Source organism: Blautia sp. Sow4_E7, from assembly GCF_052116245.1.
In the GTDB taxonomy this organism is placed as follows: Bacteria; Bacillota; Clostridia; order Lachnospirales; family Lachnospiraceae; genus Blautia_A.
The window spans coordinates 1-113,236 of the sequence record NZ_JBQKLL010000006.1; the positions used below are offsets into that span (position 1 = coordinate 1).

Here is a 113,236-nt window from a genome sequence, read left to right on the forward strand (position 1 = left end):
TGCATTTTTCGTCATCATAAAAAACACCGCCCTTCTGATATTTATTATATCAGAAAAGCGGTTCCAACAATAGCAAAACCCTGCAAAAGCAGGGCTTTGTCTACAATCTGATCCGGGGAGTTTCCCCGGATTTTTCATATCAAAACTGACCGCCACTCACCAGATTAGTGAATGACAGCTTTTTATGTAGGAGAAACACACGGAGTGTGCTTCCCCTCTAGTTAAATTATTCCTCTACAGGTGCTTCCTCAGCTGGAGCCTCGAGAGCTTTCATGCTAAGGCTGATCTTCTTGTCTTCGCCGTTGAAATCAACAACTTTAGCCTGGATCTCCTGTCCGATGGTAAGTACATCAGATGGTTTTGCAACGTGCTCTCTGGAAATCTGAGATACGTGAAGAAGTGCATCTACGCCAGGTGCAAGCTCTACGAATGCACCGAAGTCTGTCATACGAGCAACTTTACCAGTTACTACGTTTCCAACAGCGAAATCCTCAGCAGCTGTAAGCCATGGATTCTCCTCCGGGAATTTCATTGTAAGAGCAATCTTCTCGCCCTTGATGTCTTTGATCATAACTTTTACAGTCTCACCAACTGTGAAAACTTTCTTCGGGTTCTCTACTCTGCCCCAGGACATCTCAGAGATGTGAAGCAGTCCGTCAGCGCCGCCCAGATCGATGAATGCACCGAAATCTGTAACGTTCTTAACAACACCCTCTACTGTATCGCCAACATTGATGCGCTCCATAAGCTCCTGCTGTTTCTTAGCTTTCTCAGCAACAAGAAGCTGTTTGCGGTTACCAATGATACGACGTCTTCTTGGATTGAACTCTGTGATAACGAACTCAATCTCCTGATCAGCATATTTGCTGAGATCTTTCTCATATGTGTCGGAAACAAGGCTTGCAGGAATGAATACACGTGTCTCCTCAACGTTAACACATAATCCACCGTCAAGTACCTGAGTTACAGGAGCTTTTAATACTTCCTGGTTCTCGAATGCTTCCTCAAGACGTTTATTGCCTTTCTCTGCAGCAAGTCTCTTGTAGGTTAAGATAACCTGGCCTTCGCCATCGTTTACCTTAAGCACTTTGGCTTCCATGGAGTCACCTACATGTACAGCGTCTGTGAGTACTACGGAAGGATCATTGCTATATTCACTCTTGGTGATGATACCATCAGCCTTATAGCCAATATTCAGGATAATTTCATCTTCTTTAACATCGATGACCTTTCCCTGTACGATTTCTCCATTTCTGATTGTTTTTACGGAATCTTCCAGCATCTGTTCAAAACTTAATTCTGACATGTTCTTGAACCTCCTCAATAATTTTCTTTGGGGTTGAAGCCCCTGCTGTAATACCTACATAACTACTGCATTGGAACATATCTGAATCCAAGTCTACAGGTGTTTGTATATAGTAAGTATTTTCACATTCCTTTTTACATATTTCAAACAGCTTTTGAGTATTGGAACTATATCGGCCGCCTACGACTAACATAGTGTCTACCTCTCCGGCTATGCTCTTTGCTTCTCTCTGCCGTTCTTCGGTAGCATTACAAATAGTGTTTAAAATATTAAGAATATTTAAAACAGTATTATCATACCTCTTTTTGCGGAGAATTTCAACTAAATCTTTAAATTTATTATAATTAAATGTTGTCTGCGACACAATACACACATTTTTGCCCTCTGGAAGCACAAAATCAAGTGCGTCCTGCTCGGTGCGGATCACCGTATATGTTCCCATGCACCAGCCGCAGATTCCTACCACTTCCGGGTGCTCCGGATCTCCAATGATCACAATATGGGAACCGGCCTTGCTCTCCTTCTCTACGATCCGGTGGATCTTCAGCACAAAAGGACAGGTGACATCCACATAGGAAAGTCCGCATTCCTTCAGCAGATCGTAAACCTCTTTCCCTACACCGTGGGAGCGGATGACCACAGTGCTTCCCTCTGGAAGATTTCTTAAATCCTCCTCCGAAGCAACCCGGACACCTTTTTTCTCCAGATCTCCAACCACTTCTTCATTGTGAATAATGGGACCAAGAGTAAAAAGCTTACCCGGACAGCTGTCGATCAGCTCGTAGACCTTATCCACTGCACGCTGCACGCCAAAACAAAAGCCTGCTGTTTTCGCAACCTTTACTTCCATGGTTTATTCCACCTTATCTTTGTAAATTTCAAGGATGGCTGCTACTACTTCCTCAATATTCATAAGTGAGGAATCTACGAGGACTGCATCCTCAGCCTGGCGAAGAGGAGAAATCTCTCTTGTCATATCCTGGTGATCGCGTTTTTCGATGTCCTTTTTGATCTCTTCAAGGTCAGCGCTCTCTCCCTTTGCAAGATATTCGTCATAGCGTCTCTTAGCTCTGGTCTCCACGCTGGCGGTAAGATAAATCTTCACCTGGGCATCTGGAAGAACTACAGTTCCAATGTCACGGCCATCCATAACCACATCATTCTTCGCTGCCAGATTTCTCTGAAGATTGAGAAGATGTGCGCGGACTGCCGGATTAGCAGATGTCCTGGAAGCCATATTTCCAACCTCTTCGGTGCGGATATACTGGTTCACGTTCTCACCGTTCAGGATCACAACCTGTTCCCCGTTCTCATAACGGATGGAAACTTCTGCCTTCTGGCAATTGTCCGCAACTGCCTGGGTGTCGGTTCCTGCGATTTTATTATTTAACAGATAAAGTGCAACGGCACGATACATGGCCCCTGTATCTACATAGATAAAGGACAGCTCCTTTGCCACTTTCTTTGCAATGGTGCTTTTGCCTGCTCCTGCCGGTCCGTCAATGGCAATGTTACATCCCATTTTCTCTGTTACCTCCTGGTATTTTATTTACTGCAATCTGCCTGCCTTTCGAAAACAGCTCCCAAATTGCAGTTTTATTTTCACTTCTTACATTTATAACAGATTTTCATCCATTTTTCAATGCCATAGCCGCAAGATATGCTGTAGACCATGCAATCTGGAGATTATATCCGCCAGTCACAGCATCCAGATCCAGCACTTCTCCAATGAAGTAAAGGTTCTTCACCTTCCGTGACTCCATAGTTCCCGGCTGGATTTCCTTTACGGAAACGCCACCTCTTGTGATAACCGCTTCCTTGTATTCTCCCATTCCATTGATGGTAAATGGAAAAGCCTTCACCAGCTCTTCGAAGTGAACCCGCTCTTCCCTGGAAATATCGTGGATCTTTTTCTCCGGGGAAATACCGCCAAGTTCCAGCATGATCGGGGTAAGGGATGACGGGAAAAGTACCCCGATCACATTCTTAAACTGTTTATTCGGACCTGCCTCAAATTCCCGAAGGATCCTTGCATCCAGCTGTTCCATGGTAAGAGCCGGCTTCAGATCCAGATAGGCACTTAATTCCCCGGATTTCTGCAGTTGTTTGCCAATGTGTGCACTGGCAGATAGGATCATGGGACCAGTCACGCCAAAGTGGGTAAACATCATTTCGCCAAAATCCTGGAAAAGAACTTTCTTGCCAGATTTAATGGTAAGCTCTGTATTTTTCAGGGAAAGGCCCTGAAGTCTGGGAATGTAATCCTCCTTTGTGCGAAGAGGGACCAAAGATGGGGAAAGATCCGTCACTTTATGCCCTGTCTCCTGTGCGAAACGGTAGCCATCACCAGTAGAACCTGTAGACTGATAAGAAAGGCCTCCTGTGGCAACCAGAACGGCGTCCCCTTCCAGAAAGCTTCCGTCCGCCAGTTCTACGCCTACTGCTCTGCTGTGATGTGCCTTTTTCTCTTCCACATCCGGTTCTTCGTATGGACTGACATTCACCCTTTTCACTTCTGTACGAAGATGGATATGGGCTCCGGCTTTCTTCAGTTCTCTCTCCAGCCCCCGGATAATATCGGAAGAATGATCAGATACTGGGAAAACCCGGTTGCCTCTCTCTGTCTTTAGTGGAACTCCCGCTTCTTCAAAGAACTCCATTACATCCTGAGGGGTAAAGGAATAAAAAGCACTGTAAAGGAATTTTGGATTAGACATAACCGCCCGGAACAGTTCTTCCGTGTCACAATTATTTGTAACATTACATCTGCCTTTTCCTGTAATATACACTTTCTTTCCAAGCTTTTCATTTTTCTCCAGAATGTGGACCTCATGTCCTGTCCTTGCCAGATATACACCCGCCATCATTCCGGCAGCTCCGCCGCCTACGATCAGTATTTTACTCATTTAGATACCTTTCACAAATCCGTCTATGAGCCTATATCATTCACTTTCTTCATACGGGCTCATGGACAGATTTTACGTATATTTTTTAAAAAGACACGTGCAAATAATCTTCTCTGCACGTGTCTTTCGTCATAATTTCTATGGAATCAGCGTATAGACTGCCCCATAGGAATCCTTATTCATCACTGATTAAACCGGATATGCTCCGTTCTTGGTATCAGCAGCGGTCTCATCAACCTTTGTCTCCTGAGCCTGACGATACTTGAAGAAGTCAGTAGCAACCTGTGGGAACAGTGCGTAGGACAGAACGTCCTCATCCTGCACTTTGTACTGAGCCATCTCGCCCTCAAGTTTATCCAGCTCGTTGTCAAGAAGGTCTGCCGGGCGGCAGGTGATCGGCTCTGTATCGCCAATGCACTTCTTCTGAACTTCCGGATTGAATGGTTTCGCTGTTGCGCCGTATTTTCCGCTGAGAACATCCTTTGTCTCTTTGGTAACCATCTTGTATCTCTCGCCCATAAGAACGTTAAATACAGCCTGTGTACCAACGATCTGGGAAGACGGAGTAACAAGCGGCGGCTCACCAAGGTCTTTACGTACACGCGGAACTTCCTCAAGAACATCGTAGAACTTGTCTTCTGCATGCTGCTCTTTCAGCTGGGAAGTAAGGTTGGATAACATACCGCCTGGTACCTGATACAGAAGAGTCTTGATGTTTACGCCAAGGTTCTTCGGATTCAGAAGACCGCTCTCAAGAGCCTCGTCACGCATTGGACGGAAGTAATCTGCAATCTCAGCAAGAAGCTGCTGGTCAAATCCTGTATCGTATGGAGTACCCTTGAAGGTCTCAACCATAACCTCAGTTGCAGGCTGGGAAGTACCCAGTGCAAATGGAGACATTGCAGTATCGATGATATCAACACCAGCTTCAACAGCTTTTAAGTAAGTCATGGAAGCTACACCAGAGGTGTAATGTGTATGAAGGTCGATCGGGATCTTAACAGTCTCTTTCAGGGCTGTAACAAGCTCGGTTGCCTTGTATGGAAGAAGAAGTCCAGCCATATCTTTGATACAGATGGAATCTGCACCCATTTCCTCGATACGTTTTGCAATGCTTGTCCAGTACTCAAGAGTATAAGCATCACCAAGTGTATAGGAAAGAGCAACCTGTGCATGGCCATGCTCTTTGTTTGCAGCATGTACAGCAGTCTGAAGGTTACGAAGATCGTTCATACAGTCGAAAATACGGATGATATCGATACCGTTTGCCAGAGATTTCTGAACAAAGTACTCTACTACATCATCAGCGTATGGACGATATCCAAGAATGTTCTGGCCACGGAAAAGCATCTGCAGCTTGGTGTTCTTGAATCCGTCACGTAATTTACGAAGTCTTTCCCACGGATCCTCATGAAGGAAACGAAGGCTTGCATCGAAAGTAGCACCGCCCCAGCACTCAACTGCATGGTAGCCTACTTTATCAAGTTTATCAACGATTGGAAGCATCTGCTCTGTTGTCATACGGGTTGCAATCAGGGACTGATGTGCATCACGCAGAATGGTTTCCACAATTTTAACAGGTTTTTTTTCAATTTCTGCCATAATTGTTCTCCTTATTTATTTAGTTCATCCGGACTCCCCAGTCTCCTCATAGAAGACCGGGAAAATTCCGAATTTCTGGTATCATTATTAGATTCCGTAAATAGCCATGAATGCTCCGGCAGCAACGGCTGTACCGATAACACCGGCAACGTTTGGTCCCATTGCATGCATCAGAAGGAAGTTGGTAGGATCAGCCTCAGCACCAACCTTCTGGGAAACACGGGCTGCCATAGGTACCGCAGATACACCAGCGGAACCGATAAGCGGATTGATCTTGCCGCCTGTAAGTTTGCACATAAGCTTTCCAAGCATAACACCGCCGAAGGTACCACATGCAAATGCTACAAGACCTAATACAACGATCTTCAGAGTATCTACATTCAGGAATGCCTCTGCACTTGTGGAAGCACCAACAGATGTACCAAGAAGGATAACTACAATGTACATAAGTGCATTGGAAGCTGTCTCTGTAAGCTGTTTTACAACGCCGCACTCTCTGAACAGGTTACCAAGCATAAGCATACCAACCAGAGGAGCTGTTGTAGGAAGGATCATGCAGACAACGATTGTGATCACGATTGGGAAGAGGATCTTCTCAAGCTTGGATACAGGACGAAGCTGCTCCATCTTGATCTTACGCTCTTTCTCAGTAGTAAACAGTTTCATGATCGGAGGCTGGATGATCGGAACCAGTGACATATAGGAATATGCCGCCACGGCGATCGGTCCCATAAGAGCTGTCTGGCCAAGCTTACCAGCAAGGAAAATGGAGGTTGGGCCATCTGCACCACCGATGATGGAGATCGCTGCTGCTGCTTTTCCGTTGAATCCAAGGAAGATTGCAAGGAAATAAGCCATGTAGATACCAAGCTGCGCTGCAGCACCCATCAGGAAGCTCTTCGGGTTCGCGATCAGCGGACCGAAGTCTGTCATGGCACCTACACCCATGAAAATAAGGGAAGGAAGAATACTCCACTCATCAAGGATGTAGAAGTAATGAAGAAGACCGCCAACGCCGTTGGACATGTCTTCCGGATTGGCCATAATGTCCGGATAAATATTAACAAGGAGCATACCAAATGCAATCGGAACAAGCAGAAGAGGCTCGAATCCCTTTGCAATGGCAAGATATAAGAATACACAAGCAACCACGATCATCAGGTAGTTACCCCATGTCAGATTAAAGAATGCGGTCTGATGGATCAGGTTGGACAAAGTGTCTGCTACGTAAGACATCCTATTACCTCCCGACTTAGTTCATTGTTGCCAGGGTATCTCCATTTTCTACAGAGGCACCTTCTGCAACATCAATGCTTGCAACGGTTCCGTCCTGAGGAGCTACAACCGGGATCTCCATCTTCATGGATTCCAGGATTACAATGTTGTCACCAGCTTTTACAGCCTGTCCAACGCTTGCTGCGATTTTCAGAACCTTTCCAGGTACGGAAGCTGCAACCTTTACTGCTCCAGCTGCTGCCTTAGGAGCTGCCTTCGGTGCCGGTGCTGCTTTCGGAGCTGCTGCCTGTGCTGCTGCTACTGGTGCGGAAACGCTTCCTGTCTCCTCAACAGTTACTTCATATGCTGTTCCGTTAACGGTAATTGTATAACTTTTCATTTTAGGATCCTCCTGTATTTATCTCTTTTTACGATTGATTTTGCGGATGGAACGAACAACGAATCCATCGGTAGTGGTTCCCTCAGCTGCTGCAATTGCTGCTGCGATAACCGCGATCAGTTCTGTATCATCTGCTGCTTCCTGTACCTCTTCTGCCGGAGCTGCCACTGGAGCAGGTGCAGGTGCTGCTGCCTGAGCTTTTTTCTTTGCTTCCGGATTCGGGATGAATCTGAACAGATAGATCAGGAAGCTCAGGAAAATAAGAATGATGAATACGATTGCAATACCCATGATGGTATTCATAACGGCTCTTCTTAAGGTCTCAGCCATGGAGTACTGCACATCAACAGTAAGGGATGTAGGTGCTCCTGTAGAACCATCAAAAACATAAACAAAGTTTGCATCTGCCTTCTCGAAGGAAGCCGGTACGGTAACGGTGTATCCGTCGTCAGAAGCCTTCACCTCTGTCTCGCCGGTTCTCTCCTTCAGTGCGCCCAGCTCAGCCTTGGAGCCTGCCCATGCAGTCATGGCTCCAACAGTAAACGCATCAGATGACTGGGAATAGTTATCGATGTCCTCATCACTTAATGCAACGATCGTATCGGTAAGTCCCTCAGCAGTGGTGATCAGTGTCTGTTTAACAGTGTCATCTACCTCATCAGCGGCCCATACAGAAGAAACGCCGGTAAGTGTAAGCACTGCCATCATGAGAAGTACTGTGCAAAGGGAGGATACTTTCTTAAAAATCTGTTTCATATGCTCCACCTCGCTTAGACCGTGCCATGTTTCTTGGACGGACGTTCTTCCCTTTTTGTGAACAGCATTTCAAATGCTCCGATCACATATTTTCTTGTATCAGCCGGGCTGATAATGGTGTCAACATATCCTCTTGCTGCTGCGGAGGAAACAGAGTTCTGAAGTTCTCTGTACTCAGCTGCCTTCTCAGTAAGAGATGCTGCGTCATCGCCTGCATACATGATCTTAGCTGCAAGGTCAGCGTCCATCATACCGATTTCTGCGTTCTCCCATGCATATACCATGTCTGCGCCGATTGCTTTGCTGTTCATAGCTGTGTAAGCGGTTCCAAATGCTTTGCCGATCACAACATTTACCTTCGGAACAGTAGCGTCTGCAAATGCATGAACCAGTGCTCCAACGGATTTCGCCATCATCTTCTCACCACATACAGTAGCCTTGAAGCCGTTAACATTTGTAAGAGTAAGTACCGGGATCTCAAAAGCGTCACAGAATTTTACGAACTCTGCTGCTTTTCTTGCGCCGCGTGCGCTAAGGGTTCCGTCGGACTCCCAAACCTTATTGCCTTCTGCGTCATAGCTCTCGCTTCTGTTTGCAACAGCACCAACGGTAGCACCGTTCAGTCTGATAAATCCAACAGCAACGCTCTTGCCATAGTCAGCTTTTACCTCGAAGAACTGGCCGTTATCAGCGATTCTGGAAAGTGCAATGGCTGTGTCGCCTGTGCAGTTCTCAATATCCTCGCATACACGGTTCAGGTCGTCTGTGCACTCCATGTAAGAATCAGTGTCTTCGCAGTTAGATGGCAGATATGTTACGAGTTCACGGATCTTTCCAAGGATCTCATCCTCAGTGCCGATTCCGTCTACAAGACCTGTCTCTTCGCTCTGGAATTTGGCAGCGGATGTGTCACATTTGGAAACGTGGTTGCCCTCAAGGGCGTTCGGGGTATTTACAAACAGTTTACCCTTCTTCTCTTCTACAAAAGTGAAGTCTGTCAGTGCCGGTACAAGTGCCATACCACCGCCGCAGGTACCGAAGATACCTGTGATCTGTGGGATCAGTCCGGATGCCAGAGTCTGTTTCATATAAATTTCACCGAATGCTTCCAGTGCGTCAGTTGCCTCCTGGAGACGGAGACCTGCGCAGTCGATCAGGCCGATCACCGGGGCACCGGTCTTCATAGCCATATCATAAAGTCTGGTAATCTTCTTGGCATGCATTTCACCAACAGTTCCGTTCAGTACAGAAACGTCCTGGCTGTACACATACACCAGATTTCCATCGATTACACCATATCCGGTAATAACACCGTCTGAAGGTGCTTTTTTCTCAGTCATGTTGAAATCTGTATTTCTGGCTGTTACACTTTGGCCGATCTCAACAAAACTGTTCGCGTCAAGCAAAGAAGTGATTCTTGTGCCCGCTAAGCTTTGTGTTGCGTTACTCATTCTTTCTTGCCCTCCATTTTATAAAAATTTTAAAGTATAACCAAAAATTCTGCCGATTCTAATTGTACATTTTTTCACACAATTTTTCAATAGTTTTCCGTGTTTTTATGCAAAAAAATCCCTCGATTTTCGGGGGATTTTTTGATATATCATACAGATTCTGTCAGGCTTTTTAGTGAAAAAAGTCATGAAACACCTTGTTTACACACCATAAATAGGTGATTTTGACGATATTACGATCTGCTGTCACAAAGTAGTTGTCCAGCACCAGTTCTCCAAGGCTGAAGGTCACCTGGCCGATCTGCTGTCCTTTTTTCACCGGAGCTGTCAAATTTTTCTCAAGGCGCAGGTGGCAGGTGACTTTTTCCCCGTCTTTTAAGAGGATCTGTTTCTTCTTATCTGAATCCGTTATCTGGATTTCACCCTTTATATAAGCATCTCCTGTTTTTTCACTCTTCTCTGACATATATTTTTTTGAACCTTCTGCAGTTTCTTCCCCAATTCCATCACTTACCGGGATTTCCGGGATCTTCGGTTCCTGCCAGTATGTTTCCTTATGGAAATTCGCTTTTCCATATTCCAACAGCTTCATGGTATCCTTCCACTTATATGTCTTGTTATTGGGCCAGCCGCAGCCAAGGAGGGAAATGATAAAGGTTCTCCCTTCATTTTCACAGGCGGCCACATAACAATAGCCTGCATTTCCCGTGAAACCGGTTTTTCCGGAAACTGCATCCTGTGTTATATCCAGAAACGCATTTGCATTGTGTACGGAAAACTGTCTTTTCCCGGAAATATCGGAGAAGGAATAATCTCTGGTCTGTGTAATATGAAGAAACGTTTTATTTTTTATGGCATAGCTCATGATCAGGGCAAGATCACGGGCAGTTGTCTGGTGAATGCCGCCGGCATCTGCACTGTCAAGACCGTTTGGGGTAACAAAATGGGTATTGGTGCACCCGATCTCTTTCGCCTTTTCATTCATCATCCTGGCAAAGCCTTCCACAGAACCGCCAATGTGCTCCGCGATCGCCACAGCTGTGTCATTGTGGCTTTTCAGCATTAAAGAATAAAGAAGATCTTCTAAATAGTACTGCTCTCCTTCTTTCAGGTTCAGCTTTACCTCCGGCTGGGAGGCGGCATTTTTTGACACTTCCACATAGTCATCTCCTGCGCCGTTTTCCAGGGCCAGGATACAGGTCATTACTTTTGTGGTGCTGGCATTCGGACGTGCTGTGTAACCTTCTTTTTCATAGAGTACCCTGCCGGTATCCCCATCCATGAGAACTGCGGATAAGGCATAGAGATTTCCCGGCCCATCTGTTTCTTTCATATCAACTGCTGCCGGTATCATCTGCACACTGGAACTGACAGCCTGTTTTTCATTTGTGCCGGTGCTTCCTGCTGCCTGGACAGCGGTGCACAAAGTAAGTACAACAGTCAGCGTAAAAATAAGGAATCTGTATCTGCTTTTCATAGTCCACCCCACATTCCACATTTATAGTATTTTACGCGGACCTGTCCCTAACTATGCAAAACACTCTCTAGCTTGCTGCCGTGTATACAAAAAACAGGGACAGCTTCTTATAAACACCTGTCCCTGAAACTAATTTTATTAACCGTTGTAAGTCATATTCCAACGATCAGACAGGGGTCTGTCCTCTTTGGAAAGCTGATAGAGTTCCAGCAATTCTGCTGGTGCTTCTTCCACCGCTCTTTCAAATAATTCATTCAGCTCTTCCACCGGTTCCCTGCTGCCCCCTGCTGGCTGAGCCATCATATAGTGATCGATCAAAGCAGACTGGGCCTTTCTTCCTCCCAGACTGGAAATTTTCGACAAGCGTGCACGTCTTGTACCGCCGTCGTCGCAGACCAGCTGATTGGTCATAAATTTCATCAGCTTCAGACTAAGAAGAATATCCCTTTTTTTTACAAGAGGAAATGCTTTGTGGATCTCTTCTGCATTTTTCTTCGTTGCTTTAATACAGTCAGAAGGATAATAGGCATAAGGATTCTTCCCATTTTCTTCCATAAGAAAGCGGTCAAATTCAATTTCCAGAAGGCTGTGGGAAATCCTTCCCCTGTCATTCATCTCATTGACAAAAGGATGGCAGGAGGAATCCAGAAGATAATGGCAGCCAAAGCCAAGAAGATAGGCCAGAAGCGCCTCATCCTTTGTCTCTCTGATCTGCGCCATGCCCTGGGTAAAAAATGCCCGGGCTTTTTCTTTATGCATCCGGTATCCCACCCTGCTTACGTGATTTTCAAAAATAAAATAATAGAAGAAAATATCCGGTCCGTGAAGACCAATGCGATACAGTTCTCCATTTTCCCGGATGCTCTTCTTTACCTCATCTGGCATCTGTCTGTATACTTTCTGCCCAAACAGATCATGTGCATATGTTGTTGGCATTTTTATCCTCTCCTGTCCTGTACGCTATCCTACACATCCAGCTTCAGCTGGACTTCCTCTTCCGCCTCTGCCTTGAAATCCGCCATTTTCACCGGATCCACAGCAGGCAGCTCCTCCAGACCCTGTACCCCAAAGGTACGGAGAAATTCTTCCGTGGTTCCAAAAAGGATCGGTCTTCCCGGGGCATCCAGCCTTCCTAATTCCTTAACCAGATTATACTCCACCAGCTTATTTACTGCATGGTCACTTTTTACCCCTCGGATCTTCTCGATCTCCGCTTTGGTAACCGGCTGTTTATACGCAATAATGGACAAAGTCTCCAGCATAACATCAGTAAGAGCCGGTTTCTTAGGCTGCATGGCAATGCGGATCAGGCAGCCGTAATAATCCCGCTTGGTACAAAGCTGGTAAGAATCCTCCAGTTCAATGATCTGGATTCCCCTGCCTTCATCCTCATATTTATCCATCAGATTGTGGATCAGCTTCTCTGTAGTCGGCTTATCCTGCTGGATTGCCTTCGCGATCTGCCCAAGTTCCACAGATTCTCCCATTGCAAAAAGAATGGCCTCAATAGCACCTTCTAATCGTTTTATTTCCATATATTATCCTTCTTCCTCTGCAAATTCCGTCAGATTCTTCCATGTCTCCGGTTCTGTTACAACATCAATCTGAATATCGTCAAAAATTTCTTCCTGAACCACATGGATGTGTCCCATTTTGATCAATTCCAGCACAGAAAGGAAGGTAACGATCACCTGTACCTTAGAGCACTGTTTCTTAAGAAGTTCGCGGAAGCTGAATTTTCTATGGGTTTTTGCAAATTCTTTCATCTCCAGCATTTTATCGGAAAGGCTGACCTCTTCCTTCTCGATCTTGCCAAACTGGCTTCGGATCGGGTCTCGCCTGTCATCCTGCCGACGTATAATGGACTGATAAATGGCATTTAATTTTTCCAGGGTAAGACCGGCCAGAAGTTCCGAAGGATCCACTGGCTCCCGGTACTGAAGCACTTCCTTTGGCACATCCGGTCCACGGAAATAAACGCCGCTGGCATCATCCATCTTGTCCTTCAGTTCATAAGACATATACTTGTACATCTTATATTCCAAAAGCTTCTGAACCAACTCGGCTCTCGGGTCTTCCTCTTCTCCCTCCTCATTCACTTCTTTTGGAAGGAGCATCCGGCATTTGATATCCAGAAGGGTGGCGGCCATGACCATAAATTCACTCATCACACCAAGGTCTTCTTTTTCCATGGCATGAATGTATTCCATGTACTGGTCTGTGATGTCTACAATCGGTATATCATAAATATCAATTTTATTCTTATCTATAAGGTGAAGGAGCAGATCAAGCGGTCCTTCAAAAACATTCAGTTTTACGGGAATTGCCATGAACTTTCCTCTCCCTTACGGTTTCATTTCTATAAAGATCAGCTCTCTTGGATTGTGGATCCGAAGAGGCACGGTGTGTTCCCCAAGACCTGCACTTACGATCATGCATTTGCCATTTTTATAAAAATCGCCGCAGCAGTATTTGGGAAAAGGTATAAACTGGGAACTGATGGCTCCCACATGTCTGGAAAAACGGAGCACGCCGCCATGGTAATGTCCAGACAGGATCAGATCTGCGCCCCAGCGAAAATAGGCTTTGCCATATTTAGGGTTATGGGCAAGCAGAATATTGATGGCTTCCGGATCTGGTTTTCCCATAAGCTCTTCCAGTTTTTCATCCCTAAGCTTCGGGGAAAAAGGCTTGTGATAGTATTCCAGTGGAAGTTCCAGTCCATTTATCACAAAGAGATTGCCTGCCAGAACGACTTTGGTCTTCTCATTTGCCAGAAAACAGATCCCCTTCTGTTCTAGTTCTGACTGATATTCCAGGTACTCATTCCGATAAATGTGCCCTTCTGCCTTCATTTTGGTTTCGTGGTTTCCCATAGCGTAAAAAATGGGAAAATCCTTCGCCAGTGTGCCAAGCAGCTTCCTGGCAGTTTCCAGGGTAGAGGGATCCATCCTGACTACCATGTCTCCGGCAAGAAGAATGGCGTCTGGGGCATATTCCTGGATTTTTTGCAGCAGAACACTGTTTTCTTTGCCGAAAATGGTTCCGTGAAGATCTGCAAGGACGGCAAAGCGCACGCAGTTTTTTATTTTAGGGTTGTGGACTTCATAGGTTACCGTTCGGAATTTTTCCATAAATCTCCTTAAATGCTTTGTAATTGGTTCAAATTTTGATTTCTAGAACTGCTCACTTTCCAAATCCGCAATTCGGGAAGGTACAGACTTTACAGTTCAGGCAGAGACCGCCTTCTCCGTATGCTGCCACTTCTTCTGCTAAAATCTCATCGTCTGCCATGATTCTTGGAAGAACCAGGTCGAATACAGTGCGCTTCGCATACATAACACAGCCAGGCAGTCCAAGGATCGGGATGCGTTTTCCATCTTTCTCGTAGTAAGCAATGAGAAGCATGGCGCCTGGCAGTACTGGTGCACCGTAGGTGACTACCCTGGCTCCGGTGTCACGGATTCCGCCAGGGGTACGGTCATCAGGGTCTACGCTCATGCCGCCGCTGCAGACTACCATGTCTGCGCCCTGGTTAATAAATTCCATAATATCGGCTGTGATCTGTGCCTTGTCATCTCCCGGAGTGGTCTGGCCGATCACTTCCGTTGGATATTCGGCAAGTTTTTCTCTAAGCACAGGGGTAAAGGTGTCCTGGATCAGGCCTTTTTTTACCTCACTTCCGGTTGTGACGATTCCCACTTTCTTGAAGTGATAGGGAAGAATGGAAAAAATAGGTTCCGGACCAGCGGTTTCCACAGCTTTGTCCATTTTTTCCTTTTCGATCACAAGGGGAATGATCCTGGTGCCTGCCAGTTTATCTCCTTTTTTCACTGGAAAATCTCCGTGGCGGGAGGCGATCATCATCTCTCCCAGAGAGTTCACTGCCAGAAGGGCATCTCGGCGGATTTTCAACACTCCATCTTCGTCAGCGACCAGCTCGATCTTGCCCTCTTTCACGTCTGTTCCATGCATGGAAGCTCCAGCACAGATTTTATATAAAATATCGGCGCCTTCATTTTCATGAAGAATACCCTCTTTCTTTTCCCACACAAAGAGATGTTCTTTTCCAACGGAAAGGAGTAACGGAACGTCTTCTTCTTTTACAATATGTCCTTTGGAAAACAGGACTCCTTTTTTCTTATCTTTGATGATCTGCGTGATATCATGGCAGAGGATATGACCTACTGCGTCTTCTGTTCTTATTTCCTTCATGCTGTAATTCCTCCAATATATAAGCTCATTCAGCTCATTCATAGCTTTTGGGATGCCACAACTTTTACAATCCAGCTTTACAAAGTTTGGCGTAAACGCCGTCTTTTTCCATCAGTTCCTGATGGGTGCCTTCTTCTGCAATTCCGTCCTCAGTCAGTACCAGAATCCTTCTTGCGTTGCGGATGGTGGAAAGTCTGTGGGCAATCACGAAGGTGGTCCGGTCTTTTGCAAGACGCTCCAGAGACTCCTGTACTACCTTCTCGCTCTCGTTATCCAAAGCGGAAGTAGCCTCGTCAAAGATCAGGATCGGTGGATTCTTCAAGAAGGCTCTTGCAATGGAAAGGCGCTGTTTCTGTCCTCCTGAGAGCTTCACACCGCGCTGTCCAATGTCTGTGCCGTAATTGTCTGGCATTTCCATAATAAAATCGTGGGCATTGGCAAGCTTGGCGGCGCGAATGACCTCCTCATCTGTGGCATCTGGGCGGCCGTAGCGGATATTTTCCATAATATTTCCAGCAAACAGGTATACATCCTGCTGCACGATTCCGATCTGATTACGAAGATCCTTCAGTTTGATCTTTCGGATATCTTTTCCATCCAGATAAATGGCACCGGATGAAACATCATAAAATCTGGGGATCAGACTGCAGAGAGTAGTTTTTCCTGCCCCGGAAGTACCTACAAGGGCAACATAATCACCAGGCTTTACCTCCAGATTTACATTGGAAAGGACTTTCTCATCATGATCCTCATAATGGAAGGATACGTTCTCAAAACGAATATCTCCCTCAACATGGTCCAGGGAAACAGCGTCCGGTGCATCCTCAATATCCGGCGCAATGGACATCATTTCCAGGAAGCGGTCGTAACCGCTGTAGCCGTTCTGGAACTGCTCGGTAAAGTTTACCAGCTTGGTAACCGGCTCTGTGAAGTTGTTAATATACAAAAGGAAGGTAACAAGATCTGTGGCGCTTATGCTTCCAGATGCCAGGAACATAGCTCCGGAAATCAATGCCACAACCGTGATCAGTGTCGTAAAAGCGTCCATTCCGGCATGGTAACCAGCCATATAATGGTAGGTCACCCGCTTGGCCTCCACGAAGCGCTCGTTGCCTTTGCGGAATTTCTCAATCTCTCGCTTCTCATTTCCGAAGGATTTTACCACGCGGATTCCGGAAAGACTGTCTTCGATCTGGCTGTTGATCTCGCCCATGCGCACACGGTTCTCTTTAAAGGCGCTTTTCATATTCTTATTGTAGACCAGCGCGTAGATCAGCATAATGATCACAACTGCAAAACAAAGCAACGCCATCTGGGGCTTCACATTCATAAGAATGATCAGCGCGCCAAACAGCTTGATCACAGAGATCAGAATATCCTCCGGTCCATGGTGGAGAAGCTCTGTAATGTCAAAAAGGTCACTTGTAATTCTGGAAAGCAGATGACCTACTTTCTGGTTATCATAGAATGCAAAAGAGAGCTTCTGATAGTGGCTGAATATCTCATTTCGCATGTCGTGCTCAATGTAAGCGCCCATCATATGGCCATAATAGGTGATAAAGAAGCGGCTTCCCAGCTGCACCAGGATCAGTGCCAGCATTCCGATTCCAATTTTCAGAATGATGGCCTTGGCTTCCTGGACCGGCATTTCGCTTACTGAGGTCATAATATAGCGGACAAGCAGCGGAATGATCAGGGTTACCGCCGCACCCAGAAATGCAAAAAACAGATCCGCCAGGAACAGTCCTTTATATGGTTTATAATAGCCTGCCAGCATTTTCAGTCTGCCAGGCTGTTTTTTCTCTTGTTTCATGTGATTCTCCTCCGGTTTTGCCGCTGTATTTTTGTATGGCAGCTGCAAAAATTTTCATACAGAGTTTATTATAAACCGAACATAACAGTTTTGTCAAAATGCTTCTGCAATTATTTTCTCCAGACAATTTTTATAAGTGGCTTTCTCTATGGTTTCAGAAAAAAGAATGTTGACCTCCCCAAGCTTTTGTCCATTCTGGTAATACTCCAGAGTCCCGGCAACGTCGCCTTCTTTTACAGGTGCCTGAACCTGTGTTTCCAGATTCAGTTTTCGCTCCACTTCGCCTATGGTTTTTCCATCGGTGCTCAGATACTGGAAGTTCTTTTCATATTTTACTTCTGTGGTGGACCTGGTTCCTTTTCGCACTTCTATCTGGGGAAGGTTTTCGGGATTTTCGTCTGTGTAAAGACTGCATTTGGAAAAACCGTAGTTCAGCATGGCGGCGGCATCTTTGAAACGGACCTTGTAATCGGGCGCTGCCATAACTACGGAAATTAGGGTAATGTTATTTCGGGACGCCACAGCAGATACGCAATACTTTGCCAGACTGGTGCTTCCGGTTTTCAATCCTACACATCCGTCATAGCTGCGAAGGAGCTTGTTGGTGTTCGTTAAGCCAAACTCTTTGGAGCCTTGTCTGGTCACATGGGTGATATTTTCCATCCAGATAGAGGAATATTCCAGGATTTTCGGATATTTGGTGATCAGTTCCTGGCTCATAATGGCAATGTCCCGGGCAGTTGTGTAGTGATCTGTGGATTCTGTCAATCCACAACAGTCCACAAAATGGGTATTCTCCATTCCAAGCCCTGCTGCCCGCTCATTCATCTGCCGCACAAATTCCTGCTCGCTGCCACCAATGTGTTCTGCCATGGCCACGCTTGCATCATTTCCTGACGCGATCACAATGCACTTGATCATGGTTTCCACATCCTGGGTTTCTCCTTCCTCCAGAAATACCTGGGAGCCGCCCATGGATTTGGCATAGGCACTGGTAGTCACAATGTCATCCATTTTTAGGGTGCCGTTCTCCAGCGCATCAAAAATCAGAATCAAGGTCATGATCTTTGTAATACTTGCCGGGCTGCGCCTGGTGTCCGGATCTTTTTCGTAAATTACGGTGCCTGTACCGGCTTCCATCAAAAGGGCGGAGGGAGCCTGCACAAGAGTGTCATCGGTAGCTGCTTCTGACTCCGTGGTTTGCTGCTGTTCCTCCGCATATGTAATCCGACAGCCAGACCCCACCATGAGACTGGCCAGTAAAATTGGCAAAACCGCCTTTCTTATTGCCTTTCCAAGCATAGGATGTCTCCTCAAAAATAAGTTCTATTCTATTATAAAACTCGTGCTTCTATTTTATTCCTCTAATCTCAAACGTAAAAAGCGGCGACCAGGGGAACTTCCTCTTTGCCACCGTGGATTTACTATTTAGTGGGTTAAAAGTTGTTCAAGACGGACGCATTCGGGCAATGTATATTCATGTAGCCGTGCATTTCAGGAGCGGTTTTAGTGGAGGCGCGATCCGATGGTTACGGAGACTTAGGCGCGAGGGCTCTCCCGAGCGTCTTAGTGGTAGTTACCAGCTAGCTCACCGGAACGTTGCGACGCACGGCGGTGAATATACATTGTAAAATCGCGTCCGGGGAACCAGCACACAAAATAGCAATTTAACCAGCTAAATACGCCTTCTCCAACTCGTCTTTTGTCATCTCCTGCACCTTAAATGCAGCAGTCCCATCTCCGCTTTCCCAGGTAATATGCAGACAGTTCTTGCCTTCTGTCTTTACATTTCCATAAATAGTCAGCCTCGCATCTCCATACCAGATCGCATAAACTGATTTTCCTTTCCATACCCAGGCTTTCTGCGCTTCGTCATATTCCAGCCCCAGTGCCTTATAAAGATAACTATCGCCATCAGCAAGATACTCCACCAGGTCTACAGCCGAATCCTCTGCCGCCTCTACCTTTGCATCCGCTTTATCATCCGGATTCTGTCCATCCCGCACAACTGTTATGGAAAAATCATCTACTGCAGATCCTACATTGGATTCTGTGGTGCTTCCCTGCTCAGTCGATGTCACTTCATCCGTTTCATCTGTCACAGTGTCTGTGTTTCCATTTGCATAAATTTTAGTCACCATCTTTCCGTCTGCATCCGTATAACTCTCTGCATACGCCCATGCCACCGCCTGCGGTATACCAGTCACACCAACAGTACCCAGAATTGCTGCACAGATTCCCAGTGCCAGCCCTTTTCCTCTTTTTTTCATCCCTTTGTTTTTCTGCATTGTTTTCATAAAAAATGCTCCTTTCTTCTTTTTGATTACATTAAGAAGAATAGAGCATTTTCTTGTATTCCATATGTAAGTTATTTGTGATTTCTGTGGAGTTTATAGCGAAACAACTCCGGGCTACGAAAACCAAATTTCGGTAAAATATACCGCAAAGTGGAACGTGTAGATTCTAGGAACGATTTTAAGAGCACGTTAAAACAGCTCTAGAGCGTGTTTGAAAAAGACTCTAGTATTCTTATACCGTCTTCTGCATCACATTTTCATCCGCCATGATCATCTTCGTCGCTTTCTTAATACAATAGAAACAGGTGGGCGCAATATAGAGGCTTGCAGCTACCCATGCTGTCTGATCTGCGAAACAGATTGCTGTAAATCCGAAGGTGCCTACAAACCCCAGACTGACAATGGTACGGGCGAGCATTTCTGTCACGCCGGAAAATACGGCTCTTGTGGAAAAGCCAAGGCCCTGGGTTACCATTCGGGTTACGTTCAAAATACCAAGTGTCCAATAGAAATATCCCATACAGCGCAGATATTTTGCAGACGCATCCAGCACATCAGCGGAACCTTTGCTGACAAAAATCATAGACAAAGGTCTTCCGGCAAAGATCAGGATCAATCCTGCAAAAACACCATATGCCACAGCAACTGCCATTCCCTGTTTCAGGCCTTTGCGGATACGCTCTGGCTGCTTTGCCCCAAGATTCTGGCTGCAAAATACAGAAACTGCAGTTCCAATAGCATCAAAAGGACACATGGTAAACTGCTTGATCTTCATTCCAGCTGTAAATCCGGAAACATACACACTTCCAAGCCCGTTATTAGCAGACTGCATCACCATGCTGCCGATGGCTGTAATGGAAAACTGAAGTCCTGTAGGAATTCCCATCATAAGAAGTTCCCCAGCAGCATCCTTATTGGCCCTGCGGCTTACTTTCGGAAGCCAGAGTAGATTCATTTTCTTTGCAATAAAAATAAGACACAAAATTCCACTGATCGCCTGTGCCGTGATAGTAGCAATGGCAGCACCTGCGCAGCCCCATTTCAGCACTACGATACAAAACAGATCCAGGAAAATGTTCAGGATTGCTGACAGCGCCAGAAACATAAATGGAGTCCTGCTGTCCCCAACGGAACGCAAAATACTGGACAGATAATTGTACAATAAGGTAAAGGGCATACCCAGGAATATGATCAGCAGGTACGCATAAGCATTATCATAAATATCTTCCGGCACAGAAAGCATATGCAGGATCTGCGGACAGAAAACAGAGCAGACTGTAGTCAGGATCACTGCAATTCCTGCTGTGAGAAGTGCACCGTTAAATACATAGTTTTTCATCTGGTCGATTTTGCCAGCACCAAAGTATTTCGCCACCGGCACACCAAACCCAGTACAGCTTCCCATACAAAAGCCCAATACCAGAAACTGGATACTGCTGCTGGCACCTACACTTGCAAGAGCCTTAGCACCAAGGATCTGACCAACAATCGCTGCATCAATAATGTTATAAGTCTGCTGAAGAAGATTTCCGATCAGCAGCGGAAACGCAAACTGGAGCATCAGCTTCAGTGGATTTCCTTTTGTCATGGATGTTGACATTTTCTTTCACCTTCTACTAAAATGGAAATGTCGTCTATCGACGACATCACTATATATGAAAGTCAGCTGTTCCGCGCCTATGACGCTCCCACAGCTGCCGACCGCATTCGTAATCCAGGCTATCGCCCTACTTACTCATACGGTCTAGCCCGTCCAATATCCATGAATTCGACATGCAAGCATGACGAATTCATGGCTGCCGTCCGGGACTTTCATAATAAAATCTTCCGCAATTATAACACTAATCTGCAAATAATTCCACGTTAAAAAGCGGAGAAAATGTCAAACTTTTTTAGATTTTCATTTGGAAGCAAACGCCTGCCTCTGTATTTCTCATTTCATACTCAGCCTCATGCTGTTCCAGAATCTCCCGCACAATATAAAGCCCCAGCCCACTGCCGCCGTTTTTACGGTTTCGGGAGGAATCTACGCGGTAAAAGGCGTCAAACAGACGGGGAAGATCTTGTTCGTTTATGTGCACGCCTGTATTTTCCACTTTCAGAAATATCTTCAATGTATCATTCATACTTTTCGATTCTCTCAAATTTTGGCAATCTGAAATTTCTTCTAGAGAAGAGTTAGATGTGGAAGAAGCCTCATTATAGTTCGTAAATAATTTCACACTTATTCTTTCCCCAGCAGGTGAATATCGTGCTGCATTTACTAGAATATTCCGAACCACAATTTCCATAAGTCCGGGATCTGCCATGCAAAAGCACTTCTCTGGCAGAGAGATTTCCAACTCCATATTTTTCTGTTCAAAAAGCTCGTTCAGGTCTGCCAGCTGAAGCCGCACCAGTTCTGCCAGATCCATTTCTTTTTTCTTTAATGAGAAGCCGCAGGATTCCATTCTGGAAATCATCAGGATTTCCTGAACCATGTTCTGCAAAGTGACCGTCACTTCCCGCGCCCGGGCGAGATAATTGTCCCGGTCTTTGTAAACTCCCACATTCTGCTCCATACCTTCGATCTGCCCTTTTAGAATCGTCACAGGTGTTTTCAGCTCATGGGATGCGGCTGCAAAAAACTCCATTCGCCGCTGTTCCAGTTCCCGCGTTTCATTTCCTTCCGTTGCAGCTTCCGCCGTTACAGTTTCGCTATCTCCTTCCTGTATTACAGTCGTTACAACGCCTTCATCTCCAAGTCCATTCCATTCCCAGACGCGCCCGCCATTTCCATTATAAAGAACCACTTTAGATTGGTTGGCATTGCTGAATTCCTTTATAAGAAATGCCCCCTTTTCCAAAGTATAACCAGATAAAGATTCTGCCAGTTTTTTCGCTTTTGCATCTAATGTCCGTTCCAGAGAATCAGAATAGCTAAGAGGCATGAAAGCAGCCACAAATCCATAAGTGATCCCTGAAACAGCCATAAGAATCACGATGTTCAAAAGAAATATTTTTATGCCAATTTTACTTTTTATGTACTTTATCAATGCGGTATCCTACCCCTCTGATGGTATCAATATAATCACCTTCCAACTTTTTCCGAAGATTCTTTATATGGGTGTCCACAATCCGGTCTTCTCCAAAATAATCAGTTCCCCACACAGCATCCAGAACCTGATTTCTGGTGAGCACACGTCCCTGGTTTAAAAGGAATTCCCTCAAAAGCTCAAACTCTTTCTGGGTAAGCTCCACTTTTCGTTCTTCCTCCCACACCTGGTAACCGGAAAGATCCAGTTTCAAATTTTTTCAACAATTCCTGTATATCAAATTCATCTTCCACCACAAAAATAAAACTCATTTTCTCTCCCCATATCTGGCTTTTCTCCAAAGCTCTATTCCTTGTACTTTCCACATTCCTATAAACTGACACACAATAGCTTTTATAATACTTAAGGCGGCAAAAAGCTCCAACTTACTATTGCTAACCTTCACACCTTAGCTGCAGTATACCATGTTTATGTGGAGTTTATATGGAGATTATGAATTTTCTTCCTCGTATTCCAGAATCCGCAGTCCGGCAGTGCTGGTTACGGGGAGGGAAAATACGATGGTTCCGGCTTTGGAGGTGAGCCCAGCTTTTTCCATGATAGCGGTCATGATAGCATTTTTCTGCTCTGCTTTTGCTACAATAAAAATCACTTCTTTTTCTGAAACCAGGGAAACCCCAAGAAACTGCTCCGCCCGCTTCATTCCCACACCTTTTCCGTGAAGAACGGTACCGCCGGTTGCACCACCCTCTTCTGCGGCTTTCATCACCTGGGTGTTATATCCGTAATTGGCAATTGCCACGATCAGTTCATGCTTTGTCTCTTTCAATGTACTTTCCTCCTCTCTTATAAACTCCTGCCCCTGAATGAGAAATCCTAATTCCCGCTTTCCGCCAATACTGCTCATGGGAATGGTAAATGCGATCCCGGTTCCGGGCACGTCGATCCGCAGCTGGTTCTGTAAACCTTTTTTCACCTTTTTCCAGGTGGATGCTGTCACAAAGTGAAAACAGATGCTTTTCTCATCATCTTCTAATCCCATATAGTCAAGGATGGAGCTTGCGGCCGTTCCCATGCCAAGGGAAACAGTCCCTGTTTCTATCTGATTTTCCCTGTAAAGTGCTGCAAATTTCGGCATATACTTTCGGTTGGTGATGGTAACCATCATGTATAATTCGCTCATAGATGATTCCTTTCTTTACAAAATTTAACACTATTCATAATCTTTCCTGAGTGTACCCAATCATCATTCCCATAATCCGTACTTTCACTTTGTTATACACAAAAACGGCGTCTATTAGATAATCCTAACGATAGTTGTCCATTTATAATGTATTTGAGTCAACACTCAGTCACTATTTTCTTAGCTTTCTATAGCTCTATAATTTCTGTGTCTCCCAGTTCTTCAAATAATTCTGCCACCGGAATAGCTTCCACTGGTATTTTGTCCGCAGACAAATCCTTCTCCTTGCTGCCAAGCTCGCCGCCTTTTACCCGGTAAACCAAGCCCAGCACCTGCAAAGTAATAAGCGGTGTCATAGCAACCATTGCCACTACTCCAAAAGCATCCGTCACAATATTTCCTCCCAAAGCCCCACATGCCCCCTGCGCCAGAGGCAGAAGAAAGGTGGCTGTCATAGGTCCGGAGGCTACACCACCGGAGTCAAATGCAATGGCAGTAAAAATTTTCGGCACAAACAGGCTGAGTATCAGGGCAATGGCGTAACCTGGCACCAGGAAATAAAAAATAGAGATTCCAGTCAGCACCCGGAGCATAGATATCCCAACAGAGACTGCCACACCCACAGACAGACTGATCTGGATGGATTTTCCGGAGATCGCACCATCGGTCAGCTCTTCTACCTGCTTCATCAGCACGTACACAGCGGGCTCTGCTTTTACAATAAAGTAACCAATCACCATTCCAAGAGGCACCAGGATCCAATTGTAAGAAAGATTTCCCAGTACCATTCCCAAGTAATTTCCAGCCGGGATAAAGCCTACATTTGCACCGGTAAGGAACAACACAAGTCCTATGTATGTATAAAATAAACCGATACAGATTTTGATCAGTACATTTTTATTCAATTTTAGTGAAACAATCTGGAAAATTCCAAAGAATGTCACAATTGAGAACAAGGATACGGCGATCTCCTTGAAATATTTCGGGAGAGCAACTGCAAATAATTTTCCCAGTTCTATGGAATTCTCCACTTCAGAAATCACTTCCAGGGCAGCGCTGCCTTCTGTGTGATACAAAAGTCCCAGGATCAGGACTGCCAGAATAGGGCCAATGGAACACAGGGCCACAAGACCGAAGCTGTCATCTCCGGCATGTTTATCGTTACGAATGGATGCAATACCAACACCTAATGCCATAATAAAGGGGACTGTCATAGGGCCGGTGGTCACTCCGCCAGAATCAAATACTACTGCCAGAAAATTTTCCGGAACCAACAGTGCCAATATAAATACGAAAATGTAAAAGCCGAATAATAATGGCGGCAGCGCAATTCCAAAAAGGATGCGCAATAATGCCACAACAAGAAACGCGCCAACACCAAGTGCCACTGATAAGATCAGCACCAGATTAGGCACAGAAGAAACCTGTTCTGCAAGAACCTGCAGATCCGGTTCAGATATTGTGATAATGAATCCAAGAATAAAACCAATGATTACAATAAATCCTAATTTCTTCGTGCGAAGCATACTGCCTCCCACATGTTCTCCCATAGGTGTCATAGACAGTTCCGCTCCCATGGAAAAGAAGATCATTCCCAGGATCACAAGTACGGATCCTACCAGGAATTCCACCAGTATGCCAGGGGATAGTGCCGCCACAGTAAAGCCTAGTACCAGTACGATCAACACGATGGGAAGCACTGCGCTGACGGATTCTCTGGCTTTCTCCTGGGCTTTTTCTTTCAAAATAGACTGGTGGGACTGAAATTCTCTGATTAATTTTCTTTTTTCCACATATACCTCCATTTCTGAATATTTCACTGTAGTTGCCTGGAACGCACCGAAAAAATTATTTTTTAGATCTATACGCCCCACTTTGCTGCCTGATATAGATTATTGTAACATTTTCCCATGGGGTTAGTCATCTATAAAATGAAGATATATTCTTAACTTTTTGTAAACAGAGTTACCATTCACGACCTGACCAGAAACCGCTTCAAGACGCTCAGAAAGCTCATTTTTTCTCTTTGTCTGTATAAGAAAAAACAACCAGAATTTAATATAGTTTTCGGCTATATTCCTTCTGGTTGTTTTACTTCAATATATTTTTGTCAATCTATTATAAAGCAATTTATCAGCCTACGATCACACCGCCGCCGATCACTACATCTCCATCATAAAGCACAGCCGCCTGGCCTTTGGTGATGGCGCGCTGGGGCTCGTCGAAGGTGATGTGTACACTTTTCTCTCCAGTAACCTTTACGGTTGCCCACTGCTCTTTCTGGCGGTAGCGGACTTTGGCTTTTGCGCGAAATTCTGCTGGCGGGGTGTCAAAGGAGATGAAATTAAAATCTTCCACATCCAGTTCGCGATGGAACAGATCTTCATTGTCTCCAAGGATCACACGGTTTTCTGCAGGGCAGATTTTAGTAACGTAAACGGGCTTGCCAGCTGCAATGCCAAGACCTTTTCGCTGGCCTACCGTGTAACCGATAATTCCTTTATGCTGGCCCAGTACATTTCCGTCTTTGTCTGTGAAATCGCCTGCCGGGTAGTCTTTTCCGGTGAAGCGACGGATAAATCCGGCGTAGTCTCCATCTGGGACGAAGCAGATGTCCTGGCTGTCTGGCTTGTCAGCGTTGTAGAAATTCTGCTGGTCGGCGATCATACGTGTCTGGTGTTTGTTCATGCCTCCAAGTGGGAACATGGTGTGTGCCAGCTGCTCCTGGGTAAGAGAATAAAGGACATAGCTCTGATCTTTTGCAGGATCAGCTGCTTTTTTCAGAAGGTATCTGCCATCTTCTCGCTGTTCAATTCTGGCGTAGTGACCAGTTACTATATAATGGCAGCCAAGTTCCTCTGCACGATGGTAAAGGCTGTCGAACTTCAGATAGCGGTTGCAGTCAATACAGGGATTGGGAGTCGCGCCGTTTTCATAGGCGGCTACGAAGCGGTCCATAACCTGTTTCTTAAAGTCTGCGGTAAAATTGAATACATAATATGGGATTCCAAGATTGTGGGCTACACTTCTGGCGTCTTCTACGTCGTCCAGAGAACAGCAGCTTTTCTTGCGGCTTACGCCTGCGTCTTCATTCTGAAAGAGCTTCATGGTAACGCCAATGCAGTCGTATCCATGCTCTTTCATCAGGTAAGCGGCTACGGAAGAATCTACGCCGCCGCTCATGGCGATTAATGCTTTCTTCATGTTGTCTGATTCCATATTTATACCTCATAAAAATTGAAAACTATTCTAAAAGTCATATCTTGTATCATACACGATTCTTTCAATCCCCGCAATGTTTTTTCTGCCAATCATCTGACATTCCGCGGAGATGTTCTACCACCTTGGTGATTACTTCCAGCATGTAATCGATTTCTTCCTCGGTGTTGGAGGTGTCAAGGCTGATTCGAAGGGAGCCTTGGGCAATCTCGGGAGTAAGGCCGAGGGCTAAGAGAACATGGCTTGGATCAAGAGCGCCAGAGGCACAGGCGGAACCGGAGGAGGCGCAGATTCCCTTGCTGTCCAGAAGGAGAAGGAGGCTTTCGCCAGATACGCCTTCAAAGCAGAAATTTACATTGCCTGGCAATCGATTATCCCTTGGACCATTTAAAATGCTATATGGAATCTGGGAAAGCCCTTGAATCAGGCGTTCTCTCAGGGCAGTAACTTTGACTGTATTTTCTTCCATCAAAGTATACTCTTCTTTCAACGCAGCCGCCAGCCCCATAATCGCAGGCAGATTCTCCGTACCGGGGCGCTTCCCACGCTCCTGACCGCCGCCTTCCATAAGGGCAGTCAGTTCAATGCCTCGTTTCACATACAAAGCACCAATTCCTCTGGGGCCATGAAATTTATGAGCGGAAAGAGATAACATATCTATATTCTGCTTCTTTACATTTACCGGAATATGCCCTGCTGCCTGCACTGCATCTGTATGAAAAAGTACACCATGTGCCCGGCAAACTTCTCCAATCTCCGCAATAGGAAGAATGGATCCAATCTCATTATTCGCAAACATAACCGTAACCAGACAAGTATCCGGTCGAATGGCCTCTTCCACCTGAGCCGCCGTAATATTCCCCTCTGCTCCCACATCCAGCAGCTGCACCTCAAAGCCCTGCTCCTTCAGCTTTCTCAGAGTGTGAAGCACTGCATGATGTTCAAACGCAGTAGAAATAATATGCCTCTTATTCTGCCTCGCCCCCAGCATAGCCGCCGACACAATCGCCTGATTATCCGATTCCGTTCCCCCGGATGTAAAATAAATCTCCTTGGGCGTACATCCAAGACACCTTGCGATCTGCTCTCTCGCCGTCTGCAGCGCATCATTCGCCTCCATCCCAATCTGATGAAGACTGGACGGATTCCCATAGGTATTTTCCATTGCAGAAATCATGGCATTCCTTGCTGTCTGGCTTATTTTTGTAGTTGCTGCATTGTCTGCATAAATTCTAGGCATAACTCTAAATCCTCTTTATATTACATTCCAAGGAGCAGCACATTTCTCAGCTTCCTGGTAAGATCAAATGTCCCCGCGTCCTTCTTCTGCATCATCATCAGAATGGTCATATTCTCCTTCGGCAGATTCGCAAAATAACATCCCAGCCATCCGTCCCAGCCATATTCGCCCTCGCAAGCCGCAAAAGGCGCCTTCCACGGATCCGTCATCACGCGCATGAGATTTCCATAAGAAAACCCATTCATCTCCCACCACTTGTCAAACCATTCCTGCTGATAAGGCACAAGCTTATGTGTGGTCATATACTCCACAGTTGCAGGCTGAAGAATCTGTCTGCCCTGGTAATTGCCCTTATTCAAAAGCATAGCTGCAAACTTGGAATAATCATCCAAAGTAGACACCAGTCCAGCCCCACCAGCTTCATAAGCCGGCGGAACATCCATAGAAAGACGAATTCCAAGACTGTTCTCCCTGAATTCTTTCATCTCCCCGGTAGTCTGCTCATAAGCCACAGCCAGTCTGTCCAGCTTCTCCTTTGGCACATAGAAACCAGTATCCTTCATTCCAAGAGGCTGAAACAGCTCTTTTTCCAGGAATTCACCATACCTCATCCCGGAAGCCTTCTCCACCACCGCTGCCAGAATATCCGCAGAAACACCATATTTCCAACGCTCCCCTGGCTGAAATTCCAGAGGACATCTGCCAATTTTATCCGCAAATTCCAAGGTGCTCATCGGATGATTTGTATCCAGCCGCTTATGCACCTCTTCTAACACATTCCCAATAGCATATTCGGTGGCGCTGCTGTTTCCGCCGTAAGTCAGACCGCTGGTCATAGACAACAGATGATAGACCGTCACATTATGCCATACCGGAGCCAGTCCGCCTGGGACGGACACCTTCTGATCTGCAAAACCCGGAATATACTTGGACACCGGATCTGCCAGATCGATCACGCCTCTCTCAAACAAGATCATGGCTGCCGCCGCTGTAATGGGCTTTGCCATGGAAAAAAGCCGGAACATGGTATCTCTCTCAATCGTTTTCCCATTGGCCTTGTCCGCATAGCCGCACTGAAGATACATCTCCTCCTGGCCATCCTTTACCACCATCATATTCATACCGGCAATCTGATTCTTCTCTACTGCCTGGTCCATAATCCTCTGAAGCTGTTTCTTTGTCTCTTCTCTCATGTCTGGCCTCCTGATTCATTCTGTAAAAAAGCCCATTGTTCCATCTGTATAAACTGACATCCTTTATAAAAAAACTATCAATTATCAATAAGTTAATGCAGCGCCCATATTCCCATTTTAAATCAAATTTACAACATGGGAGCAAACAGTCTTAAAATACTCTGCATTGCCCGCACTGCAATATTTCTGCCTCTGCAGAATTCCAAAGATACCGGATTACAATATTCCAAAGTATCTGTGAAATCCTTTTTGATATCATAAATCACCTGGTTCCGATAGATCCATACACCATCCTCAAAGTGAAGATACAGGCTTCGGTAATCCAGATTGATGGTTCCTACCACGCCGATCTCATCGTCACACACAAAGGACTTGGCATGAAGGAAACCTGGCTGGTATTCGTAAATCTTCACTCCCGCCTCCAAAAGCTGCTCATAATAGGACTGGGTAAGCAAAAATACCAGCTTCTTATCCGGAATACCCGGCGTCATCAGCCGCACATCCACGCCGCTTTTTGCAGCAAGGCAAAGAGCCGTCATCATCTCATTGTCAATGACAAGATAGGGAGTACAAATATATACATACTTCTTGGCACGATTGATAATGTTCAGGTAAACATTCTCTCCTACTGTCTCATTGTCAAGAGGGGAATCGCAAAATGGCTGAATATATCCATCTCCTGTGAAAGCCTCCGGATGCCATACATGGGGAAGATACTCCTCCAGGCTGTTGTCCTGACGGTTATTGGTAACCACATTCCACATATGGAGAAACATGGCAGTCATATTCCAGACAGCCTCACCTTTTAACATAACCGCAGTATCCTTCCAATGACCGAAACGCTCCTTCTGGTTAATATATTCATCTGCCAGATTCACGCCTCCGGTAAATCCAACGTAACCATCAATAATGCAGAATTTACGGTGATCACGGTTATTCTGGATAATGTTCAGGATTGGGCGGAAGGGATTGAACACCTGACACTTAATACCCTTGGCCCGCATGGTTTCATAATATTTATGGGGAAGCGTGGTAAGACAGCCCATGTCATCATAGAGCAGCCGGACATCTACCCCTTCCTTCACTTTCTTCTCCAGTATATCCAGAATGGTCCGCCACATAACGCCATCATGGATAATAAAATATTCAATAAAAATATAATGCTGTGCCTGCTCCAGTTCCTTCACCAGAACCGGGAACATGTCATCTCCCACCTGGAAATATTCTGCTGTGGTATTTCCGTGGAGCGGATAACCGGCATTGCGATATATATAATCCGACTGGTTGCACGCAGATGCATCTTCTGCCTCCAGCCGCTCATGTATTTCAGGATCTGTCTGTAAAAGATTGCTGGATTTCGCCAGCATTTCATTAAAACGTTCCTGCATATAATTGGCAATTCTGGAACGGCCAAATACAAGATACAAAACAAGACCAAAAATGGGCATACAAAGGATCAGCATGGTCCATGCCAGTTTATACGAGGGATTTATCTTTCGGTTTACAATTTTCAGAACCACCAGAATGCTGATCACATCCAGGGTAATAGACATGTATCTGGAATACCCTGCAAGACGCAGAAATATGGTTAACAGCCAGCCAAGCTGCACTGCCATGGCAAATATTACATAAAACACCCGGTTAAACAGAAGCTTGGCTATTTTTTTCAAAATCATCATAAGTTTATATTTTCTCCTCCATACACCGGTCAGCAACAAGATTCACACGATCCCTTCCCTGGACAAAGGGTGAACTTCCAAATTATTGCTGGATTTAAAAATCCCTGACTGAATGCAGCCAGGGATTTTTGCGCACAATTAATTATATTTACGTTTTCTTGCGGCTTCAGATTTTTTCTTACGACGAACGCTTGGTTTCTCGTAATGCTCTCTTTTGCGGATTTCCTGCTGGATACCTGCTTTTGCACAGCTTCTCTTGAATCTGCGAAGAGCGCTATCTAAAGTCTCGTTTTCTTTTACGATAACGTTTGACATAGACTCACACCTAACCTCCCTCCAGTTGTAGATTGTGCTAAAATACAACTGTCTGGGTATTTTTCTTGCACGAGCATTATTATATATCATGCACTCGGGGTTCGTCAACATCTTTTGGTTTAATTTTACAAAAAATTTTGACAAATTTTTGAGTGTTTTTTAGTGAATCTGTCCTTCCAGGATTCCGGCTACTGCTTCGATTGCCTCGCCAGCTTTCTCCGGATTCTTTCCACCGGCCTGAGCCATGTTCGGACGTCCACCGCCGCCGCCGCCAACGATTGCAGCCACAGCCTTGATCAGGTTACCTGCATGTGCTCCTGCTTTCTGTGCAGAATCAGTAGCCATTGCAAGAAGGTTTACCTTGCCCTCATTTACTGCAGCAAGGACAACAACACCCTCGCCAAGCTTCTCTTTCAGCTGGTCGCCAAGATCACGAAGTCCGTTCATATCAACGCCCTCTACCTTGGCAGCAAGGAGTTTCACACCTTTTACTTCTACAACCTGGTTCATAACATCCCCAAGAGCACCCTGAGCCAGTTTGCTCTTCAGAGACTCGTTCTCGCTTGCAAGAGCCTTCACCTCACCCTGAAGGTGTGCGATCTTCTCAACCATCTCAGAAGGATTGGTCTTCAGGGCCTTAGCAACCTCGTGAAGAAGTGCTTCCTGCTTCTTATAGTATTCCAGAACTCCGTTTCCGGTCAGTGCCTCGATACGGCGGACACCGGCAGCGATACCAGACTCAGAAACGATCTTAAACAACATGATGGAGCTTGTATTTGCAACGTGGGTACCACCGCAAAGCTCTTTGGAGAAGTCACCCATGGATACCACACGTACCTTCTGGGAATATTTCTCACCGAACAGTGCCATAGCGCCGGATTTCTTAGCTTCCTCAACGTCCATGATATCGGTGTGAACATCAAGTGCTGCCTGGATCTGCTCATTTACGATCTGCTCTGCTTTCTCGATCTCCTCAGCGGTCATAGCTGTGAAGTGGGCAAAGTCAAAACGAAGTCTGTCCGCAGTTACAAGAGATCCCTTCTGCTCTACGTGGGAACCAAGAACTTCTTTCAGGGCTTTCTGAAGAAGATGTGTAGCACTGTGGTTCTTCTCGATATCTTTTCTTGCTGCAACATTTACTTTCAGGGAAACAGTCTCTCCCTTGGAGATCATACCAGACTCCATATGTCCTACATGACCGAATTTGCCACCGCGAAGCTTGATGGTATCTTCTACAACGAATTTACCATTTGCAGTTTCGATCACACCGGTATCTCCAACCTGGCCACCCATGGTAGCGTAGAAAGGTGTTTTCTCTACGAAAATGGTGCCCTTCTGTCCTTCCATCAGGGAATCTACGATCTCAGTTTCTGTGGTAAGAACGGTGATCGGGGACTCGAAGGAAAGATGATCATATCCAACGAACTCTGTAGTAACAGAGGTATCGATCTGGTCATATACAGTTGCGTCAGCTCCCATATAGTTGGTTACTTCACGAGAAGAACGTGCTTTCTCTCTCTGCTCATCCATAGCAGCCTTGAAGCCATCCTCGTCGATCTCGTAACCCTTCTCCTCCAGGATCTCTTTGGTCAGATCAAGAGGGAATCCGTAGGTATCATATAATTTAAATGCGTTCTCACCGGAAAGAGTCTTCTCTCCAGCAGCATTCATAGCCTCTTCCATATCAGCCAGGATACGAAGTCCCTGATCAATCGTCTTACCGAACTGGTTCTCCTCGTTGGTAAGAACATTGAAGATAAATTCTTTCTTCTCTTCCAGCTCCGGATATCCATCCTTGGAACCATCGATCACTTCTGCACTTAAGGTAGCAAGGAAGTTGCCCTGGATTCCAAGAAGTCTTCCATGTCTTGCTGCACGGCGGATCAGACGGCGGAGTACGTATCCACGGCCTTCGTTGGTCGGCATGATACCGTCGGAGATCATGAATGTAGCGGAACGGATATGGTCTGTGATCAGACGGATGGAAACGTCATCCTCGTGATGTACGCCATACTCCTTGCCGGAGATCTTGCTTACCAGGTTACGAAGGGAACAGATAGTGTCAACATCGAAAATGGAATCTACGTCCTGCACAACAACAGCCAGACGCTCAAGTCCCATACCAGTATCAATGTTCTTCTGTTTCAGGGTTGTGTAATTGCCATTACCGTCATTCTCAAACTGGGTAAATACGTTGTTCCATACTTCCATGTAACGGTCGCAGTCACAGCCTACTGTACAGCCAGGCTTACCGCAGCCATATTTCTCTCCACGGTCATAGTAGATCTCAGAACATGGACCGCAAGGACCTGCGCCATGCTCCCAGAAGTTGTCCTCTTTGCCAAATTTGAAAATACGCTCTGCAGGGATTCCGATCTCTTTGTTCCAGATATCGAAAGCCTCATCATCCTCCAGGTATACAGACGGATAAAGACGGTTTGGATCCAGTCCTACAACCTCTGTCAAAAACTCCCAGGACCAGTGGATGGCTTCTGTCTTAAAGTAATCTCCAAAAGAGAAGTTACCAAGCATCTCAAAGAAGGTACCGTGACGTGAGGTCTTACCTACATTCTCAATATCACCTGTACGGATACATTTCTGACATGTGCTGACCCTTGTACGAGGTGGTTTCTCTGCTCCTGTGAAATATGGTTTCAGTGGTGTCATTCCTGCATTGATCAGCAGGACACTTTTATCGCCCTGTGGAACCAATGGAAAGCTCTTCATTACAAGATGTCCCTTGCTCTCCATGAAATCCAGAAACATTTTTCGAAGTTCGTTTACTCCGTATTTCTTCATTTCAATTCTCCTCCTACGCAATAAAGAAGTGCATTCCTCTTCTGGCACAGCGGTGTTATTATAGCCATGCCTGGAATGCTTGCATGGTCTATATGATATCATATATCTTTATTACGGTCAAAATATTTTTTCACTATTATGGGTTCAGGGACCAAGGCCGCTGCTCTTTCACCCCATCGTGAATTGCTTTAACCCTGGTCCCTTTTTATAGTCTTATTTTACAAATACCTTATTAAATTTCTTCTTTCCTCTCTTCAGGACAACGCCGTCACCTGTGAGAGCATCTTTGGAAAGTACATGTTTGATATCCAGCACTTTCTCGCCGTCAACGGAAACGCCGCCCTGCTCGATGGCTCTTCTTCCCTCGGAACGGGTTGTAACAAGAGCGGATTTTACAAGAAGGCTGATCAGGTCAATGTTGCCCTCCTCGTCGAAATCTTCTGCTGCAAGCTCAGTAGTTGGCATATGTGCAGTATCTGCTCCGCCTGCGAAAAGTGCTTTTGCACCTGCTTCTGCTTTCTTTGCTTCCTCTGTTCCATGGACAAGCTCAGTAAGCTGGAATGCAAGGATCTCTTTTGCCTTGTTCAGCTGGCTGCCTTCCCATTTCTCCATCTCCTGGATCTCTTCTAATGGAAGGAAGGTAAGAAGCTTCATGCATTTGATAACATCTGCATCATCTACATTTCTCCAGTACTGGTAGAAATCGAATGGAGAGGTCTTGTTCGGATCCAGCCATACAGCTCCGGACTGTGTCTTACCCATTTTCTTGCCCTCGGAGTTCAGAAGAAGGGTAATGGTCATAGCGTAAGCATCTTTTCCAAGTTTACGGCGGATCAGCTCTGTACCGCCAAGCATGTTGCTCCACTGGTCATCGCCGCCGAACTGCATGTTGCAGCCGTATTTCTGGTACAGCATGTAGAAGTCGTAGCTCTGCATGATCATGTAGTTAAACTCCAGGAAGCTTAAGCCTCTCTCCATACGCTGTTTGTAGCACTCAGCAGTAAGCATACGGTTTACAGAAAAATGAGGGCCAACCTCACGTAAAAGTTCTACATAGTTCAGTCCCATCAGCCAGTCTGCATTGTTTACCATAAGAGCCTTGTCATCAGAAAAATCAATAAAACGCTCCATCTGTTTCTTAAAGCAGTCGATGTTGTGCTGGATGGTCTCTTTTGTCATCATCTGGCGCATATCTGTTCTTCCGGATGGGTCACCGATCATACCGGTTCCGCCGCCAAGAAGGGCGATTGGCTTGTTTCCTGCCATCTGCAGACGTTTCATCAGGCAAAGTGCCATGAAATGTCCTACATGAAGGCTGTCTGCGGTTGGGTCAAATCCAATATAGAAAGTTGCCTTTCCGTTATTTACCATTTCTTTGATCTCATCTTCATCTGTTACCTGGGCGATCAAGCCTCTGGCTTTCAGTTCTTCCCAAACTGTCATTTTCTTTTCCTCCTGTAAATAAATATAAAAAAGCCCGGTTCTCATGTCCCTTTAGGACGAGAACCGGGTCCCGCGTTACCACCTAAATTCACAGAAAGCTCGCACTTCCTGCCTCGATAAGTGACCATACTGATAAAAATATCCTCTGCACTTCGCCCGCTAATACAAAACCTGGCAGATACAGTCAAATATGAAATCAGAATTATCACCCCGGCATGATAACGTATGCCACTCCGTCACAGCCTACTGGATTTCTGAAATGGACTGCGGCTGCTCTGCCGCTGCTCACTTCTTCTATTTCAAAATCGTTCGGTGCAAAGCTCCGGGATGTATTCACAATGGATCTCTGCACGCGCCTCTCACCATCCGGCAGCTCTCTGTGTGCTCTTTCCAAGGCTACTTGTTCCCTTCAAAGCCTTTCTCATTTGATACTTGCAAGTATACAAAGCCATCCTGTGTTTGTCAAGGAATTTGCCTTTGTAATTTAACAACTTACTGTGATAAAGTATCCTGTGTTTTATTTTTATGCTTATACCCAGTCTACAAAGAAGGTATGATCCTTGTATGTCTCATATACAACCTTCTTAAAGTTCAGTGTCTGTTTCCAAAATGCGGAAGTCATCATAAAGTATTTATAATTGAAATCCTTTGTCTTCATGCCGCTGACAGTACGTGGGGTGCCATTTGCCACATATGCGTTAAAGCTGTCCAATGCCTGCTGTGCTGCTGCATAAGCACTTGCCCGGTCTTCGAACACGCCGTTCAGGCGCTTCTGAAGGGAACCATTTGTCACAACGGAATACTGTGCAAATTTCGTAGAACCTTCGTAAACCACATAGCGGACACTGGATGGGAATCCGCTGTCAAGGGTACGGTTCAGAATACAAAGTGCAACTGCCTTCATTCCTGCAATTCCCTGGTCTCCTGCCTCGGACTCGCACATGGCAGCCAGAATATCAAGATCCGATTTGGTTCCGTCTGCAATACCAGGATGTGTCTTAAACTGGCTCATGATCGTATAATTACGTGCATGCTTGGCATCATACCAGGTAAAAACAGTGCTGCTGTTATTGTTGCTGTTGTTATTATTACTATTATTATTGCTGTTATTCTGTTTCTCTGTGGCAACTCCATTGGCGTCAAAGGTATAGGTCGTTCCACTGATCGTAGCTGTGGTATTCATGTACATAACACCGCTGGAATTGAAATAGTAGCTCTTATCTCCCAGCTTCAGCCAGCCAGTCTGTGCCTTTCCATCAGCAGGACTGAAATAATAGTGTTTGGTTCCAACGGTTCCAAAGCCTTTCTGATAACGGACGCCGGTACTCTTCTTAAAGTAGTAAATGCTTCCGTCAATGGTCTTAAGTCCTGTATACATATAACCAGTACTTGGGTTAAAATAGCGGGTATTCTTCTTAGAGTCTGTAAACCAGCCAGTCAACATTACTCCATTGCTCATAAAATAACGCTTCTCGCCCTTGCTGTTCTTCTGCCAGCCTTTAAGCATAGCACCAGTTCCACTGGTAAAATAGTATTTCTTGCCGTTTAAGGTCAGCCAGCCGCGGACCAGCTTGCCATTGGAGGGTTTAAAATACCGGGTAGTGCTTCCGCTCTTTAAGAAACCAGTTACCATGATACCTTTTCCCTTGGTAAAATACCGGATGTATTTCCCCTGGCTGTCCATTTGCCAGCCCTTGAGCTGAACGCCAGTCTTTTTGTTAAAATAGTATTTCTTGCCATTCAGGGTCAGCCAGCCCTTTTTCTTGGCTCCGCTGGAGGTTATGTAGTAGGTCTTGCCTTTGATCGTCTTAAAACCAGCCTTCGCAGCCTGAACATCCCTGGTCATCATAGGCGTAACAAGCAGCGTCAGCATGAGCAGCAATACAAGCACAAAACCTCTGTGATCTTTTCTCTCTTCTCTTTTCATACCTTTCCCTTTCTAAAAAAGAACAGTTCTTGGATCTCTCCAGGTAAAACTGCCCTTATTTTGTCAAAAATGTGTCGAATCGGTTTCAAAGATTACAAAATTGTTACATTTTAATTTATTATAACGAAATTCTGCTTTTCTGTCAACCGCTTTGTAACACCACCCCTGTCCCCTCCATATGATGAACTGTAAACATTTTCTGGAGGTAACAGCATGAGTGATTTAGCTGCTACAAACTGTGGATGCGGTGACGACAGATCCGGTTGCGGATGCGGTAACTGTGGATGCAACAATGGTTGCGGATGTGACAATGGATGTGGTCTTTCCTTCGGAAACGGTTCCTGTGGATGCAACATTCTCTGGATCATCATTCTCCTTTGTGCATGCGGCGGCAACGGTATTGGCTGCAACAACGGATGCGGCAATGGAAACGGTGACTGCTGCTGGATCATCATCATCCTTCTGCTTCTCTGCGGTGGATGGGGAAACAGCTGCGGATGCTGATATAACGGCCTCGCATAGGAAAAAAGCCTGCATGGTCAGGCTTTTTTCTGCAAATTCGGGACAGAGGAAGATTCCCCTGTCCCTTTTCTATTTCATCTCTGTTTCCCTGCGTTTTCGCAGCAGCCTGTTTCATTCATTTTTCTCTTCTTTCCAGTTGTTTCCAGCAATATCACCCTTTTGCCTTTTCCATAATTCTTTATTTAATGCTCCCTTACTTTCCTGTTTTTTCCTCGCACATTCCAGGTCCAGCTCATAGATTGCATTTCCATCTATCACAAGTCTTTCATTTTTTCTCTTCATAACACTTCCCCCAGTTTCTTTCATGCTTTACGGAAGCTGCCCTCAATTTTCATTGCTATTGGGGGCAGCCTCCTAATATACAATATGTCAAACGGTATATCCCCGTCATATTTTAATAATAAAAACATAGATATAAAAAGGGATTCCTATGGAACAAGAATATATTGCACAGACTGCACTTGACCAGATGGTGGGAACAGACCAGGGACAGCTGTTAAAGGCTCTGATCCCTTATTTTCCGCCCAGGCAGCAGCAGTTTTTATCTGTATTTGCAAAAGCGAAAGAACTTTCCAACACACTTGCTCTTTTTTCTAACCCTCCTGCAGCCATGCGCATACAAGCAGCATCTGCCCCGGCACAGCCCATGGAGCTTTTAAGCGACCTGCGCCGCTACTGTTTTGGAAATACCAGGAAAACACTGGATCAGATCAACAATATGATGGCAATGGTAGAAATGATAAAAGTCATGAGCATGTCTTCACCTGAAGATGTAGGAGAAGATAATTGTGAAGAAGAACGCCAGTAAAAATCACTGATCGTAATTCTCCAACAGCGCACTAACATACAATAATAGATTACTGTGAACAGAATATATAGCAACAATAACCAAAAACGAAAGTCGTCTCCTATTGTATAAAATATTGGAAAAAGGAGTGATTCTTTATGGCGGATAACTGGCAGGACAATCCCAGACTTGCAGGCATGGACCGGGGCAAGCTTGATCTGCTCCAGCAGATGGCCCAGCAGGGCGCAGGGAAATCCCCCTCCGACCTGCTGCCCTTTATTATGAATGCCGCTTCCCAGGGGCGAAACGCCGGATTGAATTTTAACCCACAGGAGATCAATACCATCATTGAAGTCCTGAAAATGGGCAAAAGCCCCCAGGAACGGGCAAAACTGGATAAAGTGGTAAATTTAATGAAGATGATGAAATAAGCAAACGTCTCACCTCACAACAAATTGACTCGTAATTCGTGAAAAAGGGTTCCGCCATCTCCAGCAGAACCCTTTTCCATTATAGATTCAATTATCCAATATTATTTTTCCTCAAATGCACCCATTATGCATTCCCTCAGAAGCACCAGCGCGCTTGCAACTGCCTGCTGGCGGATCTTGGTGCGGTTTCCAGTGAAGTGATACTCCTGGGTAATGGTCTGTCCATTATAGCAGCAGCCCATAAACACAGTTCCCACTGGTGTCTCCTTCGTTCCGCCGTCCGGACCTGCAAGGCCGGTAATGGAAAGGCTGATATCCGCACCAGAAGCTGCACAGCAGCCCTTTGCCATCTGTTTTGCACATTTGGCAGAAACAGCGCCAACGGTCTTTAAGGTGGACTTCTTTACTCCAAGGCACTCTCTCTTGGCGCGGTTGCTGTAGGTGACAAAGCCGTGGCTGAATACCTGGGAAGCACCTGGCACATTTACAATACGTGCAGCAATGGCACCGCCTGTACAGGACTCTGCAAGAGCCAGTGTCAGTTCCTTCTCTTTCAGAAGATCCACAACAGATTCTTCCAGTGTTTTATCTGCATCCAGGGCAAATACATTTTTGCCAAAACGTTTTTTCAGTTCCTTTACCACTGGCTTGATCAGCTTTTTGCAGGCTTTCTCGTCTTCGCCTTTAGCTGTGATACGAAGATGGACCTCTCCTGTTTTTGCATAAGGGGCAAGGGTAGGATTGGTCTGGGCTTCGATCATGTCCTGAATATCCGCAGCCACCTGGCTCTCTCCGATTCCGCAGATCTTTACCACCTGGGAGCAGATGATCTCCGGCTGTTTCTTCCGAAGGTATGGATAAACAGATTCCTCAAACATAGGGATCAGCTCATTTGGCGGTCCTGGGAGAAGGATGGCGGTTTTGCCGTTTTTCTCAAGGATCAGGCCAGGGGCTGTTCCGTTATGATTATCCAGCACAATGGCGCCCTCCGGCACCTGCGCCTGTTTATAATTGTTGGAGGTCACACGTCTGTCCGGGTGATTTTTCTGATACTCTTTCATATAACGCTCAATCCGCTTTCTGGAATGAGGGTCTTCTGCAAGAGGAAGTCCCATCACCTCTGCGCATACCTCTTTGGTCAGGTCATCCTCGGTTGGTCCAAGGCCGCCTGTAAGGATTACCACATCAGAACGGTCAAGGGCAGATGCGATCACGGCCTTCATTCTGTCGTGGTTATCGCCAACCACAGATTCATAATAAACAGAAAGACCAAGCTGGGCACATTTTTCAGAAAGATATGCACTGTTGGTGTTTACAATATTTCCTAGTAAAATCTCAGTTCCCACTGCTACAAGCTCTGCAATCATTTTTATACCTCTTTTCTGGTTTCTTATGAATTCAGCCAACATCTCTAACTGGATAAAGATGTTGGCTGTTTTACATACAAATATTTATTCCTGCATGGAAATTACGTTTTTGTTCTGAACAATATAGGTGATCAGAGAGATCACAGTCAGAGCCAGTGATACCCATACAAAAATCTGTGTCAGGATTTCAAAGAATCCCCCAAAGTTCAGGATCAGAAGAATGATCATGATCATCTGGGATGCGGTTTTGAATTTGCCCCAGTAGTTGGCAGCGATCACAACACCGTTCTCCGCTGCGATCAGTCTGAAACCACTGATAATAAATTCTCTTGCAATGATAATGATAACGAACCAGGCCGGCAGGCGGTCAAGCTCGATCATGCAGATCAGTGCAGAGCAAACCAGCAGCTTGTCTGCAAGGGGATCCATAAATTTACCAAAATTGGTAACCAGATTGTTCTTGCGCGCAAGATGGCCATCAAACCAGTCGGTAATACTTGCCACTACGAAAATAGCAAGGCAGATATAGCGGTTTGCCTCTCCGCCCCAGCCCGTCAGAATAAATAATACAAAAAACGGCACCAGGATCATTCTGGCTACAGTTAATTTATTCGGTGTATTCATCTTCCAGCTCTCCTATCAAATCGTATTCCAGAGCACCGATAACCCGGACTCTCGCAAAGTCTCCAGTCATGAGAAGCTCGCCGGTCTGTACGAAAATATATCCGTCCACCTTGGGCGCATCTCCGTAAGTACGTCCGATATACGCACTCTCTCCGGATACCTTGCCCTCGATCATGACAGTCAGTACCTGACCTACACGGTTCTCACCTTTCTCAAGAGAAATTTCCTGCTGAAGTTCCATGATCTCATCACGTCTGGCTTCCTTGACTTCCTCAGGGATCTGATCTTCCATAGTGGCTGCTGGGGTATCTTCCTCGGCAGAGTATGGGAAAACACCAAGGCGGTCAAACTCGATCTCATCCACAAACTCCATCAGTTCTTCGTGGTCTTCCTGGGTTTCACCAGGGAAACCGCTAATCAGACTGGTACGAAGGAAAATGTCCGGAATCTCCCGGCGCAGCTTGCCGATAATATCCACCAGTTCCTGCCTGGTAGTGCGGCGTCCCATACGCTTCAGAACGCGGTCACTTGCATGCTGGATTGGAAGATCCAGGTAGTGACAGATCTTTTTCTCTTCCTTCATGGTCTGTATCAATTCATCGTAAATCTCCTCCGGATAACAGTACAGAATACGGATCCAACGGATTCCTTTAATCCTGCAAAGCTCTTTCAGAAGGACATGGAGAGATTTCTTTCCATAAATATCCTTTCCATACACGGTAGTTTCCTGGGCAACCAGGATCAGCTCTTTTACGCCTTTCTCTGCCAGTGACTGTGCTTCCTTTACAAGCTGTTCCATTGGAACACTTCTGTAGCTGCCCCGCAGCTTGGGGATAATACAGTAAGTGCAATGCTTGTCACAGCCCTCTGCGATTTTCAGATATGCAAAGTGTCCGCCTGTAGTCAGCATACGCTTACCGGAAATATCCGGAAGAAAATCAATGCTTTTGTACTCTTCGAAATGTCTGCCTGCCTCAGCTTCATTCACGGCTTTAATAATGTCACCGTAAGAAGTTGTACCAAGGATTGCATCCACTTCAGGTATTTCCTCTGAAATTTCTTTCTTATAACGCTGTGCCATACATCCGGTAACGATCAGCACCTTGCAGGTACCTGCTTTTTTCTTCTCTGCCATCTCAAGAATGGTGTTAACACTCTCTTCTTTGGCATCCCCGATGAAACAACAGGTGTTGACAATGATCACTTCTGCTTCGTCTTCATCGTCAACGATCTGATGTCCGTCTGCTGCAAGCATTCCAAGCATTTCCTCAGAATCTACCAGGTTCTTATCACATCCAAGGGAAATGAACAGTAATTTCATATTATTCTGCACTCTCCTCAGTAGATACAGCTGCTGCATTCTCTTCTACAGCTACTTTCTCTGCTGTATGGCCTGCGATCTCTGCCAGATCCTCTTCCTCATGTTTGCCAGGAAGGATTTTAACCTTACCATTGTATAATTCGTCGATGGCGATGGAAAGCGGTTTCTTGCCCTTTACATTATCTGCTAATGGCTTAGCTCCGCCGATCAGCTGGCGTGCACGTTTGCTGGTAGCAAGGATCAGGGAATAACGGCTGTTGAGCACCATGCTCTCGTCGTCGTCCTCATTGTTTGTATTGATTGCTTCAATCAACTCAGAATAAGATGGATGGATCATATCTATACTCCTTTCAAAATTGTGATTATTGTTATTATTTTCATAAAGATTTGTGGATTCGAATGTATTTTTGTGCATATAGCCACAAATCATTATTTCTTCATTCACAGAAACCGTTTTGATCAATAGGTTATTCTGCACTTCTGCCAAATCCCCATCACTGCTTCAAAAAACAGGTAGGGCTTAAATAAAATTTTTACCCCATTGGTGTAGGGCAGTTTTAACTATACCAGTTACTCCTCCATAAACCTGGCAGCCTGTGCCTGGATTTCATGGATAAAATCCAGATTTCTCTTCATAGCGAAGTGCTCACTCTGGATAATATTATGAAGCCTGTCCACAGCTTCGTCAAGCTGATCATTTACCAGAAGGTAATCGTACTCCTCAACTCCTTCTGCTTCCTGTGCAGCCCTTGCAAGCCGCTGGCGGATCACTTCCTTAGTCTCAGTGCCTCTGCCTACAAGACGCTCCTTTAATTCTTCCATGGAAGGTGCTGTAACAAATACCAGAACTGCCTCCGGGAATTTCTTCTTAATCTTGCGTGCACCCTGGATCTCAATCTCCAGAATCACGTCCCGTCCTGCTGAGAGCTGCTCCTCCACATAGGCCTTCGGTGTGCCGTAGTAATTCTCAACGTACTGGGCATATTCAATCAGCTGATCCTTACAGATCATCTGCTCAAACTCTTCTTTCGTATGGAAAAAATATTCTCTTCCGTCTTCTTCCCCTGGTCTGGGGTTTCTGGTGGTAGCGGATACTGACAATGCATAATTGTCATACTTCCCCATCAGGCTTTTCATAATGGTACCTTTTCCTGCTCCGGAAAAACCGGAAACAACTACCAAAACTCCTCTACTCATGGTCCTCTCCCTTACTTTCTATTACTTCTGCAAATCTGCGGGCTATGGTGTCCGGCTGGATCGCAGACAATATCAGAATGTCGTCTGAAGTGACGATTACAGATTTGGTCTTCCTGCCCTGTGTGGCATCCACCAGGGAATTGGAACCTTTTACACTCTGAACCATTCGTTTCACCGGTGCGGCATCAGGGTTTACCACAGCTACGATTTTCTGGGAATTCACCATATTGCCGAATCCGATATTGATTAATTTTGCCATGTTTTCACCCTTCTGTCAAGATAAGGAGAGCTTACGTCCAAAAATTATTGCTGTTCACTCTGCAAACAGTAACCGTAAGCTTCGTAGCCCTACGAATTGTGACTCTGCTTTGCAGCTCCCACAATCCTCCCAGCATTGGGAATCCGCTTGGTTACTCCACATTCTGAACCTGTTCCCTGATCTTCTCAATTTCTGTTTTCAGATCAATTGCAATATTGGAAATCACCAGATCACTGGACTTGGACAGAATCGTATTCGCCTCCCGGTTCATCTCCTGTGCCATAAAGTCAAGCTTACGTCCGATGCCTTCTTTCTCCTCCAGCATCTTCTTCATGCCCTGGATGTGGCTGTGGAGACGGACGGTCTCCTCGTCGTTGCAGATCTTATCAGAAAACAGGATCACCTCTGCGGCAATTCTGGATTCCTCGATCTGGGAATCCTCAAGAAGCTCGTGCACCTTCGCTTCCAGCTTCTCCCTGTAGGAATCCACCACCTCAGGGGAACGTGCCTCCACCTGATTTACCTTCTCATCAAGCGCATCCAGCTTGGTGATCAAATCATTCTTCAGATTCTCGCCTTCTCTTGCACGTGCCTGGGCAAATTTCTCACAAGCCTCACGAAGGGGGCCCTCCAGTACTGCCCACAACGCCTCTTCATCTACAGACTGTTCTTCCATAGTCAGGACATCCGGATAACGGGAAAGGGCACCTGCTTTCACATCATTCTCAAGGCCAAATTCTTCTGCCATCTGGCGGATGTAGGCCAGATATTCGCTGGCAAGCTCCTTATTGTATTTCAGTGCATCGCAGCTTAAGGTATAATCTTCATATGTGATAAATACATCTACCTTTCCGCGCTGCATGTATGTCTTCATAAGGTTCCGGATGGCACCCTCCAGGAAGCTCAGCTTCCTTGGCATCTTAATACTCAGATCCAGATATCTGTGATTGACGGATTTTATCTCAACGGTGATCTTCCGCTCTTTTGTGATCACCTCGGCTCTTCCAAAGCCTGTCATGCTTTTTATCATAGTAATCTCTTTCTGTATTTTTTTTCGAAAATTGTCTCCAAAAGGACCTGATTTCTTATCGTAATTCTCCGCCCTATGGTCTGACAATACTTCTACGCATACGGATTTATTATAGTTCATTCCAAAACCCTAGTCAAATCCTTTTTTTGCTGTTATAATGAAGTTCGCGCGTTACTGTTCATTGGTAACGTTCCGCAAGGCGTTTTTTGTGAACGAAGTTCACAAGAAGGTTGTTATCTGAAAGGAGTTTTCTTTATGGCTTTTGATGGAATCACCATTGCTGCAATGGTTTCTGAATTAAATAAAAACCTCTCCGGCGGCCGCATCAATAAGATCGCCCAGCCAGAGAACGATGAACTGCTGATCACGGGAAAGGGTGCAAACGGCCAGAAGCGTCTGCTTCTCTCCGCCAGTGCCTCCCTTCCATTAATTTATTTTACAGCCAGGAACCGGATCAGTCCTCTCACAGCTCCCAACTTCTGCATGCTGCTCCGCAAACACATCGGCAGCGCCAGGATCACAGGCATCCGACAGCCTGGACTGGAGCGTGTGGTGGAATTTGAGCTGGAGCATCTGAACGAGCTTGGAGATGTCTGCCACAAGGTTCTGATCATGGAGCTGATGGGCAAGCACAGCAACATTATTTTCTGCGATGACCAGAGTATGATCCTGGACAGCATCAAGCACGTATCCTGCAATGTAAGCTCCGTCCGCGAGGTTCTTCCGGGACGTCCTTATTTTATCCCCCATACCCAGGATAAGCTGGATCCTCTTACCATTTCCAGAGAAGACTTTATGGAAAAAGTCTACGGCAGATCCAATGCCATCTCCAAGGCCCTTTACCAGACACTTACCGGTTTTAGCCCGGTTATGGCCCAGGAGCTTTGCTATCGTGCTTCCATTGATGGAAATGACGATGCCCAGGCACTGGATGCAGATGCAAAAGAACAGCTTTACACAGAATTTTCCAATTTAATGGGCCAGATCAAAAAAGAGGAATTCACCCCTACGATTATTTTCAAAGGGGACGAGCCGGTTGAATACGGCGTTCTTCCTTTTACCCAGTATGGGGAGGGCTTTACCAGCCAGACTTTTGAGTCTGTGTCTGAAATGCTGGAAACCTACTATGCTTCCCGTGACACCATCACCCGGATCCGCCAGAAATCAGCGGACCTTCGCAAAATCGTCCAGACAGCCCTTGAACGCAACCGCAAGAAGCTCAGCCTTCAGCAGAAGCAGATGAAGGACACGGAAAAAAAGGACAAATACAAAATTTACGGCGAGCTGATCAACACCTATGGCTACGGTCTGGAAGAAGGCTGCAAATCCTTCAAAGCCGTAAACTATTATAATGGAGAGGAAATCACCATTCCTCTTGATCCAGCCCTGACACCCCAGGAGAATTCCAAGAAATATTTTGACCGCTACGGCAAGCTGAAACGTACCCAGGAGGCCCTGGAGGTTCAGATCGCCGATACCTCCAGCGAGATCGAGCACCTGGAATCCATTTCCAACGCCCTTGATATTGCAGCTGAAGAAAGCGATCTTTCCCAGATCAAGGAAGAGCTGATGGAATATGGCTATGTGAAACGGCACTATGGCAGCAAAAAGGGTGCCAAGATGCAGGTGAAATCCAAGCCCTTCCATTATGTTTCCAGTGATGGCTATGATATTTATGTGGGAAAAAACAACTACCAGAATGATGAGCTAACCTTTAAATTTGCCACTGGCAACGACTGGTGGTTCCATGCCAAAAAGATGCCTGGCTCCCACGTAGTTGTAAAGACAAAGGACGGCACCCTTCCGGACCGCACCTTTGAGGAAGCTGGCAATCTGGCAGCCTTTTATTCCAAAGGCCGCACTGCTCCCAAGGTAGAAATTGATTATCTTCAGAAAAAAAATGTAAAAAAGCCGGCAGGGGCAAAGCCTGGATTTGTAGTTTATTATACCAACTATTCTCTCATGGCATCCCCGGATATTACAGGGATTAAGCAGTTGTCCTGATAACGGCATTTTACCTTTTCAGTGATTCCGAAAATTTACAGAAAGACTGTTGTGCAGAATCACAGCCAATACACATTATTTTAAGAACAGGAGTTACCTATGAGTATTTTGAACGTTGAACACCTTACCCATGGCTTTGGTGACAGAGCCATTTTCCAGGACGTGTCTTTCCGTCTTCTGAAGGGAGAACACATCGGCCTGGTAGGCGCCAACGGAGAGGGAAAATCCACCTTCTTCAACATTGTAACCGACAAATTAATGCCAGATGAAGGCAAAATCCAGTGGGCCAAAAATGTGCGCGTAGGCTACCTGGACCAGCATTCCATCCTTGCTCCTGGCATGACCATCCGTGACATACTGAAATCTGCTTTTTCCTGGCTCTTTGAGCAGGAGGAAAGAATGAATACCATCTGCGATTCCCTGGGCGAAGCTTCCCCGGAAGAGATGGAAACGCTTATGGAAGAACTGGGAACCATCCAGGATACCCTGACCATGCATGACTTCTATGTCATTGATTCCAAGGTGGAGGAAGTTGCCCGGGCTCTTGGTCTTCTGGATTTGGGACTGGACCGTGATGTTACAGACCTTAGCGGCGGACAGAGAACCAAGGTACTCCTTGCCAAGCTGCTTCTTGAGAAGCCTGACATTCTCCTTCTGGACGAGCCTACCAACTATCTGGACGAAGAGCATATTGCATGGCTGAAGCGTTATCTCCAGGATTATGAAAATGCTTTTATCCTTATTTCCCACGATATTCCTTTCCTTAATGATGTGATCAACATTGTTTACCACATGGAAAATCAGGAGCTGAACCGCTATGTAGGGGATTATGACCATTTCCAGGAGGTTTACGAAGTGAAAAAGGCCCAGCTGGAAGCTGCTTACCGGCGCCAGCAGCAGGAAATCAGTGAGTTGAAGGATTTCGTTGCCCGAAACAAAGCCCGTGTTTCTACCCGTAACATGGCTATGTCCCGCCAGAAAAAGCTGGACAAAATGGATGTGATCGAACTGGCTGCCGAGAAGCCAAAGCCGGAATTTCATTTTAAACAGGGACGCACCCCCGGCAAATATATTTTCGAGACAAAAGACCTTGTGATCGGATACGACGAGCCCCTTTCCCGTCCGCTCACCCTTTCCATGGAAAGAGGCCAGAAGATTGCCCTTGTAGGCGCCAACGGAATTGGAAAAACCACTTTGCTGAAAAGTATTCTTGGGCTGATTCCTGCACTAAAAGGAACAAGGGAATTGGGGGACAACCTGCAGATTGGATATTTCGAGCAGGAAGTAAAAGGGGATAATAAGACCACCTGTATTGATGAGATCTGGGCAGAATTTCCCTCTTACACCCAGTATGAGGTCCGCTCCGCCCTTGCCAAATGCGGACTTACCACCAAGCATATTGAAAGCCAGGTCCGTGTGCTCAGCGGCGGTGAGCAGGCCAAGGTCCGCCTCTGCAAGCTGGTGAATAAAGAGACAAATGTCCTTCTTCTGGACGAGCCTACCAATCATCTGGATGTGGACGCCAAGGAGGCACTAAAGGAAGCGTTGAAAGAATACCGGGGAAGCGTGCTTCTTATCTGCCATGAACCGGAGTTTTACCAGGATGTGGTTTCACAGGTATGGGACTGCAGTAAGTGGACCACAAAGATTCTGTAAAGGAAACAAAAACAGCATTTCAGCAGTGAAATTTCTCTCTTCTGCCGAAATGCTGTTCTTTATTTTCTTATTCGTTTTCTCAAATGGTTCTATAACCAGTCTTCGGACTATTCCGATCAGGTGAACTGAATAATTCCAGATACCTTGTCGTAAGCGCTGTCCCAATCCTGGCTGCTGGAAATACCCTTGATGGTACCCTTAATTGCAATCTTGCCTAAAGCAGAGAAACTGGAAACGTCAGCTTTCATTCCTTTATTGGTAATAAATGCGTAAGTTCCCCATACAGTATCTGGGGAATAGGTCTTGGCTTTCAGCTTGATATTGCTGAAAACTGCATTCACAGAATCCCCTTTCTTTCTGGCAGATCCCTCTACACGAAGATAAAGGGTCCGGTTTGCAAGATTTTTGTTCTTCACAGTCTTTACCAGTTTACCATCAATATAGCACTTGCAGGTTCCGTTCTTCTCAACGGCCAGCATCAGATGATAAGTTTTCTTGGTCGCGCCCTGTTTTACCCAGTAGTAATCCTGTCCTCCAGGATTGTTGCTGCGTACGTTCTCGACCATAAACATAGTCTTGCCTGTGTACGGGGCTCTTGCATACTGGTCGTACTGAATGCCGAAGCTAATGGCAGATGTGGGGGTAACGGCCACTAATTTCGCATGATAGCCAGTACCGGATCCGGAAAGATTTACATCAGCCTCAATGGTATAGGCGGAAGTTGTGTTCTCAATGGTTGCTTTCGCAGCAGCTGGCTTCGCAGCCGGAACTTTGTAGACAATTTTCTTTCCAGTTTTGTTATAGGAGCTGGTTTTTCTGCCCTTATAAGCTTTTACAGTATAGTAGTAAGTTTTACCACTCACTACCTTCTTATCCACATAGGATGTTTTCGAACCGCCGCGAACGGTGGCAAGCTTCTTCCAGGAACTGCTTCCCACTTTACGATAAACGTAATAGCCGGATGCTCTAGCGCTCTTCTTCCAGGTGAACTTCACAGTCTTGTTCACACGCACTGCGCTTACAAGCTTGGGTGCCTTTAAGGATGCTGCCTGAACGGTCTGTGCGTTTCCAACTGAATAAACTGGAAATACAAGCATGAAGACCAGTAAAAACAGCATGATTTTCTTGATGCTTTTTCTGTTCATATTTCTCCTCCTCTTTCCCTATTATCGCGGCAGCCGCCATAGTCTCATGCAGGCATGGGCTTTGGCCCGCTATCGCGTAAATTCTAAAAAGCGGAGAATCCCAACATCTGGAAATCTCCGCTTCAATTATACTACTTATTCATCAGTAGCGTCAACCTTGCTTGCCCGTGCTTCAATCTCTTTCTGCTGGATATCTCCAGGAGCCTGCTCATAGCGTGCAAACTCATAGGAGAAGTCACCGCTTCCACCAGTCATGGAACGAAGATCTGTGGAATATCCATAGATTTCAAGGAGCGGAACATCCGCTTCGATAATGGTATTTCCGTTATGATCCGGGTTCATTCCAAGAACACGGCCACGGCGCTTATTCAGATCACCCATAGCGTCACCGGTGTATTTATCCGGAACTGTTACCTTCATGGAAACGATCGGCTCTAACAGTACAGGGGAAGCGTCCATGAAGCCCTTCTTGAATGCAAGGATGGTAGCCATCTTAAATGCCATCTCAGATGAATCTACCGGATGATAGGATCCATCATAGAGAGTCGCCTTCACGCCAACTACCGGATATGCTGCAAGAGGTCCCTTCTGAACACATTCCTGAAGTCCTTTCTCAACTGCCGGGAAGTAGTTCTTCGGAACTGCGCCACCAACAACAACCTGCTCAAATACATATGGAGTCTCCATATCACCAGATGGCTCGAAGCGCATCTTAACATGTCCATACTGTCCATGTCCACCGGACTGTTTCTTATGCTTGCCTTCTACGTCGGAGTTCTTGCGGATCGTCTCACGGAACGGAACCTTCGGCTTGGAAAGCTCTACATCTACTTTATAACGATCTTTCAGCATGCTGACAACAACGTCAAGATGCTGGTCGCCCATACCATAGATCAGACTCTGGCGGTTCGCGCCATCGTTCTCTACGCGGATGGTCTTATCTTCGCTTGCGATCTTTGCAAGAGCCTGGGAGATCTTATCTTCATCCCCTTTATTCACAGCCTTAAATCTCTTATAAGTATAAGGTGTGGAAAGGATTGCCTTCGGATAAAGAACCGGATTGGCCTTGGTTGCAAGGCTGTCGCCAGTCTGAACGCTTACCAGCTTGGCGATCGCACCGATATCACCTGCATGAAGCTCTGGAACCTCGATTGGCTTGGAGCCCTGGAGAACATATAATTTGTTCAGACGCTCTTCTGTACCTTTCTCCACATTGAGAAGGGTATCATCAGATTTGATAACACCGGAGCAAACCTTGATCAGGGAATACTTGCCAAGGAATGGATCCACGATGGATTTCCATACATATGCAGATTTCGCTTTGGCGAAGTCATAATTTGCTTCAAAAATTTCATTGGTCTTCTGGGAAATACCGTTGCAGGAACGTTTGTCCGGGCTTGGGAAATATCCGCAGATGTCGTCCAGAAGGTTGGATACACCACGAAGATTGATCGGGGATCCCATGCATACCGGAACAATGCTTGCATCCTGTACGTTAGTTGCAAGTGCTGCGGAAACCTCTGTTACGGAGAACTCGTCTCCCTCAAAGTAACGATCCATGAATTCCTCGCTGGTCTCTGCTACAGATTCCATCAGGATATCATGATATTTCTCAAGGTACTCATCCAGGTAAGCAGGAATCTCACACTCTTCCTTCTGTCCCTTGTCGATATATTTTCTTCCGGCCTGCTTTACAACGTTTACATATCCCACGAACTTGCCGTCCTCACGAATCGGGAAATGCAGCGGGGCAATCTTCTTGCCATAAAGCTCAGTAAGCTGATCTACTACCTTACGGTAACTTACATCGTCCACGTCCATATCGGTAACGAAGATCATACGGGGAAGTTTATACTTCTCGCAAAGATTCCATGCCTTCTGTGTACCAACCTGTACACCGGCCTTACCTGATACTACGATGATTGCTGCGTCTGCAGCGCTGACAGCTTCCTCAACCTCTCCTACGAAGTCAAAATATCCGGGAGTGTCCAGAATGTTTACCTTGTTCTTCTGCCACGGGACCGGAATCAGAGATGTGGTGATAGAGAAATGTCGTTTGATTTCTTCTTTATCATAATCACTAACTGTGTTGCCATCTTCTACACGTCCTAAACGGTTGGTCAAGCCGGCAAGATATGCCATTGCTTCTGCCAGAGTTGTCTTTCCAGCACCGCCGTGTCCTAACAGCACTACATTTCTGATTCGGTCAGTTCTAAAAACGTCCATATGTAATACCTCCCTGTTTGTCTGATATGTTCATATTTTACTAAATATTCAGAAGAATTTCAAGTATTTTCTGGAATTTTGACGGTCTTTTTTCAAAAAAGTTTAGATTATTTTGTCATTTCTGTAGGAATTGACAATTTGCGCAGAATCTCGTACAATGTCATAAGGTAGTTTTGCACTTTAACGAATGAAAGGAAACGAGAATATATTATGAAGACAATCGGTTTTATCGGTCTCGGTCTGATCGGCGGCTCTATCGCCAAGGCCATCCGGAAGTACCATCCGGATTACCACATTCTGGCCTATAACCGCAGCAAGGAAGCACTTGCCACCGCCATCAGCAGCGGCATTATAGATGGAGTCTGTGAGGAAATGAAGGATCCCCGTTTTGGATCCTGTGATTATGTATTTTTGTGTGCACCAGTGGAGATCAACCTGAAGTGCCTGGCCTACCTGAAGGAGATCCGTCAGCCCGGCTGCATTATCACAGACGTAGGAAGTGTAAAGGGAATCATCCATCAGAAGGTAGAAGAGCTGGAGATGACAGACTGTTTCATCGGCGGTCATCCTATGGCTGGTTCTGAGAAAACTGGTTTTGCCCATTCCAATGAGCGTATTCTGGAAAATGCCTACTATATTCTTACACCAGGAGGAAACGTTGGACTGGATCATATAGGAGATTTTACAGAGCTGATCAGTTCCCTTGGCGCCATTCCTATGGTGCTCACAGCGGAAGAACATGATTTCATCACTGCAGGTGTCAGCCATCTGCCTCACATCATTGCCTCTGCCCTTGTCAATCTGGTAAAAACACTGGACAATGATGCAGAATATATGAAAACTATCGCAGCAGGCGGTTTCCGCGATATTACAAGGATTGCCTCCTCTTCTCCTGTTATGTGGCAGCAGATCTGCATGGAAAATCATGAGAACATTTCCAATGTACTGGACGATTATATCCGCATGCTGATCCAGATCCGCTGTTCCGTAGACAATTGTGCCACAGACGGCAAGGAGGCAGATGCCATTTATCAGATGTTTGCAAGCTCCAGGGATTACCGTGATTCCATTGACGTAGTAGACAACGGACCGATCCGCAAGGCTTATGTGCTGTATCTGGATATTGCGGATGAAGCCGGCGGAATTGCTACCATCGCCACCATTCTTGCTATGGATAAGATCAGTATTAAGAATATCGGGATCATTCACAACCGGGAATTTGAGCAAGGTGTCCTGAAGGTAGAATTCTATGAACAGGATGCCATGGAAAGAGGTCTGGCGCTGCTCAAAAAGAGGAATTACATTGTATACGAGCGATAATATTCGTTTGCAGCAACATGGGTAAATCATATATGGCGTGATTTTTCAACCTCCATACTTAGATTTCGCTCATCCTTAAAGCATCCAAAACAATTTTCCCGATGGCCATTTAAATCTAATAAAAAAGCAACAAAAATTCTAAGTATTAATATTTTATTATTTAGACATTAACATTATAATAAAAATTTACAGGAACGATTATTATGGAAATTAAAAAACTTACCAATCTTCACGGAGAGCTTACCGTACCGGGAGACAAATCCATCTCCCACCGCGCTGTCATGTTCGGTTCCCTTGCCAAGGGGTCCACAAAGATCACCCATTTTCTGGAAGGCGCAGACTGCCTTTCCACCATCTCCTGTTTCCGCAAAATGGGAATTGATATTGAAAATAATCAGGGAGAAATTCTGGTCCACGGAAAAGGACTTCATGGACTTTCTGCTCCTACAGATATTCTGGATGTGGGAAACAGCGGCACAACCACCCGCCTGATCTCCGGTATTCTGGCCGGACAGGATTTTGTATCAGAGCTTACCGGTGACGATTCTATTCAGAGCCGTCCTATGAAGAGGATCATGACGCCTCTTCTTTCCATGGGAGCTGATATTACAAGCATAAAGGGAAACAACTGTGTTCCCCTCCGGATTACAGGCCATCCTTTAAAGGCCATTCACTATGATTCACCGGTTGCTTCTGCACAGGTGAAGTCCTGTGTGCTTCTGGCCGGAATGTATTCCGACGGGATCACCAGCGTTACCGAGCCGGTTCTTTCCAGAAATCACACGGAGATCATGCTGAACTATTTTGGCGCCAAAGTAACTTCTGAGGGCACCACTGCTTCTATTGCTCCGGAGCCATCTCTTTTTGCAAGAGAGATCACTGTTCCTGGAGATATTTCTTCTGCTGCCTATTTCATTGCCGCAGGACTTCTTGTTCCCGGAAGCGAGATTCTTCTGAAAAATGTGGGAATCAATCCTACCAGAGACGGACTGCTTCGCGTATGCAAAGATATGGGTGCTGACATTACCATGCTGAACGTAAATATGGACGGAGAGCCTACCGCAGATCTTCTTGTACGCACCAGTTCTCTTCATGGCACAACTGTTGGCGGCGAAATTATCCCGACGCTTATTGATGAGATTCCTATGATTGCAGTTATGGCAGCTTTTGCCGAAGGAACCACTGTGATCAAGGATGCAAAAGAACTTAAGGTAAAAGAATCCGACCGAATTCTGGTTATGGCAGAGAATCTCTCCCGTATGGGCGTGGACATCACTCCAACTGATGACGGAATGATCATTCACGGAGGCAGACCACTGCATGGGGCAGAGATTGACTCTCATCTGGATCATCGTGTAGCTATGTCTTTTGCTGTTGCAGGACTGCTCTGCGATGGACCGCTTTCTATTAAAGGTGGAGACTGTGTGAAGATTTCTTATCCGGAATTTTATGAAGATTTGTACCGGTTAGGCGAATAATTTGAACATTATTACCGAATGGAAGCAAAAGGTATTTATATCTGCAAGTTTCCATAAATGAAATCATCCAAACAGTGCCCAAAGGTGGCGCTGATGAATTTCAGAAATGCTTTTCAGGGACTTAAATGGGGATATTTCCCGTTTAAGTTCCTGTTTTTTTGCCTTTTTTGATGTCTATTTTGCTTGTTTTCCGTTAAATAATAATCAATGTTAGTTTTATGTAACTGTTATATTATGCTAGATTATTACCTTATATTTGTTTTCAAAATGTACACATTGCACATTTTGTCATGTATTAATTTCTGTGCAATTTTTAAATTCGTTTCAATCCCGTTTCTGTATTGATATTTTTTTAACACAATCGACGAAGTTAAAAAACTTCTCGTTTTCCTCTTTTTTTCTTCAAAAAAATAACGTATAATCCCACTGTAAGTTGAGGAACACTAAAAGACAAATAAAGCGAACGCGATCAGCTCAGACAAAAGAGAAGCTGACGCAAGAAAGGAGCCAGAAATAATGAAAATTTTATTTTACGGAACCAAAAATTATGACGAGCAGTTTTTTGAGAAACTTTTACCTGAATTTCCAGATATTAAAATTAAATTTATCGAAGCGAACATCCATGAAGAAACCGCTTCCCTTGCCAAGGGTTATGAAGCCATCTGTGCTTTTGTAAATGCAGACCTTGGAGCTCCTGTTATCGAAGAATTACATCAGCAGGGCGTGAAGCTGATTCTGATGCGCTGCGCTGGTTACAACAATGTGGATCTTAAGACCGCGCACAAGTATGGCATGAAAGTGCTGCGTGTACCGGGTTATTCTCCGGAGGCGGTTGCAGAGCATGCAATGGCGCTGGCGCTTACCGCTAACCGCCATACGCACAAGGCTTACATCAAATGCCGTGAGAACAACTTTACCTTAAGCGGTCTTATGGGTGTGAACCTTTATAAGAAGACAGCTGGTATTATTGGTACTGGTAAGATTGGTCAGGCTATGGCAAGGATCTGCAAGGGATTTGGAATGCGGGTTATTGCTTATGATCTTTTCCCAAATAAGAACCTTGATTTCCTGGAGTATGTTTCCCTGGACGAGCTGCTGGCAACCAGTGATCTGATTAGCCTGCATTGCCCGCTTACAGATGAGACCAAACATATTATTAATGAGAAGACCATTGCAAAGATGAAGGATGGGGTTATTCTTGTGAATACTTCCCGTGGTGGACTGATCAAGACAGAGGATCTGATTTCTGGTATTCGTGATCACAAGTTCTTTGCGGTTGGACTGGATGTTTATGAGGAGGAATCTGATTATGTATTCGAGGATCTGTCCGAGAGCATTATGCAGACTTCCCTGATTCAGAGACTTCTCTCCTTCCCGAATGTTACTATGACTTCCCATCAGGGATTCTTTACAGAAGAGGCGCTCACCAACATTGCAGAAACAACTATGGAGAATGCGCAGGCTTATATCAATGGGGATGAGCTGAAGAACGAGGTTCTTTCATAAGTGCCTTCCCCGGACGCAATTTTACAATGTATATTCACCGCCGTGCGTCGCAACGTTCCGGTGAGCTAGCTGGTAACTACGGCTAAGGCGCTCGGGAGAGCCCTCTTGCCTAAGTCTTCGTAACCATCGGATCTCACCTCCACTAAAACCGCTCCTGAAATGCACGGCTACATGAATATACATTGCAAAATCGCTGGTTACTGACAACTTGAAATAAAATATTTTCAGTTTGCTAAATAATACTATTTATTCTGAATATCTTTCCCTAAGAAGTGCGATTTCTCTTGCCCAGCCTTCGTCATCGTTGGGTGTTTCCAGGATGAAGGGTTTGCCGTCGAGGGCGGGGTGGCGGATGACGCGGACCAGGGCGTCGAGACCGATCTGGCCTTCGCCGATTTTGGCGTGGCGGTCTTTGTGGCTGCCGAGGGCGTTGAGACTGTCGTTCAGGTGGATGGCTTTTAGGTGGTCGAGACCGATAATGCGGTCGAATTCAGTTAGGACGCCGTCCAGATCATTTACAATATCGTAGCCACCATCCCATACATGGCAGGTATCCAGGCACACTCCAAGTTTATCACGTTTTTCTACAAGGTCCATGATGGCGCGAAGCTCCTCGAAATGGCTTCCCACTTCCGAACCTTTTCCAGACATAGTTTCCAGAAGAACTGTGGTGGTCTGGTCTTCGGTGAGGACGGCGTTTAGAACTTCTGCGATCTTCTGGATCCCAGCTTCTATTCCCTGTCCTACATGGCTGCCTGGATGGAAATTGTAGTAATTGCCAGGTGTTGCCTCCATACGCTTCAAATCGTCTGCAAAGGTTTCTCTGGCAAAATCCCGGAGATTTTCCTTGGCTGCGCAGGCGTTTAGAGTGTAGGGCGCATGGGCCACTATTTTTCCAAATTCATGTTCCCTGGCAATCTCCAAGAACTTTGCCACATCTGCCGGATCAATGGCCTTGGCGTTTCCTCCTCTTGGATTCCGGGTAAAAAAAGCAAATGTGTTGCCGCCATTTTTCACGGTCTGACGGCCCATGGCTGCATAGCCCTTGGATGATGAAGTGTGATTTCCTATATATAGCATATCTTTTCCCTTTCGTAGATTAACGACTCTATTATGTACTGTTCACTATTTTATAACAGCATTCTTCGCGGAATATTACCCGCGAGCAACAACTTTATTGTACCATTTCCCCCTTCTTTTTCAAGATATTTATTGACGAACCCTTGTTTTCTTCTTATACTATTAAGATGTGAACTCTTCTGTAAAAAGAACTTTTGTCCCATTTTTTACAGAATTCATACCTATAAAAAGAGGAAGGAAATCTATATGAAAGAACGTGAAAAGTTTTCATCCCGGCTTGGATTTATTCTGATCTCGGCCGGCTGCGCCATTGGAATTGGTAACGTATGGCGCTTCCCTTACATCACAGGTCAGTACGGCGGTGCTGCTTTTGTGCTGATCTATCTTCTGTTCCTGGTTATTCTGGGACTGCCTATTATGGTTATGGAGTTCGCAGTTGGACGTGCCAGCCGCAAGTCCGCAGCAAGAAGCTTCCATCTTCTGGAGCCCAAGGGTACCAAATGGCATCTCTACAGCTACGGTGCCATGCTTGGCAACTACATGCTGATGATGTTTTACACCACTGTAGGCGGCTGGATGCTGGCTTACTTCTTTAAAATGGCAAGCGGCACCTTCACCGGACTTGACACAGAAGGAGTTGGAAATGTATTTAACACCCTGCTCTCCAACCCCGGAGAAATGACCTTCTGGATGGTGGTCGTAACCGCATTTAGTTTTGGGACCTGCTGCATGGGACTGCAGAAAGGTGTTGAGCGAATCACCAAGGTTATGATGGTTTGTCTTCTTACCATCATGGTAGTTCTCTGTGTGAAGAGCTGTACACTTCCAGGCGCGATCGAGGGAATTAAGTTTTATCTTCTCCCAGACTTCAGTCGTCTGAAAGAGAACGGACTGCTCTCCGGTATTTATGCCGCTATGGGACAGGCCTTCTTTACCTTAAGCCTTGGCATCGGTGCGATGGCCATTTTCGGAAGCTATATTGACAAAGACCGCAGTCTTATGGGTGAATCCATCCAGATCGGTATTCTGGATACCTTCGTAGCTCTTATGGCAGGACTGATCATTTTCCCGGCCTGCTTTGCTTACAATGTAAGCCCGACACAGGGTGTTGGCCTTGTATTCGTCACACTGCCAAATATGTTCAACCAGATGATGGGCGGACGTTTCTGGGGCGCGCTGTTCTTTATTTTCATGACATTCGCAGCTCTCTCCACCATCATTGCCGTGTTCGAGAACATCATCAGCTTTGCAATGGACCTGTGGGGATGGAGCCGCAAGAAAGCGGTTCTGGTAAACGGAATTGCCATCTTTATCCTGTCCATGCCATGTGTACTTGGATTCAACGTTTGGAGCGGCATTCAGCCACTTGGCGCCGGAAGCACCATCCAGGATCTGGAGGACTTCATCATCTCCAACAACCTGCTTCCACTGGGAAGCCTTGTTTACCTGCTGTTCTGCGTAACCCGCTATGGATGGGGATGGGACAACTTCATCAAAGAAGCGGATCTTGGAAACGGCATCAAATTCCCGAAATGGGCACGTCCATACCTTACCTATGTACTGCCCCTTATCGTTCTGTTGATCTTCGTAATGGGATATTACGATAAATTCTTCAGATAAAATATGACCTATGCAAAAGAAAAAGAATCTATACAAAAAATCCAGATATTACCGGCAGCGCCAGAAAAAGATCCGGCAGGTCTGTGTGGCAGCAGGCAGTATTCTGCTTCTGGTGGTAGTTATCCTAATCATACGGGGATGCTCCGGAGGAAAAGCCAGGACAGCCAGCTCTTCTGATGTAAAAACCACTGCCGATTCGGATTCCCAGACAGCGAAATCCAATGTTTCAGACAGCGAAAGCGCCAACACTGCATCCGCTGACAGCGATGACCAAAGCGACACTTCCACAAAGGACAGCTCTGATACAGCTTCTGATTCCGAAACTGACAATGCCAAATTGAACCACTCTGCTCCTGTCACACTCACCGTCAGTGTGGTTGGCGACTGTACCCTTGGCACAGATGAAAATTTCGATTACGACACCAGCCTAAATGCTTATTTTGAAAGCTACGGAAAAGAATACTTTTTCCAGAATGTAAAGAGTATTTTTGAGGCAGATGACCTGACCATTGCCAACAACGAGGGAACCTTCACAGACAGCTATGATCGGGAGGACAAAACCTTTGCATTTAAAGCCCCCGCTTCTTTTGCAGGTATTTACTCCTGCAGCTCTGTAGAGGCTGTAAACACGGCAAACAATCACAGTCATGATTACGGTGAACAGAGCTTCCAGGATACCATGGATGCCCTGGACGCTGAAGGAATCGTTCATTTCGGCTATGATGAAACTGCCGTAATGGACGTAAAAGGCGTAAAAGTAGGGCTTGTGGGAATTTATGAGCTGTACGATCATCTGGAGCGGGAACAGCAGCTGAAGGACAATATCGCCAAGGTAAAAGAGGATGGCGCAGAGCTGATCATTGTGATTTTCCACTGGGGAAATGAAAAGGAAACAGTCCCGGATTCCAACCAGACCACTCTTGGCCACCTGGCCATTGACCTGGGTGCAGATCTGGTGTGCGGACATCATCCTCATGTGCTTCAGGGAATTGAAGAATATAAGGGTAAAAATATTGTATACAGCCTTGGAAACTTCTGCTTCGGCGGAAACAGCTACCCAAGTGATATGGACAGTATAATCTTCCAGCAGACCTTTACCATCACAAATGATGGTGTAAAAGCAGACAATGTAACGAACATCATACCCTGCTCAATTTCCTCCGCCTATGACTATAACAATTATCAGCCAACCCCGGCGGAAGGTGACGAAAAAACCAGAATTATGGAAAAAATCCAGGAGAGAAGTTCCTGGATTGGGTAGAAAATACATATTAGATCAATTTCATATGCAATAACAGGCGAAAGCCCCAGAGCCGCTAAACTCTGAGGCTTTCATTTTATTTACCCGTTATCACACTTTTGTAAGAATATGGTTTACAAAATGATCATCGCATCCCTCATGTTAATGGGTTACCATCATTTTCTTACATTTGTAACATAATATAAGGCGGCTCGTTCGTTTCGAACCGCCCAAACTCTGATAATATACTATATTATCATCATTATTTCTATGTTTCAATAATATATTTCACCAAATTAATGGAATGGGAGTTCTTCGTCTATCCCATCATCAATATGCATGAAACCATCTTTATCTGTATTGAAACTTCCCTGCTGGTATCCATTGTTTTGTTGCTGTCTTCCCTGCGTATTTCCTCCATAATTCTGTCCGGAGCTTCCTCCTCCATAATTATTTCCAGAACCGGATCCTGAACTGCTATCAGCATTCTTGCTCTCTGCGAATTCCTGTTCCTCTATAACAACATCTGTTGTATATACTTTCTGGCCATCACGGTTCGTGTAGCTTCCTGTCTGTATCCTTCCAGAAATCATAATCTTAATCCCTTTATGAAAATACTTTTCTGCAAACTCTGCCTGCTTTCCAAATGCAACGCAGTTAATAAAGTCTGCATCTGCTTCCCCATCCCTTTTGAACCTTCTTGGAACTGCAAGGGAATATCTGGCAACTGCCATCTGATTTTCTCCAGATGAATACCGGACCTCAATGTCTCTGGTTACTCTTCCCATCAGTAAAACTTTATTCATTTTCTATTCTCCCTACCTATCTTATCCCAGTGCTACCAATTCCACCACGGTCTGCATTATCAAGTCTTTCCACCTTGCCAAACTCAACATCAGGTTGTTTTTTCACAATCCTGAATTGGCAAATCCTGTCATTCTTCTTTATCAAAGTTCCTTTCACTCCATTTCTCATCAGACCACCAAACACACAATATGCTTGGAACCTCCATATATCGTTATCACCACAGTAACTGTTATCAATTACACCCAATGAATTTGTCATCAATACTCCGAAATTCTTAAATGTAGAACTTCTAGGTACCATATGAGCCTCATAACCTTCCGGAAGCTCCATAGACACTCCAAGACTTATCGTTTTAAACTGCCCTATAGGAATGAATACATCCTCTGCAGCTCTTAGATCAATCCAATCTCCTACATCAATTATTTTCGGCATCTCAATGTCTGAGTGCATACGGATTTTAATTTTTAAAATATCATTCACTGTTCATTCCCCCATTTCATTTCGATTTCAAAATATCCGTTTTCTTTCTCATATTCTTCTTTTGTGCAAAATTCAACAGATCGTATCTTGTCAAATTTTTTATATACACGTTTAAAACTTCTTTTTACGCTAAGCAGTCTCAGAAAAGATAATGGTTTTCCAAAATCCCCATTGAACATGGCATAATATGTATCATTTTCTCCTATCACTTTGAAATAAAGTTGCACATATCCGATCATTCAGTATACCTCACTCACCATTTTTCGAATTACTCACGCCAGAAATTGCATCTATGCAAGCATTCCATCCAATTCTGTACAATGGTACTGGCGTTCCAGGCTTAGTATGATATTTGCATTCCTCCCATTTGTCAGGCATTGGTTTTAAAGGGCACTCTTCTGGAAATCCACCTCTCTCACGATTTCCAGATACACGATTTCCAGTTATTCAGCATATAGTTTTAAAAATATATTCTTTGCATACGGAACAATCATTGCACCCATTCTTTGGCATATCCATCACAAATAACGCTTTATCGCTCATTCTTTCTCGCTCCAATCTATAGCTTTTCCACACTTTGGACAATATTCGCATTTGTGCTGCACTCTATTTATATGAGAATATTTTTCTCCTACAAATCCTCCGCATGAAGGGCACTCAAAATAAATATATTTATTCAGAATACATTCTCCGGTTCCGTTTTCGTAATCTGCGAATGATAGAGATTTCCTCTCTTTTAATACAGGCTTCATTGCTTTGAGGCGATCATCAGCCTCTTTTTTGGAGCATATACTCACAAAATCATGTTTGCTTCTTTCTTTTAATTCATCCACAACTCTCTGATCTGCAAGTTCGTGAGAGAATACTGGTCTCCCCATGATTTCTGCCATATATTTGTATGCTTCCACTCTGTCATCACCTGTCAGCATACAAACACCAGTGTATGTTTCAACGATTGCTTTTTCTTTTAATGTCATCCAATCTCGCCTCCCAATCATCAAGAAATTTTTCAAGCTCCGGATATTTTCTCGCCTCATTCATAAGGATGAACAGTGCTGCAACCTGTTTTGACTCCATCCCTGTTTCCTCATACTCTGCAAGACGGAACAAACAGTTATCTGCTGTGTCGAGTAATACCCAGTTCACTTTCTTGCAAACTGGGCATATGATTTTTTTCGTTTTCCTCCACTGTTCCTTTATTTCAAACCCAAGAAGCTGTCCACAATTACGGCAATTCGTTCTGCCGTTTTTAAAACCTTCTTGCATAAGTCTTTATTCCTCTTGCAATTCCACGATTAGCAATACCCCCCCCCGCAACAGAGGTATGTCCAAAAGTAACAAACGCATTCTTTCTTCCATTTATTTTCATATCAACAGGGGCACCACAGTTTATGCAGGTGTATTTGAATTGTTCCTCATCCATATTTGTATAGTATTTGAAACCTTTTCCACATTCACAATGAACAAACATTGGTTTTAAACCTTCAAGACGCAGTGTTTCTCCGCACTCTTTGCACTGATATTCTTTGAGCTCTTCTTTTGAACAGAACCCTTTTACTTTTCCACAATGAGGACACTTTATGTACAAGAAGCCTTTATATCCTTCCATATACTTTCCGTAATCCCTCTGTTCCTCATCTATTGTTTTTCCTCGAACCTCTTTTCTCCAATCCGGACCAAACAAGGCATCATTCCTGCTTTTCTTCTCCTTATTTCCATGAGCCGCACATTCTGTTTTTAAGGCATTTATTGTTTTATTAATGCTTTCCTCGTCTTTATTTTCAGATCGTCCCCCTGCGTCCACAACAGCTTCAGGCATGCTGTCATAGCAGCTATTTCCTTCATTATCTTCTGTACCAAAAAGCTCATTGCTTTTTTCGTTCAGTCTTGAATATCTTGTATGGAAATCCATGGCATGTCTGATAATTTCCATTGCATTTTCACTTGACATTGAAAAGCTGTTTTCCCCAAAATCACTGACAATTTTTACGTTCATTTATTATTCTCCTCCTCATCATAAAAATATAATTCGTGTGTTCCTTCTACGATCTTCTGTTCTTCATCAGAATTGTATGAATATCCAAATTTCTTCAATACCTCATACAATTCTTTGAATGTTTCTCCGGTTTCCTTCTTATAGTTTCCCTTCCAGTCAGTAAATTCGGAATCTTTCAAAGCATTGCAAGATGCGATCAATTCCTGCTCAACAACAGATAATTTTCCTATCGTTTCTTCAGCGCTCGCCTTTTCCTCTGGTGTGCAGTTATAAGAATCTTTCCCTGCGATAAATCCGGTAAAACCACTATTCGAAATAAAACTGGAACTTTTTCTCATGATATCCCATAATCTCAACTGCAGATCATCAGTATCTTTCGGAGTATCGATCTTACCGGATATCATATTCAGGATAAAATCTCTTCTGGATGCAGCCATGTTTTTTGCAATAGCCTTGATTTTTTTCTTTCTGCTGTCCTTCTCATCCCTTTTTAACTCTTCCGGAGTTTTCTCTTTCTTTACCTTCTTTGTTTTTCTGATGATTTTTACCTCTCTGTAATATGCGAGATAATATATCTTGTCTTTTTCCCCACATTCGACTTCGATTTTCTCAGGTATATCTTCGTCCAAACTGTATGTTTTTACTGTCTCCCACTTTCCTGTATAAATCTCACTGGATGCCTGGTCTGGAGCTTTTTCAATCCCTGCTTTTTCAGCCATTTTGATGATCTTCTTTTTTGCGTCCTCTCTTTTGGCTTCAAGAACAGCATTTCTGGCTCTCCATGCCAAATCGTTTGAATCTGTGGCTTTTGACAGAATTTCGTTTCTCTTTTCTATGTCTTTTACTTTTTCCAACTCATATAGATCTTTGAGCTGCAACTGGAATTCTCCATCATTTTCCTTTTCAGACAACAGGTTCTGGTCGAGCTTCGCAATGTTCAATCTGCGGTTTATGGTTGTCTTACTCAATCCGGTTTTTTCGCAAAGCCCTTCTACGGTCTCCCCAAGCTCAAGGACCATCTGGAACCCCTGTGCCTGCTCATAGATTGTCAGGTCATCTCTCTGCATATTTTCCAGAAGCATAGTTGATGCCTGATCTTTTTCATCCATATCAGCCACATAGCACGGAGCTGTTTTTAATCCGGCTTTCTTCGCCGCAGTAAGCCTGCGGTTTCCAATAACCACAAGATAGCATCCATCCTCATCGGGATCCGGAACAACAGTAAGGTTCTGCAAAATTCCCTGTGCCTTAATACTGTCTGCAAGCTCATCAATATTGTTGTAGGTTTTTCGTACATTTTTCGGGTGTACTTTCAGTTTTGAAATATCAATTTCCTGTATCATTCTTTTTCTCCTCTCTTTTCGATTTTTTCATCTACTGCAATTTTTATCCTTCCGAACAGTGCAGGTCCTACTCCTTCGACACCAGAAATAATATCCATCACAACAGAAATATCCATTCCCTTTACTGAATTTTTTCCGTCCTGATATCCATTCATATATAAATCTGTACAGAACCGATCAAATTCAGCATGGTCGTATTTCTTCACCGCTTTATATACAGCTCTTGTAGATTTATATCCTTTCGAAACATTCCCTGCCATCAGCTTTCCTCCATTTCATTCCTAAATTTTTTATACATTCTTGTGTATTGATAACTTTTCTCGAATATAATGTTCACAGCTCTAAAAAGTTTAGGTTCATACATCTCCATTATTTTCAATTCCATTTCAAAGTCTCTTCCAAACGGGCACCCTGCACACCCTGTTCTTTTAAGTCCGTAAACACTATAGCAATCGCTATTTTCAATATTAAATGCTTTGTTGTATATTATCTTGTCATTTTCCTTGTAAAAAAAAATTGGCCTATACTCATCGCAAATACTATTTTCACTAAAGCATGATTTGTAAGCCGTTGCTCTTGCTCCACCTTCGTATTTTCTTACTCCAGTAATGTTAAGGTCGCATCCAATTTCTTTAATCATCCTTTTTGCAACATCTTTCTTTGCATAATGACAACATCTTTCAGATATCTCCAACCCTATTTCTTCTGGATGATGCTGTATCATAAATTCTTTCAGAAATTTATTTCTGCTTATATTAAAATGACTTCCCTCTCCCCATTCATTACACCACCATCTTAGTGCCGCTTTGCATTTTGGGTATTCCTTATAAAGAATATGGAACGGCTTATCCTCCCACTGAAATCCATATTTTTGAAGCCTTCCAGCAAATAAACTTACCTGTTTAGATATGAATGGTTGTCCTATATTCTTGCATGTCCATGGAATAGGTCTAATCGCTTTTAATTTTAAGATTTTTATTCTGTATTTTTCTTCAAGATATTTTAAGTGTTCCTTAGTTGCATCATATTCTAAGCCAGTATCAAACCATACATATGTTATTTTCATTTCTTTATCAAGCTTAGTGCATATATCCAACACAATGTCACTATCGGCTCCTCCGGAAATTGAACATACAATATTTTTGTAAATAGGAGAATTAATTTTCCCATTTGCAATGATCATATTATCCACAATTGTTCCAGCTTGACTTGGTAATTCTTTGCATATATCAAATACATTTCCCATTTTTATTCTCCAATTCTTCAATTACCCTGCGTAAAGAATACTTTGCGTTATTTGTAAGTTGTCTCTGCCAGCATCCATTTTTCGGAGACCATCTGAACCCATTCTTTTTAAGAATTTCTCTGGTATCTGCATCAGGCTTTTCATTAAACAAAAGCTGTAGACGCATGATTTCTGTGTTCTCAACTACTTTGCAAAACTTATTATCACACTCTGTATTTTCCTGCGCCTTAGCCGCTTTCAGCGTCTGTAATCGTTTTTCCGTGCGGTGGATATTCTCATTATTGTTTCTCAAAGCATAATCAGGAAATCCGATTCGTCCGCAGAAATCAGGTTTCCTAAGCTCAATAATCTGCTCTTCTGTATATCCTAATTCCTTGAGCTTCTGGTTTCCTTTCTCCTCATCCTTCATGCGAATTGCTTTATTGGCTGCTTTCATGCTCTCCTGGTTCTTTTTCAGATTTTCCAGCTTTTTCTCCAGCTTCTCAACAGCATCTGCATCACCACACAAAATGATGTCCTTCCCATTGATGATTCCTTTTATCTTTTCAAGCATCTTCTGGATTTCCTGAAATTCTTTGAAATTCTTATCACTGGCAGCATTCTGCTTTTCTTTTTTTCTCACAGGGAAATTTCCTGCACCGCTTATCATTACGGAAGGGCACATACAACCTATACGGCTTTTGGCATTAAGATTTTCAGCCATCCTTTTTGAATATCTCCCTGCTATCCCATATGCTTTTTCTGCATATTCCGGTCTTTTTTCCGCAACCTCATCTGCAATGTCGTATGCTCTGTCAACATATCCCTTGTACTCTGATGTCAGTGATCCGGGAACGTATTCCCGGAACGACATCATTTTGTGCGCCTGTTCTGCACTTTCTTCATTGATCTGATAGTAAACTCTTTCCACTTTTATTCCTCCTTTTCTTCGATCTCATCAAGAAAACCATATAATTCTGCAACCTCATCAGATGTAAGTTTTTCCTCAATCCTCTCAATAAAATTGCATAATCTTTCGTATAAAGGCTTTTGCATTTCCCTTATTCGCTTGTTCTCCTCTTCCACATCTGCGAAATATTCAGATGATAAAATCACCTTTTTCTTCGACTCTGAAACAATCACAGGTTTGTAACCTCTTTTTTTCATCCCCTCCATATCTTCCTGACTTGATACAGGAACAGCCTTCGCACCAAATTCATTGATGAAATCTTCCGCAATTTCATTCCTCAAATCCATCGGAACACGCTCCTGCATGATATACGTTCCGCTGTATGAATTGAGAGATTTCTTCATCAATTCAGCATCCCTGGCATCCTCCACCATTCTGGAAGAATACCACTTGATGTCGAATGAATTCACCATGCTTCTGTCACGCTCAAGCCTTACATACAATGGCTTGAAATCAACTCCGATATCCAGTCCGGGTTCTTCGCAAATGAATAATCCTCCGACAAAAACCTTCCCTTTGTATTTCTCATCTTCAAGGATATCTCCGTATATAGTTTCAATTTTCCGGTACACCTGCATATGGAGATTTGCTTCCTTTATCTTTTCATATTCTTCTGCCGTAATACCTCCGATCTCAATCATGAGGCTGTGCTCAGGTACTTTTTCCCATATGGCAGATGTTTCAACAAAGAATGTAGGAACAAGCATTCCTTCGTACTTCCTTGACTTCACAAGTCTTGGTCTCCACACCTCACGGCGGCAATAATTATAAAACGTAACTGTCTTTTCATTTCTGAGAAGCACCACAGTAGCAATTTTATAACCTTCTCCGTGATTTCCGATCATTTCGGAATCATCGTTCTTTGTTGTATTCCCAAACAACAGGGATTTGATGTCAAGCTCGCTATTCTTATTCCCTATTGTCAGCACTTCCTTTTCCTCATCATAGGAAAGCATCATCTTATTGCTGCTGTCTCTTGTTTCCTCATCAATCGCATTCTGGAAAAACTCTCTGACAGCTTCCACAATCCCCCATGATGGAACATAATCTGCGCTGATGCTCAATTCATATTTACGCATTTTCTTTTCCCTCCAGTTTCATATACTGCTTGTCTTTTCCCTGCCCCTGTGGTAACATAAAAACCGAGGCGGTGGCAGGTGTATCCCGCCCCGGTCTTTGTGCTAAGGTTCCGGTTCTATTTCTCAGGTAGGCTCCGGAGCCTTATTCTTTTGTTCCTTTCTGTTTCCCATCATTCACCGGTTTGTATTCAGAAATGAAATTCACCAGTTCGATTGCTTCCTTTTCAGTGTGTCCATGTTCGATCATCCAATCAATAAGCCTGCATACTTCTTTTGCTGTCATTCCATGTTCCTCCATTTTCTCACCTGCCTTTCTTCAAACTCATTTTATTGAGTTTGTAATTATACTTTAACACGCATAGGTTAGTTGTCAATACCCTTTTTAACATTTTCCTCATTTTTATGAGTTTCAATTTTAAGACCATACCCTATTGCTGAAACAAGTTTCTCGATGCATGCATAGCTTACCTGCTCCTGCTCTGCGATATCAATAAACTCATCCCACGCAGCCGCATCCGGCTCTGAACAGCTCTTCTCGATGCTGATTTCATAATCCAACCCGGAAAGAATTTTCCTCACATTCCCGAAATTAGGCTGGACCCTCTTATTCATCTTGTCCCATAAGTTCTGCCTGCTCATTCCAGCGTATACGGCCAACTGCTCGTAAGACATTCCTCTTGCTGACATCTCGCTTTTGATAAAATCAATAATATTCTTCATCTCTTTTCTTCTCCTCCCTGGATAAAATGCTTTTTACAAACTTCCGGATTATTCAAACACGGATTTTTACAGATATCTTTTCTCTCACAATAAAAGCAGCAATGTCGTTCTCTTCTTTTATCGCAAAAGAAAATCTCGCACATATGCGAACCGCCTGCCTCTTTTTTTGTTCTGCCTGCCATAAATAATCGCTCACCACCTAAACATATAAATATTCGAAATCATCTTCTTCAAGCTCAAGGCTTCCTCTTTCATCGAGTGGAAGTTCCACATCAGAAACCAGCGTTCCGTAAAAATTCACAAGAATTCCTTCTTTCACCTGACACGGAAACCCCCAGTCCTCGTCAGCATGACGGACCTCATAAAAAAACTTTCCTTCAGGAATGCTACTCCTGTCTATTCTGATGTCAAAGAATTCGCATTCAATCCCTTTCACGCTCACGATCTCGCCATATGCATCCTCGTATTTTGTTCTCATCTTTCCAAATTCCTCCTATGCAATTTTTACCCTGTAGTCAATAGAACAGAAATCCCCATCCCAAACAGCAGAGTCTGCTACTATACCTTTTTTCTCTTCTAGTATCTCAAGGAGATCCCCCTCGTAAAGCTCCTCCATCGGATAACCTCTTTCTGCTTCGATATCATCTATCTCACCATCAAGATAAAGGTGTCCGCTCTGGTATACCGGTTCGTCATCCCATCCTAAGCCCCTTAGGAATGATCTTGGATTTTCAAGCTCTTCTCTCCTGCGCTCCCAGTATTCATCTTCTCCTGGTATTCCGCACATTATATTCACCCCTTCCGTGCTTATCGCCTTCATACTCATATCTGGTATGCCAGTGGTACTGGTATAATCCGGTATCTTGATTTATACCTTCGTATCTGCTTCTCCACTCTTCAAGCATTTCATGATATGTTAAAAGCTCTCCGGTTTCCTTGTTCCTGTAAAACCTTCCTTCGTTCTTCTTGTCCATCATCCACGCACCTTTCGTTTAGATTTCTCCGCCCCTGCAAAATGCAAAGGCGGCTGTTTTATTCAATCAAGGCATCTCTCCATTGAAATGCTGTACTGCTCTTTCAATTTTTCAAATGCCCTAGTTGTCACCTGATATTCGAACCATCCCACACGGTGATCTCCTGCGTTACAGAAGTCTTTTTCAGTGTATTGTTTTACCAGTGTGATTCCCCTTCCCTTTAACTGAATTGGAGTATCAACAAAGTAGTGCTTCCCATAGTAGGAAAGGATGGCTTCCATCTGGCAATCAGGTTTCTGTTCTCCCATTTCAGGATAATAAGAATATGTTCCGGATCCGGTTACTTTCTCCGGTTCCTTTTTCTCAGGCAATGCAATTTCCAACCGCTTCGCCCTTCCCTGCTCTTCCAGCTTCTCTGCTTCGCCATCCAGCAGGCTTCCTCTCTTTTCCAACTGCCCTATGCTCTCAATGTAAAAATTGAGAACTTCTTTTGTGGCAGCAATGGCAATCAATCTAGACAAATTATCATAACCATTGCTTACTGCCTTCTGTTCTTTCCTCTGCTGAAACTGAATTATCTTTCCCATTCTCTTTGCCCTCCTCGAATTTATTTCTGCCTTTCTATATATCTCCGGCAATCTGCATAAGCCCCTGAATAAACAATTTTGTTGTTGCTTACTACTGCATGTTCATCACTCCATCTAATGATGTCGTACACTTTTCCGTTTGCCAATTCGTATCGCTCCACTTTTAATCCCCCTTCTCTCTGTTATCGATATTAGCTTTGGCATCTTTCAATCTGGAAAAAAGTGTTTTTTCTCCGCTGATTTTGTAGTAGCTATATCCATGCTTGTATGTCTTGATAATTGTGTATCCCTTATATGCTGTTCCCATTTCTTTTCCCCCTTTTGCATCTCATTTATATGAGTCTAATTATTTTCAACTCGTTCTTATGAGTTTAATATAACACGTAGGTAGGTAGTGTCAATACCCTTTTTTACAAAATATGAGTAAAAAATAAAGGACACTCATTTTATTGAGTATCCTTCTTTCCGGCTAATTGTTTTCAATTTCCTGCATATTTTTTAGCAACTCCCATGCCATTCTGAACCCTGCCATAAATCCATTTTTTTCAGCCTTCATCCCGTATTCGCTCACAGCCTCCATTATATTTCCCTGTTCCATCCCCTTCACTCCAAGGCATCCAAGAGACTCCATTATTTTCATGTTAAGAACTTGCATCTCCACTGGATCCGGTTTATCTCCTTCAATCCTCTCGTTGTAATATCCCTGGAATATTTTTTCTAAAGTTGTCATTTTCTTTTGTTCCTCCACCTAAAAATTAAAATTATGTTCCGAGTTTCTCATATACTCCTCCGCTGTTTCGTGATAGGGTTTCATGGCTGAACCTCCATGCCGCTTCCGCACATCAGTATCACAACCTTTTTCGGGAAAGCGTTTTCTTCTCTGATCTTCCGGTTTTCTTCAATGGCTTTCTGGAGCTCATTTTCTGCGGTTGTCATTTTTTCCATATCCATGTACCTGGCATCACTGCACCATTTTGTGATTGTGGCTTTCGACACCCCATATTCATTCGTGATGCTCTCACACGTTCTGCCTTCATTCCTGTGCAACCGGACAATCATTTTCTTGAACTCTTTGCTGTATCTCTTTGTTGTGTCACGGTTCGGACCAGAAAACTTATCAACCTCCTGCATTTCCGGAGAAATTTTCTCTTCCTCTACCTTCTCTATACTCGCAACTGCCGGCTGCTCTTTTTCTTCCTGAACAATCCCCTGCATTTCGGTAAGCTCGTCCATCTTATCAAGTATCTCGAACAGCTTTTCCCTGTATTCTTTTTTCATTTATCGTGTGCCTCCTCTTCTCATAATCCCTTTTTACGCTTCCCATACAGTTACACTGTATCCTGCCTTCCGCATTTCATCTGCGAAACGGTCTCTTTCTTCCCTGGTATTGAAGCTCCGTGTGTAACTGCATCCAATCTTGTTAAACTGCACTTTATACATTTTCTGCATCCTCCCATCTTCCGGCATTTCCGTGTACCGCCCACGGTCACAAATGTGAAGAACTATCTTCCTGCCATGATAAATATGCGATTGGGTGTGTACTATTCAAGCGGTTTCACACGATCCGCCGGAGGATTTCTGTCGGGTCCTTCCTGACCTTATCTGATTTCGCATTAAAACCAGAAAACCTGTTGTCCATCATCGAGCATTTTCATGCGTTCTCTGCTCATGTGCTGCACACCGCATCCAGCTTTCACATTAAAAACTGGCAAAACCTGTTGTCCATCACCAATCGCTTGACCTGCCATCATCAGAGCCGGTAGGTCATTTCCGGCTGACAGGATTTCTCCGGTTTCGGCTTTTATCTTGTTCTACACCTCTTTACCATCATGAATTATTATTCTTAACGCTTCCTCAACTTCTTCATCCTCTGAAATCTCATGAAGTTCTTTTACAAATGTGTATAATTCTTTTGCCATTTTACAAGCCTTATTGTATGCCGTATGGTCTGCTTTTGCATGTATAAAATCGCAATCTCCGTTGCTATATCCAATATAATAATATTTCATTTCTCTTGTCATTTTCTTTCCTCCATTCCATCTCGTATTATTGAGTTTCAAGCTCTGTAACTCGTTTTGTTGAGCTTAATATAACACGTGTAGGTTAGGTGTCAATACCCTTTTTTACATTTTCTGAGATTTTTTCGCAGCACCTCACAACTCATTATTTTGCGATTCTACTCATCTTTGTTACATGGTATAATTCAAGAAAAAAGGAGGCAAAAGCCATGAAAAAAGAACACACGTTTACCCCCCACCATAAAAAAATCGCCAAGTGCGTACTCATCATTTTTATCATTTCATTGTTCACAGTAGGTTGCTCATCTGGTAATAAAGAACCCATATCTTCCTCTGATAACCCAGAATTAAAATGCGAATCAATTAATGATTTTTCGAGTGATTCGAAATTTTGGTCATGGGCTTATGATAATATTCCAACAGTTTCCTTCTCTGAAATATCTTCTGGTAAATATGACAACTCCTATGTATGCATTGACGCATGGATAATAGGAGTTGTGGAAAATAACGGATGGTATGAAATTCCAATTGTTGCAGAAATATCACCAGAAGAATATTCAAGAATGATTTATACTCCAGGCATAGATAATCTATCTATTCCAAAATATGGGGAAAAAATATTAAAAGATTTTGAAAGAAATGAAAAAATAAAGTTCTGTATTTTTGTTGAAAACGGAAGCTATACTTTAGATCATGCTATCGCTGTAAAAAATCTAGGACGAGATACATCGTTTGATGTTGATGCATTTTTGAAAGAAGAAAATGAACAAAATGAGCAAAAAAAGAAAGAGCAAGAAGCTCTTGCTCAAGCAGCTAAGGATGCAATTACAAACCCACTTATGAAAGAAGATCTCAAAACAGGAACAGTTTACAGCGGAGATAAATCTCAAACTCTTGGGTCATACGGCTATATATCAATAACCAAAGAGATTTTAAAATCTGTCACAGAGGAAGAATTTAAAGAATTTGCTCAAGAAAAAGTGAAGGATAATCCATGGTATAACTGGATTTCTATAATTTGTGAGGATGGTACTGGAATAACATTTTCTGGATGTGATATATATTATCCTACATACGGAAAATTGGATACGGACGGTTCCATCTTAGAAGGATATGGAGACATTATCTGGGATTTTGAAAATGAAACATACTCGTACACAAGCAGGCAATAACTCATTTTAGTAAGCTTTAATTTTGTCAGCCGCTTTTCAGCCGTTGACGTACATCCGGCTTTAATTTGGCTCGCAAGCGGCTTTACCAGACTTAGGTTTAGATATAGTATTAAGATATAGATAAACATATATGGTCAAATGAGTCAGCTTCATTCTGCTTTTTCATTCAAATAAGTTGGAATAAAACGCAAAAAACACCAGGCATCCGCAATGGACAACCTGGTGTTTTCTATGTTCCTGTTCAATTATCTGAGAAGAATGCTCTTCCACGTCTTCGGACCTGCGCATCCGTCTACGGTCAGTCCATTTTTCTTCTGGTACTGCCGGATTGCATAATCCGTATTGGTTCCGGCATCTCCATCAATCGTCAATGCCTTTCTGTCTTTTCCCTTCATCCCATTGGATTTCAGGAGCCTCTGGAGAAGTTTGACATCATTCCCCTTGCTTCCCTTCTGCACGTTTCCAACACTGAACATATACGTTCCACCTCCTGTAGATGTTTTTCCAGAATCAGAGCTTCCTGCGGCTGTTCCTCCTGCGTCAGCTCCTGATCCGGATAGCTTTGAGAAATCAATTCCTTTTCCGGTAAAGCGGAGTCTGTGCGTCCATCCTTTACTGTACTGGTACCACGGCTGTGTCCGGATTTCATTTCCGGAACCATCTTTCGTGTCTGACGTTCCTTCGGAAGATCTGGCATGAACGATGTTGTCTCCATCAATGGCCATGGCTACATGATGCCAAAGGGAAAGCTCAAGATCCCCTTTCTGCATCTTTCCATGAGCTGTCTGGTTTTTTGCCACAACCTCAAAACCAAGTTTCTGCAGGTTCAGCATATTCCCTGTGTAGCTCAATCCATCATCCAGCTTCGAAGCCTTTGCATTGATATCCTTCGGAGTAGGTGTAATACCGTACTTTTCAAACGCATACTGGATGGCTGTAAGGGTAAGGCTGGAACAGTCAAATGAAGTTGGATTTTTGGTGTTATATAAACTTCGCACAGCCTGGCTGTATCCGTGAGAATTATCATTTGCAATCTTCACTGCATATTCCACCATTGCATCGATGATATCCTGTACGGTGACAGCAGGTGCGGTAGTTCCACCCAAAAGAGCATCATACTTCGTGAGTTCGTACTGCTTCAACACAGCCATGCAGTTCTCAACATATGTACTGGATGTTGCATATCCATCATTCTTGATTGTCTCAAGGTATTTTCTGGGGTCTGTAATCCCCCTCAAATTCCGATACCTCTCAAGCTGGATAAATTCAAAGTATCCCTTCACACCTTCGTCAAGGCTGTCATACACACGGAAATTGTCCTTGATGGTTGTGAGATTTCCGACAGTATATTCCTCCTGCGTTGTCATGTTTACACTTTTGCCGTTCCACTTTGTGCCGCACTTCATCCCAAAATAATTGTGATAAACAGCAGCAAGTTTACTTTCTCCCCATCCGCTTTCGAGAATTGCCTGCGTAATAGCAGGGCTCGCAACACAAATCCCATACTGCGGAGCATATTTCAGAACAGCTTCCGCAATATCAGAAATAAATTTCTTTCTCGCTTCACTCAAAGCCATATCATCTGCACCTCCTGTCGTTCATTATTCATCGTCATCATCATCGTAAGGATGACAAACATCTTCTATGTATCTGCCAATCTCCCATGACACAAGACCTATTGCTCCTGCGGCAATCCCAAGAGCGGCAAATATAGCAATCGCTACTGCTCTGTAACTCATCCTGCGCACCTCCGGTTTTTGGAGGGCGGCTTTATTTACCGCCCAGACGAATTGTTAATCTTTCCATCATCGAGAAGGTCTTTCACACCACAGAACCATTTTTCAATCAATACTGTCAGCATATCTTCTGTGATGAACGGCTGGAGCCAATTCGGAATAAGACCTCTTGCCTGGCTGATAACCCATTTCATTTTCTGCTTTCCGGATCCGCTCTGGCTATACATATGTTCTGCCTTAAGAATGAGCTTGTACACATCCTCCCGGATACCTTCAAGACCCTTCATCTTCATGTACTGGAATACGATTACGGCAGTAACCACAATCAGCAATAAAACCAACAGCAACAACACCGGAATCGGAATTCCTCTCAAAACGTTTAATAATTCCATTCTTCAAACCTCCTGTTAAATTAGAATGTGTTTTTGAAGCCATTACAGCCTCGTGCTACGTTTTTATCGTGTTATGCCTATAAATTATCATCGAGATATAAATAGGCGAAACAAACGGCAAATAGCCGCCTTAACTCACAAATGTGAGTAATGTGGATAATTTTGTGGAAAACCATTATTATGTACATCATAAAAATGAGTTTTCTTTCAGGCACTTCCTGTAAATCTCTCTTACCCCTTCGATGGAAGTCACAGCCTTGTTATTCTTAAATTTAGGGTGGTCATCACAATACTGTTCATATGTTCTGATGTCATCCATGATCTGGTTGAAATGCTCTTCAGTATGCTTCACATCATGCCTTGTCTCATCATAGAAACGGATAATACGGTATCTTGCAATCTCTGCATTGTTCTCGCTGATAGCATCCATCATATCAGCATTGAGCGCTTTCCCTATCCACCGTGCGATCATCCTCCATGGGTTGATTTCCAGAGGAGTAATTTCTATCAGTGTGAGAATTACAACTAACACACCGCCTCCGGTTTTCAGGATTTCTGCAATATCCATAGCACGTTACCTCCTCCCTGCCCTGTGTTTCCTCCACATCGTCAATGTCAGCATAAGGGCGGCAGCGCATCTCTATGATGTCAAGGTCTTTTTCTATCTGCTCAAGCGTCTTTGTTCCCTGCCCCTTCACGAGGAAGAGCAGGTCGTAAACACTCGACCAAAGCATGGAAATAATTTTCAGCATATTCTCCTCCGGAAAGTATAGCGCGGCTTCTCCTCACCAAAAATCCAGTGCCGAAGATAATCATCCATAATGATGCCAACAGCCGATAGGAAAAACCATGCAACGGAGAACGGAAGGCATATCTGCCCCATTATGTTTAATGGCATATTGCTGTAATCCCACACATTAAGGTTCAGCCATACATTCAGTATCATTCCGGCAACGAACTCAACAGCAGTAATATTTACAGCACATATAATCATCTGTTCAGGAAGTGGCATCTCCCACGGAATGACCTCATTCAGCATTCCGCACATCAAAAAGCACACACCTCCCACAAATATCATCGTGAAATGTGTGTGCCCCCGGAACAGCATCTCGATAAGGCAATAAATACATCCACCAAACACAAACAGGAATATGCTTTTAAATATATTCAACAGCATTCTCATAAGATCATTCCTTCTCTTTCAGATACTCTTTCAGCACAACGGACTGATATTCCTCTGGGATATCATCTCCGTAATGGATTGCTTCGATCTCTGACGCATATCTGCACGACTTGATCCAGTCGTACATACTGTTGCAATAGGTCTGCTGCATGGATACATGGGACATTGCCGCCTCGATGATGGTTTTCATCTCATCAGCTGTATAGAATTTACACGGGTTTCCGTCATTGTGATACTCACACTTCTCGGCACCTGCGGAAATCTGTGCCTGTTTTCCAAACAGGTTGATCTGGTCATGCACAGTAAGGCTGAAATGCTGGACCTCATCTCCGAGAGTTACGTCAATGCCGGAAATGATCGTGCTCTCACATTCTGCCGAAACCTCTGACATCTTTGCTGCTCTTCTAGCCTCAATCCCCAATTCGTTTGCATCAAAATCAGGGATTTGAGACAGCACGGAAAACCAGAAATCAAAATCGGCTGCAATCTCATCTTTTGAAATCACAGCCGAATTTACCTGGCAGAATATCTCATCTGCCTCATAACTTTCCTGATTTTCTTCGGTGGCAGGAACCACTCTTTCGTTATTGCGGAGCCATACATCAGCAATTCCGTTCGGTTTTACTTTATACAGCACCTTCTCCATAGTTTCAGGACTATTTACCACATACATAGTATCGCCTCCACATTTTGTAATATTTCTTCTCGTCATATTCCTTGCCTTTTGCATAATCACTGACGATCTTCCTTGCAACCTTCATGAGCTTATCTACACGGTGTTTCCTTCTGTATTTGAACATATCAGTATTTTTGAACCATCCATAGGATGAAATCACGCTCATTGCGAACTTTTTGCTGACCTGGATATGCTTCTTTATATGCTTGGAAAACATAGCCATCTTTCTCCTGCCGATAAGAAAAATATTTCTTCGGATAGTCACCCATGTTTCCCTGTGCCTCTTTGAATTTCCAAAATACTGTTTCGTGCTCACGGAACCACCGTGAAACCTAAAACCCATGTAGTCAAGCAATCCTCCTTTTGGTTTCCCATCAATCGCCTGATGCATTGTCTTTGATATGATCCAGTCCGGTTTTATCCTCATACCAAGGAACTCTGACATGTATTCGATCATCTTCTCAACCGCCGTTCTCATATCTTTTTTATTCGAACCGTACATGACTATATCATCTGCATAAAATATAACGTGCTTTACCAGTCGTTTCATTTTCGTCTGCCCTCTTCGGCAAACTGTCTTTACCAGATTTTCAGAAGCGTAATGGTACGCATATGAGAGGAAATAATTGCAAAGGTCTTTTGATACCGGAGAACCTATAAGTATGCCGACATCATTTGATACAGCTTCTGGTGATGGCCATTCCTCATAAATCTCAAAGAATGTCTCATACAAATAAAGCAGCTCTTCTGACTTTCTCAAATCACGGTGGAGCAATCCAAGTATCTTGTCATGAGGCATGGACGGATAGCATTTCTGAACATCTGCTTTCGCAAAGTATTTCGTCCCCTCCACATCTCCGGAAATCCACTTCCTTACGGCTTTCTTTCCGTAGTTCTGTCCTCTGTTCTTTATGGACGAACATTGATATATTCCAATCTTCGCACGAAACATAGGCTCTGTGGCTTTTCCAGTGATGACCTCATACAGTCTGAACAAAACTGTTTCAAGACCAAGTTCACGTTCTTTTCCGCTTCCCCTGTCCTTGATTTTTGTGTACCGTATAAGAGGTAATCCATAGCTGCATGAATCAATATGCTCTTTTACTGTTCGTGTCCGGATATGAAATGCCATATCCTCTGATAGCATTTTGTGAGACTCATTCCAAAAATCGCTCCCAGGCTTGAAATTCTCCCTGACATATTCCCTGGATACTCCCATATAATTTGAGAAAAACCTTACAGAGCTATTTTTCCGGTATTTATCGTGCATATATTCAGTGATGCCATCAAAGATCTTTTTCTCATCAGACACCACAAGATGTTTGCAATACGTTTTCATTATTCCTCTTTCTTTCTGCCTCAAGGACGTTCAGTGTTATTACTAGTCCCCACCTGTGCCCACTTCCGTCACAGGGTGTTACCGACATTTCTGTCGGGAACATGCTGGTTCGTCAATTTCGGGCATTCCGCCCCAGCCGTTACCGGGTCCCCTCTGGGGGAACGAAATACAGCACAACAAATTATGCAGAAAGACGAGCGGCGTAGCCCCAGATCGAGTTCGAAAGACCGAAGTTCAGGTCCGCATGCCGACGACCATCAAGCGCACCGTTGTTCAGGTTGCCCGAGCCAAGAACGGAAGCCACTGTGCTGTAAGTCCTGTTGAAACATTATTTACGAGTTACATTATTTGCGGATATCTTTCTGCCTCAAAAGGGGAGATCCCCTCTTGCCTCAATCGGCAATTCACCCCCTGCTTATGCAGCCGCTTTGCGTCCGCAACGCCCAGAGGCAGAAAGACGAGCGGCGTAGCCCCAGATCGAGTTCGAAAGACCGAAGTTCAGGTCCGCATGCCGACGACCATCAAGCGCACCGTCGGGCAGGCCGCCCGAGCCAAGAACCTCTCGCTGCCCGTCTGCGACGGTTGCGAGGTTCTCTGTAATGCATCCATCGGCATACCCAGTGGATGATGTTGCCTTGACCTCGGAAGGATAACGGACTTCCGGATGCTCTGCATCATATCCAAGCCTGCTGGTATATTTCCATCCTCCACCACAATCAGGAATTTCGTATCCCATAGCGAACCAATCTTCGGTCGTTGCTCCTGCGGTTGTCATCTTCGTACAGTCATAACAGATATACGGACGCATTACATGGTTCTCAATCTTCATGACCGTGTTTCCTTTCGGCTCCCAGAAGCCAGAGGACATCTCCACACCAAACAGGATGTACGGTTCTTTGTTGTTCGTGTTGCTTGTCGGAGATCCACAGGAACCAAGCACGTCATCACAAGCACCGGTATTCCACGGCATGGTTGACAGGTATGTAGGGCATGTGATACCGGAAACAACATTTGCAGTTGTAGCGAAGGTCGTTCCTCCATTATCTACATAAACGGCAGAGTTTACATCGTCATAATCCTCAATCTTGAGAATTTTCACTTTGTTTGCTTTTGCGTGCATTCCTGCCTGTCCTCTGTCGATATTTCCTGCATCACCGGAGCCGTTAAGGGATGTGGCATTGCCGATAGATACAGTAGAACCGACAATAAGGTTCCTTGCATTGCTCTTTGAGATGATAATCCTCTCTGCATCATCCTCAGTGATAGTAGCCGGATACTGCAAATAGTACGATGTGCACCCAGCCATCACAGACTGACTGTGCCGTGTTGCAAATGCAATTTCCATAAGCCGTGTCATTCTCTCGGAGTCCTGCGAAGTTTCTCCACAATACTGCGCCCCTTTAGCCTTTGCCTTTGTAAGGAAGCTCTGGAAGCTGTAATTCTTCGGAGATACACCAGAAATGGACGATGCCACACCATCTGCATTGTCTCCGGACATATACTTCGCAATAGCTACAAACGGTCTGATTGTGCCATCAGGACGGATAGCTCCTCCTTCCGGTACCCATTCATTCGTATGTCTGGTATCGGAAATCACTGTGGTTTCTCCATTTGCATCAAACTTACGATAAACATAATGCGTCAGATACAAGCACCATGCATCGTAGTCTGTTCTTGAAAACTCATTGTCGATATCCTTGATATACTGCACCTGGAAATCTCCGTTTTCATCAACATAGCCATTTACCTCGATATAGGCAAACGGACCTTTTCCGTCAAAATCATTTGTTGCACGGACGGTATTTGTGGATGGTGCTGCGGTCATACCTACAGCATCGTATAATCTGGTTCCTGTGCTGACCGGAGTAACGTCGAAGTCATCAAAATGAACTCCATACTTCTTTCCGTCTTTATGCAGATTAAGAAGGAACAAAGCCTGCTCATTCTTACTGGATGCAAAATTCGTTACAGCTTCTTTCAGTGCAACATCATTCTGAATGAGCTGTCTAAACAAAGCATTGAACACATCTGCGTGTCCAGGATCCGTTGTTTCGAGCATCCTCATTCTCTCATTGAAAACGGGATTGTCTGTGTCAAAATATGCCATTTTTTCTCATCCTCCTTAGAACATATCTTCGCATTCGAAAACAGCCTCCATGTCACCGTCCTTGCCTTTTTTCATGAACGACTTCATGGCTACCATATCCCCATCTGCATCATACAGACCACATTCGGAAATATACACTCCGGCAAGCTCATCTGCTGTGAGTGTGCAGCTATACCTTACCTTCGTGTCAGATACCACCTCGTATCCGTCCACCTGTTTCCTCAACACTTCTTTGTGGAGAGCATTCTGGTCTGCCGAGTGTGGAATGATAGTTCCTGCATCATTCACACCGCCTGTTCCGAATGCCATCCCTACGATTTTGGGTAACGGTGCGATTCCTGCTCTCGCATAGAGCATCTTCTTTTTTGCTTTGGTCGTAACGGTTGTTCCTGCCATTACAGTACCTCCCTTCCTGAATTAAGATTTATGGTTCCATCAAGCACGAAAGAGCCATCCAGCAATTTCGCCTTTGCAGGAATATACATTGATACGGAAAAATCTTCTTCGTTCTGAACGCTCATCCTGTGGATTTCTTTTGGGAAATACGGTGGCACATCCTGATCGAGCATCTTTGAGCCATCCAGCATTTCATTCCCGTCGAGAGTCTTTAATTCCTCCCACCAGTTCATAAGAACTCTGTGCTTCACAACAGTTTCAGCCTCGGATGATGTTTCACATTCAAATCTTTCTCGCATCATCTGAAAAAGCACCTGGTTTTCGGTTTCGGCACGGATCCGGTGAGATGACCTGAATAACGGAGGAAATTCCGTATCAAGGATTTTCTCTCCGTCAAGCAGATAACTACCATCAAGGCATCCTTCCCACCATGAAAAGCCTGTCCTGCACTTCATTCTTCCGAAATCTGCATTTTCCTTTGTCTCAAATCCGCATATCACATTCCTGACAACGAACAAAAGGTGTGCCGGAAACCTTCTTTCAATGATCTGGTATATCCTCTTGTTAGAAAACAGTTTCCCATCATTACAGAAAATCCTTATATTCAGACAGCTTCTGTCATTCCACCACAATTCGCTGTCACATTCTCCATACGTCCTTACAATTGATTGGATAACACTCTTTGACAGCTTTCCGGTTCCTGAATAATATGCCTGCACAACCCTTCTGCGTTCATCAATCGTGATGCCATCATCCTGCTCAATACAGAGCATCTTTTCATACTCGACAAGGGACGGGTAATCAGCCTGTGATGGAAATATGTTCTTGACTTCCTGCTCCATTTTCTTGGCCATAACATCGAGAAGCCATCCTTCGAACATGTATACGGCATCCATTTCCCTGTACTCAGTCCACCATTTAGGACCACTCCCAGAGATTTCCTCATATCCGGATGTTGACGAATTATAAAATATTTCCATCGACACTCACCTCCCCGAGCACAGGGATTTGAAGGATAGAAAATGTTATATTCGCCTCATTCCCATTCAAAGTAAGGTTATCGTAATCAATCACCTCGTCCATATTTTCAAGAATAGACCCGACTCTTACATACCGAATCGCCATGCCGCTTGAATATTCCTCCAATGCCATGTTTGAGAAGTATTTCTGCAAAAGCTCTTTGAACCCCTCCTGTATTCCAGAATAGGTTGCCTCACTTTTCTTTAACACAGATACGGAAATATCGATCTTCACAGGCTCAACTGCAACTGCAGTGAAAAACTGTCCGATGTTTGCGACACCTTCACCCATTCCGGTACATCCCGGGTCGATATAATTCTGGACATTTCCGACGATAGTCTGCGAAGGCACACCACCTGTTGAAGATACAATGACACCCTTTACGGTGTTCACTCCATCCCAAAGAGGGATAATCCTCGCAGAACCTACACCCTCAACAGACTCACACCATGTCCGAACCTGTGATTTATTTCCGTTTTCATCGGGACCAGAAATACGGTTTATCAATCTTTCCCTTGCCGAATCATCACTCTCTGCATCGGTCGCAGGAATTGCAAGATCCCCGAGAGTTGCGCTGATAAGCCCATCTACGTCAAGGTCTGGTATGACCTTCAAGCCGGATGCGAGATTATTCATGTCTGTTCCCATATCATCTGATATGAGAATATATCTCCCATCTGAATCTTTTGACAGAGTGAAGAAATAATCTTCCACCGACATTTTTGAGTCAAGCTCCGGCGCAATCCCTACAAACGAAACATAATATGTAGCTGCTGTGGGATTTTCAGGACTTCTTTTCAGCCCTCTCTCCATCATCTTTTCGTCAAGGATGTCTCCTGTGCAGGTCTTTAAAGAAATAATATCCTTGACCATTTTCAACTGCTCAAGGAACATACTCGTTCTGATGATGCTGCCCATGCATGCATCCCAGTATATGCTGCCCTGTCTTGTATCAACATTCAGATATGCCCCCATATCAAAGAACTGTTCAATAAGCACATCCTCTGTGATATCGTTCAATGGTAAATCCTCAATATTTTTCAGGTTGCCAACGATCTCTGTTTCGACTTCGAGAGGGGCATCTGCAAGCATAAGAGCCATAGCAGTTTTAAATTCCTGTATATTTTTCTCCATTGTTTCAGCCATCGTTAATGTCCCCCTCTACCATAGTATCGCCAAATATTGTTACTGCTGAAAACGAGACATGGACGGAGTCTCCTGTCAGCACTTCAAACAATATGTCGGAAACCTCAATGATTTCCTCCATATTCAAAAAGGCTTCCTCGATCATTGCTGGGATATCAGATTCGAGATATCCGGGTGTAAGGTCAAGGTTGCCTATTTTATTCATAATGTCGCATCCGTACTGGTCATCGTAAATCGCATGAGCATACCTTCTCGTCTGTAATGCCTTAAACATATTCTGTTTGGCGGCATCCAGTCCGTCTACCATGCCGATTATTCTTTTGTTTTCAAAATCCATCCGGTAATTTCGGAATATTGTTCCTGTATCATCATCCTGTTCTTCATAAGACAGTATGCTGACGCTTTCTTCTTCGCCCAATCTTCACACCCTCCTTTCACACTTTGTCGAGGAAATAATATACTTTGTTTTTGTTTACGGACAACAGATACCAATAATCACCCTTATTCAAAGGCTGCTTCTCAGACGGAATAATCACAGATTGGTCTGACAGCGTAATGTTCATATCATCAACAAGAACAACCTGCAAAGGGTTGGTTTCTGCTATATATCCTGCAACGATATGAGGCATATCCTGTCCTGATATCTGCCTTATGATTTCAGTAATATTCTTTGACATGTTCCATACCCCTACACTCAGGATGTTTTCTCATAGCTAAGTTTCAAATCCATCTTATGGTTACCATTCTCAAACGTGTGTGTGTCCTCCTCGATAAACATGATACGCTTCGTGTTTATCGGAGATATCTGCACATATGCACATTTACCGGATACGCACCTCATATCCCCGGATGCACTTATCTTAAGCTCGTTGGATATGACGCTTGAATCCCTTTCGAACACTCGCAGTTTCCTCTTTAACTCTGTTTTTGTTATATCCTCATCTACAGTCTGCACATCGGCAAACTTTCCAATCTTCTTTTCAAGAGAAGAATTCACAGTGCTTCCTTTGCTTTTTCCTTTCGAAGTAATAAGTTTAAGTCTTGTCCTTGTGTTATAAATAGACCTGGACATATCGTAGCTGATCACATTCCCATCGAGAGACAATACAGGCATCTGCGATTGTTCTTCCCTCTTCCGGAGATATATCTTCCCTTTTTCGGAGCACACATAATATCTTATTCCGGTGGAGCGATATGTCTGGCTTAAAGCATCCTCAATTACATCCCAGTATGTTGTCGCCTTCTTTATCAACTCTCCGATAACATGACCCGTGTTCACAGCGGATCCGAGAGGTAGCCCGAGCTTTTTCAAGCAGTATTTGAAAATATATGTGGCTGTCTTATTCTTAAAAGAAAAGCTGCCTTTGTTGTTACATAGATAAATACAATTATCGTATGCCTTAATCGTCAGTGTCCTCTCGCTGCTTCGGCTGTCTGTCATAAGAAGCCCTCTGAATATCTCATCTTTCCCAAGATAAAAGAAAACCTGCTGTCCTTCACCGGAATTCGCAGGAGCTCTTGCAAACTGCTCTGAGTCAGAAATGGTTGCGCTCAATGTTCTCGGTGCGTCTCCCCTTCTTCCAGAAACAGTAACCTTCTTCAAAAGATTTGTCACTTTCGTGTGGGTATCATTCTGAACAATCTCTAAAGTAATGTCATTCATAAACACACCCCCACTATACTTTTTTCAGCCACGAATTATAGGCATATCCCCATTTGCTTCCGTATTTGACATGGTACCATTTTCCGTTTTTCTTTCCGTCAGATGATACTTTCGTTCCATAAGGCATGAGACCAATTATTTTTGCATTCGGACCGGTACGCAAATGAAGTCCACTCTTTGCCGTGGTCTTGTAGTATACTGTCTTTTTATTGCTAGGTCTCTTTCCACTACTGGTTTTTTGAGGCTTACTGTTCTTCTTTTTCTTGTACGTTTCAACAGCCGGTTTCCTGTGCTCCCTGATTTTCACTTTGTAATAAATCGTTCCTACATCTCCACCCTGCTCATACGGCACATATGATGCTATATCAGCATACATATTGATTGAAAATGGAGATCCCACAAGAACAAAGTGGAATGGATTATTCGCATTCATCAGGGCTAGCATCCACTTATGCCATGTTGAAGGGTTTTTGAATTCCTTCTCCATACACGAACAATAATTCTTCCCGTACACAGAAGGGAAAATTGACTCAAACTCAATCGTTATTGCATCCCTTTTCCCTCTGTGAAGTATCTCTCCGAACGTATCTATATCAACAGATGTCAGCTTTCCATTCACGGTAAGACTGATCTTCTGTGGAAGCATTGGAAGGACATACACTTTTTTGTCATTGTCATAATTAAAGAACATCCGGTATTTTGTCGGATTATTCGCATTTTCGCTGAACATATTAGAACTCATATGATGCGTCACCTCCTACCAGAGCCTCTTCCTCTACAATGTTCACAAAGACTTCCCTTGCCTTCTCAAGGAGTATCTGAACCACATCGTCTTTAGACACTCCGCCTCCTACCCTCAAATTACCGCTTCCGTTGATATTGATATTGATTTCCTTGCTTATAGATTTTGAACCGCCGCCTGCGCCTGTATCGGCTTTAGAGACGGTATCTGGTGATGTCTGTATAGGCTTATCATCACCAAACATGCCGAGCATTTCTCCGGCCTGTTGCCAGATGGATTTTGCATTTTCAGAACCATCGAGAGGAATATACGCTTCTGGTCCTGCCTCTGCCAATACTCCATAATGCGGTGTATCAAAAATACCACCGGAAGCATGCGCATATACCGTGGCTGTTCCGCTTCCTCCACCAGAAAACGTGATGGTCTTTGATGGATTCGCAATACTATAATTTACTGTGATACTTGCATTTGTGGCGGCATGGAACGTCTTATTGAATGCCGAAGTGAGAGCAGATTGGAATTTTGATGCGAACGCACTTGTTGTTGCATCAAAATTATCTGTACCCATCTGTGCTGTCACATTCGTTGTTGCTGTAGATGAGATCGTCTGTTCCTTCAAGGCATTTTCTGTCGCAGATGTGACCTGTGACGTATCTGTTGTCCCAGGAACATATGTGGTATCAGTAACAATTTCCTGCTTTGCACTTCCGGATGATAATTCCTCTGTGGCTGCATTCTCAACCTGCGATGTATCAGTAACACCAGGGACATATGTCGTATTGCTGGTCACTGTTTTGTCAACGGTCGTTTCTCCTCCTGCCGCTGATTGAGCCGCATCTTCTGCGGCTTGTCCAGCTTCGGAAGCACCGGTATCATCCACCGTACCTGCACTGGTGGTCACATTCACCTGAACCTCTGTTTCGGTTTCTGAATTTCCAGTTTCGCTCTGGATTGCTTCGTCAGTGGCTTCACCAACTCCGCTCGCCTCAACTGCGACAAGCTCCTTCGGAATATTAATCGTTGCCCCAACATTGATAAGGTCAGGGTTGGTGATCTGAGGATTATATTTCAGCAACTCATCTACAGTAGATCCTACCTTTGATGCAATTCCGGACAGCGTGTCTCCTGCGACAACTTCATATTCGACGGTGGCTGTTCCGTTTATGGTCTTTTCGACACCGGTTGCCTCCAACCCCTCAAACGCTTTGTTTATAAGCTCTCCAACATGTTCCTCATTCACTTCCACATTTTCAATGTCTGCCTGCATTCCCTCAATAGTCACAGGCTCATCTGTAGTTTCTGCGGTAGCTCTTTCTAAGGCCGTCCTCAATTCTTCCGGAACAGAAACTGTACCTTCCTGAATAGCCTGAACTAGAGCTTCGCTTGCAGGATCAGCTACCATCTGGTTTGCAAATACCTGCCATGCGGCATCAGCATCACCTGCTGCTGCTCCAACCATCATAGCGTCATTGAATGCTGTCATAACATCCTGCGGGATAGCCTGACCCATTTCCCTGTACTCATCAATCAGCCCTGTCATACTTTCAACATCTGGCTTCATAGCATCGAATACTTTAGAAAGTGCCTTCTGGTCCTTACTGCTGAATATATTCGTGCCTGTCATTGCGTTTGTATAACCATACTGCATGGAGTCAAACAAGGAGCTGTAATCCTGATTTGCAAGGTAATTATTTGCATTCTTCAAAAATTCGCTTGTGGAACTTTCTATGCTAAGCCTATTTTCATTCAGCTTTTCTCCATAAGCATCGGAAAGCGTATTGGTTTCGAACTGCAAACTATTCCCAAGCATGGAAGCCTCGCTGTTCCGTGCCGCATATCCAGCCTGCTGTTTATAGCTCACGAGCTCTTCGTCAGAAATCCTCTGCACTCCGTTTTCGTCTTTCCTGTTCAGAGAATTCAGGGTTGCATATAATTTCTTTTCTGACTCTTCGAGAGCACTTGCCGCAGTTTCTCTCTGGTCAGCAAGCTCCTCGACAACCTTTTCAAATGCATCTTCTGTAAGCGCCTGCCCGGACAGCCTTCCATACTTTCTGGTGAGCATATCCATTTCAGCCTGAGCTTCTGACTCTTTCCATCCGGCCATAATGTTGCTGATCTTACTCTGCAACTGGTCAATGGCAGCCTGCTCGTCAACATCAATGATGCCATCTTCCAATGCGGTCTGCACAAGGTTCGTTAATCCGGCTGAAAGATATGACATATCCTGCAAATCACTGGCAGCCCATTCAGATATTTTTCCTGCAAGGCTGGAACCATCAGCCATTTTTATTCCGAAACTGGATATTGTCATTTCGGCGGCAAGAGTCTGTTCCTGTAATGCATTTTGGATATTCTCTGTAAACGTGGCAATATTCTGCATATATGTACTGGTCTCATCCTCTGTGAGGCTGATTCCAATACGCGCCTTCCATTCGATAGCATCATTCTCCTGCAACGCTTCCTCTGCCTGCTTCTTAGCTGTCTCTGCATTATCAAAATGCCCAAGCGCTGTCTGGATATCCACGAGCCATGTGGCATTAATTATATGGGATGCCACATCGGAGATCTGTTCTGCCGAAAGTTCTATATCTCCAAAGTGTTCTGAAAAACTACTATCAATCTGTTGCTGATTGTACGAGTGGATTGCAAATCCAACAGCCGTGAGTGCCGCAACAGCAGCCGCAGCTCCTGCCGCCCATGGATTTCCAAACAACGTAGCCCCAAAACCTTTTAATGCAGATACCATCCCTCCTGCTTCTGTCACTTTGTCTGCAATCTTCATTCCTGCGCTTACAGTTTTCATTGCCGCAAATCCGGTGCCAATGGAAACAAATGTGCTTCCGATTGCCTCTGGGTTCTTCAATATTGTTTCGAGCAAAGGTTTTAATGCATTTCCTACTTTTGAAATTCCTTTTGCAGCACTTCCAAATGCTTCTGGAACCCAGGATGTCAAGTCTGGTATGATTTCATTTGTGATGTATTGCGTCTCTTCTCTTAATGGCTCTTCGAGATTTTCAAAAATCTGCAATTTCATTTCTTCAAACGCAGAACTCATATTCGCTGCATCTCCACGAAGATTATCATTCATCGTGTCAGCCATTTCTTCAGATGCTCCTCCAGCAGATCTCAAGGCATCCTCATACCCAGATACTTTATCCATTCCCTCTGTCAAAATCATATTCAGCGCCTTTATGGAATCGCTGGTAAATGTGGAACCTAGTGCGGCTGCCTTCTCTGCGTCACCCATCCCATTTGTGGCATTTTCAACGTCAGTGAGAATATCGGTAAGGTCACGGAAATTTCCCTGGGAGTCCTGAACGGCAACCGAAGTTTCTCCGATCTTTATCGCACCATTCTCCATTTTTTGCGTTATGTCTCGCATAGTTGCCGCCAATGCGGTTCCTGCTTCTGAACCTTTATAACCTTGATTGGCCATGGCTTCCAACAGAGATGTTGTTGTCTCTACATCCTGCCCTGCAGCATGCATATTGGCGGCTGAATTTCTGTAAGCTTCACCCAACTGTGCCGCTGTTGTATTACTGTTTGATTGTGCGTACGAAAGCATATCTGCAAAATATGTGGATTTACTTGCCTCCATACCAAACGCAGACAGGTAATCGGTAACCATATCAGACGCTTCTCCAAGTCCCATGCCTGAGGCTGCCGCAAGGTTCAGCACCCCTCCAAGAGCCTGTGAGGACTGGTTAGCATCCCATCCTGCGAGCGACATATATTTCAATGCCTCTGCCGCTTCTGTTGCAGAGAAAACGGTAGTGGCTCCATAGGATCGTGCTGTCTCCTCCATCTTCGAAAGCTCACTGGAAGATGCTCCGGATATTGCCTGCACTTCTGACATCATGGATGTAAAATCAGAGCCAACATTTATGGAGTCCATCGTAAAATCTTTTATCTTATCAAGAACAACGGCTCCTGCTACAACTGCGAATAATTTCTGCAAAGCACTTCCAAGTGTTCCTGCTTTGGATGCGGTTTTATCCATAGACTCCCCTGCATCATCTGCTTTGTCAGCAAAATCATCCATGTCATCAGCCCCAGCTCCAAGTCCGTCAAGACCGTCTCCAAGTCCGCTTGCAGATGTTTTCAAATTATCTACGCTTTCACCTGCCTTGCTTGCTGACTCTGCAAAATCATCAGCACTTTCAGATGCACTGGAAAAAGCATTTTCAGCCCCTCTAAAACTGCCGGAAGAGAATTCGTCAAAACCATCGAGGGCATCATCAATGGCATTTCCAAGGCTCTCTGCATGATTCTCGATGGAACTGAATGCGCTCCCTGCACTGCTCGCAAAGGATGTAGGGGCTTTTGAATTGAACGCTTTATCAATTTCTTTTCCTGCGGCACTTAACTGTTTGGCTGCTTCTCTTCCTGCGGAAGCAATGCTTTTCAGTTTATTACTGGCATTTTCGTTCAATGCCATGCGCACAGATATACTGCTCATCTCTTCACTCCTTTGCTACTTGGTTTTTATATAAACTCTTGCAAGTCTATCCATGGAATTTATAGGATTTTCCATGGCAAGCTGTTCCGAGGCAATATAGGCGAGCTGGACATTACGGGGCATATCAGCAAATTCTTCCATCCTCAATCCCCTTCTCTGCCAAAGGATATGGGCCCATCTCCATTCCATGTCAGAGCCCCTATCCATCCATTCGGCATCCCCAATGTCCTCCTCGCCTTCCCCGGACATCAGTTTTTTACTTCGTCAAGAATTTCTTTCTCTGTTTTCTCGCTCTCAAGACCGCAGGCTTTCATCAGGCACTTATCAGCATATGCAAAATCATCCTTTTCGGAAAAGATGATCTGCGGCATATCCAGACGGTCCACAACACCGTAATACTGCATCAGTTCGGGGTCATCCAGTTTCGGCTGAACAAAAGCCTCAACCATGATTGCCAATCCAGCGGCCTCTGCATCATAATCTTTAAGGACTGCAACCTGTCCATTCGCACCGATAATCGGTCTGCCCCCATTCTTGCGGTCACGGTAAACCTCTGTGGATTTGTAAGCATCTCTGATCTCTTTCTGCTCTTTTCTCGATAACCGCTTAATGATAAACGGAATGGGTTTTCCATCCTTATCAGTAAATTTTTCAATTCCAGGAAACTGCATTGTCCCCCTGTTTTTCAGTTCTTCCTTCATAAAAGCTTTCATGTCCATGATCTATTTTTCCTCCTATACGAACACAGGGAGAGGTTTCCCCCTCCCATCATTTCTGAATATTCTGTACGGCGAATAATTACGCCACTTTCTTTGCACCGAAGGTGATGTCTTCTTTTACAACATCTCCGTCAGTATCCATATCGATAAGATTGATATCGCCTGTCGGAACGCATCCGATACAGGTAACCTTCTCACTCTTATTCTTCACATAGAAGTCAGAGTTTGTATCGGTCTGAACCCCCTGAATGGTCATCTCAGGTGTGATGCCGCTCTTGAGGTACTTATCGATCATAGTGCGGTACATTCTCGTGGTCTTCCACTGTGTGATCTGCACTTCGATATCGTATCCAATCCAACGGCGGTTAGTTCCATGCTCGGACAACTGTTTGCCAGACCATACATCCGGTTTGAACACAACCTTGAATTTACAGCTATCTGCCACAAGAACACCGTCAATATAGACTTTTCCTTCTCTTGCGGAAAGAGGGCTGCTGTTCACTCTCTTAGTATCAGCCATATCGTTTTCCTCCTTTCATTACCGTGCAATGCCTGTGAAGTAATACTTCTCTGCACTGTCTACGGTCTGGATACCATATGTGATATATGTGCTGTCTCCGATAGACTCTCCTCTATCAACAAGGAAATCAGCATCAAGATCAACATTCTGAATTGCCCCATCATCAAGGAAGCTCTGGAGCATCGAACGTCCGAGACCTTCCATCACAGACCATCCATCCTCGTCGTTGTCAAATTTTCCGGGAACGAATGTTGTGAGAAGCATATTCGAAAAGGTATCATACACACGAAGCGGTCTGTTCTTCATGATGTCCTGCGGATCGTCCTGCAGAATTGTGACAAGGCTGTTGATGTCATATTCCAGAATAACATTTCCGTTATCATCCACACTGAAAAATGACTGTCCGGCTTTGATTGCCGCAATAGACTCTTCGTTGTTCTTTTCCCCTACCACTTTCGTAGCATTCGGGACCTGCGTATATGTGAGGGAAGTCACATAATCAGCACCGGCACTTGCTCCTGCGAGCCATGCGCACGCCTGCGGTACTGTAAGCTCTTTATCTCCATATTCGAAAGAATTCACAAGGTTGATAATTCCCTCGTAATCCGCATCGAAATTCGGAGCAACTGCCGTGCATTTCCATCCGATGCTCTCTCTGATATATTTAATCTTCGTGAGCAATGCTGCCTGAAGAGATACTTCCTCTGACGGGAAACACATACAGTTAAAACGTACCTTTTCAGACTTATCAAGGAAATTTGTAACACCAACATTTCCGGAAGTTTCGTCTGTTCCTCCAGAAAGCGTAGATGAAGCAAACGCTTCCATCTCTCCGGATCCGGAGAACTCAACGTACTCAGAAACTCCAGAAAGCTCATCCATTGTGCTTACGCCCTCAAACAGCTCCACTTCGGAACCGTCAAGGACAACAGATACATCAAACCCTCCAACAGGGTTTGCAACAGATACGATTTTGATTTTATTTCCAAGGCTTCCCTTGTACTTTGCCTTAACCGTAAGTTTGGAAGATCCTACCGTAATCTCGGATTTTGATTCTGTTCCCCCATCAGGAATATACACATATACTGTGGAAGATCCCATGAGCATAAGCTGCAGCATCAGCATATGGTCATTATCGTCATATACGCTACGACCAAATTCTGCAATATGAGCATCAGGAGAACCTGCGGAAACAATGATGAATTTTCCCCTCGGTCCCCAGTCATACCCGATCAGCGGAATAATTCCAACACCAGTAGTAGGAGCTACAGCCGAGGGCTGTCTTCCGTTCACGAGATTTACATACGTGCCAGGTCTAACTTTCGGCTGTGATTTTTTAAATGTTCCACCTGCCATTATTTTTTACCTTCCTTTCCGTAAAGCCATACATTAATGATGGCTTTCGCTTCTTTCAGCGTGAACTCTTTTTCTTTGTGTCCATGCATTGCACCGTCAAAAGTACTCTGAGTTACTCCAAACAACTTCATGCTGTTGGAACGGAGTTTGTCTCTGCTGAACTTCTGCTCATTCACAAAAGATTTGATCTGTTCTTCTGCCGATGCTTCATTCGTGTTTGATGTAGCTTTTTTAACTGCCGGCATCTCTCGCACCTCCATCCATTTTTTCTGCAGCACTTCTCCATGCCGCAATTATTTTCTCTGCTTTCTGCGTATCTTTCTCAGGGTGGAAATACGTCTCAATCTCAAAAGATAACTGCTCTATTCCGTCATCTATCTTTTGAGTGGATGGCATCCCTACCCTTACAAACTCTCCGTTTGGTTCTCCATCTGTTCCGAAAACAGGTATTTTGCATCCGGAAAGCATTATACGGTCTCTCATATCAGACACCTTCGCATACGCATCCCAATCCTCTGCCTCCATAAACCAGCAAATAAAAGTGATTGTACTGCACCATGACCTTAGAGTTGCTTTTCTACCTGCTGTATATGGAGGTTTGAAATATACGGACGGAACATAATAATTTTCTGGTATCTTCGTGAAATACCACTCTGTTCCATCGGACGCATTATCCTGTATAAACCGTATAGCAGCCGCAAGGCTCTGCTCTAATGTGATTTCCATACATCTCTGACCTCCTACGGAAAATATCTCTGGAAGAACTGCTCAAACGCTTTGTCTGCCATTTGAGGAAACAACTGTTTCATGACATCAACTGATTTATCAAAGAAATGTGATCCGGTAACGAACGAAGCTTTCAGCACCATTCCAGTCTTTGCTCCAGGTATGTATCTGAAATGCTTTCCTTCCCATACACCAGGCACAAACCTTCCTGGCTTTTGCTTATGTCCGTAATTCACATATTTCGCATATTCGACGCTTGTTCCAATGGTAAGGACGAGCCCTCCAAGGTCAAGCTGGTAAACATTTCCTGCCCCTCCTTTTGTGAATGAAGCAAGTAATTTACCCATGTCCACATTGCCTGCGCTCTGTATCTGTTCCTGAACGATATCAAGGAACTCATCCCCTGCCTCTTTCAGGACTTCTCCAGCATACGGTTTAAGGTCTGCGGCTGCAGCCTCGCACCTTCGTGCAAACTCTTCAAGTTCGCTGACATCAATCATCAGATTGCCCCCTTTATTCCTTCCTCTCTTCGTATCGTTACAACGATGTGGTGGTTCCCGTGAACCGCTTTTGGTATTCCTGCCCTGAACATATACCCTCTGATTTTCACAAAGTCATTTTCTTTTATGTCAGTTCCGTATGGCAGTGCAAGTTTTGCTTCTCCATCGACAACAGCAAATGGTTCTTTCTGTTTTATGGAAAGAGAGGAATTCACATAAAAATGGCAAGGTACATCCTCTATATCAGGAATGTCCTTGCACGCTTTTGTTTTCGATGCTTTTATTCCATAACCGACTTTCGTATCATCCTCAACGGGATGGTATATATCGCATCTGTGATTTAGAAAATCCTCGAACATTTCTCGCCCTCCTCATAAAGACCGGAGCTTCATCACTGTCCGACCACTTCCCTTTGTGATTATGTAATCATCGAGAAGCCCTTCAAGGTCAATGCTGTCAATGTCGATGGTGGCTTCCTCTGCCGTATACGAATAATCATCAAAAGACTCACTTTTGATCTTTTTCTTTGAGGCTTCAATGTCATTTTTCGCATAAGCCTCTGCCACAAGCACAATAGCCATTTTCACCGGCTCTGGTATAACCTCATAATCAGCGAATTTGTTATTCGTTATGTGAATAACTTTCATCTCTGCTCTGGCAATGTCAAATACCAGTTTTTCGTCTTTTCTTCCGGCTACATCCTTGTGGCTTGTATATTCCTTTACATCCTTCGGGACCACCCATGGCCTTTCCACTGCCATATCTCAACACCTCACATCAGTTTCTGAGAAAATTCCTTGCCTCATCAGCTCTTGCAAGCTCCTGGACAATTCTCTGGAATATCTCGTCTTTCTTACTGCATCCGGTGAGGTCGATGCCCTTCATTCCTGCATATGCAACGAGCTCATCCTTCGTCTTTTTCTGCAACTCGACCATCACAGAAGGACTTTCTTTTTCGGCTTCCTCCTCATCCGGGAAAAGCAGCTCTTCACTGTTCTTCTGCTCTGCGTTTTCATCCGCTTTTTCTGTGGTTTCCCCTTCACCTCCAACAAGTTCAAAATACCCTGTTGAAACAAGGTATTCTGCCTGCTCTTTTTCGGGAACAATAACAAACGGTTTTGTCTTTGTGGCAGTCACAATGCCAGAATATGAAAGAGCTTTAATCAGCTTTAAGCGATACATATGTTGCGCCCTCCTTTATCCTATTTCAGCCCGGTGATGATAGCTGTTGCATCCAGCTCCTCAATAATCGGGTCGTAATCCAGATGTGCCACGTAGAAACGTTTGTCCATCATGATCGCATCTTTACCCTCAACAGTTCTTCTCAGCTTAACATCGTAGGTATTTACGACAATAAGGTTCTTCGGGTCAGTAAGGAGAATAATGTCATCAGACAGGGACGGACACTCTACGGTCTGGATTTTTGCCGGTGCTGTATAAATGCTGTCCGGAACAGCTCCACCAGCTCCGATCACCTTATTCAGCAGGAACAGCTCCCAATCCTGCGCTCTCTTCGGAGACATGAGCCAGCGCAGTTTTCCGTTGTTGTATTTATTCGGAATCTGCGCCAGAGTCTTATAGAACATATCAAGGTTCATTTCGCTTGCACTGGATGCATCATATACATGACCGCCATTCTTGATCTGCTTAATCCACCCATCATTGATCTTAAGGAAATCATAATCCTGTGCTTCGGATGATGTTGCTTCATCACCATTCAGATACAGATCCTCCATATCAACACCGAGCTGTGTTGTCATGAGGTCTGTGATAACCTTCTCAAGGTTCTGCTGTTCGATATTCTCACGCAGAGTTTCCTCTGTAATTTCCCACGGAAGACGAACTGCTGTGGTAGCATATTCGATCTGGGATGTTTTAACACCAGCTCTGTAGCCGTCATCGGTATTCTCTACCTTCTTACGCATGATACGGGATGCGATACCGATCTTGTCGATCTCACCGCTCTTTGCTGTCCTCATCTCATGGCGAATCAGCGGGCTGAGATTTGTTGCCTCAAAGGTCTGCTGAATAAATCTTCTCGCCTGTTCGGGGTTCATCAAACCATGTGTGATAGAACCTGTAGAAATGGCTGTTCCTGCCGCTTTGTTCACAATACTTCTATTGCCATTCATATTCGTTTTACCTTCCTTTCGCTTTAATTAAAGAAAACCATGCAGATAATGCTCTTCTTCTTCTCTCTTCTGGATAATCTCGTTGTTCATATTGGTCGGAACACCTGCACTTTTCAGTACCGGCTCCATTGCCTTAGCAACGGATTTTTCGATCAAATCCTGAACGCTCTCCATAGTCAGCGGTTCCTCTTTCGGCTGCATCTGCTTCTGGATTGCTGCCTGAACCATCTTTTCGATGGACTCAGCAGTAATTGCCTCTGACGCTACGTTACCGCCGCTGGCTTCGCTCTGATTGCCTGCACCTTTCTGCACTTCACCTGCGGGATTTGCACCGCTATTTGCCGCCTGTGCGGCTTCTCCGGACATTGCTTTCTGTACAGCACCAACTACGATGCTTTCGATCTCTGCCTTAGTCACTTCGATTTCCTCCTCTTCATCAAATTTTGCCAGGAACGTTCCGAGATTTTCATAAATACCCTGCAACGTGCTCCTGTTTTCTGTGCTCATCTTCTTGCCTGCCTTCTCAATGGATTTATAAATTCCATCTTTGTCGGTAAGCAAGTCGGTGACGATCTCGTTGAAATCCTCCAACGCTTCCCTGATTTTTGTCTCATCATGGACAGTCTCATAACGCCCGGTATCAGGGTTGTATGTGTCCAGCAAGTTGTCTGACAGGGAATAAAAAGCAGTCCAGAAATTGTCTCTGACAATCCTCTGCTTGTACTGCTCCTTAACGGCTCCTTTTTCCACCACATCAAGACCAAATAAGGATGCGATCTGCTTTGCAATCCCTTTACCCTTTTTGGTCTTTTCATCATCAGCTTTGGAATTACACGTTTTTGCTCCTCCTCCGCATTTCTTTTCCACCGGATTGTCAGGATCCGTGATATCCACATCAACGGAACTGTATTTTCCCTGTCCTCCCATGGAAAATCCTGTGATGTCTTTCTTTTCTATGGAGTCCCATACATCTCCGTTTGTGACTTCCATCGTCATGAGCCAGGTTCCCTTCTTAATCGGCTGGCCTTCAATCTCCATGTCGCATTTCGCAACATACGATTCTACAACCTCCACACCCTCTGCCTTTTCAAAGCAGTGCTGGATGTCTGCATCCCCTGCGTTCTTCATAAACCAGTGGGCGGCTTTCGTGATTTCCTCTTCGGTCATGTAATTACCGTCAGTGTCCTCGACCATAGGCTCATACACTATTCCGGTGACATAATGTGTCACTTCATCTGCCTTTACAATTCTTCCGTAAGTCTGGAACCACGCATTTCCTCCCTCTGATTTGGTAATCAGGAACTCATGCTTATTCGCTGCCTTATCTACCAGAGAAACGAACTTTATCTTCGCATCACTGATGGCATAAGACTTTTTGACGTTACCGTTCATCGGTACTTTCGCTCCTTTCTTTAAATTTTTAAATTTCTTCAATAAGGCATAAAATAAGCACGGCGCTCTCGTACCGTGCTGTCTGCATTTATTTTTCATATTCCAATTACGCTCCTTGTGAGCCAAACACCTGATTGTAATAATCATCGATCACAGATTCATCTGCATACCGAAGAGCCTCTTCTGTCTGCATCCGATCTTCCCACTCTTTGTCCACCTCATCCATAGCCGCCTGCCTCATCTGAAGCCAATCGTCTTTTGAAATCCCCTTCGCATTGGCATCAGACACAGCCTCCATAATGCAATGGCAATTTATCGTTTCTTTTGCAGGAAGGCTGGTATCCCTCGGGCAAACAGGATGATATACCACACCGTCTGCACCTGTAAGTGTGAATGTTTCTCTCTTGAAAACCTCCTGTCCATCAATGGCGATATGGTTTTCTCTTGGATGTGGTGATGATACGTGTTTCCATTTTTTTGCATAGGTCAATGGTTCCTGCACCATGCTTTCCTGCTGTGCGTAACTTTCCACCCTCAACACTTCTGTAACTGCAACCCTGCGGCTACGGTATCCAACCTGCCGTATTCCGCTGTCTGAAATTGCGGTTGATACTTCATCTATCGTCCACCCTTTTTCCTGTGCTTTCAGCAGTATGCGCTCCATAGCGTCTTTCGTGGAAAGATGCATAAGGTCTGCCAAATCTCCGGACCATTTTTTTATAAAATCTTCTGCCGGCTTCGTGATGCGTGTATCATCGATGTGTGGAGCAAATTCTGGCTGTTCCGACAAGATCCAGTTATACGTGAACTTCCGGAGCATATCATCAAACTGTGTTTTGAATATATCATGGAGTGCGTTCCTCAAATCCTCTGACGTTTTTATGGTTGGCCATACATCGGAAATAAAATCATCTATTCCGGCAGCCTCCTGCACTCTGGATAAGAATTCATCAGCATCACTCTCAAGTGCCTCTGACACGGCATCCTCCAAAACATTGATTGCCTCAACTGCTTCCTCTGCTTTCACATACCCTTCGGAAGCAAGAGTTTCTTTCAGATCGTCATCTGCCTTTGCTATATACCTGTCTATGGCATCGATCAAAGGCTTCGTGTCAATACGCATACGCTTCACCGTCCTGTTTCTGCATCTTGAGGAGTATCTTTCTGACTTCCTTCATCACAGCTACGACCTCATCTGGTTCACTGTTTTTCTGTGCCTTTTCAATCTGTCCGGACAACTGGCTTAACATACTGTTCCATCCAGCTCCTCCAGCACTTGCTGTTGCCTTATTCCTTCCAACAGCAATCGGCTCATCTGCCCATTCACCTTCGTATGGCTCACATTCCCTTCCAAGCTCTTTACAGATGATCTCTTTTGCCATATTCGGAGTTACTCCTCCGGCATTACTACAGGTGTTGAGAAGTTTCTGCATGTCATCAGGATTTGTGATATCTGGCTCCATGAAATATGCCTCAACATACTTGAAACGGTAACAATTCAGCAGTTTATTATTCACAGCCCACGCAAGAGATTTTCTCTCCGGCTGGAATACCTGCTCTTCTGTAACCTCTCTGGCTGTCTGTGAGGTTGCCCTGTTGAAATCTGTGGTATATCCAACATACAGATCAGGCAACTGGAAAGCTGATTGGACCCTGCGCCTGTTGTTTTCCAAATACTCCTGGAACAGCTCGTCCTTCTGCAGCACGCTGGCTATATCCTTGACTTCGATCTCCGGTTTTGTCTCATCATCAAATCCGGAACGCCCGTCAACACTCTCTGCCTCCAACAGCAGGAAAGAATGCTGCCCCTTTTCCCCTTTGATGCCATTCATGTATTCTTTCAGCTTTTCGTAGCTTTCGTCTGTAAGCGTTCCTCCTCTTACCATAATCAAAAGAGGAGTGTGTCTTCCGTTTTTGAAATAGTTGTTATTCAGGTTCTCTGCCGCCCTGCTTCCATCTACTCCGAGAAGCTGTCCAATCCATCTGATTTCTCCATAAGGCTCTGTGCCAATGGAAAATTCAAGAATCTCGTTTGCCTGATATTTTTTCTCAAGACCTTCCTCTCCGGCATACTCTCCATTACGGAGATCCATTATCCGAGGATCGCCAAACTCTTTGAAATATACCGTCTTTCCTCCTATCTGCTGTTTATACTTCCTGAACTTTTTGTTCCTCCTAGTTTCTTTACCGTGGTGGTAATATGGAACCTCTACATACGGCATAAGGGGCTTTGTTTTCCTTACACTCGGAACATCGTTTATGAAATCAATCTGGCACACTTCTCCTGCCATATTGCGGATGACTTCGAGATAAGCTATTCCGTAAGTTTCCCGAGCCTCAATAATGTCCTCGAACACTTCTTTCGTGTCCTGCTCAACATTCAAAAGCTCAATGATCTCCTCTGCCATATCGAATTCGGCTTTCATTTCTTCTGTTTCTTCTCCGTCAACAGAATACCTTATCCCAATTCCGAAACCGGCAATATTGTTTTTGTATGCTCTGATGCATTGCGGAAGTATAGAGCTTTCACTTACCAACTGTTTGTACCCTATCATGCGAACGCTCGGCTCTATCCAATCACCTGCATTATAGGCTTCTCCACCATTTATATTTGTCGTGGTTTCTGCCTTTTTTATATTTGCTGTTCCTGTCAACGGTTCAGATGCCGATATGACAGTCGCTTTCACCCTTCCAGGCGCTTTCTTCGTGTTTGCCATCTTTTATGTTATCCCTTCTTATTCTTCGGCCTTTTAACAGGAAGGCATATCAACAGAACACAGTCTGCCTCATCCGGGGATGGAACCCCTCTCGCCTTCATTACTTTTTTACTCTCGACCCTTATCTTTCCATTTTCTGTCATACCGTATTTTCTTCCAGATATCTGTGCTATCAATGCATCGTCATCCGGAAGAACAATTTCTACGTCCTTAGGTTTCCCCTCATCATCGAATGGTCTTAAAAGAGTTTTCAAGTTCGCCATCATAAATGTTGTGCTGTCATCATAAAATTTGTGTCGGATTTTCTGTCCAAACTTCACCGGGTAGATCTCCATCCACCAGAAACGTTCAGGAAAATTCCTTTTCATCTGCCTCAACCTGTCAACAACACCGCCACCAACACCGCCATCATCAATCTTTATCGGTATCGGAAGGTCTTTCTCTGGTCTTAATTTATACTGATCTACCAACATGGAACCGAGCAAAGCAATATCGTCAGCAGTTTTCATGGTGTCCTGCCCTACTCTCTTTTTGAAGAAACGGACCTTCTCATCCGTCCTGTATCCTATGACGGTTTTATCTGTTCCAAATCTAGCAACGTCACACCCGATATGAATAATATCAGGATGCTCTCTTGGTATGTATTCTGTCTGAACACTTTTCTCCACCATCGGAAGCGGTATATAAATATCATCCTCGGCAAGCGGGAAATCTCCTGCAACACGTACACGGAACACATCGCTGTCCTCGCCATACATATTGATGATCGTCTGGACAAATTCATCGGATACCCTCGGACTGTTCCTGCCATCTATATGGAATGTAGAATACTGTTCTCGGTTCTTATTATGGCTGTCATAGAAAAATCCGGATAACTGCGTTGGGTTTCCACACATCAGCAATTTTGCATTCGGAGTAGAAAGTGCACCGAGAACAGGCTCGAATATCGCATCGTCAACACCGGATGCCTCATCAATGATATACAGCATATGCTCAGCATGAAATCCCTGCAAAGCATCAGGTGTGCTGGCGGTACGTGCCACGGCAAACCATTCTTCGGAATGCCCCTTCATATACAGTTTTTCTTTGGTCCATACCAATTCGCTGTCCAGAACTTTGTTGTTCCTCTTCCACTTGCTGATCTCTGCCCACAGAATATCGAACAACTGGTGCTGTGTCGGAGCTGTGCAAGGTATCTTCGGATAAGGATGTGTTGTGATAAACCATATTACAGCCCATGCCTCCACGGCACTTTTTCCAATACCATGCCCAGAACGAACACTGGTCATCTGATTATGAACAATGCTATTCAGTATCTTCGCCTGCTCCTTATCCGGCTTTGCCCCTATTACATCTTCTACAAATTCAACAGGGTGGTTAGCATAATACATGATTGCTTCATTGCTCAGCATCTTTTTCACGCTCCATCCTGTCTCTGTATGCTTCCTCGATCACATCGGCAAGAGTAGAGTTTTCCTCGTCCTGCGTCAGCAATGGGTTTTCTCCGATGGTGTCACGAAGGAAAGCGGCTGCCTTAACGTTCCCCTTCATTGCCTGATTGAGTATCCCCACCATTATTGCAGATTGGTATGTAAAGTCCTCCTCCGATATCCCCATTGCCTTCAATTTCGCTTTCAGCTCTTTTCCGGCTGCCGGTATCTCCATGTCAAGCATCATTTTGGCGGTCTCTTTCATTGTCTTTTTCCGCCTTCTTGTTTCACCGGACTTCTTCCCTCCTCTGGAGCGCATCTCTCTCTCTTCGCTCTCACTTAACTGCCCGGATCCGAATGGTTTCAGGTTTTCCTCATTGGCCAACTTCACCACCTCTCTGTCCTGCTATTATTTATCCGGAAAATCAAATGAAGCAGGCATTTTCACGCTCCTGCTCCATACTCTTCACGAACATATTCGGTGCTGTCATCCTACACGGTATATCGCACCCTCTCATATCTGTTCCTGCCTTCCTTTTCTTTTCCAGGATATCATCATCCATAATATGGCCAACGATCTGATATGGCTTATGACAGCAATACATCACCTGTCCTCTTTCATTTACGGCAATCTGCGCCCATTGTGCTGTGCAGCTATCCTCCTGCCGGTCCAGTAAATCCCACTTAAAATTAAGAGTTACCCTGCTGTCAAACTTCATCAGCGTCTTTATGGCTTGTATGATCTGTTCTGTCTCTTCTCCAGCATACATATGATTATAAAAATTTCCTCCGGTAGACTCCACGGGACGGAAAACAATATAATCAGCAGGAAGGTCTGCATTCGCCTCATAGAATTTATATACATCAGAACAGCTATGCACTACCCTCTGTATTCCAAGAGATGTGCCAGGACTTTCCGTTCTCTTCCACGAAGCGTATCTTGCAATATTATCCCTTACCTGCTCATATCTCTTTACACCTCTGTATTTTTCGTAGCTTTCCTCATCCCATCCATCAAGAGATACTTTCAAATAATCAGGTTTTATATATGCCGGCTCATTGAAATTTGTATTCACACCGTAATGCAAACCATTTTTCTCAAGCCATATTGTAATTTTCCCAAAATCAGGATTTATTGTCGGTTCCCCTCCACCTGTAAGGATAAATCCTTCGACTCCGAGCTCTATCATCCTTTCGGCATACATTACAAAATCTTCATACCTCATATAGGTTTTTCCTGCATCCAGTTCCCATCTTCCATATGTGCAATACGGGCACTTATTGTTACAGTAATTCGTAAGGAAAATATCTGCCGTAATCGGCTTCCGATCTCCAATTATCCTGTCGATATGGCTGAACATCTTATCACCAGTTATGCCTGACACTTTTCTCGCCCTCCCATTTTCCTGTATTTCTCATTCAATATTTTCGGAACACAGCATTCCCAATCTATACGGTGATGTATTCTCTTGTGCTTGCTGTACATCATCCCAACCTTAATACAGCTCGGCATAGACATCACAGAATAAAATGTCTTTACATATGTCCCTGTTTCCAGATACGACTCTGTCATTCCTCCATCGAGAGATTGTGTTGGTATCTGTATTACGCACATATCACACAACGTAAAGAACAGGTTCCCTCTGCTCCCCAGCGTTGTATATGTCGTAACATCCTCATTCATAGTCCCTCTGAACTCTATAGGTCTGTCCGTCCTACAGAAAAGGCTGTTCATTGCCTTACGAAGCAACCTCTTTTTGAAATTGCCTCCATCCAGCCCCCCTACAAAATCTCCGCCCTGTGCAAACGCTACAGTTACCGCACCTGACGCATCAAGAAATTTGAGCATATCTTCAAACAGCCGGTCCATTTCCTTGGCAGGCTTCGCAGCCAACTTCTTTCCTTCTGCATATCTGAAATCTATCTCTTTGTAATCGTCATCCAACATGAGGAAATATTTCAGACCCAAATCTTTTGCAATTCTGAATGACTCATTCCTTGCATAGATAATGGCACGATGCTCATTAAAATTATCCATCGTATCTGCCGCATCGTATGCTTTCTGTTTGTCGAACATGATAACGTGGTCTTTTCCAAAATTCTCACAATATTTATCTGCTGTCTCATCCTCGTTATCAATGATCATGTACCACTTTCCTGTATATCCACCCTTTTTCAAGGCTCTCATTGTGGCAACATTATCCGCCCTCCCATGTGTCAATATGAATACTGCGAAATCATCCCTCATTTTCCTCGCCCTCCATAATGTCTGCGACATCTCCAAAAAGAGTAGCGTATCCATTGGCGATCGCATCATTCATATCAATGATTACGAGAGCCGACTTCTCCATAAGCCTCTGCATCTCAGGTGTGGCATGAGCATAATATTCAGCAATGTTCCGGTAATTAAAAACATTGTGCCTTCGTGCTGCCTGAATAAGGAATTCCTTTTCCTCTGGAGTTATCCCTTCTGCCTGCGAAATCTCTTTTATAAGATCATCCGCTTTTTCTGTATCCAGCATTTCTGAAATTTCGGGACAATCTCCTGTAATCTCATACTGCGGGATATTCGTTTTCATCGTATATGTGTCATCAGGAAGCTCATCTGCGAAATCAGCTTCTCCTCCTCCAAACCCAAACAGGCTCATGTCAATATCAAGTATTTCGGATAATTCACCCTGTAAAAGTTCATCATCCCACTGTGCAATCTCTGCCGACTTATTATCTGCCAGGCGGAATGCTTTTACCTGTTCTTCTGTAAGATCATCAGCAATAATGCACGGAACCTCTTCCATGCCAAGTTTCTTTGCTGCCTTTATCCTTGTGTGTCCTGCGACGATCACTCCGTCACTGCTTAACACTATAGGAATTTTAAACCCAAATTCTTTGATGCTTTCAGCTACAGGTTCTACAGCCTCATCATTTAATCTTGGGTTTTTCTCATATGGTATGATTTCGTCTACCTTCCTGTATACCACCTGTAATTTGCCCATTGTTCCTGCTCCTTTCCTCATTCAATACAAAACAAAAGGACCATGCGAAATGCACAGTCCTCATTTTCTCTATTTCATTCACGTTGCACCATCTCTTTTTATTCAAAGGCGCCCCACCCATTTCGGGCAGGGCTGAATGAGAAAAAGAATAAATCAGGCACAACATTGGCCTTTGCAACTTTGTCAACAGGGGCTTGTTCTGTTTCCATCTGTTGCAGTTTACACTATATCACACGGACACGATGAACAAAAGGACACAAAACATGTCATTTACCGCACATTCTGTGTCCTTATGTGTCCAAAACATGAACTTTTGTGAACTCGGACCAATAATCACTCATCTTCCTTTTTTTCCATCTGCCTTTTCAAATCCAAGCTCTTCCTCATACCTCAATCGGAATTCCTCCAGTGCAAGCCCGTGAAGCCGTAAAATATAACGAACACTATAATTCATCTCATCCGCAATCACTTCCCAAGACTGGAACCTTATGTATCTGCGGTGAAGCACTTCGATGTTCTTCTCATTATTCAGCCCATTTATTTTAGCGGATACAATCAGTTCAAACTCCACAAGAGACGCAAGCTCTTCATCTATCTTCCTCTGCATCTCATCAATCCTGCCATATAATGTGCCGAATTTATCCATATTCCTGCTGGATTGTACCCTTTCGCCTTCTCCGGATCCGCCTAGGGAATATAACATTTCCGTGACGCTTTCTTTGTCTCTCCGGAGGTTTTTAATAATTGCCTTCTTCTGCTTCACCTGTTGCAAATATTCTTTTGCTGTCATTTATCTATCCCCCTGTTGAACAATCATTTGACACAGTCTCACACTCTGATCTATAATCAGAGATGCCAATCCAGTGATCCTTTGTCTGATGTGACTATTCAGCGGGGGCTTCCTTTTTTTGTTTCAACGTTTTCTACACTTATGTCCTAAACTTGGTTTGTAGAACAATCCGCACATTTCACATTTGCATACAGTAGTTTCCTGTCCTATATGCTTATAAAACCACTCTCTTGTCTCCTTGTCATACATCTGAATCATCATATTCTACTCCTTGCACTTCTTCAGCATCTGGTCCTTCTCCGTATTTTTCAGCACATGCTTTGCTGTCAGGATACAGAAACATGCATGCCCCTTCTGTTATCGATCATTCCCACCCATGATATTCGTCTGTAGGAATAGAGCATTTACATCCTTTCGCCATTACATTTTCCCTCCTTTATGCCATTTTACGTTTCTTCCTGAACATCTTCTCATATTCACAAGTTGCAAAATGTGAAATATATCCAAATCCGTCTGCGTGTTCCGGATTATTCCGAATGGTTCCAACTACTACCTTGCCATTAGGAAGGACGATCCTGTCCTTCCCTCCGGCTTCCTCTTTGTAATATACAAACCCTGTGTCGCAAGGCATATTCTTTCCTGCCTTCGTCTTTATCCACATGATCTGCTTCTTACATTTACTGCAAATTCCAAATGGATTGTACCTGTACATATTCTTTCTCCTCGCCCTTATTCTTCGTATCCATACTCCTCTTCATCACCCTCACAGGCTTCTGTATCGCCGCAGGCAACGTTCTTATCTTCTGCATCCTGTATTTCTTCACCTGAGCAATTATCTCCGCAGGAGCAGCCGTTATCATCCTCATTTCCGCTCATATCCGGAATCTGTGGCACATTCATTGGAAGAGCGTGTTCTTCATCAATTACTGTAGCTGTCCCATTTACGATATCAGCAAAATCATCATCGAATATGCTTCTCTGCCCTCCAACGGAAACATATTTCAGGACATACCTTGCAAGCTCTTCATCATAAACAAGTTCCATTCCGGTATCTTTCTTTCCGTCAAAGCTGTCCTTAACCGGAACCTGTGTGGAAACCTTGTGCTTGATCACGGGCTTATCAATCCTCTGTGACTTTCCATTCTCATCAGGAACATAATCAGTGATGATATTGATGTCCACTTTCAGAGTGATGCTTCCCTCATCGGAATTGTTTTGCTGCATTTTCTGAAATAACCTCTGCAACAGCAGGTCGAAATTTTCTCTTATCTGTGCAAAAGTATCGCTTCCGAGTGTGATTTCTTCATAGTTCTTGATATCCATTTCTTTTTATCCTCCTTTAAAATTCAAACGGAATACCTCTTACCCCATCTATGTGATTAAGGAAAATCTGCTTTTCCATCTCACCTTTTTTCAACTTGTCCATTACAAGTGATGCTTTTTCCATGTTCCTATCGCAGCAATCATTCCAGAAAACATATAGCTTTGATCCGTATACACGCATATTGTCGAACATCAATATATCGCTCATGGCTTTTATTTCCCTATATTTTACCAGCTCCATAAGAAACGCTATACATCCTGGATTTCCTTCGCTCATCTTTATGATTACTTCCTGAAAACTGTCAGTGAATTTTATTCTTTCAGGTTGCATTCTCTTTCTCCTTTTCCTTTTTGATTTCTATTATCTTTACTTCTACACGAGGAGTATCAGAATAGAATTTCCTACACTGGCAATCCACGATCTGCGTATCATCCCTGTAAGCAATCTGGTTCAGGCTGTCTGCAACGATTTTGATTACGTTATCCATATCAGGTTTTTTCGTTGGTCTGACATTCCCTCCAATCATTCTTGCTTTCATTTTCTTAGACGCAGATTTTGGAACGGAATAATACGCTTTAATCCTCATATCAAGCATAGCATCATCAGGAAATCTCATCCCTTCACACTGCCTTCCGTATTCCAGTTTTACGAGAGACTCATAGTTTACAGTATCCTTCGGAGTCATTGCGTGACCTGTCTTTGTATTAAACCTCGGCCTGCCTTTTCCCTTCGGTTCGCCGTAAACAGTAAAACATACCTGCATTTTCATCACATCCTTTCGTACTGTTCCTTAAATTCTTTTGCTTTGGATATCCTGATCTCTCCGGATTTTTCCAAAATGATATAATCTCCGACTTTTGCTTTTATCTTTCCACACTTTGTATGTATCGTGCATCCATACACATGAACCGCACCATCATTTATGCATCGGTCGATATATATTCTCTCTTTTTCCACTTCCTTAAAGAACCATGCTGGGGCATTTATATCAACATCCCTGTCGAACATAAACGCTTCCACAACGCATGGTTTTCTTTTATACTGCATCAGATCACCTACTTTGATGTATCTGCATTCTCCTTCAGGTCTGTTGCGTGGACGTAATAATTTACGGCTTTTCCTGTAGGATTTGCACTCTTTTTATGCTGCCCTACATCGTAACCATTCTTTGCAAGAATACCTATCACAGCCAGTCTGTCATCCTGATTATAAATCCGAAGCTCAGCATCCCATTTCTTATTGTCCTCGCTTTTCTTCTGCCAGGAAATCAACTCTTCCGGCATGACTTTTGCTACAGATGCAATTTTAAAAAGAGTATCAACAGAAATGTTTACCTTCGCCGTTTCATATGCTCCGATCTGGCTCTCGCTCTTTCCGACCTTTTCCCCAAACTCTTTCTGAGTAAGTCCCATTTTCTGCCTGATATCCCTGATGTTTTTTCCAACTTCGATCAATCCCATAGTATTCCTCCGTCTTTTTCTCATTCAAAGATCTGTTTCATTGCTTCCTGCCTTTGTGCAGCCTTCATGATGCGGAAAGATGGTCCAGGTATCTCCACAGGATGGCAGCACTCAAATATCCTGTCATAGATTCTTTTGTACCTGATGTCTTTTGTCCTCATCATTTCATCAAACGTGAGGTTTGTGGTCAGTATCAGTGGTTTATTTGCCCTTACCCTGCTATCGATCACGTTATACACTTTTTCAAGAGCATAGTCCGTATCTCTTTCTGCTCCAAGGTCATCAATGATAAGCAGGCTGCTACTGTTTAGAATGTTTATGTATTGCCCTTCATCCTCAATGCTTCTGATGTCCTGCAATATCTTCACAAATGATGTCATGATGACAGAAACCTTATTTTCCAGCAGAGCGTTTGCTATACATGCTGCTGTGAAACTTTTCCCGGTTCCTACGGTTCCATAAAATATAATCCCGATGTTTTCTTCCTTCATCTTCTGGAAATCCTGTACATATTTTCTGGCAACACGGAGAGCTTTTTCGTTTTCTTTCCTGACCACATAATCGGAAAATGATGCATTTTTATATTTATCTGACATCATGGAAGCATCTTTCAGCCTGCGAATCCGGTTCATTTCCTCTTCGTACATTTCCCTTTTCTTCCGCTCCTCCTGCTTCTGTACCTCACATTTGCATATGCACCAAACTATTCCGCTGAAAAAATCAGATTTTATTCTTTTCTGTAATGCTCCATGGCACTTCCCACAATGCCATAGTCCATCGTCCCCAATGTAATCTCCTTCTTTTATCTTTTCACTTTTATCCCCTCCCATCGGAAGATACGGCTTCATATCCATTTTTTCATCCCCTTACAAATATCTGTTGAAGTCTGCCTCTCCTGTTCCTTCTGCTCTTCCTGCCGGTCCCTCATTTCCTTTTCTGATATAATCCACAAAAGGTGTGGCATCACCAAGAAAAGTCTTTGCATGCTTGATAAATTTTTGTTCTGTCCTGTTTATCTCACATTCATCCCTATAGTTTCTTGCTGCTGACAACAACTCTTCCGGAGAAAATCCGGCTTTTAATCTGGCCTGATATTTTTTATATGCCTGTCCCTTATCTGCCTTACGTGGATATTCAGACCAGAACGCCTCAAAGTCGGTAGGATAGCAGTTTCTTCCGCCGCTCATTGTCAATTCATCTTTATCTTCTTCCACTGTTATAGCCGCAGGTTCGTTATTTCTTCTCCTGTCATCAAGAGGCTTCCCTTCTGTGAGAGAATATGCATTGTTATCCTTCAAAAGGAGCTTACTCTTTTCATCTATGTACTGCGTCTCATGATACCTGTTCTGAGATATGCAGTTGTGCATCCTCCAATGTTTAATGACGATCACTCCATCTTCAAATGTGAGAACGAACCTTTTCAGAATGAGAATTTTCAGGTCATCTTCATGACACCCTACCGTTCTCATTATTCTTTTTGGGTTTCCAATAAATCCATCATCATCTGCCCTCATGTTCAGATGGAAATACAGACATTGTGCAGATAATGGCATATCAAGGAAGGCATCACTGTCTACGATCTTCATTGTGAACATTCTTTTTTGAGCCATTCCGTTTTGCCTCCCTTCTCTGCTCTCTCATTACATTTCCTATGGCTTCATTCGCCGTCTTGTCAGCTTTCGTTTTGTTTGATGGAACATATCCATGGACCTTTTCTTTCATACGATCACCCTGTTATATATTTCTGCGTGGCATTTGACACATCCAGTTTTCTTGCCTCTCTCCATCTATCCCAGAATGCAATCGTCCTTGACTGTGGTCTTTCGTGTGCAAGCTCCACATGGATTTTCAACGGAATCGGTACACTATCTCCGATCACAAGCACATCCCCAGGGGAAAACATCGTTGTTTCATCAATCATGCTTTCACTTCCATCTGGTATCATTCCTTTAATCATGGATTTATCATTCTCGTTATTCATCTTTCCGACGATGAAATTTGCGCACTGTGCCATGATGGTTTTATTAAGCTCTGACGGTCTCTGGCTTGCCACAAACAGGGTTGTTCCGAACTTTCTTCCTTCTTTTGCGATATTCTCAAATATTTCCACCATTCTTTTTTGTGATGCAGAAAGCTGGTAATTATCCGGGATATACACATGAGCTTCATCACACACGAGAGTAATCGGGCAGATCTCATTCTTCCTGAAAGTCCTCTGGATATCATATACGAGCTTTGTTATCACTCCGATAATCGGTATTGCAACATCATGAGGGATTTCCGAAAGGTCAATATTTTTTACAGGCATATCATTGTTCATAATCTGTCCGATAAAATCCATAAGATATTCCTGCCCCATATCATCAAACAGGAAGCTGTATCTCCGATCTGCCATTTTATCAATGAGCATATTCACAACACTTGTGAGTTTTCCGTTGTAATCACCCTTTGTCACTTTCTGCTGTCCGGCTTTATCTCCAGACTTATATACTTCTCCGGTAGCAACCATTTCCTCATTCAGAAACTTCATAAGTTTCACGAACTCGATATAATTGAAATATACCGGTTTATTCTCTTTCCCATTCGGGCATACTTTGTAATAACATCTTCGGAGAGCTGTCATCACCACAGTAGCAGACTCATCTTTTATTTTGAGGATGTTCGAAACCATATCATTGAAGCCAAACATCCATATCGGGAACGGAACCCCATTCCCAATCGTGATATTTCTTGCGTAAGACAATTCCCTGTATTCTCCATGAATATCGAACACGATCACGTTTGCTCCTGGCATTGCGCTTACCTTTTCCAAAATCTTTGCTACTGTCTCTGATTTACCAGCTCCAGTGTTTCCTACCACGCAGGAATGCCTCTGGAAGAACTTATTTCCATCTACATATGCAGGAATCTCGTATGATGTGTAATCGCCGATATAGAACCCGTCCTCATACTTCCTGAGCATTGATGCAAATTCTTCCCTGCTTATTCTGTGAGCCTCCACATTCATGGTAGGGTAACGATCAATGGCTTTTTCGAAACTTCCGCTTTTAACCGTTCCAATGATATCGCAGTCAATTTTTTTCACGCTGCTTTTTTCTGTGATGTAATCATTTTCTGCGATACCCTCATCTTCTTCTGTGTCAGTATCAGTAATCATCCTGACCACGGTCACGAGTTTTACATCTCCATCAGACACAGAAATAAGATCATTTACTCTTGCATCATCAAATTCTTTGTAGTCAGACCTTATCTGGACTTTGTCCCCCATTATTCTGACAAGTTTCATTCTTCACACCTCCATCAATCCATCAAAAGTTCGTTGTAATTTCTCACGGTGGCTTTTTTTATGCTCTTGCAATAGTCACACTTTCCGCAAAAATGAGGTTCAATATATCCGGCTTTCACATCAGCGTACCTTCCGATGTTTCCCTCTACCTGTCTAAGAGCCATATCCAAAGTAGACTGTGGTATCTGCCAGATATCTCTATCCATCACCATTTCCTTTGTCACAACAGCAAGGTAAAAAGGCAGCTTTTCTCCTGTGCAAATCTCCACACCCTTCTGGTATACAGCCCCCTGCAGGTCATACCTCCATTGAGGAAGTTGATACATCTTAGCCACAACCTTTAGGTCAGTGATTGCTTTCCCGGCATTATAACTGTCGAGCTTCGCCTTCCACTTCACTCCAAATAATTCGAATGTGAAGATCCTCTGCTTTTCTCCGCTCATGGCATCCATGAATTTAGGGTCTGTCTTTACGGTTTCAATTATCTGATTTGCTCTTTTGAATTCAGCACGAAGCTCCTTCTTTCTTGTGAATATTGCAGGATTTTCCTTCATAAAATCTTCAAGAGTACCCTCAAAATACCTATCCACAAAACTTCCAACAAGCAATGCTCTCGTTACGGGCCTCACATACTCTCCGGAAATCTCTGCCATCGCCCTTGCCTCACAACTCATAAAACTTTTGTACTGCGAAACAGAGAAAAACTCTCTGTTCGCATCATCACTGTAATAATTTGTCTGATTAAGTTCCATTTCATCAGCCCTCTTTCTTTTCGGCTTCTTCCTTCTTTGCTCCTGCGCTAAACGGATCCGAAATTTCACCTTCTCCGGAAGGAAGCGCAAGTTCGAAATAATCCTCTCTCTTTGCTACTCCGTCACGGAGTGAAATATATACTTTTTTCAGTCTCACAAAATCATTTTCAGAAAAAGCATCGCTCTTGCACCCAAGGTATTTTTCTAGCATCGGAAGGGTTACGGAGAAATCCTTCTCAAACGCTCTTGCCATTGTTCTCACACGGTCAACCAGTGGCTCGCTGTATCCTTCTCGCATGGTTTTTGTGCACTGCTCAATAGCAGCCTCCACAACATCACCAGGAACAATTCCAAGGATGCATGCCCTTACTCTTCTTGCTGCCTGATTTGCCACAAGCTCATAAATATCTCTAGGGTCTGTCAGCGGATAGTCACCTTTTCTTGTGTGCCTGATATGCGGTACACTGAACAGCTTAGTCTGCCTTGCGTTCGTTTCCAGATCCCACGCATATGCCATTACCTGGCTTTCTCCATTTCTCTGCTCAAGCTCCATAAATCCAAAATCAATGTTCCCCCAATTCTGTGCGATTGCCTCTGCCAGCCGGATGGAAGGACCGGTAATCTT

Annotated in this window: 124 protein-coding genes (1 of these 124 cut by a window edge); 11 read left to right on the plus strand and 113 right to left on the minus strand. The window is 44.2% G+C overall.

The genetic code is table 11. The annotated features are described in order from the left end of the window. Nucleotides 1-226: 226 nt before the first annotated feature. From rpsA to ACTQ50_RS05365, 32 genes are all read right to left on the minus strand, one after another. Nucleotides 227-1,306, minus strand: coding sequence for a 30S ribosomal protein S1 (rpsA, locus tag ACTQ50_RS05210; protein WP_441483266.1), 1,080 nt, complete (start codon nt 1,304-1,306; stop codon nt 227-229). Continuing rightward, on the minus strand, nt 1,287-2,156 hold the full coding sequence (gene ispH / locus ACTQ50_RS05215; protein WP_441483267.1) for a 4-hydroxy-3-methylbut-2-enyl diphosphate reductase: 870 nt from the start codon (nt 2,154-2,156) through the stop codon (nt 1,287-1,289). The genes rpsA and ispH overlap by 20 nt, the downstream gene beginning before the upstream one ends. A 3-nt stretch (nt 2,157-2,159) precedes the next feature. Then, nucleotides 2,160-2,828: a (d)CMP kinase gene (gene cmk, locus ACTQ50_RS05220; RefSeq protein WP_441483268.1), complete on the minus strand. Its 669-nt coding sequence runs from the start codon at nt 2,826-2,828 to the stop codon at nt 2,160-2,162. A 106-nt stretch (nt 2,829-2,934) separates the two neighbouring features. Continuing rightward, complete coding sequence (locus tag ACTQ50_RS05225; RefSeq protein WP_441483269.1) at nt 2,935-4,212, minus strand: NAD(P)/FAD-dependent oxidoreductase; 1,278 nt, start codon at nt 4,210-4,212, stop codon at nt 2,935-2,937. A gap of 189 nt (nt 4,213-4,401) precedes the next feature. Further along, entirely contained in the window at nt 4,402-5,814 is a 1,413-nt protein-coding gene (locus ACTQ50_RS05230; RefSeq protein ID WP_441483270.1) for an oxaloacetate decarboxylase subunit alpha, read from the minus strand. A gap of 87 nt (nt 5,815-5,901) precedes the next feature. Beyond that, nucleotides 5,902-7,050 (minus strand): sodium ion-translocating decarboxylase subunit beta, encoded by a 1,149-nt coding sequence (locus ACTQ50_RS05235; protein WP_173717749.1) that lies wholly within the window; start codon nt 7,048-7,050, stop codon nt 5,902-5,904. A 16-nt stretch (nt 7,051-7,066) separates the two neighbouring features. Further along, on the minus strand, nt 7,067-7,429 hold the full coding sequence (locus ACTQ50_RS05240) for a biotin/lipoyl-binding carrier protein (RefSeq protein WP_441483271.1): 363 nt from the start codon (nt 7,427-7,429) through the stop codon (nt 7,067-7,069). 18 nt (nt 7,430-7,447) lie between these two features. Then, nucleotides 7,448-8,185: an OadG family transporter subunit gene (locus ACTQ50_RS05245; RefSeq protein ID WP_441483272.1), complete on the minus strand. Its 738-nt coding sequence runs from the start codon at nt 8,183-8,185 to the stop codon at nt 7,448-7,450. A gap of 14 nt (nt 8,186-8,199) precedes the next feature. Further along, nucleotides 8,200-9,636: an acyl-CoA carboxylase subunit beta gene (locus ACTQ50_RS05250; protein ID WP_441483273.1), complete on the minus strand. Its 1,437-nt coding sequence runs from the start codon at nt 9,634-9,636 to the stop codon at nt 8,200-8,202. A gap of 172 nt (nt 9,637-9,808) precedes the next feature. Next, nucleotides 9,809-11,113 (minus strand): D-alanyl-D-alanine carboxypeptidase family protein, encoded by a 1,305-nt coding sequence (locus ACTQ50_RS05255; protein ID WP_441483274.1) that lies wholly within the window; start codon nt 11,111-11,113, stop codon nt 9,809-9,811. Nucleotides 11,114-11,251: 138 nt separating this feature from the next. Beyond that, the gene (locus ACTQ50_RS05260) at nt 11,252-12,049 is read right to left on the minus strand and encodes a zinc dependent phospholipase C family protein (protein WP_441483275.1); all 798 of its coding nucleotides are present in this window, start codon (nt 12,047-12,049) and stop codon (nt 11,252-11,254) included. A gap of 29 nt (nt 12,050-12,078) precedes the next feature. Continuing rightward, nucleotides 12,079-12,648, minus strand: coding sequence for an SMC-Scp complex subunit ScpB (gene scpB, locus ACTQ50_RS05265; protein WP_441483276.1), 570 nt, complete (start codon nt 12,646-12,648; stop codon nt 12,079-12,081). 3 nt (nt 12,649-12,651) lie between these two features. Further along, nucleotides 12,652-13,443, minus strand: coding sequence for a segregation and condensation protein A (locus tag ACTQ50_RS05270; protein WP_441483277.1), 792 nt, complete (start codon nt 13,441-13,443; stop codon nt 12,652-12,654). A gap of 15 nt (nt 13,444-13,458) precedes the next feature. Further along, entirely contained in the window at nt 13,459-14,247 is a 789-nt protein-coding gene (locus ACTQ50_RS05275) for a metallophosphoesterase (RefSeq protein WP_441483278.1), read from the minus strand. A gap of 52 nt (nt 14,248-14,299) precedes the next feature. Next, entirely contained in the window at nt 14,300-15,328 is a 1,029-nt protein-coding gene (locus ACTQ50_RS05280; RefSeq protein ID WP_441483279.1) for a molybdopterin-binding protein, read from the minus strand. Nucleotides 15,329-15,392: 64 nt separating this feature from the next. Continuing rightward, the gene (locus ACTQ50_RS05285; protein WP_441483280.1) at nt 15,393-17,141 is read right to left on the minus strand and encodes an ABC transporter ATP-binding protein; all 1,749 of its coding nucleotides are present in this window, start codon (nt 17,139-17,141) and stop codon (nt 15,393-15,395) included. Between the two features lie 93 nt (nt 17,142-17,234). Further along, on the minus strand, nt 17,235-18,443 hold the full coding sequence (locus ACTQ50_RS05290; RefSeq protein WP_441483281.1) for a D-alanyl-D-alanine carboxypeptidase family protein: 1,209 nt from the start codon (nt 18,441-18,443) through the stop codon (nt 17,235-17,237). Nucleotides 18,444-18,808: 365 nt separating this feature from the next. After that, nucleotides 18,809-19,438 carry a hypothetical protein gene (locus ACTQ50_RS05295; protein ID WP_441483282.1) on the minus strand — a complete coding sequence of 210 codons (630 nt, stop codon included), beginning with the start codon at nt 19,436-19,438 and terminating at the stop codon, nt 18,809-18,811. A gap of 232 nt (nt 19,439-19,670) precedes the next feature. Then, complete coding sequence (locus ACTQ50_RS05300; RefSeq protein ID WP_441483283.1) at nt 19,671-21,038, minus strand: MATE family efflux transporter; 1,368 nt, start codon at nt 21,036-21,038, stop codon at nt 19,671-19,673. 292 nt (nt 21,039-21,330) lie between these two features. Further along, nucleotides 21,331-22,419: a sensor histidine kinase gene (locus ACTQ50_RS05305; RefSeq protein ID WP_441483417.1), complete on the minus strand. Its 1,089-nt coding sequence runs from the start codon at nt 22,417-22,419 to the stop codon at nt 21,331-21,333. A 31-nt stretch (nt 22,420-22,450) separates the two neighbouring features. Next, nucleotides 22,451-22,726: a winged helix-turn-helix domain-containing protein gene (locus ACTQ50_RS05310; protein WP_441483284.1), complete on the minus strand. Its 276-nt coding sequence runs from the start codon at nt 22,724-22,726 to the stop codon at nt 22,451-22,453. A 237-nt stretch (nt 22,727-22,963) separates the two neighbouring features. After that, nucleotides 22,964-23,656: a P-II family nitrogen regulator gene (locus ACTQ50_RS05315; protein ID WP_441483285.1), complete on the minus strand. Its 693-nt coding sequence runs from the start codon at nt 23,654-23,656 to the stop codon at nt 22,964-22,966. A 188-nt stretch (nt 23,657-23,844) separates the two neighbouring features. Continuing rightward, nucleotides 23,845-25,401 (minus strand): DUF1538 domain-containing protein, encoded by a 1,557-nt coding sequence (locus ACTQ50_RS05320; protein ID WP_441483418.1) that lies wholly within the window; start codon nt 25,399-25,401, stop codon nt 23,845-23,847. Nucleotides 25,402-25,789: 388 nt separating this feature from the next. Then, nucleotides 25,790-26,875: a tRNA 2-thiouridine(34) synthase MnmA gene (mnmA, locus tag ACTQ50_RS05325; protein ID WP_441483286.1), complete on the minus strand. Its 1,086-nt coding sequence runs from the start codon at nt 26,873-26,875 to the stop codon at nt 25,790-25,792. A 64-nt stretch (nt 26,876-26,939) separates the two neighbouring features. Further along, a complete protein-coding gene (locus ACTQ50_RS05330) occupies nt 26,940-28,115 on the minus strand; it encodes a cysteine desulfurase family protein (protein ID WP_441483287.1) in 1,176 nt (391 codons plus the stop codon). A gap of 20 nt (nt 28,116-28,135) precedes the next feature. After that, entirely contained in the window at nt 28,136-29,308 is a 1,173-nt protein-coding gene (locus ACTQ50_RS05335; RefSeq protein ID WP_441483288.1) for a serine hydrolase domain-containing protein, read from the minus strand. 128 nt (nt 29,309-29,436) lie between these two features. Beyond that, nucleotides 29,437-30,987, minus strand: coding sequence for a cardiolipin synthase (gene cls, locus ACTQ50_RS05340; protein WP_441483289.1), 1,551 nt, complete (start codon nt 30,985-30,987; stop codon nt 29,437-29,439). A gap of 138 nt (nt 30,988-31,125) precedes the next feature. Next, complete coding sequence (gene rpsU, locus ACTQ50_RS05345) at nt 31,126-31,302, minus strand: 30S ribosomal protein S21 (protein WP_004222305.1); 177 nt, start codon at nt 31,300-31,302, stop codon at nt 31,126-31,128. A gap of 159 nt (nt 31,303-31,461) precedes the next feature. Then, complete coding sequence (alaS, locus tag ACTQ50_RS05350) at nt 31,462-34,101, minus strand: alanine--tRNA ligase (protein ID WP_441483290.1); 2,640 nt, start codon at nt 34,099-34,101, stop codon at nt 31,462-31,464. 213 nt (nt 34,102-34,314) lie between these two features. Further along, the gene (gene tyrS, locus ACTQ50_RS05355; RefSeq protein WP_441483291.1) at nt 34,315-35,544 is read right to left on the minus strand and encodes a tyrosine--tRNA ligase; all 1,230 of its coding nucleotides are present in this window, start codon (nt 35,542-35,544) and stop codon (nt 34,315-34,317) included. A gap of 205 nt (nt 35,545-35,749) precedes the next feature. Then, nucleotides 35,750-35,938, minus strand: coding sequence for a hypothetical protein (locus ACTQ50_RS05360; RefSeq protein WP_441483292.1), 189 nt, complete (start codon nt 35,936-35,938; stop codon nt 35,750-35,752). A 135-nt stretch (nt 35,939-36,073) separates the two neighbouring features. Continuing rightward, nucleotides 36,074-37,471, minus strand: coding sequence for a cell wall hydrolase (locus ACTQ50_RS05365; protein ID WP_441483293.1), 1,398 nt, complete (start codon nt 37,469-37,471; stop codon nt 36,074-36,076). 213 nt (nt 37,472-37,684) lie between these two features. On the opposite strand from ACTQ50_RS05365, the gene ACTQ50_RS05370 reads away from it, so the two are divergent. Further along, a complete protein-coding gene (locus tag ACTQ50_RS05370) occupies nt 37,685-37,975 on the plus strand; it encodes a hypothetical protein (protein WP_441483294.1) in 291 nt (96 codons plus the stop codon). A gap of 129 nt (nt 37,976-38,104) precedes the next feature. Here ACTQ50_RS05370 and ACTQ50_RS05375 read toward each other — a convergent pair whose 3' ends face one another. Then, nucleotides 38,105-38,275, minus strand: coding sequence for a hypothetical protein (locus tag ACTQ50_RS05375; RefSeq protein ID WP_441483295.1), 171 nt, complete (start codon nt 38,273-38,275; stop codon nt 38,105-38,107). 148 nt (nt 38,276-38,423) lie between these two features. On the opposite strand from ACTQ50_RS05375, the gene ACTQ50_RS05380 reads away from it, so the two are divergent. Continuing rightward, nucleotides 38,424-38,801 (plus strand): hypothetical protein, encoded by a 378-nt coding sequence (locus ACTQ50_RS05380; RefSeq protein WP_441483296.1) that lies wholly within the window; start codon nt 38,424-38,426, stop codon nt 38,799-38,801. A 137-nt stretch (nt 38,802-38,938) separates the two neighbouring features. After that, complete coding sequence (locus ACTQ50_RS05385) at nt 38,939-39,211, plus strand: hypothetical protein (RefSeq protein WP_441483297.1); 273 nt, start codon at nt 38,939-38,941, stop codon at nt 39,209-39,211. Between the two features lie 101 nt (nt 39,212-39,312). On the opposite strand, the gene ACTQ50_RS05390 is transcribed toward ACTQ50_RS05385, so the two are convergent. From ACTQ50_RS05390 to ACTQ50_RS05420, 7 genes are all read right to left on the minus strand, one after another. Beyond that, the gene (locus ACTQ50_RS05390) at nt 39,313-40,578 is read right to left on the minus strand and encodes a competence/damage-inducible protein A (RefSeq protein ID WP_441483298.1); all 1,266 of its coding nucleotides are present in this window, start codon (nt 40,576-40,578) and stop codon (nt 39,313-39,315) included. An 84-nt stretch (nt 40,579-40,662) separates the two neighbouring features. Then, nucleotides 40,663-41,202, minus strand: coding sequence for a CDP-diacylglycerol--glycerol-3-phosphate 3-phosphatidyltransferase (gene pgsA, locus ACTQ50_RS05395; RefSeq protein ID WP_441483299.1), 540 nt, complete (start codon nt 41,200-41,202; stop codon nt 40,663-40,665). Further along, nucleotides 41,186-42,523 (minus strand): 30S ribosomal protein S12 methylthiotransferase RimO, encoded by a 1,338-nt coding sequence (rimO, locus tag ACTQ50_RS05400; RefSeq protein ID WP_441483300.1) that lies wholly within the window; start codon nt 42,521-42,523, stop codon nt 41,186-41,188. Before rimO ends, pgsA begins: the two co-directional genes overlap by 17 nt. A gap of 1 nt (nt 42,524) precedes the next feature. Next, nucleotides 42,525-42,860, minus strand: a complete 336-nt coding sequence (rpoZ, locus tag ACTQ50_RS05405; RefSeq protein ID WP_441483301.1) for a DNA-directed RNA polymerase subunit omega — start codon at nt 42,858-42,860, stop codon at nt 42,525-42,527. A gap of 233 nt (nt 42,861-43,093) precedes the next feature. Next, nucleotides 43,094-43,720, minus strand: coding sequence for a guanylate kinase (gene gmk, locus ACTQ50_RS05410; protein ID WP_441483302.1), 627 nt, complete (start codon nt 43,718-43,720; stop codon nt 43,094-43,096). Continuing rightward, nucleotides 43,713-43,979, minus strand: a complete 267-nt coding sequence (locus tag ACTQ50_RS05415; RefSeq protein ID WP_226818463.1) for a DUF370 domain-containing protein — start codon at nt 43,977-43,979, stop codon at nt 43,713-43,715. The genes gmk and ACTQ50_RS05415 overlap by 8 nt, the downstream gene beginning before the upstream one ends. A gap of 151 nt (nt 43,980-44,130) precedes the next feature. Beyond that, nucleotides 44,131-45,009 carry a YicC/YloC family endoribonuclease gene (locus ACTQ50_RS05420; protein ID WP_226818513.1) on the minus strand — a complete coding sequence of 293 codons (879 nt, stop codon included), beginning with the start codon at nt 45,007-45,009 and terminating at the stop codon, nt 44,131-44,133. Between the two features lie 255 nt (nt 45,010-45,264). Between ACTQ50_RS05420 and ACTQ50_RS05425 the strand changes: the two genes are divergently transcribed. Then, nucleotides 45,265-47,013: an Rqc2 family fibronectin-binding protein gene (locus ACTQ50_RS05425; RefSeq protein ID WP_441483303.1), complete on the plus strand. Its 1,749-nt coding sequence runs from the start codon at nt 45,265-45,267 to the stop codon at nt 47,011-47,013. Nucleotides 47,014-47,112: 99 nt separating this feature from the next. Beyond that, on the plus strand, nt 47,113-48,669 hold the full coding sequence (locus ACTQ50_RS05430) for an ABC-F family ATP-binding cassette domain-containing protein (protein ID WP_441483304.1): 1,557 nt from the start codon (nt 47,113-47,115) through the stop codon (nt 48,667-48,669). Nucleotides 48,670-48,785: 116 nt separating this feature from the next. Here the strand turns inward: ACTQ50_RS05430 and ACTQ50_RS05435 are convergent, their stop codons facing one another. Continuing rightward, nucleotides 48,786-49,814, minus strand: a complete 1,029-nt coding sequence (locus ACTQ50_RS05435; RefSeq protein WP_441483305.1) for a hypothetical protein — start codon at nt 49,812-49,814, stop codon at nt 48,786-48,788. 135 nt (nt 49,815-49,949) lie between these two features. Beyond that, a complete protein-coding gene (locus tag ACTQ50_RS05440) occupies nt 49,950-52,040 on the minus strand; it encodes an elongation factor G (RefSeq protein WP_441483306.1) in 2,091 nt (696 codons plus the stop codon). Between the two features lie 210 nt (nt 52,041-52,250). Here ACTQ50_RS05440 and ACTQ50_RS05445 point away from each other — a divergent pair, with 210 nt between their 5' ends. From ACTQ50_RS05445 to ACTQ50_RS05455, 3 genes are all read left to right on the plus strand, one after another. After that, on the plus strand, nt 52,251-53,360 hold the full coding sequence (locus ACTQ50_RS05445; protein WP_441483307.1) for a prephenate dehydrogenase: 1,110 nt from the start codon (nt 52,251-52,253) through the stop codon (nt 53,358-53,360). Between the two features lie 203 nt (nt 53,361-53,563). Further along, the gene (gene aroA / locus ACTQ50_RS05450; RefSeq protein ID WP_441483308.1) at nt 53,564-54,838 is read left to right on the plus strand and encodes a 3-phosphoshikimate 1-carboxyvinyltransferase; all 1,275 of its coding nucleotides are present in this window, start codon (nt 53,564-53,566) and stop codon (nt 54,836-54,838) included. A 516-nt stretch (nt 54,839-55,354) separates the two neighbouring features. Next, nucleotides 55,355-56,344: a 2-hydroxyacid dehydrogenase gene (locus ACTQ50_RS05455; protein WP_295308038.1), complete on the plus strand. Its 990-nt coding sequence runs from the start codon at nt 55,355-55,357 to the stop codon at nt 56,342-56,344. A gap of 246 nt (nt 56,345-56,590) precedes the next feature. On the opposite strand, the gene ACTQ50_RS05460 is transcribed toward ACTQ50_RS05455, so the two are convergent. Beyond that, complete coding sequence (locus ACTQ50_RS05460) at nt 56,591-57,424, minus strand: deoxyribonuclease IV (protein ID WP_441483309.1); 834 nt, start codon at nt 57,422-57,424, stop codon at nt 56,591-56,593. A 246-nt stretch (nt 57,425-57,670) separates the two neighbouring features. Between ACTQ50_RS05460 and ACTQ50_RS05465 the strand changes: the two genes are divergently transcribed. Beyond that, entirely contained in the window at nt 57,671-59,044 is a 1,374-nt protein-coding gene (locus ACTQ50_RS05465; protein ID WP_441483310.1) for a sodium-dependent transporter, read from the plus strand. 10 nt (nt 59,045-59,054) lie between these two features. Beyond that, entirely contained in the window at nt 59,055-60,305 is a 1,251-nt protein-coding gene (locus ACTQ50_RS05470; RefSeq protein WP_441483311.1) for a CapA family protein, read from the plus strand. A 275-nt stretch (nt 60,306-60,580) separates the two neighbouring features. Here ACTQ50_RS05470 and ACTQ50_RS05475 read toward each other — a convergent pair whose 3' ends face one another. The 22 genes from ACTQ50_RS05475 to ACTQ50_RS05580 all read right to left on the minus strand — a co-directional run bounded on the left by ACTQ50_RS05475 (nt 60,581) and on the right by ACTQ50_RS05580 (nt 72,486). Next, on the minus strand, nt 60,581-61,090 hold the full coding sequence (locus tag ACTQ50_RS05475; RefSeq protein WP_441483312.1) for a single-stranded DNA-binding protein: 510 nt from the start codon (nt 61,088-61,090) through the stop codon (nt 60,581-60,583). Between the two features lie 16 nt (nt 61,091-61,106). Further along, nucleotides 61,107-61,541, minus strand: coding sequence for a dUTP diphosphatase (locus ACTQ50_RS05480; RefSeq protein ID WP_441483419.1), 435 nt, complete (start codon nt 61,539-61,541; stop codon nt 61,107-61,109). A gap of 26 nt (nt 61,542-61,567) precedes the next feature. After that, nucleotides 61,568-61,810 carry a hypothetical protein gene (locus ACTQ50_RS05485; protein ID WP_441483313.1) on the minus strand — a complete coding sequence of 81 codons (243 nt, stop codon included), beginning with the start codon at nt 61,808-61,810 and terminating at the stop codon, nt 61,568-61,570. A gap of 300 nt (nt 61,811-62,110) precedes the next feature. Continuing rightward, a complete protein-coding gene (locus ACTQ50_RS05490) occupies nt 62,111-62,548 on the minus strand; it encodes a DUF7736 domain-containing protein (RefSeq protein WP_441483314.1) in 438 nt (145 codons plus the stop codon). After that, the gene (locus tag ACTQ50_RS05495) at nt 62,520-62,648 is read right to left on the minus strand and encodes a hypothetical protein (protein WP_441483315.1); all 129 of its coding nucleotides are present in this window, start codon (nt 62,646-62,648) and stop codon (nt 62,520-62,522) included. The genes ACTQ50_RS05490 and ACTQ50_RS05495 overlap by 29 nt, the downstream gene beginning before the upstream one ends. 172 nt (nt 62,649-62,820) lie before the next feature. Next, nucleotides 62,821-63,567: a hypothetical protein gene (locus ACTQ50_RS05500; protein WP_441483316.1), complete on the minus strand. Its 747-nt coding sequence runs from the start codon at nt 63,565-63,567 to the stop codon at nt 62,821-62,823. Continuing rightward, nucleotides 63,564-64,910, minus strand: coding sequence for a ParB/RepB/Spo0J family partition protein (locus ACTQ50_RS05505; RefSeq protein ID WP_441483317.1), 1,347 nt, complete (start codon nt 64,908-64,910; stop codon nt 63,564-63,566). Before ACTQ50_RS05505 ends, ACTQ50_RS05500 begins: the two co-directional genes overlap by 4 nt. Then, nucleotides 64,907-65,170 carry a glutathione peroxidase gene (locus ACTQ50_RS05510; RefSeq protein WP_441483318.1) on the minus strand — a complete coding sequence of 88 codons (264 nt, stop codon included), beginning with the start codon at nt 65,168-65,170 and terminating at the stop codon, nt 64,907-64,909. Before ACTQ50_RS05510 ends, ACTQ50_RS05505 begins: the two co-directional genes overlap by 4 nt. Further along, nucleotides 65,170-66,156: a phosphoadenosine phosphosulfate reductase domain-containing protein gene (locus ACTQ50_RS05515; RefSeq protein ID WP_441483319.1), complete on the minus strand. Its 987-nt coding sequence runs from the start codon at nt 66,154-66,156 to the stop codon at nt 65,170-65,172. Before ACTQ50_RS05515 ends, ACTQ50_RS05510 begins: the two co-directional genes overlap by 1 nt. Beyond that, a complete protein-coding gene (locus tag ACTQ50_RS05520; RefSeq protein WP_441483320.1) occupies nt 66,140-67,066 on the minus strand; it encodes a hypothetical protein in 927 nt (308 codons plus the stop codon). Before ACTQ50_RS05520 ends, ACTQ50_RS05515 begins: the two co-directional genes overlap by 17 nt. Nucleotides 67,067-67,068: 2 nt before the next feature. Continuing rightward, nucleotides 67,069-68,061, minus strand: coding sequence for a hypothetical protein (locus ACTQ50_RS05525; RefSeq protein WP_441483321.1), 993 nt, complete (start codon nt 68,059-68,061; stop codon nt 67,069-67,071). 265 nt (nt 68,062-68,326) lie between these two features. Beyond that, on the minus strand, nt 68,327-68,467 hold the full coding sequence (locus ACTQ50_RS05530) for a hypothetical protein (RefSeq protein WP_441483322.1): 141 nt from the start codon (nt 68,465-68,467) through the stop codon (nt 68,327-68,329). Nucleotides 68,468-68,547: 80 nt separating this feature from the next. Continuing rightward, the gene (locus tag ACTQ50_RS05535; RefSeq protein WP_441483323.1) at nt 68,548-68,904 is read right to left on the minus strand and encodes a hypothetical protein; all 357 of its coding nucleotides are present in this window, start codon (nt 68,902-68,904) and stop codon (nt 68,548-68,550) included. Between the two features lie 199 nt (nt 68,905-69,103). Next, complete coding sequence (locus ACTQ50_RS05540) at nt 69,104-69,382, minus strand: LPD28 domain-containing protein (RefSeq protein WP_441483324.1); 279 nt, start codon at nt 69,380-69,382, stop codon at nt 69,104-69,106. A 15-nt stretch (nt 69,383-69,397) separates the two neighbouring features. Further along, nucleotides 69,398-69,691 (minus strand): hypothetical protein, encoded by a 294-nt coding sequence (locus ACTQ50_RS05545; protein WP_441483325.1) that lies wholly within the window; start codon nt 69,689-69,691, stop codon nt 69,398-69,400. Further along, a complete protein-coding gene (locus ACTQ50_RS05550; protein ID WP_441483326.1) occupies nt 69,666-69,881 on the minus strand; it encodes a hypothetical protein in 216 nt (71 codons plus the stop codon). The genes ACTQ50_RS05545 and ACTQ50_RS05550 overlap by 26 nt, the downstream gene beginning before the upstream one ends. A 59-nt stretch (nt 69,882-69,940) precedes the next feature. Further along, entirely contained in the window at nt 69,941-70,465 is a 525-nt protein-coding gene (locus ACTQ50_RS05555; RefSeq protein WP_441483327.1) for a hypothetical protein, read from the minus strand. Between the two features lie 163 nt (nt 70,466-70,628). Then, nucleotides 70,629-70,772, minus strand: coding sequence for a hypothetical protein (locus ACTQ50_RS05560; protein WP_441483328.1), 144 nt, complete (start codon nt 70,770-70,772; stop codon nt 70,629-70,631). Nucleotides 70,773-70,934: 162 nt separating this feature from the next. Further along, nucleotides 70,935-71,195, minus strand: coding sequence for a hypothetical protein (locus tag ACTQ50_RS05565; protein WP_441483329.1), 261 nt, complete (start codon nt 71,193-71,195; stop codon nt 70,935-70,937). A gap of 80 nt (nt 71,196-71,275) precedes the next feature. Then, entirely contained in the window at nt 71,276-71,743 is a 468-nt protein-coding gene (locus ACTQ50_RS05570) for a transposase (RefSeq protein WP_441483330.1), read from the minus strand. A gap of 33 nt (nt 71,744-71,776) precedes the next feature. After that, nucleotides 71,777-71,905, minus strand: coding sequence for a hypothetical protein (locus ACTQ50_RS05575; RefSeq protein WP_441483331.1), 129 nt, complete (start codon nt 71,903-71,905; stop codon nt 71,777-71,779). A 371-nt stretch (nt 71,906-72,276) separates the two neighbouring features. Continuing rightward, nucleotides 72,277-72,486 (minus strand): hypothetical protein, encoded by a 210-nt coding sequence (locus ACTQ50_RS05580; RefSeq protein ID WP_441483332.1) that lies wholly within the window; start codon nt 72,484-72,486, stop codon nt 72,277-72,279. Nucleotides 72,487-72,692: 206 nt separating this feature from the next. Here ACTQ50_RS05580 and ACTQ50_RS05585 point away from each other — a divergent pair, with 206 nt between their 5' ends. Beyond that, nucleotides 72,693-73,655 (plus strand): hypothetical protein, encoded by a 963-nt coding sequence (locus ACTQ50_RS05585; protein ID WP_441483333.1) that lies wholly within the window; start codon nt 72,693-72,695, stop codon nt 73,653-73,655. A 245-nt stretch (nt 73,656-73,900) separates the two neighbouring features. Here the strand turns inward: ACTQ50_RS05585 and ACTQ50_RS05590 are convergent, their stop codons facing one another. The 48 genes from ACTQ50_RS05590 to ACTQ50_RS05825 all read right to left on the minus strand — a co-directional run. Further along, nucleotides 73,901-75,232 carry a glucosaminidase domain-containing protein gene (locus ACTQ50_RS05590; RefSeq protein ID WP_441483334.1) on the minus strand — a complete coding sequence of 444 codons (1,332 nt, stop codon included), beginning with the start codon at nt 75,230-75,232 and terminating at the stop codon, nt 73,901-73,903. A gap of 24 nt (nt 75,233-75,256) precedes the next feature. Then, a complete protein-coding gene (locus tag ACTQ50_RS05595; RefSeq protein WP_441483335.1) occupies nt 75,257-75,394 on the minus strand; it encodes a hypothetical protein in 138 nt (45 codons plus the stop codon). Nucleotides 75,395-75,429: 35 nt separating this feature from the next. Beyond that, complete coding sequence (locus ACTQ50_RS05600) at nt 75,430-75,783, minus strand: hypothetical protein (protein ID WP_441483336.1); 354 nt, start codon at nt 75,781-75,783, stop codon at nt 75,430-75,432. 187 nt (nt 75,784-75,970) lie between these two features. After that, entirely contained in the window at nt 75,971-76,351 is a 381-nt protein-coding gene (locus tag ACTQ50_RS05605; protein ID WP_441483337.1) for a hypothetical protein, read from the minus strand. A 177-nt stretch (nt 76,352-76,528) separates the two neighbouring features. After that, a complete protein-coding gene (locus ACTQ50_RS05610; protein WP_441483338.1) occupies nt 76,529-76,966 on the minus strand; it encodes a putative ABC transporter permease in 438 nt (145 codons plus the stop codon). Nucleotides 76,967-76,970: 4 nt separating this feature from the next. Continuing rightward, nucleotides 76,971-77,639 carry a DUF4376 domain-containing protein gene (locus ACTQ50_RS05615; RefSeq protein ID WP_441483339.1) on the minus strand — a complete coding sequence of 223 codons (669 nt, stop codon included), beginning with the start codon at nt 77,637-77,639 and terminating at the stop codon, nt 76,971-76,973. Next, nucleotides 77,623-78,981, minus strand: a complete 1,359-nt coding sequence (locus ACTQ50_RS05620; protein ID WP_441483340.1) for a reverse transcriptase domain-containing protein — start codon at nt 78,979-78,981, stop codon at nt 77,623-77,625. Before ACTQ50_RS05620 ends, ACTQ50_RS05615 begins: the two co-directional genes overlap by 17 nt. Before the next feature lie 415 nt (nt 78,982-79,396). Continuing rightward, nucleotides 79,397-81,088 (minus strand): hypothetical protein, encoded by a 1,692-nt coding sequence (locus tag ACTQ50_RS05625; RefSeq protein ID WP_441483341.1) that lies wholly within the window; start codon nt 81,086-81,088, stop codon nt 79,397-79,399. Between the two features lie 15 nt (nt 81,089-81,103). Beyond that, a complete protein-coding gene (locus ACTQ50_RS05630) occupies nt 81,104-81,484 on the minus strand; it encodes a phage tail-collar fiber domain-containing protein (protein WP_441483342.1) in 381 nt (126 codons plus the stop codon). After that, nucleotides 81,484-82,464, minus strand: a complete 981-nt coding sequence (locus ACTQ50_RS05635; RefSeq protein WP_441483343.1) for a putative phage tail protein — start codon at nt 82,462-82,464, stop codon at nt 81,484-81,486. Before ACTQ50_RS05635 ends, ACTQ50_RS05630 begins: the two co-directional genes overlap by 1 nt. Then, nucleotides 82,448-83,650, minus strand: a complete 1,203-nt coding sequence (locus ACTQ50_RS05640) for a baseplate J/gp47 family protein (protein ID WP_441483344.1) — start codon at nt 83,648-83,650, stop codon at nt 82,448-82,450. Before ACTQ50_RS05640 ends, ACTQ50_RS05635 begins: the two co-directional genes overlap by 17 nt. Next, the gene (locus ACTQ50_RS05645) at nt 83,643-84,068 is read right to left on the minus strand and encodes a DUF2634 domain-containing protein (RefSeq protein ID WP_441483345.1); all 426 of its coding nucleotides are present in this window, start codon (nt 84,066-84,068) and stop codon (nt 83,643-83,645) included. The genes ACTQ50_RS05640 and ACTQ50_RS05645 overlap by 8 nt, the downstream gene beginning before the upstream one ends. A 16-nt stretch (nt 84,069-84,084) precedes the next feature. Then, the gene (locus tag ACTQ50_RS05650) at nt 84,085-84,327 is read right to left on the minus strand and encodes a hypothetical protein (protein ID WP_441483346.1); all 243 of its coding nucleotides are present in this window, start codon (nt 84,325-84,327) and stop codon (nt 84,085-84,087) included. A gap of 17 nt (nt 84,328-84,344) precedes the next feature. After that, nucleotides 84,345-85,313: an XkdQ/YqbQ family protein gene (locus ACTQ50_RS05655; RefSeq protein ID WP_441483347.1), complete on the minus strand. Its 969-nt coding sequence runs from the start codon at nt 85,311-85,313 to the stop codon at nt 84,345-84,347. Nucleotides 85,314-85,326: 13 nt separating this feature from the next. Further along, the gene (locus ACTQ50_RS05660) at nt 85,327-86,055 is read right to left on the minus strand and encodes an SH3 domain-containing protein (RefSeq protein WP_441483348.1); all 729 of its coding nucleotides are present in this window, start codon (nt 86,053-86,055) and stop codon (nt 85,327-85,329) included. Next, the gene (locus tag ACTQ50_RS05665) at nt 86,045-90,514 is read right to left on the minus strand and encodes a phage tail tape measure protein (protein WP_441483349.1); all 4,470 of its coding nucleotides are present in this window, start codon (nt 90,512-90,514) and stop codon (nt 86,045-86,047) included. The genes ACTQ50_RS05660 and ACTQ50_RS05665 overlap by 11 nt, the downstream gene beginning before the upstream one ends. 15 nt (nt 90,515-90,529) lie before the next feature. After that, a complete protein-coding gene (locus ACTQ50_RS05670) occupies nt 90,530-90,763 on the minus strand; it encodes a hypothetical protein (protein ID WP_441483350.1) in 234 nt (77 codons plus the stop codon). Further along, a complete protein-coding gene (locus ACTQ50_RS05675) occupies nt 90,763-91,233 on the minus strand; it encodes a phage tail assembly chaperone (protein WP_441483351.1) in 471 nt (156 codons plus the stop codon). The genes ACTQ50_RS05670 and ACTQ50_RS05675 overlap by 1 nt, the downstream gene beginning before the upstream one ends. A 79-nt stretch (nt 91,234-91,312) precedes the next feature. Next, nucleotides 91,313-91,753, minus strand: coding sequence for a phage tail tube protein (locus ACTQ50_RS05680; RefSeq protein ID WP_441483352.1), 441 nt, complete (start codon nt 91,751-91,753; stop codon nt 91,313-91,315). 18 nt (nt 91,754-91,771) lie between these two features. Further along, nucleotides 91,772-93,109 (minus strand): phage tail sheath family protein, encoded by a 1,338-nt coding sequence (locus ACTQ50_RS05685; protein ID WP_441483353.1) that lies wholly within the window; start codon nt 93,107-93,109, stop codon nt 91,772-91,774. Next, the gene (locus ACTQ50_RS05690) at nt 93,109-93,354 is read right to left on the minus strand and encodes a hypothetical protein (protein WP_441483354.1); all 246 of its coding nucleotides are present in this window, start codon (nt 93,352-93,354) and stop codon (nt 93,109-93,111) included. The genes ACTQ50_RS05685 and ACTQ50_RS05690 overlap by 1 nt, the downstream gene beginning before the upstream one ends. After that, on the minus strand, nt 93,341-93,835 hold the full coding sequence (locus tag ACTQ50_RS05695) for a hypothetical protein (protein WP_441483355.1): 495 nt from the start codon (nt 93,833-93,835) through the stop codon (nt 93,341-93,343). Before ACTQ50_RS05695 ends, ACTQ50_RS05690 begins: the two co-directional genes overlap by 14 nt. Nucleotides 93,836-93,849: 14 nt before the next feature. Continuing rightward, complete coding sequence (locus tag ACTQ50_RS05700) at nt 93,850-94,335, minus strand: HK97 gp10 family phage protein (protein WP_441483356.1); 486 nt, start codon at nt 94,333-94,335, stop codon at nt 93,850-93,852. After that, entirely contained in the window at nt 94,335-94,694 is a 360-nt protein-coding gene (locus tag ACTQ50_RS05705) for a DUF3599 family protein (protein ID WP_441483357.1), read from the minus strand. Before ACTQ50_RS05705 ends, ACTQ50_RS05700 begins: the two co-directional genes overlap by 1 nt. A gap of 12 nt (nt 94,695-94,706) precedes the next feature. Then, entirely contained in the window at nt 94,707-95,096 is a 390-nt protein-coding gene (locus ACTQ50_RS05710; protein WP_441483358.1) for a DUF3199 family protein, read from the minus strand. Nucleotides 95,097-95,112: 16 nt separating this feature from the next. Further along, entirely contained in the window at nt 95,113-95,517 is a 405-nt protein-coding gene (locus ACTQ50_RS05715; RefSeq protein WP_441483359.1) for a hypothetical protein, read from the minus strand. Between the two features lie 20 nt (nt 95,518-95,537). Continuing rightward, nucleotides 95,538-96,467, minus strand: a complete 930-nt coding sequence (locus ACTQ50_RS05720) for a hypothetical protein (protein ID WP_441483360.1) — start codon at nt 96,465-96,467, stop codon at nt 95,538-95,540. A gap of 27 nt (nt 96,468-96,494) precedes the next feature. Continuing rightward, nucleotides 96,495-97,859 (minus strand): XkdF-like putative serine protease domain-containing protein, encoded by a 1,365-nt coding sequence (locus tag ACTQ50_RS05725; RefSeq protein WP_441483361.1) that lies wholly within the window; start codon nt 97,857-97,859, stop codon nt 96,495-96,497. Nucleotides 97,860-97,965: 106 nt separating this feature from the next. Beyond that, nucleotides 97,966-98,982: a phage minor head protein gene (locus tag ACTQ50_RS05730; protein ID WP_441483362.1), complete on the minus strand. Its 1,017-nt coding sequence runs from the start codon at nt 98,980-98,982 to the stop codon at nt 97,966-97,968. Next, entirely contained in the window at nt 98,972-100,576 is a 1,605-nt protein-coding gene (locus ACTQ50_RS05735; RefSeq protein ID WP_441483363.1) for a phage portal protein, read from the minus strand. Before ACTQ50_RS05735 ends, ACTQ50_RS05730 begins: the two co-directional genes overlap by 11 nt. Before the next feature lie 8 nt (nt 100,577-100,584). Beyond that, complete coding sequence (locus ACTQ50_RS05740) at nt 100,585-101,988, minus strand: terminase B (protein ID WP_441483364.1); 1,404 nt, start codon at nt 101,986-101,988, stop codon at nt 100,585-100,587. After that, the gene (locus ACTQ50_RS05745) at nt 101,975-102,400 is read right to left on the minus strand and encodes a hypothetical protein (protein ID WP_441483365.1); all 426 of its coding nucleotides are present in this window, start codon (nt 102,398-102,400) and stop codon (nt 101,975-101,977) included. The genes ACTQ50_RS05740 and ACTQ50_RS05745 overlap by 14 nt, the downstream gene beginning before the upstream one ends. 31 nt (nt 102,401-102,431) lie before the next feature. Continuing rightward, on the minus strand, nt 102,432-103,391 hold the full coding sequence (locus ACTQ50_RS05750) for a radical SAM protein (RefSeq protein ID WP_441483366.1): 960 nt from the start codon (nt 103,389-103,391) through the stop codon (nt 102,432-102,434). Next, complete coding sequence (locus tag ACTQ50_RS05755) at nt 103,379-104,254, minus strand: hypothetical protein (RefSeq protein ID WP_441483367.1); 876 nt, start codon at nt 104,252-104,254, stop codon at nt 103,379-103,381. Before ACTQ50_RS05755 ends, ACTQ50_RS05750 begins: the two co-directional genes overlap by 13 nt. Continuing rightward, nucleotides 104,244-104,999 carry a ParB N-terminal domain-containing protein gene (locus ACTQ50_RS05760; protein ID WP_441483368.1) on the minus strand — a complete coding sequence of 252 codons (756 nt, stop codon included), beginning with the start codon at nt 104,997-104,999 and terminating at the stop codon, nt 104,244-104,246. Before ACTQ50_RS05760 ends, ACTQ50_RS05755 begins: the two co-directional genes overlap by 11 nt. A 337-nt stretch (nt 105,000-105,336) precedes the next feature. Continuing rightward, nucleotides 105,337-105,789: a hypothetical protein gene (locus tag ACTQ50_RS05765; protein WP_441483369.1), complete on the minus strand. Its 453-nt coding sequence runs from the start codon at nt 105,787-105,789 to the stop codon at nt 105,337-105,339. A 123-nt stretch (nt 105,790-105,912) separates the two neighbouring features. Continuing rightward, nucleotides 105,913-106,050 (minus strand): hypothetical protein, encoded by a 138-nt coding sequence (locus ACTQ50_RS05770; RefSeq protein ID WP_441483370.1) that lies wholly within the window; start codon nt 106,048-106,050, stop codon nt 105,913-105,915. A gap of 175 nt (nt 106,051-106,225) precedes the next feature. Beyond that, nucleotides 106,226-106,501: a hypothetical protein gene (locus tag ACTQ50_RS05775; protein WP_441483371.1), complete on the minus strand. Its 276-nt coding sequence runs from the start codon at nt 106,499-106,501 to the stop codon at nt 106,226-106,228. 17 nt (nt 106,502-106,518) lie between these two features. Further along, complete coding sequence (locus tag ACTQ50_RS05780; RefSeq protein WP_441483372.1) at nt 106,519-107,112, minus strand: hypothetical protein; 594 nt, start codon at nt 107,110-107,112, stop codon at nt 106,519-106,521. Nucleotides 107,113-107,128: 16 nt separating this feature from the next. Next, the gene (locus tag ACTQ50_RS05785; RefSeq protein WP_441483373.1) at nt 107,129-107,443 is read right to left on the minus strand and encodes a hypothetical protein; all 315 of its coding nucleotides are present in this window, start codon (nt 107,441-107,443) and stop codon (nt 107,129-107,131) included. Beyond that, nucleotides 107,433-107,882: a RusA family crossover junction endodeoxyribonuclease gene (locus tag ACTQ50_RS05790; protein ID WP_441483374.1), complete on the minus strand. Its 450-nt coding sequence runs from the start codon at nt 107,880-107,882 to the stop codon at nt 107,433-107,435. The genes ACTQ50_RS05785 and ACTQ50_RS05790 overlap by 11 nt, the downstream gene beginning before the upstream one ends. Continuing rightward, the gene (locus tag ACTQ50_RS05795; protein WP_441483375.1) at nt 107,882-108,160 is read right to left on the minus strand and encodes a hypothetical protein; all 279 of its coding nucleotides are present in this window, start codon (nt 108,158-108,160) and stop codon (nt 107,882-107,884) included. The genes ACTQ50_RS05790 and ACTQ50_RS05795 overlap by 1 nt, the downstream gene beginning before the upstream one ends. Nucleotides 108,161-108,168: 8 nt before the next feature. Further along, on the minus strand, nt 108,169-108,573 hold the full coding sequence (locus tag ACTQ50_RS05800) for a helix-turn-helix domain-containing protein (protein WP_441483376.1): 405 nt from the start codon (nt 108,571-108,573) through the stop codon (nt 108,169-108,171). A gap of 20 nt (nt 108,574-108,593) precedes the next feature. Next, nucleotides 108,594-109,427: an ATP-binding protein gene (locus ACTQ50_RS05805; RefSeq protein WP_441483377.1), complete on the minus strand. Its 834-nt coding sequence runs from the start codon at nt 109,425-109,427 to the stop codon at nt 108,594-108,596. Between the two features lie 12 nt (nt 109,428-109,439). Then, entirely contained in the window at nt 109,440-110,183 is a 744-nt protein-coding gene (locus ACTQ50_RS05810) for a replisome organizer (protein WP_441483378.1), read from the minus strand. 116 nt (nt 110,184-110,299) lie between these two features. Next, nucleotides 110,300-111,859 (minus strand): ATP-binding protein, encoded by a 1,560-nt coding sequence (locus tag ACTQ50_RS05815; RefSeq protein ID WP_441483379.1) that lies wholly within the window; start codon nt 111,857-111,859, stop codon nt 110,300-110,302. A 14-nt stretch (nt 111,860-111,873) separates the two neighbouring features. Further along, nucleotides 111,874-112,611 (minus strand): PD-(D/E)XK nuclease-like domain-containing protein, encoded by a 738-nt coding sequence (locus ACTQ50_RS05820; RefSeq protein ID WP_441483380.1) that lies wholly within the window; start codon nt 112,609-112,611, stop codon nt 111,874-111,876. Between the two features lie 4 nt (nt 112,612-112,615). Continuing rightward, on the minus strand, nt 112,616-113,236 hold the 3' portion of the coding sequence (locus ACTQ50_RS05825; RefSeq protein WP_441483381.1) for a hypothetical protein. 231 nt of this gene lie beyond the right edge of the window; only the last 621 of its 852 coding nucleotides appear in the window; its start codon lies beyond the right edge, outside the window — the gene reads right to left on this strand; the stop codon is at nt 112,616-112,618.

What these genes read in the sequence shown, in the direction of transcription:
- rpsA (WP_441483266.1), bottom strand. Translation starts at nt 1,306, where the DNA reads ATGTCAGAATTAAGTTTTGAACAGATGCTGGAAGATTCCGTAAAAACA.
- ispH (WP_441483267.1), bottom strand. Translation starts at nt 2,156, where the DNA reads ATGGAAGTAAAGGTTGCGAAAACAGCAGGCTTTTGTTTTGGCGTGCAG.
- cmk (WP_441483268.1), bottom strand. Translation starts at nt 2,828, where the DNA reads ATGGGATGTAACATTGCCATTGACGGACCGGCAGGAGCAGGCAAAAGC.
- ACTQ50_RS05225 (WP_441483269.1), bottom strand. Translation starts at nt 4,212, where the DNA reads ATGAGTAAAATACTGATCGTAGGCGGCGGAGCTGCCGGAATGATGGCG.
- ACTQ50_RS05230 (WP_441483270.1), bottom strand. Translation starts at nt 5,814, where the DNA reads ATGGCAGAAATTGAAAAAAAACCTGTTAAAATTGTGGAAACCATTCTG.
- ACTQ50_RS05235 (WP_173717749.1), bottom strand. Translation starts at nt 7,050, where the DNA reads ATGTCTTACGTAGCAGACACTTTGTCCAACCTGATCCATCAGACCGCA.
- ACTQ50_RS05240 (WP_441483271.1), bottom strand. Translation starts at nt 7,429, where the DNA reads ATGAAAAGTTATACAATTACCGTTAACGGAACAGCATATGAAGTAACT.
- ACTQ50_RS05245 (WP_441483272.1), bottom strand. Translation starts at nt 8,185, where the DNA reads ATGAAACAGATTTTTAAGAAAGTATCCTCCCTTTGCACAGTACTTCTC.
- ACTQ50_RS05250 (WP_441483273.1), bottom strand. Translation starts at nt 9,636, where the DNA reads ATGAGTAACGCAACACAAAGCTTAGCGGGCACAAGAATCACTTCTTTG.
- ACTQ50_RS05255 (WP_441483274.1), bottom strand. Translation starts at nt 11,113, where the DNA reads ATGAAAAGCAGATACAGATTCCTTATTTTTACGCTGACTGTTGTACTT.
- ACTQ50_RS05260 (WP_441483275.1), bottom strand. Translation starts at nt 12,049, where the DNA reads ATGCCAACAACATATGCACATGATCTGTTTGGGCAGAAAGTATACAGA.
- scpB (WP_441483276.1), bottom strand. Translation starts at nt 12,648, where the DNA reads ATGGAAATAAAACGATTAGAAGGTGCTATTGAGGCCATTCTTTTTGCA.
- ACTQ50_RS05270 (WP_441483277.1), bottom strand. Translation starts at nt 13,443, where the DNA reads ATGGCAATTCCCGTAAAACTGAATGTTTTTGAAGGACCGCTTGATCTG.
- ACTQ50_RS05275 (WP_441483278.1), bottom strand. Translation starts at nt 14,247, where the DNA reads ATGGAAAAATTCCGAACGGTAACCTATGAAGTCCACAACCCTAAAATA.
- ACTQ50_RS05280 (WP_441483279.1), bottom strand. Translation starts at nt 15,328, where the DNA reads ATGAAGGAAATAAGAACAGAAGACGCAGTAGGTCATATCCTCTGCCAT.
- ACTQ50_RS05285 (WP_441483280.1), bottom strand. Translation starts at nt 17,141, where the DNA reads ATGAAACAAGAGAAAAAACAGCCTGGCAGACTGAAAATGCTGGCAGGC.
- ACTQ50_RS05290 (WP_441483281.1), bottom strand. Translation starts at nt 18,443, where the DNA reads ATGCTTGGAAAGGCAATAAGAAAGGCGGTTTTGCCAATTTTACTGGCC.
- ACTQ50_RS05295 (WP_441483282.1), bottom strand. Translation starts at nt 19,438, where the DNA reads ATGAAAACAATGCAGAAAAACAAAGGGATGAAAAAAAGAGGAAAAGGG.
- ACTQ50_RS05300 (WP_441483283.1), bottom strand. Translation starts at nt 21,038, where the DNA reads ATGTCAACATCCATGACAAAAGGAAATCCACTGAAGCTGATGCTCCAG.
- ACTQ50_RS05315 (WP_441483285.1), bottom strand. Translation starts at nt 23,656, where the DNA reads ATGAGCGAATTATACATGATGGTTACCATCACCAACCGAAAGTATATG.
- mnmA (WP_441483286.1), bottom strand. Translation starts at nt 26,875, where the DNA reads ATGGAATCAGACAACATGAAGAAAGCATTAATCGCCATGAGCGGCGGC.
- ACTQ50_RS05330 (WP_441483287.1), bottom strand. Translation starts at nt 28,115, where the DNA reads ATGCCTAGAATTTATGCAGACAATGCAGCAACTACAAAAATAAGCCAG.
- ACTQ50_RS05335 (WP_441483288.1), bottom strand. Translation starts at nt 29,308, where the DNA reads ATGAGAGAAGAGACAAAGAAACAGCTTCAGAGGATTATGGACCAGGCA.
- cls (WP_441483289.1), bottom strand. Translation starts at nt 30,987, where the DNA reads ATGATGATTTTGAAAAAAATAGCCAAGCTTCTGTTTAACCGGGTGTTT.
- rpsU (WP_004222305.1), bottom strand. Translation starts at nt 31,302, where the DNA reads ATGTCAAACGTTATCGTAAAAGAAAACGAGACTTTAGATAGCGCTCTT.
- alaS (WP_441483290.1), bottom strand. Translation starts at nt 34,101, where the DNA reads ATGAAGAAATACGGAGTAAACGAACTTCGAAAAATGTTTCTGGATTTC.
- tyrS (WP_441483291.1), bottom strand. Translation starts at nt 35,544, where the DNA reads ATGACAGTTTGGGAAGAACTGAAAGCCAGAGGCTTGATCGCCCAGGTA.
- ACTQ50_RS05365 (WP_441483293.1), bottom strand. Translation starts at nt 37,471, where the DNA reads ATGAAAAGAGAAGAGAGAAAAGATCACAGAGGTTTTGTGCTTGTATTG.
- ACTQ50_RS05370 (WP_441483294.1), top strand. Translation starts at nt 37,685, where the DNA reads ATGAGTGATTTAGCTGCTACAAACTGTGGATGCGGTGACGACAGATCC.
- ACTQ50_RS05375 (WP_441483295.1), bottom strand. Translation starts at nt 38,275, where the DNA reads ATGAAGAGAAAAAATGAAAGACTTGTGATAGATGGAAATGCAATCTAT.
- ACTQ50_RS05380 (WP_441483296.1), top strand. Translation starts at nt 38,424, where the DNA reads ATGGAACAAGAATATATTGCACAGACTGCACTTGACCAGATGGTGGGA.
- ACTQ50_RS05385 (WP_441483297.1), top strand. Translation starts at nt 38,939, where the DNA reads ATGGCGGATAACTGGCAGGACAATCCCAGACTTGCAGGCATGGACCGG.
- ACTQ50_RS05390 (WP_441483298.1), bottom strand. Translation starts at nt 40,578, where the DNA reads ATGATTGCAGAGCTTGTAGCAGTGGGAACTGAGATTTTACTAGGAAAT.
- pgsA (WP_441483299.1), bottom strand. Translation starts at nt 41,202, where the DNA reads ATGAATACACCGAATAAATTAACTGTAGCCAGAATGATCCTGGTGCCG.
- rimO (WP_441483300.1), bottom strand. Translation starts at nt 42,523, where the DNA reads ATGAAATTACTGTTCATTTCCCTTGGATGTGATAAGAACCTGGTAGAT.
- rpoZ (WP_441483301.1), bottom strand. Translation starts at nt 42,860, where the DNA reads ATGATCCATCCATCTTATTCTGAGTTGATTGAAGCAATCAATACAAAC.
- gmk (WP_441483302.1), bottom strand. Translation starts at nt 43,720, where the DNA reads ATGAGTAGAGGAGTTTTGGTAGTTGTTTCCGGTTTTTCCGGAGCAGGA.
- ACTQ50_RS05415 (WP_226818463.1), bottom strand. Translation starts at nt 43,979, where the DNA reads ATGGCAAAATTAATCAATATCGGATTCGGCAATATGGTGAATTCCCAG.
- ACTQ50_RS05420 (WP_226818513.1), bottom strand. Translation starts at nt 45,009, where the DNA reads ATGATAAAAAGCATGACAGGCTTTGGAAGAGCCGAGGTGATCACAAAA.
- ACTQ50_RS05425 (WP_441483303.1), top strand. Translation starts at nt 45,265, where the DNA reads ATGGCTTTTGATGGAATCACCATTGCTGCAATGGTTTCTGAATTAAAT.
- ACTQ50_RS05430 (WP_441483304.1), top strand. Translation starts at nt 47,113, where the DNA reads ATGAGTATTTTGAACGTTGAACACCTTACCCATGGCTTTGGTGACAGA.
- ACTQ50_RS05435 (WP_441483305.1), bottom strand. Translation starts at nt 49,814, where the DNA reads ATGAACAGAAAAAGCATCAAGAAAATCATGCTGTTTTTACTGGTCTTC.
- ACTQ50_RS05440 (WP_441483306.1), bottom strand. Translation starts at nt 52,040, where the DNA reads ATGGACGTTTTTAGAACTGACCGAATCAGAAATGTAGTGCTGTTAGGA.
- ACTQ50_RS05445 (WP_441483307.1), top strand. Translation starts at nt 52,251, where the DNA reads ATGAAGACAATCGGTTTTATCGGTCTCGGTCTGATCGGCGGCTCTATC.
- aroA (WP_441483308.1), top strand. Translation starts at nt 53,564, where the DNA reads ATGGAAATTAAAAAACTTACCAATCTTCACGGAGAGCTTACCGTACCG.
- ACTQ50_RS05455 (WP_295308038.1), top strand. Translation starts at nt 55,355, where the DNA reads ATGAAAATTTTATTTTACGGAACCAAAAATTATGACGAGCAGTTTTTT.
- ACTQ50_RS05460 (WP_441483309.1), bottom strand. Translation starts at nt 57,424, where the DNA reads ATGCTATATATAGGAAATCACACTTCATCATCCAAGGGCTATGCAGCC.
- ACTQ50_RS05465 (WP_441483310.1), top strand. Translation starts at nt 57,671, where the DNA reads ATGAAAGAACGTGAAAAGTTTTCATCCCGGCTTGGATTTATTCTGATC.
- ACTQ50_RS05470 (WP_441483311.1), top strand. Translation starts at nt 59,055, where the DNA reads ATGCAAAAGAAAAAGAATCTATACAAAAAATCCAGATATTACCGGCAG.
- ACTQ50_RS05475 (WP_441483312.1), bottom strand. Translation starts at nt 61,090, where the DNA reads ATGAATAAAGTTTTACTGATGGGAAGAGTAACCAGAGACATTGAGGTC.
- ACTQ50_RS05480 (WP_441483419.1), bottom strand. Translation starts at nt 61,541, where the DNA reads ATGCACTCAGACATTGAGATGCCGAAAATAATTGATGTAGGAGATTGG.
- ACTQ50_RS05485 (WP_441483313.1), bottom strand. Translation starts at nt 61,810, where the DNA reads ATGATCGGATATGTGCAACTTTATTTCAAAGTGATAGGAGAAAATGAT.
- ACTQ50_RS05490 (WP_441483314.1), bottom strand. Translation starts at nt 62,548, where the DNA reads ATGACATTAAAAGAAAAAGCAATCGTTGAAACATACACTGGTGTTTGT.
- ACTQ50_RS05495 (WP_441483315.1), bottom strand. Translation starts at nt 62,648, where the DNA reads ATGGAGTCAAAACAGGTTGCAGCACTGTTCATCCTTATGAATGAGGCG.
- ACTQ50_RS05500 (WP_441483316.1), bottom strand. Translation starts at nt 63,567, where the DNA reads ATGAACGTAAAAATTGTCAGTGATTTTGGGGAAAACAGCTTTTCAATG.
- ACTQ50_RS05505 (WP_441483317.1), bottom strand. Translation starts at nt 64,910, where the DNA reads ATGATACAGGAAATTGATATTTCAAAACTGAAAGTACACCCGAAAAAT.
- ACTQ50_RS05510 (WP_441483318.1), bottom strand. Translation starts at nt 65,170, where the DNA reads ATGGCAGGGAATGTTTCGAAAGGATATAAATCTACAAGAGCTGTATAT.
- ACTQ50_RS05515 (WP_441483319.1), bottom strand. Translation starts at nt 66,156, where the DNA reads ATGGGAAATGTATTTGATATATGCAAAGAATTACCAAGTCAAGCTGGA.
- ACTQ50_RS05525 (WP_441483321.1), bottom strand. Translation starts at nt 68,061, where the DNA reads ATGCTTTCCTATGATGAGGAAAAGGAAGTGCTGACAATAGGGAATAAG.
- ACTQ50_RS05530 (WP_441483322.1), bottom strand. Translation starts at nt 68,467, where the DNA reads ATGACAGCAAAAGAAGTATGCAGGCTTATTGATTGGATGATCGAACAT.
- ACTQ50_RS05535 (WP_441483323.1), bottom strand. Translation starts at nt 68,904, where the DNA reads ATGAAGAATATTATTGATTTTATCAAAAGCGAGATGTCAGCAAGAGGA.
- ACTQ50_RS05540 (WP_441483324.1), bottom strand. Translation starts at nt 69,382, where the DNA reads ATGAGAACAAAATACGAGGATGCATATGGCGAGATCGTGAGCGTGAAA.
- ACTQ50_RS05545 (WP_441483325.1), bottom strand. Translation starts at nt 69,691, where the DNA reads ATGTGCGGAATACCAGGAGAAGATGAATACTGGGAGCGCAGGAGAGAA.
- ACTQ50_RS05550 (WP_441483326.1), bottom strand. Translation starts at nt 69,881, where the DNA reads ATGATGGACAAGAAGAACGAAGGAAGGTTTTACAGGAACAAGGAAACC.
- ACTQ50_RS05555 (WP_441483327.1), bottom strand. Translation starts at nt 70,465, where the DNA reads ATGGGAAAGATAATTCAGTTTCAGCAGAGGAAAGAACAGAAGGCAGTA.
- ACTQ50_RS05560 (WP_441483328.1), bottom strand. Translation starts at nt 70,772, where the DNA reads ATGGGAACAGCATATAAGGGATACACAATTATCAAGACATACAAGCAT.
- ACTQ50_RS05565 (WP_441483329.1), bottom strand. Translation starts at nt 71,195, where the DNA reads ATGACAACTTTAGAAAAAATATTCCAGGGATATTACAACGAGAGGATT.
- ACTQ50_RS05570 (WP_441483330.1), bottom strand. Translation starts at nt 71,743, where the DNA reads ATGAAAAAAGAATACAGGGAAAAGCTGTTCGAGATACTTGATAAGATG.
- ACTQ50_RS05575 (WP_441483331.1), bottom strand. Translation starts at nt 71,905, where the DNA reads ATGTATAAAGTGCAGTTTAACAAGATTGGATGCAGTTACACACGGAGC.
- ACTQ50_RS05580 (WP_441483332.1), bottom strand. Translation starts at nt 72,486, where the DNA reads ATGACAAGAGAAATGAAATATTATTATATTGGATATAGCAACGGAGAT.
- ACTQ50_RS05585 (WP_441483333.1), top strand. Translation starts at nt 72,693, where the DNA reads ATGAAAAAAGAACACACGTTTACCCCCCACCATAAAAAAATCGCCAAG.
- ACTQ50_RS05590 (WP_441483334.1), bottom strand. Translation starts at nt 75,232, where the DNA reads ATGGCTTTGAGTGAAGCGAGAAAGAAATTTATTTCTGATATTGCGGAA.
- ACTQ50_RS05595 (WP_441483335.1), bottom strand. Translation starts at nt 75,394, where the DNA reads ATGAGTTACAGAGCAGTAGCGATTGCTATATTTGCCGCTCTTGGGATT.
- ACTQ50_RS05600 (WP_441483336.1), bottom strand. Translation starts at nt 75,783, where the DNA reads ATGGAATTATTAAACGTTTTGAGAGGAATTCCGATTCCGGTGTTGTTG.
- ACTQ50_RS05605 (WP_441483337.1), bottom strand. Translation starts at nt 76,351, where the DNA reads ATGGATATTGCAGAAATCCTGAAAACCGGAGGCGGTGTGTTAGTTGTA.
- ACTQ50_RS05610 (WP_441483338.1), bottom strand. Translation starts at nt 76,966, where the DNA reads ATGAGAATGCTGTTGAATATATTTAAAAGCATATTCCTGTTTGTGTTT.
- ACTQ50_RS05615 (WP_441483339.1), bottom strand. Translation starts at nt 77,639, where the DNA reads ATGTATGTGGTAAATAGTCCTGAAACTATGGAGAAGGTGCTGTATAAA.
- ACTQ50_RS05620 (WP_441483340.1), bottom strand. Translation starts at nt 78,981, where the DNA reads ATGAAAACGTATTGCAAACATCTTGTGGTGTCTGATGAGAAAAAGATC.
- ACTQ50_RS05625 (WP_441483341.1), bottom strand. Translation starts at nt 81,088, where the DNA reads ATGGCATATTTTGACACAGACAATCCCGTTTTCAATGAGAGAATGAGG.
- ACTQ50_RS05630 (WP_441483342.1), bottom strand. Translation starts at nt 81,484, where the DNA reads ATGGCAGGAACAACCGTTACGACCAAAGCAAAAAAGAAGATGCTCTAT.
- ACTQ50_RS05635 (WP_441483343.1), bottom strand. Translation starts at nt 82,464, where the DNA reads ATGGAAATATTTTATAATTCGTCAACATCCGGATATGAGGAAATCTCT.
- ACTQ50_RS05640 (WP_441483344.1), bottom strand. Translation starts at nt 83,650, where the DNA reads ATGGCTGAAACAATGGAGAAAAATATACAGGAATTTAAAACTGCTATG.
- ACTQ50_RS05650 (WP_441483346.1), bottom strand. Translation starts at nt 84,327, where the DNA reads ATGTCAAAGAATATTACTGAAATCATAAGGCAGATATCAGGACAGGAT.
- ACTQ50_RS05655 (WP_441483347.1), bottom strand. Translation starts at nt 85,313, where the DNA reads ATGAATGACATTACTTTAGAGATTGTTCAGAATGATACCCACACGAAA.
- ACTQ50_RS05660 (WP_441483348.1), bottom strand. Translation starts at nt 86,055, where the DNA reads ATGAGTTCTAATATGTTCAGCGAAAATGCGAATAATCCGACAAAATAC.
- ACTQ50_RS05665 (WP_441483349.1), bottom strand. Translation starts at nt 90,514, where the DNA reads ATGAGCAGTATATCTGTGCGCATGGCATTGAACGAAAATGCCAGTAAT.
- ACTQ50_RS05670 (WP_441483350.1), bottom strand. Translation starts at nt 90,763, where the DNA reads ATGTCCGGGGAAGGCGAGGAGGACATTGGGGATGCCGAATGGATGGAT.
- ACTQ50_RS05675 (WP_441483351.1), bottom strand. Translation starts at nt 91,233, where the DNA reads ATGGACATGAAAGCTTTTATGAAGGAAGAACTGAAAAACAGGGGGACA.
- ACTQ50_RS05680 (WP_441483352.1), bottom strand. Translation starts at nt 91,753, where the DNA reads ATGGCTGATACTAAGAGAGTGAACAGCAGCCCTCTTTCCGCAAGAGAA.
- ACTQ50_RS05685 (WP_441483353.1), bottom strand. Translation starts at nt 93,109, where the DNA reads ATGGCAGGTGGAACATTTAAAAAATCACAGCCGAAAGTTAGACCTGGC.
- ACTQ50_RS05690 (WP_441483354.1), bottom strand. Translation starts at nt 93,354, where the DNA reads ATGCCGGCAGTTAAAAAAGCTACATCAAACACGAATGAAGCATCGGCA.
- ACTQ50_RS05695 (WP_441483355.1), bottom strand. Translation starts at nt 93,835, where the DNA reads ATGGAAATCACATTAGAGCAGAGCCTTGCGGCTGCTATACGGTTTATA.
- ACTQ50_RS05700 (WP_441483356.1), bottom strand. Translation starts at nt 94,335, where the DNA reads ATGATTGATGTCAGCGAACTTGAAGAGTTTGCACGAAGGTGCGAGGCT.
- ACTQ50_RS05705 (WP_441483357.1), bottom strand. Translation starts at nt 94,694, where the DNA reads ATGTTCGAGGATTTTCTAAATCACAGATGCGATATATACCATCCCGTT.
- ACTQ50_RS05710 (WP_441483358.1), bottom strand. Translation starts at nt 95,096, where the DNA reads ATGGCAGTGGAAAGGCCATGGGTGGTCCCGAAGGATGTAAAGGAATAT.
- ACTQ50_RS05715 (WP_441483359.1), bottom strand. Translation starts at nt 95,517, where the DNA reads ATGTATCGCTTAAAGCTGATTAAAGCTCTTTCATATTCTGGCATTGTG.
- ACTQ50_RS05720 (WP_441483360.1), bottom strand. Translation starts at nt 96,467, where the DNA reads ATGAATGGCAATAGAAGTATTGTGAACAAAGCGGCAGGAACAGCCATT.
- ACTQ50_RS05725 (WP_441483361.1), bottom strand. Translation starts at nt 97,859, where the DNA reads ATGAACGGTAACGTCAAAAAGTCTTATGCCATCAGTGATGCGAAGATA.
- ACTQ50_RS05730 (WP_441483362.1), bottom strand. Translation starts at nt 98,982, where the DNA reads ATGCGTATTGACACGAAGCCTTTGATCGATGCCATAGACAGGTATATA.
- ACTQ50_RS05735 (WP_441483363.1), bottom strand. Translation starts at nt 100,576, where the DNA reads ATGGCAAACACGAAGAAAGCGCCTGGAAGGGTGAAAGCGACTGTCATA.
- ACTQ50_RS05740 (WP_441483364.1), bottom strand. Translation starts at nt 101,988, where the DNA reads ATGCTGAGCAATGAAGCAATCATGTATTATGCTAACCACCCTGTTGAA.
- ACTQ50_RS05755 (WP_441483367.1), bottom strand. Translation starts at nt 104,254, where the DNA reads ATGAGGGATGATTTCGCAGTATTCATATTGACACATGGGAGGGCGGAT.
- ACTQ50_RS05760 (WP_441483368.1), bottom strand. Translation starts at nt 104,999, where the DNA reads ATGGGCAAATTACAGGTGGTATACAGGAAGGTAGACGAAATCATACCA.
- ACTQ50_RS05765 (WP_441483369.1), bottom strand. Translation starts at nt 105,789, where the DNA reads ATGACAGCAAAAGAATATTTGCAACAGGTGAAGCAGAAGAAGGCAATT.
- ACTQ50_RS05770 (WP_441483370.1), bottom strand. Translation starts at nt 106,050, where the DNA reads ATGATGATTCAGATGTATGACAAGGAGACAAGAGAGTGGTTTTATAAG.
- ACTQ50_RS05775 (WP_441483371.1), bottom strand. Translation starts at nt 106,501, where the DNA reads ATGTACAGGTACAATCCATTTGGAATTTGCAGTAAATGTAAGAAGCAG.
- ACTQ50_RS05780 (WP_441483372.1), bottom strand. Translation starts at nt 107,112, where the DNA reads ATGGATATCAAGAACTATGAAGAAATCACACTCGGAAGCGATACTTTT.
- ACTQ50_RS05785 (WP_441483373.1), bottom strand. Translation starts at nt 107,443, where the DNA reads ATGCAACCTGAAAGAATAAAATTCACTGACAGTTTTCAGGAAGTAATC.
- ACTQ50_RS05790 (WP_441483374.1), bottom strand. Translation starts at nt 107,882, where the DNA reads ATGAAAATGCAGGTATGTTTTACTGTTTACGGCGAACCGAAGGGAAAA.
- ACTQ50_RS05795 (WP_441483375.1), bottom strand. Translation starts at nt 108,160, where the DNA reads ATGCAGTATAAAAGAAAACCATGCGTTGTGGAAGCGTTTATGTTCGAC.
- ACTQ50_RS05800 (WP_441483376.1), bottom strand. Translation starts at nt 108,573, where the DNA reads ATGGGATTGATCGAAGTTGGAAAAAACATCAGGGATATCAGGCAGAAA.
- ACTQ50_RS05805 (WP_441483377.1), bottom strand. Translation starts at nt 109,427, where the DNA reads ATGGATATGAAGCCGTATCTTCCGATGGGAGGGGATAAAAGTGAAAAG.
- ACTQ50_RS05810 (WP_441483378.1), bottom strand. Translation starts at nt 110,183, where the DNA reads ATGGCTCAAAAAAGAATGTTCACAATGAAGATCGTAGACAGTGATGCC.
- ACTQ50_RS05815 (WP_441483379.1), bottom strand. Translation starts at nt 111,859, where the DNA reads ATGAAACTTGTCAGAATAATGGGGGACAAAGTCCAGATAAGGTCTGAC.
- ACTQ50_RS05820 (WP_441483380.1), bottom strand. Translation starts at nt 112,611, where the DNA reads ATGGAACTTAATCAGACAAATTATTACAGTGATGATGCGAACAGAGAG.